This window comes from Amycolatopsis azurea DSM 43854 (genome assembly GCF_001995215.1).
GTDB classification, from domain to species: domain Bacteria; phylum Actinomycetota; class Actinomycetes; order Mycobacteriales; family Pseudonocardiaceae; genus Amycolatopsis; species Amycolatopsis azurea.
Map to the genome: position 1 here is coordinate 193 of NZ_MUXN01000004.1, position 115343 is coordinate 115535.

The 115343-nt window shown below is 69.0% G+C and carries 104 protein-coding genes (1 of these 104 running past the window's edge); 60 read left to right on the forward strand and 44 right to left on the reverse strand.

Annotation, left to right across the window (positions count from 1 at the left end):
* On the reverse strand, positions 1–309 hold a 309-nt coding region (locus B0293_RS06445; protein ID WP_245820065.1), incomplete at its 3' end, for a metallopeptidase family protein.
* 116 nt (positions 310–425) lie between these two features.
* Here B0293_RS06445 and B0293_RS06450 point away from each other — a divergent pair.
* From B0293_RS06450 to B0293_RS06475, 6 genes are all read left to right on the forward strand, one after another.
* Positions 426–779: a DUF3499 domain-containing protein gene (locus B0293_RS06450; protein WP_073848429.1), complete on the forward strand. Its 354-nt coding sequence runs from the start codon at positions 426–428 to the stop codon at positions 777–779.
* Between the two features lie 71 nt (positions 780–850).
* Positions 851–2206 (forward strand): phosphomannomutase/phosphoglucomutase, encoded by a 1356-nt coding sequence (locus B0293_RS06455; RefSeq protein ID WP_005150816.1) that lies wholly within the window; start codon positions 851–853, stop codon positions 2204–2206.
* Between the two features lie 52 nt (positions 2207–2258).
* Positions 2259–2480, forward strand: a complete 222-nt coding sequence (locus B0293_RS06460; RefSeq protein WP_005150815.1) for a Trm112 family protein — start codon at positions 2259–2261, stop codon at positions 2478–2480.
* The gene (locus tag B0293_RS06465; RefSeq protein ID WP_005150804.1) at positions 2464–3555 is read left to right on the forward strand and encodes a hypothetical protein; all 1092 of its coding nucleotides are present in this window, start codon (positions 2464–2466) and stop codon (positions 3553–3555) included. Before B0293_RS06460 ends, B0293_RS06465 begins: the two co-directional genes overlap by 17 nt.
* 70 nt (positions 3556–3625) lie before the next feature.
* Positions 3626–4849 carry a mannose-6-phosphate isomerase, class I gene (gene manA / locus B0293_RS06470; protein WP_005150800.1) on the forward strand — a complete coding sequence of 408 codons (1224 nt, stop codon included), beginning with the start codon at positions 3626–3628 and terminating at the stop codon, positions 4847–4849.
* Positions 4850–5036: 187 nt separating this feature from the next.
* Entirely contained in the window at positions 5037–5546 is a 510-nt protein-coding gene (locus tag B0293_RS06475; RefSeq protein ID WP_005150795.1) for a hypothetical protein, read from the forward strand.
* A 41-nt stretch (positions 5547–5587) separates the two neighbouring features.
* Here B0293_RS06475 and B0293_RS06480 read toward each other — a convergent pair whose 3' ends face one another.
* Positions 5588–8605: an AfsR/SARP family transcriptional regulator gene (locus B0293_RS06480; RefSeq protein WP_005150794.1), complete on the reverse strand. Its 3018-nt coding sequence runs from the start codon at positions 8603–8605 to the stop codon at positions 5588–5590.
* Positions 8606–8747: 142 nt separating this feature from the next.
* Between B0293_RS06480 and B0293_RS06485 the strand changes: the two genes are divergently transcribed.
* From B0293_RS06485 to B0293_RS06495, 3 genes are all read left to right on the forward strand, one after another.
* The gene (locus tag B0293_RS06485) at positions 8748–9665 is read left to right on the forward strand and encodes a cation diffusion facilitator family transporter (protein WP_005150791.1); all 918 of its coding nucleotides are present in this window, start codon (positions 8748–8750) and stop codon (positions 9663–9665) included.
* Between the two features lie 188 nt (positions 9666–9853).
* Entirely contained in the window at positions 9854–11374 is a 1521-nt protein-coding gene (locus B0293_RS06490) for an amino acid permease (protein WP_005150789.1), read from the forward strand.
* A gap of 223 nt (positions 11375–11597) precedes the next feature.
* Positions 11598–12299 carry an LPXTG cell wall anchor domain-containing protein gene (locus B0293_RS06495; protein WP_005150787.1) on the forward strand — a complete coding sequence of 234 codons (702 nt, stop codon included), beginning with the start codon at positions 11598–11600 and terminating at the stop codon, positions 12297–12299.
* Positions 12300–12366: 67 nt separating this feature from the next.
* Here B0293_RS06495 and B0293_RS06500 read toward each other — a convergent pair whose 3' ends face one another.
* On the reverse strand, positions 12367–14661 hold the full coding sequence (locus tag B0293_RS06500) for a hypothetical protein (protein ID WP_052014259.1): 2295 nt from the start codon (positions 14659–14661) through the stop codon (positions 12367–12369).
* Positions 14662–14753: 92 nt separating this feature from the next.
* Between B0293_RS06500 and ahcY the strand changes: the two genes are divergently transcribed.
* Positions 14754–16226: an adenosylhomocysteinase gene (gene ahcY, locus B0293_RS06505; protein ID WP_005150785.1), complete on the forward strand. Its 1473-nt coding sequence runs from the start codon at positions 14754–14756 to the stop codon at positions 16224–16226.
* Between the two features lie 70 nt (positions 16227–16296).
* Here ahcY and B0293_RS06510 read toward each other — a convergent pair whose 3' ends face one another.
* Positions 16297–17331: a hypothetical protein gene (locus B0293_RS06510; protein ID WP_052014250.1), complete on the reverse strand. Its 1035-nt coding sequence runs from the start codon at positions 17329–17331 to the stop codon at positions 16297–16299.
* Between the two features lie 250 nt (positions 17332–17581).
* On the opposite strand from B0293_RS06510, the gene B0293_RS06515 reads away from it, so the two are divergent.
* From B0293_RS06515 to B0293_RS06525, 3 genes are all read left to right on the forward strand, one after another.
* On the forward strand, positions 17582–18151 hold the full coding sequence (locus tag B0293_RS06515) for a papain-like cysteine protease family protein (protein ID WP_039915291.1): 570 nt from the start codon (positions 17582–17584) through the stop codon (positions 18149–18151).
* Entirely contained in the window at positions 18148–18915 is a 768-nt protein-coding gene (locus B0293_RS06520) for a hypothetical protein (RefSeq protein WP_005150781.1), read from the forward strand. Before B0293_RS06515 ends, B0293_RS06520 begins: the two co-directional genes overlap by 4 nt.
* 84 nt (positions 18916–18999) lie before the next feature.
* Positions 19000–19629 carry a dTMP kinase gene (locus B0293_RS06525; protein ID WP_005150779.1) on the forward strand — a complete coding sequence of 210 codons (630 nt, stop codon included), beginning with the start codon at positions 19000–19002 and terminating at the stop codon, positions 19627–19629.
* On the opposite strand, the gene B0293_RS06530 is transcribed toward B0293_RS06525, so the two are convergent.
* From B0293_RS06530 to B0293_RS06545, 4 genes are all read right to left on the reverse strand, one after another.
* Entirely contained in the window at positions 19626–20753 is a 1128-nt protein-coding gene (locus tag B0293_RS06530) for an aromatic ring-hydroxylating oxygenase subunit alpha (protein WP_005150777.1), read from the reverse strand. The two genes, B0293_RS06525 and B0293_RS06530, sit on opposite strands and share 4 nt — an antisense overlap.
* The gene (gene solA, locus B0293_RS06535) at positions 20750–21895 is read right to left on the reverse strand and encodes an N-methyl-L-tryptophan oxidase (RefSeq protein ID WP_005150772.1); all 1146 of its coding nucleotides are present in this window, start codon (positions 21893–21895) and stop codon (positions 20750–20752) included. The genes B0293_RS06530 and solA overlap by 4 nt, the downstream gene beginning before the upstream one ends.
* Positions 21892–24330, reverse strand: coding sequence for a GcvT family protein (locus tag B0293_RS06540; RefSeq protein ID WP_039915286.1), 2439 nt, complete (start codon positions 24328–24330; stop codon positions 21892–21894). The genes solA and B0293_RS06540 overlap by 4 nt, the downstream gene beginning before the upstream one ends.
* 165 nt (positions 24331–24495) lie before the next feature.
* Positions 24496–25281, reverse strand: a complete 786-nt coding sequence (locus B0293_RS06545) for an IclR family transcriptional regulator (protein ID WP_039915284.1) — start codon at positions 25279–25281, stop codon at positions 24496–24498.
* A gap of 152 nt (positions 25282–25433) precedes the next feature.
* Between B0293_RS06545 and B0293_RS06550 the strand changes: the two genes are divergently transcribed.
* From B0293_RS06550 to secA, 8 genes are all read left to right on the forward strand, one after another.
* Positions 25434–25751: a bifunctional 3-phenylpropionate/cinnamic acid dioxygenase ferredoxin subunit gene (locus B0293_RS06550; protein ID WP_005150764.1), complete on the forward strand. Its 318-nt coding sequence runs from the start codon at positions 25434–25436 to the stop codon at positions 25749–25751.
* Positions 25748–26884 carry an NAD(P)/FAD-dependent oxidoreductase gene (locus B0293_RS06555; RefSeq protein WP_005150762.1) on the forward strand — a complete coding sequence of 379 codons (1137 nt, stop codon included), beginning with the start codon at positions 25748–25750 and terminating at the stop codon, positions 26882–26884. The genes B0293_RS06550 and B0293_RS06555 overlap by 4 nt, the downstream gene beginning before the upstream one ends.
* Before the next feature lie 111 nt (positions 26885–26995).
* Positions 26996–27673: an MtrAB system response regulator MtrA gene (gene mtrA, locus B0293_RS06560; RefSeq protein ID WP_005150760.1), complete on the forward strand. Its 678-nt coding sequence runs from the start codon at positions 26996–26998 to the stop codon at positions 27671–27673.
* A 43-nt stretch (positions 27674–27716) separates the two neighbouring features.
* Positions 27717–29399, forward strand: coding sequence for an MtrAB system histidine kinase MtrB (mtrB, locus tag B0293_RS06565; RefSeq protein WP_209437242.1), 1683 nt, complete (start codon positions 27717–27719; stop codon positions 29397–29399).
* Positions 29396–31120 (forward strand): LpqB family beta-propeller domain-containing protein, encoded by a 1725-nt coding sequence (locus tag B0293_RS06570; protein ID WP_005150755.1) that lies wholly within the window; start codon positions 29396–29398, stop codon positions 31118–31120. Before mtrB ends, B0293_RS06570 begins: the two co-directional genes overlap by 4 nt.
* 921 nt (positions 31121–32041) lie before the next feature.
* Positions 32042–32680 (forward strand): ComF family protein, encoded by a 639-nt coding sequence (locus B0293_RS06575; protein ID WP_005150754.1) that lies wholly within the window; start codon positions 32042–32044, stop codon positions 32678–32680.
* A gap of 543 nt (positions 32681–33223) precedes the next feature.
* On the forward strand, positions 33224–33913 hold the full coding sequence (hpf, locus tag B0293_RS06580; RefSeq protein ID WP_005150753.1) for a ribosome hibernation-promoting factor, HPF/YfiA family: 690 nt from the start codon (positions 33224–33226) through the stop codon (positions 33911–33913).
* Between the two features lie 249 nt (positions 33914–34162).
* Complete coding sequence (gene secA, locus B0293_RS06585; RefSeq protein WP_005150752.1) at positions 34163–36994, forward strand: preprotein translocase subunit SecA; 2832 nt, start codon at positions 34163–34165, stop codon at positions 36992–36994.
* A 62-nt stretch (positions 36995–37056) separates the two neighbouring features.
* Here secA and B0293_RS06590 read toward each other — a convergent pair whose 3' ends face one another.
* Positions 37057–37557 (reverse strand): Rv3235 family protein, encoded by a 501-nt coding sequence (locus tag B0293_RS06590; RefSeq protein WP_005150751.1) that lies wholly within the window; start codon positions 37555–37557, stop codon positions 37057–37059.
* A gap of 111 nt (positions 37558–37668) precedes the next feature.
* On the opposite strand from B0293_RS06590, the gene B0293_RS06595 reads away from it, so the two are divergent.
* Positions 37669–38076 (forward strand): HAD family hydrolase, encoded by a 408-nt coding sequence (locus tag B0293_RS06595; RefSeq protein WP_005150749.1) that lies wholly within the window; start codon positions 37669–37671, stop codon positions 38074–38076.
* On the opposite strand, the gene B0293_RS06600 is transcribed toward B0293_RS06595, so the two are convergent.
* A complete protein-coding gene (locus B0293_RS06600; RefSeq protein WP_005150748.1) occupies positions 38048–38830 on the reverse strand; it encodes a TrmH family RNA methyltransferase in 783 nt (260 codons plus the stop codon). The genes B0293_RS06595 and B0293_RS06600 overlap by 29 nt on opposite strands.
* Positions 38831–38864: 34 nt before the next feature.
* On the opposite strand from B0293_RS06600, the gene B0293_RS06605 reads away from it, so the two are divergent.
* The gene (locus B0293_RS06605; protein WP_005150747.1) at positions 38865–40271 is read left to right on the forward strand and encodes a WS/DGAT/MGAT family O-acyltransferase; all 1407 of its coding nucleotides are present in this window, start codon (positions 38865–38867) and stop codon (positions 40269–40271) included.
* Positions 40268–40759, forward strand: coding sequence for a DUF6912 family protein (locus B0293_RS06610; RefSeq protein ID WP_005150746.1), 492 nt, complete (start codon positions 40268–40270; stop codon positions 40757–40759). Before B0293_RS06605 ends, B0293_RS06610 begins: the two co-directional genes overlap by 4 nt.
* A gap of 384 nt (positions 40760–41143) precedes the next feature.
* Here the strand turns inward: B0293_RS06610 and B0293_RS06620 are convergent, their stop codons facing one another.
* The 6 genes from B0293_RS06620 to rsgA form a co-directional block, all read right to left on the reverse strand.
* Positions 41144–42028 (reverse strand): NAD-dependent epimerase/dehydratase family protein, encoded by an 885-nt coding sequence (locus tag B0293_RS06620; RefSeq protein WP_005150745.1) that lies wholly within the window; start codon positions 42026–42028, stop codon positions 41144–41146.
* A 61-nt stretch (positions 42029–42089) separates the two neighbouring features.
* The gene (locus tag B0293_RS06625; protein ID WP_039915366.1) at positions 42090–42887 is read right to left on the reverse strand and encodes a lipoprotein; all 798 of its coding nucleotides are present in this window, start codon (positions 42885–42887) and stop codon (positions 42090–42092) included.
* A gap of 71 nt (positions 42888–42958) precedes the next feature.
* Entirely contained in the window at positions 42959–43630 is a 672-nt protein-coding gene (locus B0293_RS06630; RefSeq protein ID WP_005150742.1) for a hypothetical protein, read from the reverse strand.
* Positions 43631–43786: 156 nt separating this feature from the next.
* On the reverse strand, positions 43787–44659 hold the full coding sequence (locus B0293_RS06635) for a LolA-like protein (protein WP_005150740.1): 873 nt from the start codon (positions 44657–44659) through the stop codon (positions 43787–43789).
* Positions 44660–45559 (reverse strand): hypothetical protein, encoded by a 900-nt coding sequence (locus B0293_RS06640; RefSeq protein WP_052014248.1) that lies wholly within the window; start codon positions 45557–45559, stop codon positions 44660–44662.
* A 60-nt stretch (positions 45560–45619) separates the two neighbouring features.
* Complete coding sequence (gene rsgA, locus B0293_RS06645) at positions 45620–46630, reverse strand: ribosome small subunit-dependent GTPase A (protein ID WP_005150737.1); 1011 nt, start codon at positions 46628–46630, stop codon at positions 45620–45622.
* Between the two features lie 101 nt (positions 46631–46731).
* Here rsgA and B0293_RS06650 point away from each other — a divergent pair, with 101 nt between their 5' ends.
* Both B0293_RS06650 and B0293_RS06655 read left to right on the forward strand, forming a co-directional pair.
* Positions 46732–47490 (forward strand): SOS response-associated peptidase, encoded by a 759-nt coding sequence (locus tag B0293_RS06650; protein WP_005150736.1) that lies wholly within the window; start codon positions 46732–46734, stop codon positions 47488–47490.
* Complete coding sequence (locus B0293_RS06655) at positions 47487–48095, forward strand: alpha/beta hydrolase family protein (RefSeq protein WP_005150735.1); 609 nt, start codon at positions 47487–47489, stop codon at positions 48093–48095. The genes B0293_RS06650 and B0293_RS06655 overlap by 4 nt, the downstream gene beginning before the upstream one ends.
* Here B0293_RS06655 and B0293_RS06660 read toward each other — a convergent pair.
* The gene (locus B0293_RS06660) at positions 48045–48608 is read right to left on the reverse strand and encodes a hypothetical protein (protein WP_039915276.1); all 564 of its coding nucleotides are present in this window, start codon (positions 48606–48608) and stop codon (positions 48045–48047) included. The genes B0293_RS06655 and B0293_RS06660 overlap by 51 nt on opposite strands.
* A 183-nt stretch (positions 48609–48791) precedes the next feature.
* The gene (gene ybaK, locus B0293_RS06665) at positions 48792–49268 is read right to left on the reverse strand and encodes a Cys-tRNA(Pro) deacylase (protein ID WP_005150733.1); all 477 of its coding nucleotides are present in this window, start codon (positions 49266–49268) and stop codon (positions 48792–48794) included.
* Positions 49269–49458: 190 nt separating this feature from the next.
* On the opposite strand from ybaK, the gene B0293_RS06670 reads away from it, so the two are divergent.
* Both B0293_RS06670 and rsrA read left to right on the forward strand, forming a co-directional pair.
* The gene (locus tag B0293_RS06670) at positions 49459–50097 is read left to right on the forward strand and encodes a sigma-70 family RNA polymerase sigma factor (protein WP_026466946.1); all 639 of its coding nucleotides are present in this window, start codon (positions 49459–49461) and stop codon (positions 50095–50097) included.
* On the forward strand, positions 50094–50417 hold the full coding sequence (gene rsrA / locus B0293_RS06675) for a mycothiol system anti-sigma-R factor (protein ID WP_005150727.1): 324 nt from the start codon (positions 50094–50096) through the stop codon (positions 50415–50417). The genes B0293_RS06670 and rsrA overlap by 4 nt, the downstream gene beginning before the upstream one ends.
* A 67-nt stretch (positions 50418–50484) precedes the next feature.
* Here rsrA and B0293_RS44840 read toward each other — a convergent pair whose 3' ends face one another.
* On the reverse strand, positions 50485–50559 hold the full coding sequence (locus B0293_RS44840; RefSeq protein WP_369299112.1) for a 50S ribosomal protein bL37: 75 nt from the start codon (positions 50557–50559) through the stop codon (positions 50485–50487).
* A gap of 106 nt (positions 50560–50665) precedes the next feature.
* On the opposite strand from B0293_RS44840, the gene B0293_RS06680 reads away from it, so the two are divergent.
* Positions 50666–52189 (forward strand): sensor histidine kinase, encoded by a 1524-nt coding sequence (locus tag B0293_RS06680; protein ID WP_005150725.1) that lies wholly within the window; start codon positions 50666–50668, stop codon positions 52187–52189.
* 317 nt (positions 52190–52506) lie between these two features.
* Here the strand turns inward: B0293_RS06680 and B0293_RS06685 are convergent, their stop codons facing one another.
* Together B0293_RS06685 and B0293_RS06690 are read right to left on the reverse strand one after the other, a co-directional pair.
* Positions 52507–52761: a WhiB family transcriptional regulator gene (locus B0293_RS06685; RefSeq protein WP_026466945.1), complete on the reverse strand. Its 255-nt coding sequence runs from the start codon at positions 52759–52761 to the stop codon at positions 52507–52509.
* A gap of 273 nt (positions 52762–53034) precedes the next feature.
* The gene (locus B0293_RS06690) at positions 53035–53961 is read right to left on the reverse strand and encodes a diacylglycerol/lipid kinase family protein (protein WP_005150724.1); all 927 of its coding nucleotides are present in this window, start codon (positions 53959–53961) and stop codon (positions 53035–53037) included.
* Between the two features lie 283 nt (positions 53962–54244).
* Between B0293_RS06690 and B0293_RS06695 the strand changes: the two genes are divergently transcribed.
* A complete protein-coding gene (locus B0293_RS06695) occupies positions 54245–54748 on the forward strand; it encodes a hypothetical protein (protein WP_005150723.1) in 504 nt (167 codons plus the stop codon).
* On the opposite strand, the gene B0293_RS06700 is transcribed toward B0293_RS06695, so the two are convergent.
* Both B0293_RS06700 and B0293_RS06705 read right to left on the reverse strand, forming a co-directional pair.
* Positions 54745–55227, reverse strand: a complete 483-nt coding sequence (locus B0293_RS06700; RefSeq protein ID WP_005150722.1) for a GNAT family N-acetyltransferase — start codon at positions 55225–55227, stop codon at positions 54745–54747. The two genes, B0293_RS06695 and B0293_RS06700, sit on opposite strands and share 4 nt — an antisense overlap.
* A 1-nt stretch (position 55228) precedes the next feature.
* On the reverse strand, positions 55229–55822 hold the full coding sequence (locus B0293_RS06705; RefSeq protein ID WP_005150720.1) for an acid phosphatase: 594 nt from the start codon (positions 55820–55822) through the stop codon (positions 55229–55231).
* Between the two features lie 62 nt (positions 55823–55884).
* On the opposite strand from B0293_RS06705, the gene B0293_RS06710 reads away from it, so the two are divergent.
* Positions 55885–56355: a hotdog fold domain-containing protein gene (locus B0293_RS06710; RefSeq protein WP_005150718.1), complete on the forward strand. Its 471-nt coding sequence runs from the start codon at positions 55885–55887 to the stop codon at positions 56353–56355.
* Between the two features lie 162 nt (positions 56356–56517).
* Here B0293_RS06710 and B0293_RS06715 read toward each other — a convergent pair whose 3' ends face one another.
* Positions 56518–57195, reverse strand: a complete 678-nt coding sequence (locus B0293_RS06715) for a hypothetical protein (protein WP_005150717.1) — start codon at positions 57193–57195, stop codon at positions 56518–56520.
* Positions 57196–57364: 169 nt separating this feature from the next.
* Here B0293_RS06715 and B0293_RS06720 point away from each other — a divergent pair, with 169 nt between their 5' ends.
* A complete protein-coding gene (locus tag B0293_RS06720) occupies positions 57365–58993 on the forward strand; it encodes a GMC oxidoreductase (RefSeq protein ID WP_005150716.1) in 1629 nt (542 codons plus the stop codon).
* Here B0293_RS06720 and rfbC read toward each other — a convergent pair.
* Complete coding sequence (rfbC, locus tag B0293_RS06725; protein WP_005150714.1) at positions 58966–59571, reverse strand: dTDP-4-dehydrorhamnose 3,5-epimerase; 606 nt, start codon at positions 59569–59571, stop codon at positions 58966–58968. The genes B0293_RS06720 and rfbC overlap by 28 nt on opposite strands.
* Before the next feature lie 385 nt (positions 59572–59956).
* Here rfbC and B0293_RS06730 point away from each other — a divergent pair, with 385 nt between their 5' ends.
* On the forward strand, positions 59957–61132 hold the full coding sequence (locus B0293_RS06730; protein ID WP_005150713.1) for an NAD(P)-dependent malic enzyme: 1176 nt from the start codon (positions 59957–59959) through the stop codon (positions 61130–61132).
* Positions 61133–61443: 311 nt separating this feature from the next.
* Here B0293_RS06730 and B0293_RS06735 read toward each other — a convergent pair whose 3' ends face one another.
* A complete protein-coding gene (locus tag B0293_RS06735) occupies positions 61444–62847 on the reverse strand; it encodes a bis-aminopropyl spermidine synthase family protein (RefSeq protein ID WP_005150708.1) in 1404 nt (467 codons plus the stop codon).
* Between the two features lie 91 nt (positions 62848–62938).
* On the opposite strand from B0293_RS06735, the gene B0293_RS06740 reads away from it, so the two are divergent.
* From B0293_RS06740 to B0293_RS06755, 4 genes are read left to right on the forward strand one after another with little or no spacing between them, the layout of a single operon-like run.
* Complete coding sequence (locus B0293_RS06740) at positions 62939–64027, forward strand: ABC transporter ATP-binding protein (RefSeq protein ID WP_005150706.1); 1089 nt, start codon at positions 62939–62941, stop codon at positions 64025–64027.
* A complete protein-coding gene (locus B0293_RS06745) occupies positions 64027–64710 on the forward strand; it encodes an ABC transporter permease (protein WP_005150704.1) in 684 nt (227 codons plus the stop codon). Before B0293_RS06740 ends, B0293_RS06745 begins: the two co-directional genes overlap by 1 nt.
* On the forward strand, positions 64707–65396 hold the full coding sequence (locus B0293_RS06750) for an ABC transporter permease (protein WP_005150702.1): 690 nt from the start codon (positions 64707–64709) through the stop codon (positions 65394–65396). Before B0293_RS06745 ends, B0293_RS06750 begins: the two co-directional genes overlap by 4 nt.
* Positions 65393–66292, forward strand: coding sequence for an ABC transporter substrate-binding protein (locus B0293_RS06755; protein WP_039915272.1), 900 nt, complete (start codon positions 65393–65395; stop codon positions 66290–66292). The genes B0293_RS06750 and B0293_RS06755 overlap by 4 nt, the downstream gene beginning before the upstream one ends.
* Before the next feature lie 4 nt (positions 66293–66296).
* Here B0293_RS06755 and B0293_RS06760 read toward each other — a convergent pair whose 3' ends face one another.
* On the reverse strand, positions 66297–66812 hold the full coding sequence (locus B0293_RS06760) for a GNAT family N-acetyltransferase (RefSeq protein WP_005150697.1): 516 nt from the start codon (positions 66810–66812) through the stop codon (positions 66297–66299).
* A 391-nt stretch (positions 66813–67203) separates the two neighbouring features.
* Between B0293_RS06760 and B0293_RS06765 the strand changes: the two genes are divergently transcribed.
* A complete protein-coding gene (locus B0293_RS06765) occupies positions 67204–68769 on the forward strand; it encodes a S8 family peptidase (RefSeq protein WP_005150695.1) in 1566 nt (521 codons plus the stop codon).
* Between the two features lie 132 nt (positions 68770–68901).
* A complete protein-coding gene (locus B0293_RS06770; protein WP_005150693.1) occupies positions 68902–69621 on the forward strand; it encodes a hypothetical protein in 720 nt (239 codons plus the stop codon).
* Between the two features lie 76 nt (positions 69622–69697).
* Here the strand turns inward: B0293_RS06770 and B0293_RS06775 are convergent, their stop codons facing one another.
* Positions 69698–73414 carry a multifunctional oxoglutarate decarboxylase/oxoglutarate dehydrogenase thiamine pyrophosphate-binding subunit/dihydrolipoyllysine-residue succinyltransferase subunit gene (locus B0293_RS06775; protein ID WP_005150681.1) on the reverse strand — a complete coding sequence of 1239 codons (3717 nt, stop codon included), beginning with the start codon at positions 73412–73414 and terminating at the stop codon, positions 69698–69700.
* 329 nt (positions 73415–73743) lie between these two features.
* Here B0293_RS06775 and B0293_RS06780 point away from each other — a divergent pair, with 329 nt between their 5' ends.
* Positions 73744–74052, forward strand: a complete 309-nt coding sequence (locus B0293_RS06780; RefSeq protein ID WP_245191817.1) for a hypothetical protein — start codon at positions 73744–73746, stop codon at positions 74050–74052.
* On the opposite strand, the gene B0293_RS06785 is transcribed toward B0293_RS06780, so the two are convergent.
* From B0293_RS06785 to ald, 5 genes are all read right to left on the reverse strand, one after another.
* Positions 74049–74618, reverse strand: a complete 570-nt coding sequence (locus B0293_RS06785; RefSeq protein WP_005150677.1) for a DUF4291 domain-containing protein — start codon at positions 74616–74618, stop codon at positions 74049–74051. The genes B0293_RS06780 and B0293_RS06785 overlap by 4 nt on opposite strands.
* 236 nt (positions 74619–74854) lie before the next feature.
* Positions 74855–78577, reverse strand: coding sequence for an ABC transporter ATP-binding protein (locus B0293_RS06790; RefSeq protein ID WP_085939574.1), 3723 nt, complete (start codon positions 78575–78577; stop codon positions 74855–74857).
* A gap of 125 nt (positions 78578–78702) precedes the next feature.
* Complete coding sequence (locus B0293_RS06795; RefSeq protein WP_005150670.1) at positions 78703–79587, reverse strand: ABC-2 transporter permease; 885 nt, start codon at positions 79585–79587, stop codon at positions 78703–78705.
* Positions 79587–80780 carry an ABC transporter ATP-binding protein gene (locus B0293_RS06800; RefSeq protein ID WP_005150668.1) on the reverse strand — a complete coding sequence of 398 codons (1194 nt, stop codon included), beginning with the start codon at positions 80778–80780 and terminating at the stop codon, positions 79587–79589. Before B0293_RS06800 ends, B0293_RS06795 begins: the two co-directional genes overlap by 1 nt.
* Positions 80781–81452: 672 nt before the next feature.
* The gene (gene ald / locus B0293_RS06805) at positions 81453–82568 is read right to left on the reverse strand and encodes an alanine dehydrogenase (protein ID WP_039915265.1); all 1116 of its coding nucleotides are present in this window, start codon (positions 82566–82568) and stop codon (positions 81453–81455) included.
* A 164-nt stretch (positions 82569–82732) separates the two neighbouring features.
* Here ald and B0293_RS06810 point away from each other — a divergent pair, with 164 nt between their 5' ends.
* The 3 genes from B0293_RS06810 (at position 82733) to B0293_RS06820 (ending at position 84438) form a co-directional block, all read left to right on the forward strand.
* On the forward strand, positions 82733–83674 hold the full coding sequence (locus B0293_RS06810) for a zinc-binding dehydrogenase (RefSeq protein ID WP_039915262.1): 942 nt from the start codon (positions 82733–82735) through the stop codon (positions 83672–83674).
* The gene (locus B0293_RS06815) at positions 83674–84093 is read left to right on the forward strand and encodes a pyridoxamine 5'-phosphate oxidase family protein (RefSeq protein WP_005150662.1); all 420 of its coding nucleotides are present in this window, start codon (positions 83674–83676) and stop codon (positions 84091–84093) included. The genes B0293_RS06810 and B0293_RS06815 overlap by 1 nt, the downstream gene beginning before the upstream one ends.
* Positions 84094–84210: 117 nt before the next feature.
* Complete coding sequence (locus B0293_RS06820; protein WP_005150660.1) at positions 84211–84438, forward strand: hypothetical protein; 228 nt, start codon at positions 84211–84213, stop codon at positions 84436–84438.
* A gap of 128 nt (positions 84439–84566) precedes the next feature.
* Here the strand turns inward: B0293_RS06820 and B0293_RS06825 are convergent, their stop codons facing one another.
* From B0293_RS06825 to B0293_RS06835, 3 genes are all read right to left on the reverse strand, one after another.
* A complete protein-coding gene (locus B0293_RS06825) occupies positions 84567–86120 on the reverse strand; it encodes a PucR family transcriptional regulator (RefSeq protein WP_005150657.1) in 1554 nt (517 codons plus the stop codon).
* Between the two features lie 190 nt (positions 86121–86310).
* Positions 86311–86748: a VOC family protein gene (locus B0293_RS06830; RefSeq protein WP_005150655.1), complete on the reverse strand. Its 438-nt coding sequence runs from the start codon at positions 86746–86748 to the stop codon at positions 86311–86313.
* Positions 86745–87104: a PadR family transcriptional regulator gene (locus B0293_RS06835; RefSeq protein WP_005150653.1), complete on the reverse strand. Its 360-nt coding sequence runs from the start codon at positions 87102–87104 to the stop codon at positions 86745–86747. The genes B0293_RS06830 and B0293_RS06835 overlap by 4 nt, the downstream gene beginning before the upstream one ends.
* A 57-nt stretch (positions 87105–87161) precedes the next feature.
* On the opposite strand from B0293_RS06835, the gene B0293_RS06840 reads away from it, so the two are divergent.
* The 3 genes from B0293_RS06840 (at position 87162) to metX (ending at position 90059) form a co-directional block, all read left to right on the forward strand.
* A complete protein-coding gene (locus B0293_RS06840) occupies positions 87162–87560 on the forward strand; it encodes a glyoxalase superfamily protein (RefSeq protein WP_039915256.1) in 399 nt (132 codons plus the stop codon).
* A gap of 79 nt (positions 87561–87639) precedes the next feature.
* Positions 87640–88941: a bifunctional o-acetylhomoserine/o-acetylserine sulfhydrylase gene (locus tag B0293_RS06845; RefSeq protein ID WP_005150649.1), complete on the forward strand. Its 1302-nt coding sequence runs from the start codon at positions 87640–87642 to the stop codon at positions 88939–88941.
* Positions 88938–90059 (forward strand): homoserine O-acetyltransferase MetX, encoded by a 1122-nt coding sequence (metX, locus tag B0293_RS06850; protein WP_005150647.1) that lies wholly within the window; start codon positions 88938–88940, stop codon positions 90057–90059. Before B0293_RS06845 ends, metX begins: the two co-directional genes overlap by 4 nt.
* 222 nt (positions 90060–90281) lie before the next feature.
* Here metX and B0293_RS06855 read toward each other — a convergent pair whose 3' ends face one another.
* Positions 90282–90779 (reverse strand): hypothetical protein, encoded by a 498-nt coding sequence (locus B0293_RS06855; protein WP_005150645.1) that lies wholly within the window; start codon positions 90777–90779, stop codon positions 90282–90284.
* 57 nt (positions 90780–90836) lie between these two features.
* A complete protein-coding gene (locus B0293_RS06860) occupies positions 90837–91427 on the reverse strand; it encodes an SACE_7040 family transcriptional regulator (protein ID WP_039915253.1) in 591 nt (196 codons plus the stop codon).
* Positions 91428–91578: 151 nt separating this feature from the next.
* Here B0293_RS06860 and B0293_RS06865 point away from each other — a divergent pair, with 151 nt between their 5' ends.
* The 7 genes from B0293_RS06865 (at position 91579) to B0293_RS06895 (ending at position 100431) form a co-directional block, all read left to right on the forward strand.
* Positions 91579–92388, forward strand: a complete 810-nt coding sequence (locus B0293_RS06865; RefSeq protein WP_005150641.1) for an SGNH/GDSL hydrolase family protein — start codon at positions 91579–91581, stop codon at positions 92386–92388.
* 177 nt (positions 92389–92565) lie between these two features.
* Positions 92566–94179, forward strand: a complete 1614-nt coding sequence (locus tag B0293_RS06870; protein WP_005150639.1) for a carboxyl transferase domain-containing protein — start codon at positions 92566–92568, stop codon at positions 94177–94179.
* Between the two features lie 2 nt (positions 94180–94181).
* Complete coding sequence (locus B0293_RS06875) at positions 94182–96167, forward strand: ATP-binding protein (protein ID WP_005150636.1); 1986 nt, start codon at positions 94182–94184, stop codon at positions 96165–96167.
* Positions 96164–97318, forward strand: coding sequence for an acyl-CoA dehydrogenase family protein (locus tag B0293_RS06880; protein WP_005150634.1), 1155 nt, complete (start codon positions 96164–96166; stop codon positions 97316–97318). The genes B0293_RS06875 and B0293_RS06880 overlap by 4 nt, the downstream gene beginning before the upstream one ends.
* Before the next feature lie 485 nt (positions 97319–97803).
* A complete protein-coding gene (locus tag B0293_RS06885) occupies positions 97804–98310 on the forward strand; it encodes a GNAT family N-acetyltransferase (protein WP_005150632.1) in 507 nt (168 codons plus the stop codon).
* Positions 98311–98394: 84 nt separating this feature from the next.
* Positions 98395–99258: an SDR family oxidoreductase gene (locus tag B0293_RS06890; RefSeq protein WP_005150630.1), complete on the forward strand. Its 864-nt coding sequence runs from the start codon at positions 98395–98397 to the stop codon at positions 99256–99258.
* 117 nt (positions 99259–99375) lie between these two features.
* The gene (locus B0293_RS06895; RefSeq protein ID WP_005150629.1) at positions 99376–100431 is read left to right on the forward strand and encodes an alpha/beta fold hydrolase; all 1056 of its coding nucleotides are present in this window, start codon (positions 99376–99378) and stop codon (positions 100429–100431) included.
* Between the two features lie 3 nt (positions 100432–100434).
* Here B0293_RS06895 and B0293_RS06900 read toward each other — a convergent pair whose 3' ends face one another.
* The 5 genes from B0293_RS06900 to B0293_RS06920 form a co-directional block, all read right to left on the reverse strand.
* A complete protein-coding gene (locus B0293_RS06900; protein ID WP_005150628.1) occupies positions 100435–101427 on the reverse strand; it encodes an MASE1 domain-containing protein in 993 nt (330 codons plus the stop codon).
* 149 nt (positions 101428–101576) lie between these two features.
* Positions 101577–102785 carry an acyl-CoA dehydrogenase family protein gene (locus tag B0293_RS06905; RefSeq protein WP_005150627.1) on the reverse strand — a complete coding sequence of 403 codons (1209 nt, stop codon included), beginning with the start codon at positions 102783–102785 and terminating at the stop codon, positions 101577–101579.
* An 18-nt stretch (positions 102786–102803) separates the two neighbouring features.
* Positions 102804–104099, reverse strand: a complete 1296-nt coding sequence (locus B0293_RS06910; protein WP_005150626.1) for an acyl-CoA dehydrogenase family protein — start codon at positions 104097–104099, stop codon at positions 102804–102806.
* Between the two features lie 279 nt (positions 104100–104378).
* A complete protein-coding gene (locus B0293_RS06915; RefSeq protein WP_005150625.1) occupies positions 104379–105584 on the reverse strand; it encodes a low temperature requirement protein A in 1206 nt (401 codons plus the stop codon).
* Between the two features lie 38 nt (positions 105585–105622).
* Complete coding sequence (locus B0293_RS06920) at positions 105623–106813, reverse strand: TetR/AcrR family transcriptional regulator (protein ID WP_005150621.1); 1191 nt, start codon at positions 106811–106813, stop codon at positions 105623–105625.
* Between the two features lie 157 nt (positions 106814–106970).
* Here B0293_RS06920 and B0293_RS06925 point away from each other — a divergent pair, with 157 nt between their 5' ends.
* From B0293_RS06925 to B0293_RS06950, 7 genes are all read left to right on the forward strand, one after another.
* Positions 106971–108182, forward strand: a complete 1212-nt coding sequence (locus tag B0293_RS06925; RefSeq protein WP_005150611.1) for an acetyl-CoA C-acetyltransferase — start codon at positions 106971–106973, stop codon at positions 108180–108182.
* 10 nt (positions 108183–108192) lie between these two features.
* On the forward strand, positions 108193–110364 hold the full coding sequence (locus B0293_RS06930) for a 3-hydroxyacyl-CoA dehydrogenase NAD-binding domain-containing protein (protein ID WP_005150610.1): 2172 nt from the start codon (positions 108193–108195) through the stop codon (positions 110362–110364).
* A 276-nt stretch (positions 110365–110640) separates the two neighbouring features.
* On the forward strand, positions 110641–110814 hold the full coding sequence (locus B0293_RS43495) for a hypothetical protein (protein ID WP_005150608.1): 174 nt from the start codon (positions 110641–110643) through the stop codon (positions 110812–110814).
* 63 nt (positions 110815–110877) lie between these two features.
* Positions 110878–111429 carry a MauE/DoxX family redox-associated membrane protein gene (locus B0293_RS06935; protein WP_342364824.1) on the forward strand — a complete coding sequence of 184 codons (552 nt, stop codon included), beginning with the start codon at positions 110878–110880 and terminating at the stop codon, positions 111427–111429.
* Positions 111430–111431: 2 nt separating this feature from the next.
* Entirely contained in the window at positions 111432–111974 is a 543-nt protein-coding gene (locus B0293_RS06940; RefSeq protein WP_005150604.1) for a TlpA family protein disulfide reductase, read from the forward strand.
* Entirely contained in the window at positions 111971–113800 is a 1830-nt protein-coding gene (locus tag B0293_RS06945; RefSeq protein ID WP_005150602.1) for an ABC transporter ATP-binding protein, read from the forward strand. Before B0293_RS06940 ends, B0293_RS06945 begins: the two co-directional genes overlap by 4 nt.
* Complete coding sequence (locus B0293_RS06950) at positions 113797–114213, forward strand: S26 family signal peptidase (RefSeq protein ID WP_005150600.1); 417 nt, start codon at positions 113797–113799, stop codon at positions 114211–114213. Before B0293_RS06945 ends, B0293_RS06950 begins: the two co-directional genes overlap by 4 nt.
* Before the next feature lie 63 nt (positions 114214–114276).
* On the opposite strand, the gene B0293_RS06955 is transcribed toward B0293_RS06950, so the two are convergent.
* A protein-coding gene (locus B0293_RS06955; protein ID WP_039915340.1) for an MMPL family transporter crosses the window boundary here: on the reverse strand, positions 114277–115343 show its 3' portion. It continues 1048 nt past the right edge of the window; only the last 1067 of its 2115 coding nucleotides appear in the window; its start codon lies beyond the right edge, outside the window; it ends in the stop codon at positions 114277–114279.

The following is a 115343-nucleotide window of genomic DNA, read 5'->3' on the forward strand; positions in this document are numbered from 1 at the left end:
GTAGAGGACGATGCGGGCGCGAGTCGGGAGGCCGGCGCGGTCGACGCCGGCGGGCACGAGCCGCGAGAGCGGGACGGCCCCGTCGTGCAGGACGCCGTCCACTCCGGCCGGTGCGCCATCCGAGCGAACTTCGGGAACGTCGTCGACGGCGACGTCGAGCTTCGTCAGCTCGTGCCGCCACCGCGCTTCGATCGGTTCGAGCGCGTCCAAAACCAGCGCGTCGAACCTTTCCGCCCTGCTAGCGGCGGCGGGAAGGGTCGACGGATACAGCGCTCCACGCAGGCCCCGGCCGTGCCGGTCCCGGCGCATCCGCCGTCGCTGTCGGGAATCACGAGCCGTCGCCACGCACCGAAGGGTACGCGCTCGGCGATTCAAAGCGCGTGTCGCCGGTACGCCGGGCCCGCGACGCGCTATCGTTCTCGATCGTGCGGAGCGTACGAAAGTGTTCGCGAACGGGTTGTCTCGAACCCGCTGTCGCCACGCTCACGTATGCCTACAGCGATTCGACGGCCGTAGTGGGCCCTTTGGCCACCGCGAGCGAGCCGCACTCCTATGACCTCTGCGAAGCCCATGCCCTGCGGCTCACCGTGCCCAAGGGCTGGGAAGTCGTCCGGCACGAGGGCGCCTTCGCCGCCCCCGATCCCTCCGCCGACGAGCTGACCGCGCTGGCCGAGGCCGTGCGCGAAGCGGGCCGTTCGGACAAGCCCGCGCCGGAGCCCGAACCCGAGGGTCCCTCCGGCAGGCGCGGCCATCTGCGCGTGCTGCCCGGCCGAGCCTGACGCGAGGGCTCGCCGGTAGGCTTTCGAGCGCGCCAGAGGGCGTTGAACGAGACTATCGGCGGGGAGCAGGCGTGCCAGACCTTTCGGGCATCGTGAAGGCCTACGACATTCGCGGCGTTGTCGGTGAGCAGCTGGACGCGGCCCTCGTACGCGACCTCGGCTCGGCGTTCGCCCTGCTGATCAAGCCGGAGTCGGACTCCGTCGTGATCGGCCACGACATGCGCGACTCCTCACCCGAGCTGGCCACCGCGTTCGCCGACGGCGTGACCTCGCAGGGGCTCGACGTCGTGACGATCGGCCTCGCCAGCACCGACCAGCTGTACTTCGCGTCCGGCTCGCTGAACCTGCCGGGCGCCATGTTCACCGCCAGCCACAACCCGGCGAAGTACAACGGCATCAAGCTGTGCCGTTCGGGCGCGGCCCCGGTCGGCCAGGACTCCGGTCTCGCGGAGATCCGCGACACCGTCGAGCAGGGCGTGCCCACCTTCGCGGGCCAGCGCGGTTCGGTGACCGAGAAGGACGTCCTCGCGGACTACGCGACGTACCTGCGCAAGCTCGTCGACCTGTCGGGCAGCCGTCCGCTGAAGGTCGTCGTCGACGCCGGCAACGGCATGGGCGGCTACACCGTCCCCACCGTCTTCGCGGGCCTGCCCATCGAGGTCGTGCCGATGTACTTCGAGCTCGACGGCAACTTCCCGAACCACGAGGCCAACCCGCTCGACCCGAAGAACATCGTCGACCTCCAGGCGAAGGTGCGCGAGGAAGGCGCCGACGCGGGCCTGGCCTTCGACGGTGACGCGGACCGCTGCTTCGTCGTCGACGAGCGCGGCGAACCGGTGTCGCCGAGCGCCATCACCGCGCTGGTCGCGATCCGGGAGCTGGAGAAGGAGCCGGGCGGCACCATCATCCACAACCTGATCACCTCGAAGGGGGTCCCGGAGATCGTCGCCGAGCACGGCGGCAAGCCGGTGCGCACCCGGGTCGGGCACTCGTTCATCAAGGCCGAGATGGCCAAGACGGGCGCGATCTTCGGCGGCGAGCACTCCGCGCACTACTACTTCCGCGACTTCTGGCGTGCCGACACCGGCATGCTGGCCGCGCTGCACGTCCTCGCCGCCCTCGGCGAGCAGACTGGCCCGCTGTCCGAGCTGACCGCGGAGTACTCGCGCTACGCGGCCTCCGGCGAGATCAACTCGACCGTGGACGACCAGGTCGCGCGCATGCTCGCGGTCAAGGACACGTTCTCCGCGCGTGACGGCGTCGAGATCGACGAGCTGGACGGCCTCACCGTGCAGCTCCCCGGCGGCGGCTGGTTCAACCTGCGCCCGTCCAACACCGAGCCGCTGCTCCGCCTGAACGTCGAGGCCGCCGACGCCGAAGCCGTCCGGGCCCTGACCGAAGACGTATTGGCGATAGTCCGTGGGTAACGAATGTGGCGTGAAAACACACATAGAGATGTCCCACAGGTAGGGAGTTACCATGGCCGTCACGCTTGACGCACAGTTGCTGGAGATCCTGGCCTGCCCGTCCCCCGACCACGCACCGCTGCGGACGGGGACGACGGCGGATCCGGAGGCCGACGCGCTGACCTGCACGGAATGCGGTCGGGTGTATCCGGTCCGTGATGGAATCCCGGTACTGTTGCTGGACGAAGCCACCGAGCCGACGACCCCGGATGGCGCCCATGCCGACGGTCCCTGACGATTCCCTGCTCGACGATCCCGCGCGGTTGGCCGAAGCCGACACCGCGGGGCTTCTCCGCGCCGCCGCGATGGCGGGCGCCCAGGTCCGGGCGACCGCCGAGGCCGCGGCCGAACTCGAGCTGAGCGATCGCCTGGACGTCGGGCGCCCGCGCTCGCTCGTGCTGATCGACCGGCCCGGTGTCAGCCGGACGCTGACCCGGCTGGTCGCCGCGCTCCTGACGCCGTCGTGCCCGGTGCCGGTGGTCGTCGCCGAGGTCGTGCCGAGCTGGATCGGCGCGCTCGACGTCGTCTTCGCGCACACCGACGACGCCGGTGACCGTGAGCTGGCCGCCTCGCTGGAGCGCGCCGCCCGGTTCGGCGCGAGGGTCGTGCTGTCCGCGCCCGGCGACGGCCCGGTCGCGGCGTCCGTCGCGGGCAAGGGGCTGCTGCTCGCGCCGAGGATCCCGGTCCCGCCGGAGATGGCCTTCCCGCGTGGGCTCGCCGCGGCCCTGCTCACCGCGAACGCGCTCGGCCTGCTGGTGGCGGACCTGGAGCAGCTCGCCGACCAGCTCGACGCGGAAGCCGAGAAGGATTACCTGGCCAGGGACTCGTTCGCGAACCCGGCCAAGGCGCTGGCGCTGAAGCTGGCCGAGCGGCAGCCGCTGCTGTGGGGGCTGGACCCGGTCGCGGTCGCCGTCGGCGAGCACGCGGCCCACGCGTTCGCAGCCCACGCGGCCGTCGTCTGTGACGTGGAGGACTACCGCCAGGCGCTGGCCAGGCCCGCCTTGCGACGGGCGGCGTTGTCCGGGGGCGTGGAACGCGATATCTTCGCGGACCCGGAGGAGGGGGCCGGCGCGACGCCGAGGGTGTTGCTCCTCTCGGTTCGGACGGGACCGGCCACGGAGGCGGCCCGCTATCAGGCGGAAGACCTGCTGCCCGGTGCGGATGTGATCGCCCCGGCCGAAGAGATCGAAACGGACGAGATCGTGCGTGCGGCCGTTCTCTCGCTGCGTTTCGAGCTGGCCGCGGTCTATCTCGGACTGGCCGTCGGCAGCATCGGCGGCGCCGGGAGGTACACGCCTGCAACGGCGTGAGCCCCGCGCGCGACGTAAGAAATGAGGGCCGGCACAAACAACCCGTGCCCGGCGAGGAGTTGAGGTGACAGTGGAGCTGCTGCGCAATGCCGTGCGGCCCTACGCGTGGGGGTCCAGAACGACGATCCCCGAGCTGCTGGGGCGTCCGGTGCCGGCGCCGCATCCGGAGGCGGAACTGTGGATGGGCGCCCACCCGGGCGACCCGTCCCACGTCATCGGCCCGGACGGCACCGAGCGGAGCCTGCTGGAGCTCGTCGAAGCCGATCCGGTCGGCCAGCTCGGCACGAGCTGCGCGGGCCGCTGGGGCGGCAGGCTGCCGTTCCTGCTGAAGATCCTCGCGGCCGAAGAGCCGCTTTCGATGCAGGCGCACCCGTCGGCCGCGCAGGCGGCGGAGGGGTACGCGCGTGAGGAGTCGGCGGGGATCCCGCGCGACGCGTCGAACCGCAACTACCCGGATCCGACGGCGAAGCCGGAACTCGTCTGCGCGCTGACGGAATTCCACGCGCTGGCGGGCTTCCGCGACCCGGAACGCACGATCTCGCTGCTGAAGGCGATCGAGACGCCGGGGCTGGCGAAGTACGCGGTGCTGCTGGAGGCCCAGCCGGATCCGGCCGGGCTGCGCGCGCTGTTCACCACCTGGATCACCCTGCCGCAGGCCGCGCTCGACGAACTGCTGCCCGAGGTCCTCGATTCGTGTGTGAAGCACGTCCAGGAGCGCGGCGAGTTCGACGTCGAATGCCGGACCATCCTGGAACTCGGCGAGTCGCATCCGCGGGACGCGGGCGTGCTCGCGGCGCTGCTGCTCAACCGGCTCACGCTCAGCGCGGGCGAGGCGATCTACCTGCCCGCCGGCAACCTGCACCTGTACCTGCACGGCACCGCCGTCGAGATCCTGGCGAACTCGGACAACATCCTGCGCTGCGGGCTCACGCCCAAGCACGTCGACGTGCCGGAGCTGCTGCGCGTCGTCGACTTCGCGTGCGGCGAGATGCCGGTCCAGAGCGGGGAACGCGAGGAGCGCCTGTCGGTGTACCGCACCGACGCGCCCGAGTTCGAGCTGTCGCGGATCGAGTGGGCGGCCGGGGACGACGGCGAGATCGCCGTCCACGACGTCGGCCCGCAGATCCTGCTCTGCACGGCCGGTGGCCTGCTGGTGACGGCCGACGACGGCGAGCAGGTCGAACTCCGCCGCGGCCAGTCGGTGTGGCTCCCGGCCGCCGATCCCGCCGTCTTCGTGCGGCCGCTCTCCGGCGAACGCACCCAGGTCTTCCGGGCGACCGCCGGCACCTGCTGACGTCTCACGCGTTCAGTCCTCTGGACGCGGTACTTGCGCGCGCAAGGATCGCATCCAGAGGACTGAACGCTTGCCCTTGGCGAAGTGTGTGCGTTCCGTGTGGCGGGTTCCGCGACCATCATCCTTACGGGTGACCCGGCGATTGTCGTCGGCTGCTCCCGGATGACGATGGCCGAGGAGAGCAGCAGTGACTTCCCATCCCGACGCGGTGAGCGGACGCGCCTACCGGGTGCCGGTTCCCGTGCGCCCCGCCACCCTGCTCGCCGCGCTCGGAATCGCCGTCGTGACCGCGCTCGTCCCGGTCGTCGACCTGGTGCTCCCGCTGCCGGACGGCCAGGACCTGGCAGGTTCGGCGCCGGCACTGGCGGGGCTCGCGGGTGACGCGATCGAGTCCGTCAAAGCCGCGGGTGCCGGCCTGCAGGACCTCGCCGTCGACGCGGAAGGCAGGTTGAACCTCCCGCTGGTCGTGCTGATCACCCTCGGCGCGCAGGTGCTGCTCACCGCCGCGCTGGTCGTGAGCGGCTCCCAGCCCGTGCGCGTGATGCTGACCGTCGCCGGGCTGATCAACGTGTTCGCGGTCGCGCGGCTCGAACCGGCGTCGCCACCGGTGTGGGACGCCGCCGCCAACGGCGTGCTGGTGATCGCGCTGGCCTGGTTTTCCGCCCAGCGGCGCGAACCGCTGCTCGGAGCACGGTGACTTCCGGGTGGTGCTCGTCTGAGGGGTCGGGCACCACCCGGTCAGGCCGAGGCGGGTTCGGTGAGCGACAACAGCAACCGGACGAGGGTCGAAGCGTTGGCGTCGTGGGGGACTTCCAATCGTTTCGCCTCTTCACCCGCCGCCTCGGCCGCCTCTGTTTCCCCGACGGCCTCGTACGCCCTGCGCAGCACGTGCAGGGTGAGGCCCGTCGCGGGTTTCCCGCCCATGGCGCGGAATTCGTCGAGACACCTGTGCAGCACGGGAATCGCGCGGCCGGCCTGGCCGTCGCCGATCCAGCTCGCCGCGATCGCGCGCGTGCACGAAAGCTCCCGCGGCCGTTCTTCGAGCGCGTCCGCCAGCCGCCGCGCGTTCTCGTAGGCCTTCACCGCGTCGGCACGCCGCCCGGCCCCGGCGAGGATCGCGCCCTGCGTGCGCAACGATTTCGCCAGTGCCGATTTCGCCGTCGTCCGGCGCAGCACCCGGACCGATTCCTCGATCGTCTCCCGTGCCTCCTCCTCACGGCCGTCGAGCATCAGCGACCACGAAAGTCCTTGCAGGGCAACGCCGAGCTGGCGTTCGTCGCCGCTCTCCCGCGCGTGCGCGAGGCTCCGGCGATCGATCTCCAGCGCCTCGGCGACCTTGCCGAGCCGGTGCAGCGCGGCGGACTCCGCGTGCAGCGCGTACGGCCCCGGCCCGGTTTCCTCCACAATGGACAGTTCACGGGCCTGGGTCGCGGCGTGCAGGGATTCCCCGGCCCTGCCGAGACCGACGAGGCAGCGCGCCAGATTCGTCTCGACCCACGCCTGCGCGGAAACGTCACCCAGCTCCGCCAGCTCCTTCGAGCATTCGCGGTACCCCTCGACGGCGCGTTCGTACTCGCCGCGGACGTGCAGCAACACCGTCAGGTTCGCCTCGGCGACGACCGCGATGTGCCTGTCACCGGCTTCGAGAGCCGCGTCGCGCAGGATCTCGTACGCCGTCCGCATGTCGGTGTAATGACTGTGCAGGTACAGGTACGCGCTCAGTCTTTCCAGTATCCGCAACGCTTTTCGCAGCCAGCCGACCGCGCACATCGACGAGACGGCGGAGACCAGGTTCGCCCGCTCCACGGAGAACCAGGTGCCGGGATCGCGCAGCAGCCGCTCGACCAGCTCGCCGGACAGGGGCTGCGCGGGCAGGTCCTGATCCGACAACGGCATCGGCACCGTCCTCGGCAGGCGGCGGGCCGCCGTGTCGGCGAGGCACAGCGCGGCGTCCGACAACTTCGCGACGGTGGCGACCCGCTCGGCGCGGGTTTCGAGTCCCCGGCCGAGTTCCGTGGCGTACACGCGCACGAGGTCGTGCATACGGAACCGTTGCTCACCTGTCGGATCGAGACCGGTGGCTTCGAGCAGGCTGGCCTCGACGAGTTCGTCGATGGCCTCGTCCGCTTCTTCGTCGGCGCTGTCGTTGACGAGGGCCGACACCGCCCAAGCGGGAAGGTCGAGCGTGCGGCAGCGGCCGATCAACCGGAACGCGCGCCGCGCGGACGGGCTCAGCGCTTCGTAGCTCGACGCGATGCTGCCGCGCACCTGGAGATCGCTGACCTGGAGTTCGTCGAGGCGCGAGACCTCGTCCTCCAGTTTCCCGGCGAGTTTCCCGAGCGGCAGGCCCGGCCGCATGGCGAGCCTGCTACCCGCGATCCGCAGTGCCAGCGGGAGATTGCCGCAGGCCTTGGCGATCCGTTCCGCGTCCGCGCGTTCGGCGCCCACCCGGTCCGGCCCGGCCAGCCGCTCCAGCAGGGTCATCGCCTCGGCGCCGGACAGCGGCGCCAGATGGAGGCGATCCGCCCCGGCGAGCCCGGACAGCCGCCGCCTGCTGGTGGCCAGGACGGCGCTGCCGGGCGTTCCCGGCAGCAACGCGCGGACCTGCTCGGGGCCGGCGGCGTCGTCGAGCACCACCAGCACCCGCCGATCGGCGAGACGGCCGCGGTACGCCGCCGCCCTGGCCGCGACGTCGTCCGGGATGGCGGGACCGGTGACGCCCAGCGCGCGCAACAGGTCGCCGAGGACGTCGGCGAGGTCGCGAGGGGTCGAGGAGGCGCCCGCCAGCGGGACGAACAGCTGCCCGTCCGGGAAGGAGCCGCGGAGCCTGTGCGCGGTGCTGACCGCGAGGGTGGACTTGCCCGCGCCGGGCTCGCCGGTGATCACCGCGACCGGGACACCCGCGCCGTCGCCGAGCAGTCCGGAGAGCTTCGCGATCTCGCCCTCGCGGCCCGCGAGATCCGCGATGTCCGGCGGCAGCTGGCAGATCGGGAAGACCTGCGGCGGCCTGGCCGACGGCACCGGATCCTCGCCGCGCAGCACGGCGGCGTGCACACGGCGTACCTCGGCGCCGGGCTCCACGCCTAGTTCCTCGACGAGCGTGGTGCGCAGATCGCGGTGGACGGCCAGTGAATCGGCCTGCCGTCCGGCGCGGTGCAGCGCGATCATCAGCTGTGCGGCCAGCCGCTCGCGCAGCGGATGTTCGGTGATCATCGCCTGGAGTTCGCCGGTGAGCTCGCCGTGCCTGCCGTCGGACAGTTCGGCGTCGACACAGTCTTCGAACGCGGCGAGGCGTTCCGATTCGAGCCGGGCGATGTCCGCGTCGAGCCGGGGGACGTGCAGTCCGGACAGGACCGGCCCGCGCCATTCCGCCAGCGCCCGGCGATAGTGCCCGGCCGCCGCCGCCGGATCGCCCGCCCTCGCCGCCGCCTGCCCCGCCGCGACGGCCGCGCGAAAGGACAGCAGATCGAGGTCGGCGGGGTCGACCACCAGCCGGTAGCCCCGCGGGTCCCGCTCGATCTCCAGCCCCTCGAACCGCGCCCGCAGACGGGAGACGTACGTGTGCAGATTCGAGGAGTACGACTTCGGCGGCGTCTCCGGCCAAAGCGTCTCGACCAGGGCATCGACCGGGACGGACGAGTTCGCGTTCAGCAGCAGGACGGCCAGCAGGGCGCGTTGATGATCGCCGCGCGGCGCCGTGCGCCGCCCGGGCGGGCTCTCGATCGTCAACGGTCCGAGCACGCCGAATCGCGGCACGGGCACCTCCCAGGTCCTGAGAGGGGCGACACTAGCGAGGGGCTCCGACAATTCTGTGACCTGTCCCGCCCCGCGCGTCCGGGCTCATCTGCACTGCTAGCCTTCGAACCCGGCATATCGGGACACCATTCGGGAGTTGAACGTGTCTGCAGGTGGCGGAACCAAGGCGATCATCGCCGCGCTCGTGGCGAACGCCGGAATCGCGGCCGCGAAGTTCACCGGCTTCCTCATCACGGGGTCGTCTTCGATGCTCGCCGAGTCCGTGCACTCGCTCGCGGACACCTCGAACCAGGGCCTCCTGCTGCTGGGGCAGAAGACCTCGCAGCGCAAGGCGACCCGCGCGCACCCGTTCGGCTTCGGACGGGACCGGTACTTCTACTCGTTCATCGTCGCGCTGATGCTCTTCAGCCTCGGCTCGGTGTTCGCGCTGTACGAGGGCATCCACAAGATCGGCGAGCCGGAGCCGCTGACCTCGCCGCTGGTGGCGGTCGGCATCCTCGTGGTCGCGATCGGGCTGGAGTCGTACTCCTTCTACACCGCGATCCAGGAGTCGAAGAAGATCAAGGGCGACGCGGGCTGGTGGGCGTTCATCCGCCAGGCCAAGACCCCCGAACTGCCGGTGGTCCTGCTGGAGGACGCGGGCGCGTTGCTCGGCCTGGTGTTCGCGCTCGCTGGTGTCGGGCTCTCGGTCGTCACCGGCGACCCGGTGTGGGACGGCATCGGCACCGTGATGATCGGCGTGCTGCTCGGCATCATCGCGATCATCCTGATCATCGAGATGAAGAGCCTGCTGATCGGTGAGGGCGCCACTCCGGCCGACCTCGACACGATCGTCGACGAACTCGCCGCGGGCAAGGTCGAGCGGGTCATCCACATCCGGACGCTCTACATCGGCCCGGACGAGATGCTGGTCGCCGCGAAGCTCGCGCTGGTACCGGGGCTGGAGACCGGCGAGGTCGCGCAGGCCATCGACGACGCCGAAGCGCGTGTGCGGGCGAAGGTGCCGACGGCGAAGCTGATCTACCTGGAGCCGGACCTGGACCGCTCGCTGGCGCGCTGAGCCCGGCGCCGCCCGCTCCCCAGGTCCGGAAGCCATTCACGGCCCCCGCGACCGCCGATCGGCGCAACTGTCCGTACTCCGCCGATTACCGTCGCGACCTCCGGGTACTTCGTTGCTCTCCCACCGCGCTGCCGTCACGACCGGGCGATAAGGTCCGATGAACCGCAGTCAGGTGTAGGAGGTCAAGGGTGCCCGGAAACGGTCTGTGGCGTACGAAGTCCATCGAGCAGTCCATCGCGGACACCGACGAACCGGGGACCAAGCTCAGGCGGAACCTGAGCGCGTGGGACCTGACCGTCTTCGGCGTCGCCGTCGTCATCGGCGCCGGTATCTTCACGCTCACCGCGCGCACGGCAGGCGACTACGCGGGGCCGTCGGTGTCGCTCTCGTTCGTCTTCGCGGCCATCGCCTGCGCGCTGGCGGCGCTCTGTTACGCGGAATTCGCGTCGACCGTCCCGGTGGCCGGGAGCGCGTACACGTTCTCCTATGCCACGTTCGGCGAGTTCATGGCGTGGATCATCGGCTGGGACCTGATCCTGGAACTCGCGGTCGGCGCGGCCGCGGTGTCGAAGGGCTGGTCGGCCTATCTCGAAACCGTGCTCTCCTACATCTTCGGCAAGGGCACGAAGACGACGTTCGAGATCGGCGGTGTCCCGGTCGACTGGGGCGCCCTGATCGTGGTGCTGGTGCTGGCGACGCTGCTCGCCGTCGGCACGAAGCTGTCTTCGCGGTTCTCGATGGTGATCACCGGGATCAAGGTCGCGGTGGTGCTGTTCGTGATCGTGCTCGGCGTCTTCTACATCAAGGGCTCCAACTACACCCCGTTCATCCCGGACGCCCAGTCCGGCGCCGAATCGGGGGCCACCGGGGTGGACCAGTCGCTGTTCTCGGTGTTCGCGGGCAGCAGCAGTAGTTCGTTCGGCGTGTTCGGCCTGCTGGCCGCGGCGTCGCTGGTGTTCTTCGCGTTCATCGGTTTCGACATCGTCGCGACCACCGCGGAAGAGACCCGCAACCCGCAGAAGGCCGTGCCCCGCGGCATCTTCGGCTCGCTCGCCATCGTCACGGTGCTCTACGTCGCCGTGTCGCTCGTGGTCGTCGGCATGGTGAACTACAAGGATCTCGCCACTTCGGCGGGTGACGGCAGCAAGAAGACGCTCGCGTCCGCGTTCGCGGTCAACGGCGTCGACTGGGCGGCCAACATCATCTCCGTCGGCGCGCTCGCCGGTCTGACGACCGTCGTCATGGTGCTGATGCTCGGCCAGATCCGGATCATCTTCGCGATGTCGCGTGACGGTCTCATGCCGCGCGGCCTGGCGAAGACCGGCGCGAACGGGACGCCGAAGCGGGCGACCATCGTCGTCGGCGGACTGGTCGCCGTCGCCGCGACCTTCTTCCCGGCGGACAAACTGGAGGAAATGGTCAACGTCGGCACGCTGTTCGCCTTCATCCTCGTTTCCGCGGGTGTGATGGTGCTGCGCAAGACGCGACCGGATCTGCCGCGTGCGTTCCGGGTGCCGTGGGTGCCGCTGATCCCGATCCTGGCGATCCTCGCCTGCCTGTGGCTCATGCTGAACCTGACCGTGCTGACCTGGTTGCGGTTCATCGCGTGGATGGTGCTCGGCGTCGTCGTCTACTTCGTCTACAGCCGCCGTCATTCGCTGCTCGGCAAGAAGAACGCGGGTGAGAAGGCGGAGTCCGTATCGGACTGATCATTCTCGTTTCGGCGGCCCACCATTCCCTTGTGGATGGTGGGCCGCTTTGTCGGGGGCCCCGGTTTCGGTGTGAAATCGGTGTGCGATAGCGTCCGGGCTCTTGCCTCACCCTGACGGGTGAACGGGACTCGTGGAGAACACCGCGAGTCGACCTTCATCCCGCGAAAGAGGTAACCGCGCTTTGCTCGTTTGTCCCCCGATCGGTACAGGAGAGCTCTGAATGCAGATCATGTCCGGACGGCGTGTCCGTTCCGCTGTCACCGTCGTCGCGCTGGCGACGGCCGCCCTGCTCGGCGTCACGGGCACCGCGCTGGCGTGCCACTCCGACGACGACCGCGCCAAGCCGATCCCCGGCAAGGTCAGCAAGTGCGAGCAGGTCAAGGCCGGCGGCTCGGCCCTGTCCGATTCGGACTTCAAGTTCACCGGCGGCGTCGGTGAGCGGCAGCTCGACATCACCGGCGTCGCCGAGGGTGTCAAGGTGACCGCGATCGTCGTCCTCGGCGGCAACGACGGCTACAACGTCTACGAGCCGGGCAAGCGCAAGCTCGCCGAAACCCCGCCGTGGACCGAGCTGCGCGCGCCGTTCAACCGCGACAACACCAAGGCGAACATCGACAAGTGGTACGCGTGCGGCGAGAAGACCAAGCCGACCGAGCAGCCGAAGCCGAGCGAGCCGACGAAGACCACGACGGCCAAGCCGCCGACGACCGCTCCGACCACCACGGACAAGCCGTCGCAGACCTCCGCTCCGTCGAGCACCGCGGTTCCCGCCCCGAACGTCGGCGGTAACGGCGGCAACGGCGGTGGCCTCGCGGACACCGGTTTCGACAACGCCTGGCTGCTGTGGGCCGGTGGCCTGCTGGTCCTGGCCGGTGCCGGCGTCCTGGTCCTGCTGCGCGTGCGCCGCGGCAAGACCGACTGAAGCCTGCCCTAGTACATGAAGGCCCCCTTCCTTGCGCCAGGTGCAAGGAAGGGGGCCTTCATGTACTTCAGCGCATCTGCGGGAAGTCTCCGAACAGAGATCCCTGCTCGCCCCAAGGATTCTTCGCGCGGGGACGGCCGAGACCGGCGGCCATCGCGACGGCGTTGTCCCATTCGGCGTCGACGACGTAGTCCGTGTGCTTGAGGACGCCGGGCGACCAGCGGTGCCGTCCGGTCGGCCCGCGCATCGGGTCGGGTAGCCAGTGATCGCCGCCGAGCACCAGGACGCCCTGCTCGTCGGGTTCGGCGGCCAGCGGCCCGGTCCCGCCGCCGGGCAGGAAGCCGTCGCCCAGCAGTTTCCCGGACACCACGCGATGCCGCCATGTCGTGACGCCGCCGCCGAAGACGTCCGTACCGCGGCACAGCGCCCGCCAGCGGCCGCCGAGATCCTCGTAAAGCCCGGCCAGCTGCGCCTGCGGCAGCATCGCGGGGAACGCGCGCTGGTAGCCCCATTGCAGCGGTGAGCCCGCGGTCAGCAGGCCGACGCGTTCACGGTCCTCCGGCGGGAGATCCGCGATCACGCGCGCCGCGGCGAGCACGGTCAGCAGGCTGCCGAGGTTGTAGCCGGACAGCACGACCCGCGTGCCCGGATCGGCCAGGTGTTCCTTGACCCGGTCCGCGAGTTCCGGGACGACCTTGAGCGCGTAGCTCGGCGGCACGGTCGGATGGGCGGCACGCGGCCAGAAGCACACGAGGTCCGCCAGCGCGCCGAGGTGACGGCTGCGCGTGGGTTTCGTCGCGGCGGCGAACACGACGCGCAGCAATCCCGCCGCCAGCGCGCCCAGCGCGAACACGCCGATCGCCGAGATCGGCGTGAACCAGCTCGCGAGCGGGCCGAAACCGAAGCGCAGCACGAGGAGCGCGCCACCGCCCGCCGCCATCGCCAAGGCCACCGCGAGCGCGAGATGGTGCAGATGCTTGCGTTCCCACGAGGCGCGGGCCCAGACCCGGGCGGCTTCCTCTTCCTGCGCCTTGCTGATCTCCATCAGCGCGACGACCTCCGGGACGCCGCGCCGCAGCCGTCGCAGCGGGACGGCCACCGCGAAGCCCAGCAGACCGAGCACGAGCGCGAGCGCCAGCCCGGCACCCCACAGGACGGTCACCAGCACGTAGGTGTCGGGCAGCCGGAGATCGGTCGCGCCGACGAGTTGCCGCAGCGCGACCGCGAGTCCCGCGCCGAAACCACCGCCGAGAAGACCGGCGAGCGCGACGACGGGCGCCGCGGCCCAGCCGCCGAGCCAGGGCCGCAACCGTCGCGGCATGTGCTTCCAGGTCGAGCGGCCGGACAAGGCGGCCGGGATGAGGATCAGCGCGAACAGCAAGGTCACCAGGACCATCGACGCGCCCAGCGCCTCGACCGTCCCGTCCGCTCCGCCGAGCCCGCCGCCCGAAAGCCCCTCGGGTAGCGGTGTCCGGCGTACGACGGCGATCCCGACCAGCGCGACGGCGAACGCGATCAGCCCGCCCCGGATCACCGGTCCGGCCGAGAAACCGACCGTCGAGGCCAGCAGCGAGGCGACGGCGAGCGCCAGCGCGCAGATCCAGACGATCACGTCGAACGTCGTCGACGGCAGCCGGAACGGCCCGCCGAGCAACGGAAGCGCGACACAGGTCAAGGCGGCGACGGTGTGCAGCGTGCGCAGCCCCGGCGTCCGCGGCAGGTCCTGCGGTTGCAGCGGACTCGAACTGTGGGCGCGGTGCAGCCGGTTCCGCGACCGCCAGTCCGACGACGGGATCCGGTCGAGCACGAAGATCAGCACCAGCAGCGGGAGCACCCCGATCGCCGTCCGCAACGGCGCGAAGTCCCGCACGAACGACGGGATGCCGGACAGGCAGTCCGAACCGGGCGCGAGGCATTGCGCGGCGAACAGGTCGAGCGAGACCACCGCGAGCTGGCTGATCAGCAGCATCGTCAGCAGCAGCGAGGCCACCCGAAGCAGCCCCCGGCAGATCGCGCCGAGCGCCGCCGCGAACCGCTTGCCCTCCGGGACCGGCGGCAGCATCCAGTGCGCGACGTTCGCCAGCGAGAACGGGAAAAGCAGCGCCCAAGTCGCCTTCGCCGCGCCCCCCGAGGTCATCCCGCTCCACAGGTAGCCTTCGAGGATGCGCGGGATCGAACGGCCGAGCGCGGGCAGCACCGGACCGGGAGCGGGACGGCGCAGCCGGTCCGACGGCCGGATCAGCCTGCCGATCCCGTCGCCCGCGACGTCGACCACCGACGTCGAATCCAGCAGGCTTTCACCGCTCGTGCCCACTAGCCCGGGTACGCGTATTTCGACGACGCGGGTATCGGGACCCGGCATGACCACGGTGAAGGCCTCCAATCCGTTTCGGTGGGCTTTGAGCCGATAACGGTACTGTTCCGATGTCATCCAACCTTGGAGGAAGCGCGCATATGACCCCCGAAAGCGTTGCCAAGCGGCACGACACCCGCAACGGCATCGAGTTCGCCGTCGCCGATCTCGAGGCCGCCGAGTTCGGCCGCAAGGAGATCCGCCTCGCCGAGCACGAGATGCCGGGCCTGATGGCGCTGCGCCGCGAGTACGCCGAGGTGTATCCCCTGCGGGGAGCCCGGGTTTCGGGCTCGCTCCACATGACGGTACAGACCGCGGTCCTGATCGAAACCCTCGTCGCGCTGGGCGCGGAGGTTCGCTGGGCCTCGTGCAACATCTTCTCCACGCAGGATCACGCCGCCGCGGCGATCGTCGTCGGCCCGCACGGCACGCCCGAGGAGCCCAAGGGGGTGCCGGTGTTCGCCTGGAAGGGCGAGTCGCTGGAGGAGTACTGGTGGTGCACCGAGCGGATGCTCACCTGGGACGGCGAGGGCCCGAACATGATCCTCGACGACGGCGGCGACGCCACCATGCTGGTGCACAAGGGAACCGAGTTCGAGAAGGCCGGTGTCGTCCCTTCCCCTGACGAGGACACTTCGGACGAGTTCCGCGTCTTCCTCCAGCTGCTGAGCGCTTCCGTCGCGGCCGACACCGGCAAATGGACCAAGATCGGCGAAGGCGTCCGCGGTGTCACCGAGGAGACCACGACCGGCGTGCTGCGGCTCTACCAGCTCGCCGCGGCGGGTGAGCTGCTGTTCCCGGCGATCAACGTGAACGACGCCGTGACGAAGTCGAAGTTCGACAACCGCTACGGCATCCGGCATTCGCTGATCGACGGCATCAACCGCGGCACCGACGTCCTCATCGGCGGCAAGGTCGCGGTCGTCTGCGGCTACGGCGACGTCGGCAAGGGCGCCGCGGAATCGCTGCGCGGCCAGGGCGCGCGGGTGATCGTCACCGAGATCGACCCGATCTGCGCGCTCCAGGCGGCGATGGACGGCTACCAGGTCAAGAAGCTGGAGAACGTCCTTCCCGAGGCCGACATCATCATCACGACCACCGGCAACAAGGACGTCGTGCTCGTCGAGCACATGGCGCGGATGAAGCACCAGGCGATCCTCGGCAACATCGGCCACTTCGACAACGAGCTCGACATGGCGGGTCTCCAGCGCTACCCGGGCATCCGGCGCATCAATATCAAGCCGCAGGTCGACGAGTGGGTTTTCCCCGACGGCAAGAGCATCATCGTGCTGTCCGAGGGCCGCCTGCTGAACCTGGGCAACGCGACCGGGCACCCGTCGTTCGTGATGTCGAACAGCTTCTCCAACCAGGTGATCGCGCAGATCGAGCTGTTCACCAAGCACGAGGAGTACGACAAGGAGGTTTTCCGCCTCCCGAAGAAGCTCGACGAGAAGGTCGCGAAGATCCACCTCGACGCGCTCGGCGGTGAGCTCACGAAGCTGACCAAGGAGCAGGCCGAGTACATCGACGTGGACGTCGAAGGTCCGTTCAAGACGGACCACTACCGGTACTGAGAGTGCTGGGGTGGTCGTGAGTGGCGATTCGGGTTCTAACCCGAATCGCCACTCACGACCCACGTGAGCGCTACTCCCACTCGACCTCGATGCCGGCCAGCCCCGGCCCGGCGTCGCTGAAGAAACCGCTGGTCACGCCGCCCATGTCGCAGGGCAGCTCCTCGGACTCGACGGGCACGGCGTCGTCGCGCGTCCGGAACTGCCGCGTGCAGCGGGCGGGCAGCGAGCCGAGCGCGAACTGCAGCTGCACCAGGTAGCTCGAACACTGGTCCCGCAGCATCCGGAAGTACCCGGGGGACGCGGCGCCGGAGTCGTCGCGGACCTCGAAGCAGAACACGTGGATCTCGCCCTCGGCGAGCTTCCGGTCGAAGAGCAGTTCGGTGGCCATCGTCTCGGCCTCGGCGTTGCGCCGGATCCGGCCGACGCGGCAGCCCTCGGCGGTGTTGAGCTCGACGTCGCCGATGTCGCAGCCGGGGTCGCCGTTGTAGACGGTGACGTACCGGTCCGGGCCGTGCCGCCGCGCCCGGCACACCAGCCGGGTGTGCAGGGCGACCTGCCGGTGCGCCGCGTCGAAGGTGATCGTGTCGTGCACCGACAGCATTTCGAGGTCGGCGTTGTAGCGGTTGGCCGACGGATACGCGCCCAGTTCGGCCAGCAGCTGGTCGACGATCGAGCCCATGTCGCCGGACCGGATGTCGTGGAACGACGCGGCCATCTGGTGCCCGCGCGTCCGCGTCGTCCGCGGCCCGATCAGCACGACGAGCGCGTCCGCCGGCAGTTGCAGCACCGATTCCAGCGCGCGGACCGCGGGGAGTGCCTTGGGTACCTCCGGCTGGCGCAATCCACGCTGCCAGTAGCTCAACGTCGACTGTCCGATTTGGACACCGCGGAGCCCGAGGTGGGCGCGGAGCCGGGCCAGGGAGAGGCCGCGGTACGCGATCGCCTGCCGGAGCGCGTGGTGGAACTCGCCGCTGCGAAGAGCCTCGACGAGCTCCTTGGGCAGGGATTCGAGCGGTTGACGGCGCGTGCCATCGATGATCGTCGGGGTGTCAACGTTCGAGGCAAGCTTTCCCGCCGAGAACGCATCGGCACCGTCTCGTGTCACCGCTCGTCCCTTCACCAGACCAGTGTGTGCGCTGAGCGTGAACACCGCGGAACGTTCACGTTAGCAGCGCACTGTGAACACTACGTCCCCCGTTCGGGGTGGTTGACCCCGGAAGAGTGACCGTTCCGGGGTGTGGAAACGCCCCGGAACGGTCCGTTCCGCCGAGTGCCCATCTTGCTCTGTGTGAGCCTGCTGTTCACCGTTGTGACCACATTGGTTCGCCATGGTGACCAGGAGGCCCGTCGTGCCTGTGTTCTCGAGGAGGGTTTGCGCCGCCGGCGCCGCGAGTCTCGTGGCGTGGCTGGCGATCCAGACCCCGGCGAGCGCGCTGCCCCAGCCGCCTGCCCGCCAGGACACCATCGCGATGCAGGTGCAGGAGAAGTCCCAGTGGTGCTGGGTGGCTTCCGGCAACACCATCGCGGCACACCACGGTGTGACCGTCACTCAGAACGAATTCTGCCGGATCGCCCACAACGAGCGACGCCGGGAGTGCGCCGACGAGCCGGGAACGCTGGGTGACGTCCGGCGCGCCTTCGGCAAGCTGGGCTTCTCGGCCCCGGGGAACTACCTCAAGGGACGCATTTCCTTCGCCGACGTCCAGGCGCAGACCGGGGCCGGGCGCCCGGTGCAGACCAGGGTCGGCTGGGCCGCGGGCGGTGGCCACATGCACGTCCTCTACGGCCACGACGCCGGCCGGAAGTGGGTCTCGTGGGGGGATCCACTGCCCGCCGGGAACCGCTACAACTGGTCGACCTACGACTTCTACGCCGGGAACAAGTCCTTCACCTGGACCCACACGCTCACCGGGATCCGGCGATGAGCGCGCGGCGGTTCCTCGGGCTCGCCGGGCTGGTCGCGGTCTCGTTGCTGATCTCGGCGCCCGGAGCCCGCGCGGACAGCCTCTCGAGTGAAGATCTCGCGGCCGCGAAGGCCGCTGCCGACGACCCCACGCTGCGTGCCGAAATCGGTCGCTTCCTCACACAGACGGGTGGTTCGGGCCGGACGCCGTCGGTCAGCGTCGTCGACGAATCCTTCCCGGTTTACGAGCTTTCGAGGGACTTCGTCGCCGGTGGCGGCGCGGTCGCCGGGCAGCTCGCCTACGTCGCCGTCCCGGTGACGGCTTCCGACGGGCAGACCGCGACCGTCTGGACCGTCCGCGGCGACGACGGCGCCTGGCGCGTCGGCAACATCGCGTCGGGTGACCGGGAAAGCGCGCTGGCCCGGCGGCTGCCCGCCGGTGCGACCCTGCTCCACGAACCCCAGGTCGACGCCTGGTACGCGCTGCGCGACGGCCGGGTGACGCTGCTCGACTCGGGCGCGAGCGGTTACGCGGCCGGTGCCACGACCTCCCTCGCGGAGTACCAGAAGACGGTCTCCGGCCGGTACGGCGCCATGCTCGCGAACTCGCCGTACGCCCAGGAGGGCAAGGCCGGTGGCTACAACGCCCAAGTGATGCCTCGCGGCGACGGCGGCCCCGCGCCGGACGCGCAGGACACCGGGTTCGTCCCGCTGCTGATCTTCGGCGGCCTGCTGCTGATCTGCGTCGCCGGCTTCTTCCTGCACTCGAAGAGGCGCGTCCCCTAGCGGACCGGTGGGCTGGACGTGAGCTGACCCGTCCGGCCCGCCGGTCGACCATCGCGCCTTATCCTTTGCCGCGTGGGTCGACTCGTGGTTATCGAAGGTCTGGACGGTGCGGGCAAGCGCACCCTCGCCGACGCGCTGACCGGCGCGCTGAACGCCGCCGGGGCGAGCGTCGCGTCCATCGCGTTTCCGCGCTACGGCGAAAGCGTGCACGCCGACCTGGTGAAGGAAGCGCTGCACCGAGGGCACGGCGACCTCATCGACTCCGTGTACGGCATGGCGTTGCTGTACGCGCTCGACCGGCGGGGAGCGGCAGGCGAGATCCGCGCCCGTCTCGGCGATCACGACGTCGTGCTGCTCGACAGGTACGTCGCGTCGAACGCGGCGTACGGCGCCGCCCGGCTCCACCAGGGCGCGGACGGCGAGTTCGTGCGCTGGCTCCGGGAACAGGAGATCGACCGGTTCGGCTTGCCGGTGCCCGCCGCGCATCTGCTGCTCCGGGTCACCGCCGACGTCGCCGCCGACCGCGCGCAGCGCCGCGCGGCGAGCGACGCCGACCGCGCGCGGGACTCCTTCGAGACCGACGACGCGCTCCAGAAGCGGTGCTCGGTGGTCTACGACGAACTCGCCGCGACGGGCTGGCTCGCGCCCTGGCACGTTCTCGACGGTGTCGCCGGTGTCGACACCACGGCGCTCGCGACCTCCCTCCTCCTCTAAACGCGGTCTTCCAGATGAGTGCGCAGCCAGGCGTGGAACTCGCCGATGTGGTGCTCGGACGGCATCAGCACCCCTCCGGCGCGGTAGGCCCGGGACGCCATCGCGGGCTGGCAGCGTTCGCAGGCGTCGAAGTCCTGCTCGTTGACGCGGTGGAACAACTCCACCGAACGTGACACGTCCCGCCCTGTCGCCACGACGTCGGCCGAATAGAGCCAGTCGCATTCGACGACCGTCCGGTCCGGTGCGAGCGGGTACATCCGGTGGAAGATCACGTGGTCCGGCACCAGGTTCACGAACACCTGCGGCCGGATGGTGATCGCGTAGTACCGCCTGTCCTGTTCGTTCGCGACGCCGTCGAGCCGCTCGAAACCCGAACCGCCGTCGATGGTGAACCCCTCGACGTCCTCGCCGAATTCGGCGCCGTGCCCGACGTAGTACTGCGCCGCGTACCCGTCCGCGAACTCCGGCAGCACCTCGGTCAGCTCGGGATGGATGGTCGCGCAGTGGTAGCACTCCATGAAGTTCTCGACGATCAGTTTCCAGTTCGCCTTGACGTCGTAGGTGATCCGGCGCCCGACCGAGAGCTCGTCGAGGCCGTAGTGCCCGATCGACTCCAGATCGCCCAGCCGTTCCCGCACCGCGCCTTCGACGTCGTCCTCGAACGACGGCGGGTCCGCGGCGAGGCAGACCCACGCGTAACCCAGCCATTCCCGCAGGTGCACGGTGTGCAGGCCGTACTCGGCGCGGTCGATGCCGGGGAGGTTCGCCAGGTTCGGCGCCGCGATCAGTTTCCCGTCGAGCCCGTAGGTCCACGCGTGGTACGGACACTGGAACGCGCGCTTCACCGTACCCGTCTCTTCCGTGCACAGCCGGGCGCCGCGATGACGGCAGACGTTGAGGAACGCCCGCAGCCCGCCGTCCCTGCCCCGGCCGACGAGCACGCTCTCGCGTCCGATTTGGACGGTCCGGTAGTCGCCGGCCGACGGCAGGTCCGCCGAGCGCACGGCGCAGAACCACTGTCGTTCGAAGATCTTTTCCTGCTCCGCCGCGAAGATCGCGGGATCGGTGTAGTAGCCGCCGCCCAGGGTCGGGATCAGGCTGGAGGACTGTCCGGTCAGAGTCATCTCTTCGCTCCCGTCAGCCGGGCGGGGTCGAACAGGGCGATCGGATGCTCGGTGGTGCCGTCCACCACCAGATCGGCGAGCACTTCGCCGACCACCGGGACGAACTTGAAGCCGTGCCCGGAGAAGCCGCAGGCGACCACCACGCGTTCGTGCGCGGGATGCCGGGAGAGGACGAAATGCTCGTCGGGGGTGTTGGTGTACATGCAGGTCGCCCCGCGCAGGAACGCGCCGGGCAGCGACGGCATCTTCCGCCCGACGAACTCCGAGATCTCGCCGACCTCCTCCGCGTGCACCGTCCGGTCGATGGTCTCCGGCGTGCAGGTCTCGCCGCCGCGGAAGAACGCGACCTTCACGCTCCCGGCGTCGTCGTGGGAGGGGAAGCCGTAGAACTGACGGCCGGTTTCGCCTTCCCAGACGTAGATCGGATGCCGCTCGGCGCGGAACTCCTCCGCCCCGTCCGAAGGTGCGAACCAGTACTGGACCTGACGTTCGATCGTGAACTCGACGCCGAGTTCGGCGAGCAGCCCCGGTGCCCAGGCGCCGGGGCAGATCACCAGCTGTTCCGCGGTGTAGAAGCTCTCGGACGTCCCGACCCGGACCCCGGTGGACGTCTGCCGCCACGACAGGACCTTCTCCTCGTGGTGCAGATCCGCCCCGGCCCGCGCGGCGAGCTGGAGATGCGCCGCCACGCTGCCTTCCGGCACCACGAAGCCGGCGTTCTCCTCGTACAGCGCGATCTCGTGGTCCGCCGGGTTCATCGTCGGGAACCGGCGCCGGATCTCCGCGGCGTCCAGGAGTTCGTGCGGCAGCTCCCATTCCCGCGCGCTGGCCAGGCTGCCCGACACCGTCCGCGAATCGGGGCCGCCGAGCATGATCCCGCCGCAGCGGGTGAAGATCCTCCGGCCCGAGTCCCGTTCGACGCCGCCCCACAGTTCGTGTGCCCGCAGCAGGAGCGGGACGTACGCGGGATCCTCGAAGTACGCCTGCCGGGTGATCCGCGAGCCGCCGTGGCTGGACCCGAGGTTGTGCACCGGCGCGAACTGGTCGATGCCCAGCACGCGCTGTCCCCGCCGGGCGAGCCGGTACGCGGCCGCGCTGCCCATCCCGCCGAGGCCGACGACGATGACGTCGTAGTGGGTCATGCGGCGCTCCTGATCCGGGTCATCCCGGGGTCGAACAGCGGTTCACTCGCCACGACGGCGGGGATCCGCTCGCCGAAGTACTCTATCTCCAGCGGCCTGCCCGGCTGGGTGAACTCCACCGGAAGCCAGGCGTACGCGATGTTCTTGCCGACGGTGTAGCCGTACGCGGCGCTGGTGACGTATCCGGCGGGACGGCCGTCGGCGTACACGGGTTCCTTGCCCAGCACCACCGCGTACGGATCGTCGACGGTCAGGCAGGTCAGCTTCCGGGTGACGGTCTCCGCCGACCGGCCCGCCAGCGCGTCCCGCCCGATGAAGTAGCCCTTGTCCATCCGCACGGCGAATCCGAGACCGGCCTCGTACGGGTCGTGTTCGGCGGTGACGTCCGTGCCCCACAGCCGGTACCCCTTTTCCAAGCGCATGCTGGAGAAGGCGTCCCGCCCGGCGGCGATGATCCCGTGTCGCTGCCCGGCTTCCCAGAGCGTGTCCCACAGTTCGCGGCCGAGATCGGCGCTCGTGTACAGCTCCCAGCCGAGTTCGCCCACATAGGACAGTCGCATGGCGGTGACCGGTACCAGGCCGACGTATACCGGTTTCGTCTTGAAGTACCCCATCGCCTTGTGCGAGAAGTCCGTTGTGGACAGTGGTTGCAACACCGCCCTGGCGAGCGGCCCCCAGAGTCCGACGCAGCAGGTGCCCGGTGTGGTTTCGTGGATCTGCGCGGCGCCGTCACCGGGGAGGTGCCGTCGCAGCCAGTCGATGTCGATGGCGCTGTTGACGCCCACCTGGAACCGTTCGGCGCCGAGCCGGGCGACGGTCAGATCGCTGCGCACGCCGCCGTCTTCGTCGAGCAGCAGCGTGTAGGTGACCGAGCCGGGTTTCTTGTCGAGCTGGTTCGTGGTCATCGTCTGGAGGAACGGCAACGCACCCGGACCGGTGACCTCCACGCGTTTCAGCGCCGTCATGTCGAACATCGCGACCCGCTGCCGCGCGACCAGTGCTTCGGCGCCGCCGATCGGGGACCAGTATCGCGCGGCCCAGTCGTTGCGCTCCGGGACGAGGCCGGCTTCCGGGAGGTTCGCGTTCGCCTCGTACCAGTGCGGCCGTTCCCAGCCGCTCGCTTCGAGGAAGTACGCGCCGAGCGCCGCCTGCCGTTCGTGGAAGGGACTCGTCCGCAGCGGCCGCGGTTCTTCCATGGGCTGCAAGGGATGGACGACGTCGTAGACCTCGGCGAAGCTCTGGCAGCTGCGCGCCATGACGTAGTCCGGGGCCAGCTGCACGCGTTCGAACCGGGCGAGGTCGCAGCCGTGCAGATCGGCGCCGGGCTGCCCGTCGACCAGCCAGCGCGCCATCGCCCGCGCGACCCCGGCCGAATGCGTGATCCAGACGGCTTCGGCGACCCAGAACCCGTCGAGATCCGGGTGCTCGCCCAGGAGCGGCATCCCGTCCGGGGTGAAGGAGAACAGGCCGTTGATGCCCTCTTCGACCTTGGTCTCGCCCAGCGAGGGGAGCAGGTCGACGGCGGCGGCCCAGGACTCCTCGAAGTCCGCGGGCGTGAACGCGAGTTCCGACGGCATGCCCTCGCCGGCGCCGATCTCCCGGGGAGGCAACGGCATCGGCCGGTGCCCGTACGCGCCGATGCCGATCCGGTCGGTGTGCTCGCGGAAGTAGAGATCGGCGTCCTGATGCCGCAGGATCGGCCGGGTGGCCTCTTCGGTCACCCCGGCGAGTGACGGCAGGGGACTGGTGCGCGCGTACTGGTGCGCCATCGGGACCAGCGGGATCGCGAGGTCCACCAGTTCGCCGAGCAGCGGTCCCCACATCCCGGCACACGAGACCACGACGTCCGCGCGGAAACTCCCGGTCTCGGTGGTGACGCCGGTGACCCGGCCGCCCGCCCGTTCGACCCCGACGACCTTCTGGCGCGGCAGGAACCTGGCGCCGCGCCCGATCGCGCGGCGGGCCTGCGCCTCGGCGGCCCGCAAGGGTTTGGCCAGGCCGTCGGAGGGGATGTGGAACCCGCCGAGCACCTTGGCCGGGTCGAGCATCGGATGCAGTGCCGCGCATTCGCCCGGCTCGATCAGCCTGCTTTCGATCCCGGACGCGGTCGCCCAGCCGTGCCGCCGCTTGAGATCGGCCAGCCGTTCGGGAGTCGTGGCCACCTCCAGCCCGCCGACCTGCCGGAAACACGGGCTCCCGTCGAGGTCGAGCGCGCCGTATTTGGCGACGGTGTACCGGGCGAATCCGGTCATCGTCCGGCAGGTGTTGGTCTGGAAGACCAGGCCGGGCGCGTGCGAGCTGGAGCCGCCGGTGGCGAACAGGTCGCCCTGGTCCAGCACGGTGAGGTCGGTCCAGCCACGTTCGGTGAGCTCGTCGGCGAGCGCGCAGCCGACGATTCCGGCGCCGATCACGACGACGCGGGGTCCAGGGGGCATGGTGCGGGGAACCTCCTGCCTGCCCGTGAAGTCCACAAAGGACACGGGCATCGGGGTGACAGGCGCTGTTGCGGATGAGGCACGTTGTTCCGTCTTCAGCAACAAAGTGCGGCACGTGCGGGCGCGCTGTCAAGAGCCCGAAAAGGTCCCCTGGTTCAAGGGGCGCTACTCCGCGAAGTACCCCAGCTGCGCCGAAAGATCGGCGGAGGCCTCGGCGAGCGGCCGCACGATCTGCCGCACCCGCTGCTTCGAAAGCCGGTACGACGGACCGGAGGCGCTCATCGCCGCGACGACGTCGCCGCCGGGGCCGAGCACCGGCACCGCGACCGCGTGCATCCCCAGCTCCAGCTCCTCGAAGCAGGCCGCGTACCCGTCCTCCGCGACCCGCCGCAGTTCCGCGCTCAGCTCGTCCGGATCGACCGTGGTCCGCGGTGTGAACTGTTCGAGTTTCCGCCGGAGCAAGCGTTTGCGCTCGCCGTCGCCCATATGCGCGAGCAGCACCTTCCCGCTGGACGTCGCGTGCAGGGGCGTGCGCTGGCCGGTCCAGTTCTGCGTGGTGATCGCGGCCGAACCGCGGGCCTGGCTGACGTTGATCGCCACCCCGTCGTCGGCGATCGCGATGTTGACCGTCTCGCCGAGCGTCTCCGCCAGGCCCTGGCAGGTCTGCCTGCCGAGTTTCGCCAGGTCCATCCGGCCGGTGGCGGCACCCGCCAGCCGGACGATCCCGAAGCCGATCGCGTACTTGCCGCGTTCCCCGAGCTGCACGACGAGGCCACGGTTCTCCAGGACACTCAGCAGCCGGGAAGCCGTCGACTTGTGCACGCCGAGTTCGCCCGCGATCTCGGTGATCCCCGTTTCCCCGTTGCGTGCCAGCAGCTCCAGCACGCTGATCGCGCGATCGACGGACTGCACCTGACTGGGCGTTGCGTTCCCCGCGTCCTGGTTCCGCATGACGCAACAGTAGCCGTTTCGCCGCGATTCGTTCGGCTGAGTGGGCGAATCCCTTGACGCACCGGTCCCTCGGGCGCGATTGTTGCGCAGAGCACGTTCCGTCTCGTAATACGCAACATCAACAACCGTCGGTCCTTTCCCCGGAGGCCCCGATGATCCGTGCCTGCTCAGTCTCCGAACTTCCCGAGGGTGAGGCTCTCCGCCTCGAAGGTCCCGTACCCGTCTCGGTCTTCCATTCCGAGGGCGGGTATTACGCCCTCGACGACACATGCAGCCATCAGGACGCGTCGCTCGCCGACGGCTGGATCGAGGGCTGCTTCGTCGAATGCCCGTTGCACGCCGCCCGATTCGATCTGCGGACCGGCGTCCCGGACTGCCTGCCCGCGAAGAGCGCCGTGCGCACGTACCCGGTCGTGGTCGCCGACGGGGTGATCTACGTGGACACCGGGGCTCAGCGGGACGTCGCTTGAGAACCGTCGCCGTCGTCGGCACCTCCCTGGCGGGACTCCGTTCGGCGCAGGAGTTGCGCGCGCGGGGATTCGGCGGACGGCTGGTGATGATCGGCGCCGAAGCACCGTACGACCGGCCGCCGTTGTCGAAGGATTTCTTGCTGGGCAAGGTTTCCGCCGATGATCTCGCGCTCGCCGGGCAGGACGGCCTCGATGCGTTGGACGCCGAATGGCATCTCGGGGTCCGCGCCGGAAAGCTCGGCCGCGAAGGTGTGACGCTCACCGACGGCACCACGATCGCCGCCGACGGCTACGTCATCGCGACCGGAGCGGTGGCCAGAACCCTTGGCGCGGCGAGGAATCTGAAAGGCGTTCACACCCTGCGGACACTCGGCGACGCCGTCTCGGTGAAACAGGAGCTGGCCGCGGGCCCCGCTTCGGTGGTCGTCGTCGGCGCGGGATTCATCGGCGCGGAGGTCGCGTCCGCCTGCCGTCTGCTCGGCAACGACGTCACCGTGATCGAGGCGATGCCCGTCCCGCTCGCCCCGGTCCTCGGCGCGCGGATGGGCGCGGTGTGCGGGGAACTGCACGCCGAAAACGATGTCCGGCTGATCGCGGGCGTCGCCGTCGCCGGGTTCGCCGGGACCGATCGCGTCACCGGTGTGCGGCTCGCCGACGGCCGGGAGATCCGCGCCGATCTCGTCGTCGCCGGGGTCGGGTCGCGGCCCGCCACCGAATGGCTGACCGGCTCCGGGCTCGCCGTCGACGACGGGGTGCTGGTCGATTCCGGCTGTGTCACAGCGAATCCCCGAGTGATCGCGGTGGGTGACGTCGCGCGGTACCGCTGCCGTCTGCGCGGCAGGCGTGTCCGGGCGGAACACTGGACGGCGGCGAACGAGCAAGCGGGGGTCGCGGTCGAGAACCTGCTCGCCGGCGCGACCGTCACGCATTTCGCACGACACGGTTACTTTTGGTCCGATCAGTACGGACGGCGGCTCCAATTCGCCGGAGTGGCCACGGAAGACGTGCGGATCGTCGAAGGCGACGTGGCTTCGAAGCGGTTCGTCGCGGCCTATCACCGCGGTGACGTCCTGACCGGTGTCTTCGCGATCGACTCCCCGAGGCCGTTCACCAAGCTCCGACGCGCCCTCTAGGGGCCGAAGACCCTACTCGGATGGAGCAATTTGCCCGATTCGATGATCTTTCTGGTGGTCACATCGCCGGGTCGCGCGCCCGTGCGGGGAAACTAGTGCGAACATAGGTTTATGAAGGCACGTGTTCTGGTCGTCGACGACGACCCTGCTCTCGCGGAGATGCTCACCATCGTGCTGCGTGGGGAGGGGTTCGACACAGCCGTCGTGGCCGACGGCTCACGAGCGCTGCCCGCGCTTCGTGAGCTGAAACCGGACCTGGTCCTCCTCGACCTCATGCTGCCCGGGATGAACGGCATCGACGTCTGCAAGGCGATCCGGGCCGAGTCCGGCGTGCCGATCGTGATGCTCACCGCCAAGAGCGACACCGTCGACATCGTCCTCGGGCTCGAATCGGGGGCCGACGACTACGTGGTCAAGCCCTTCAAGCCGAAGGAACTCGTGGCCCGCGTCCGCGCCCGGATGCGCCGCACCGAGGCCGAGCCCGCCGAGTCGCTGACGATCGGCGATCTCGCGATCGACGTCCCCGGGCACGAGGTGACCCGGGAGGGCAAGGCCATCCCGCTGACCCCGCTGGAGTTCGACCTCCTGGTCGCGCTCGCCCGCAAACCGCGTCAGGTGTTCACCCGCGAGGTCCTCCTCGAACAGGTGTGGGGCTATCGCCACGCCGCCGACACCCGGCTGGTGAACGTGCACGTCCAGCGTCTGCGCTCGAAGGTGGAGAAGGACCCGGAACACCCCGAGGTGGTGTTGACGGTCCGCGGCGTCGGGTACAAGGCCGGCCCGCCGTGATCACCCCATGAGCGGACGCTTGCCACGGCTGGCCCAGACCACGATGCGCCATATCCGGCGCATCGTGGTTTTCGTGCGCCGCAAGATCGTCTCGTTCAACGAGCTGTGGCGGTATTCGCTGCAGTTCCGCGTCACGGTGTCGACGCTGGCGTTGTCGTCGGCCGTGGTGTTCGTGCTGGGCATGGTGCTGCAGAACCAGATCACCGAGCGGCTCATGGAGACCAAGCAGAACGCGGCGATCACGCAGACCAGGGCGGTCGTCGAGACCGCGGCCAGTGAGCTGGTCGGCGTCGGCACCGAAGGCCCGGAAGCGCTGACGGCGCGGATGAACAACGCGCTCAAGAAGATCACCAGCACGACGACGTCGCAGGACGGTGCGGGATCGACCGCGGGCACCTTCGAACCGGTGCTGGCCGCGGGCGGCCGCGACCAGTCGAGCAAGCCGGTGACCGCCGGTCCCTACGACAAGGTGCCGGTCCGGCTGCGCCAGTTCGTGGAAACCGAGCAGCTCAGCTGGCTGATCCACACGGCCACCGACGCCGACGGCGGCAAGACGACGTACCTGATCGTCGGCGCGCCGGTGAGCACGATGATCAACCCGCTCCAGCTCTACCTGCTGTACCCGCTCACCAGCGAGCAGAACACCGTCTCGACCGTGCAGAACACGTTGCTCGTCGGTGGTCTGGTCCTGCTGCTCCTGCTGGCCGGGATCACGAACCTGGTCACCAGGCAGGTGGTCCGGCCGGTCCGGCAGGCCGCCGCGGCGGCGGAACAGTTCGCGGGCGGGGAACTCGACCAGCGTCTCGCCGTGCTCGGCGAGGACGATCTGGCCAAACTCGCCGTCTCCTACAACGAGATGGCCGCGAGCATCCAGCGGCAGATCCGCCAGCTGGAGGATTTCGGCGGCTTGCAGCGCCGGTTCACTTCCGACGTCTCGCACGAACTGCGCACCCCGCTGACCACCGTCCGGATGGCCGCCGACGTGCTGCACGCGTCGCGCGAGCAGTTCCCGGCCGGGCTCGCCCGCTCCACCGAACTGCTGGTCGACGAACTCGACCGGTTCGAGGCACTGCTCGGCGACCTGCTGGAGATCAGCAGGCTCGACGCGGGTGTCGAGGAACTTTCGGCCGAGCTGATCGACGTCCGGCCGATCGCGACCAGGGCCGTCGAACAGGTCCGGGTGATCGCGGGCAACGCGGGCAGTTCGGTCGAGCTGATCCTGCCGGACGAGGAGGCGCCCGCCGAGGTCGACGCGCGCCGCGTCGAGCGGATCCTGCGCAACCTGCTGGCCAACGCGGTGGACCACAGCGAGGGCAACCCGGTGGTGCTGACCCTGGCGGTCAACGAGACCGCCGTCGCCATCACCGTGCGGGACCGGGGAGTCGGGCTCCGCCCCGGCGAGGCGGAACTGGTGTTCAACCGGTTCTGGCGGGCCGACCCGTCCCGCAACCGCCGGACCGGCGGCACCGGTCTCGGCCTCGCGATCAGCCAGGAGGACGCCCGGTTGCACGGCGGCGTCCTCGACGCCTGGGGCGAGACCGGCCACGGCGCCTGCTTCCGGCTCGTCCTGCCGCGGCGGCAGGACACTCCGATGGGGGAGAGCCCGCTGGTCCTGCCCCCGCCCGATCACAAGGCGACCGATACGCACGGCGCGTCGTCAGGACTGCTCGAAGTCCGGCCCGCGCCCGACGCGATCCTCGCCGAGCCCGAGGAGGTGGGCCGGTGAGGCGGCTGCTGACCCTGCTCGGGGTGTTCCTGCTGGTCGCCGGCTGCGCGAACATCCCGCTCGAATCCCAGCCCGTCGCCGTCCCCGGGGACAAACCCGGGCAGACGCCGGTGGACGTCCCCGAACCGGCGGACGGGCTCGACTCGCTGACCGTCATCCGCCAGTTCATCCGCAACTCCGCGACCCCGGGCACGGCGAACGCCGACGCGCGGGTGTACCTCGACGACGACGCCCGGCGCAACTGGAAGCCGTCGCCGGGGCTGACGATCATCGACGACACCTTCGGCACCGTTTACGACACCGGGTCGCCGACCGGGAACCCGGACGAGCAGCTGGTGAACGTCCGGGGGTTCAAACTCGGCAACCTGAGCCCCGACAGCGCGTTCATCCCGGTGAAGGCCGAGTACTCGCAGCAGTTCAAGCTGCGGAAGCAGCAGAACGGCCAGTGGCGGATCGTGGACCCGCCGCAGGAACTCGCCGTCACCGACGCGGACTTCGCGAGGAACTACTTCCGGGTGCCGATCAGCTTCTACTCGCCCGACTCCGGCGCCTTCGTCCCCGACCTCCGCTACGTGGCGGCGAAACCGCAGGCCGGGCTGCCCGGCCGGGTGATGGACCTGGTGCTGCAAGGGCCGTCGGAAGGGCTGAAGGGCGCTGTCAAGGACCTGCTGAACGACCAGGTCACCACCGAGACCAACGTGCGCAGCACCGACGACGGGACACTGGACGTCGCCCTGACCGGGATCGGCGGGGCCAGCCAAGTGGACCGGGCCCTGATCGCGGCGCAGATCATCCTCTCGCTGCAGACGGTGACGCTGAGCCGGATCCGGCTGCTGGCCGACGGCACCGCGCTGGTGCCGGAACACGAGTACTGGCGTGCCAGCGAACTGCCGAACTACAACGTGGACATCGCGCCCGACTCGGAGAAGGGCCTGATGACCGTGAACGGGCGGGTCCGGTCGCTCGCCGACGGTCAGCCGGTCGGCGGGCCCGCGGGCAACGGCGGCTACAAGGTCATCAGCGCCGCTCAGTCCGTCGACGGCAAACGGCTCGCGGTGGTCGAAGAACGCGACGGCAGGCAGTGGCTCCGGGTCGGCGACCTCGGCCGCGAACTCGCCTCGGTGGACCTGTTCGGCGGCAGCCTGAGCCGCCCCACTTGGCGGCCGGTCGCCCGGGGCGGCGGGGTTTCGGGCGAGGTCTGGACGGTCGTCGACCACAACACCGTCGCCAGGGTCACCCTCGCGGCGGACGGCCGCTGGGTGAAGGCCGGCGTCGACGCGACCCTGCTCACCGGGCTCGGCCAGATCACCGAACTGCGCCTTTCGCGGGACGGGTCCCGGCTGGCCGCGGTGGTCAACGGGCAGCTGGTGGTCGCCTCGATCGTGCGGACGGCGGACTCGGTGGCGCTGCGGGCGCCGCGCAAGCTGCAGGAACGCGACCTCAAGGACGTCGTCGATGTCGACTGGGCGACCCAGGACCACCTGATCGCAGCGACCTCGTCGAGCACGCTGCCGGTGGTCAAGGTGCCGCTGGACGGGCAGCGCATGGACGCCTTCAACAGCTCGAACCTGACCCCGCCGGTGCACGGCGTCACCGCGGCGCCGAGCAAACAGAACCTGGTCGCGGACGCGGGCGGGCTCTGGGTCGCCTCCGAACTGGGCGAGGTCTGGCGGCCGCAGGCGCACACCGTCACCGACGCGGACCCATTTTACCCGGGCTGACCGGCTTTGAGGTACATGATGGCCCCCTTCCTTGCGTCTAGCGCAAGGAAGGGGGCCATCACTACCTTCAGGATCGCCACGTCCGTCCCGGACGCACCAGTAGTCACGGCGGCTGCGCGTGAAGGCCCCCTTCCCTCGGCTGAGCCGAGGAAACTCGCCCTTCACGCCCCCGGCCAAGCTCGCTCGGCGGGAGCAAGGGACCTTTAGTATCGGCAGACTTCCTAGCGTCGCTAGCGGGTGTTGGGGTCCGTGAAGGCCCCCTTGAGGGACCCAGAGTCCCTCAAGGAGGCCTTCACGGACTTTTCAAGTACTGGGGCGGCGGTGGTAGGCGGTGGGCTGGGTGGGGTCGTGAGTGGCGCTCGGGACGCACTGCCCTGGCGGGCGGTACAGCACAATCGCCACTCATGACCCCACGGAGCGAACAGCCACTGGCGATCCTGTCTGCTTGCTGTACATGAAGGCCCCCTTCCTTGCGCCTAGCGCAAGGAAGGGGGCCTTCATGTACAGGGGAAGGTGTGAAGGTCGAGTTTCCTCGGCTGAGCCGCGTGAAGGGGGCCTTCACGCGCAGCCGCTGTGGCTGCTGGTGCGCCTGGGGTGAAGGTGGTGATCACCAGGTAGTGAAGGCCTTCTTCGCTACCTTCAGGGTAGGCAAGGAGGCCTTCACGGACTTTCGCGGTATGAGGCCGGACCTGCGAAGCGTCGCGAAGGCGCCCAGTGCGCCGAAGCGCACTTCTCCTTAGTAGTCATCCGCCTTCTTCTCGAATGGCCTCCCAGGCGCGCCACCGAACCCCGGCGCCTTCTCCTCGACTGCGGTCCTGAGCGGTCACCTCACGACGTGAAGTGTCCTAAGCGGACCTCTCACGACACGGCAGGGCCAGGAGATCCCCGGAACTGTCGGACCCCGGCGCGACCGTGACAGGCATGGCCAAACTCCTGGATCTCCTCATCCCCGCCCGCTGCGCCTCCTGTGGCGCACCCGGCGCGCCTTGCTGCGCAACCTGTCAGACCGCTTGGGGTTCGCTCAGCGAGATCACCCGTGCGCCGACGGCCGGTCTCGTCCCCGTCTACGCCCTTGCCCACTATGCCGACGACGCCCGGCGCCTCATCCTCGCCTACAAGGAACGCGGCCGCCGCGACCTCGCGCCGTTCCTCGGGCGGGCGGTCGCCGAAGCCCTGGTCCACCTGCCCGAGCCGGGCGCGGAGCCCTGTCTCGTCCCGGTCCCTTCGAGACGGCACGCCTCGCGTGTCCGAGGTGGACCGCACGTCCGGCGGGTCGCCGAGGAGTGCGTGAAAGCGTTGGCGAGCAATGGAAAACCGGCGACCGTGGCGCCGATCCTCGCGCTGAAGCCCGGGGTCCGCGACGCCGCGGGACTCACCAGGGCCGAGCGCGCGGTGAACCTCGACGGCCGCGTCCGCCTGCTCCCGGGAGCCCGCCCCGGGAGGGTCGTTCTTCTTGACGACGTGATCACAACCGGAGCGACCGCCGCCGCTTGTGCGCGCCTTTTGGACATAAGCGGAATTCACGTTTCCGCGGTGATCGCACTGGCCGCCGCCGGGTGATCGGAGGGTCACCTACAAGAGTGATGAATGATCGGGAACGGGAATGGGTACAAGGTCGTTGACGGGATATGAGGCAGCTTCCGGGGAACACGCGAGCAGCCCGCCACTCCACCGGGGTGGCGGCGGATTCCCTCGGTGGCGTCACCCTCGGTCTTTTCCTGCCCGAAGGCTTGCGCCGTCCGCGTGAAAACAAATCACGGGGACGACGCCCGACAAGCCGGATTGTCCCGCTGGACAGGCGGTCGTCGTCGCGTGCGGTGACGAGGTCTCACGTCCTGATATCCCCCGGCTCGGGGGCTGTTGCTCGGGGCGTGATGCAGCTAACGTGCAGCGCTATCAGCAATCCCGGCAGGCAGGGAGGTGACCAGCCCATGTCCCTGGCGCCGGAGCCGCGCTGAGTCCGCGCTCGGACATCCGCCACGAGACGTCGTGACCTGATGCCGAGTTCCCTCATCGCCCGCGATCCGGGCTTCGTCCCCGCTTTACCGGCGCCCTAGTGAACACATCTACAGCTCGCAGTCATTTCAGCGAGGGAGGTCGTGTATGGACATCGTCGTTAAGGGCCGCAACGTGGAGGTGCCTGACCACTATCGGGCACTTGTCAGCGAAAAGCTGGCCCGGCTAGAGCGCTACGACAAGAAGGTCATCCGTTACGACGTGGAGCTCTTCCACGAGCCCAATCGCCGTCAGTCGAAGAACTGTCAGCGCGTCGAAATCACCGGTAAGGGCAGGGGCCCCGCCGTACGCGCCGAAGCGTGTGCGGGCGACTTCTACGCAGCGCTGGATTCCGCACTGAACAAGCTCGAGAACAGGTTGCGGAAGACACACGACCGCCGGCGCGTGCACTACGGCCGCAGCCGCCCGGAATCCGTCGCCGAGGCGACTTCGATGGCGGCCGCCGGTGGCATGACCACCGACACCCGACATCTGGCGGGTACCGCTGTGCTCGAGGCGCCGGAAGCCGAACCCCTGGCCAACGGTTTCGCCGTCGAGAGCGGTGAAGAGTTCGAGATGCCCCAGCAGCGCTGGGATGACGGGGTGACCGAACACCAGCCCGGTCGCGTCGTCCGCGAGAAGAAGCACGACGCGGAGCCCATGACGGTCGACCAGGCTCTCTACGAGATGGAACTGGTCGGTCACGACTTCTACCTTTTCAACGACTCCGACGCCGGATGCCCGAGCGTCGTCTACCGGAGGCGAGGCTTCGACTACGGCGTCATCCGGCTGAGCTAGCCGGCCCCTCCGACAACCCACAACGCCTATGAGGTGGCCCGTACGCGTGCGCGTACGGGCCACCTCCCTGTCCGGATCAGGCGGGATACGCACCTGCCCGGTCAGGTACCGACAGACGGTGCGTGCGCGAACACCGAGGTGTTCCCTACGATGGGGTCGGATGGTGGTGCGTTACCAGCGCACCTCCGCATACGAGATTGCCCGGGACCGGCTCGGGTGCGATCACAATCAGCTAGTGAGGTCGACCGGATGGTGCTGAACCGCCTGCTCCGCGCGGGCGAGGGCAAGATGGTGAAGCGGCTGCGCAACATCGCCGATCACATCAACACCCTCGAAGACGACGTCAAGGAACTTTCGGACACCGCGCTGCGGGCCAAGACCGAGGAGTTCCGTAAGCGGCACGCGGACGGCGAGTCACTCGACGACCTCCTGCCGGAGGCGTTCGCGGTGGCGAGGGAAGCCGCCTGGCGCGTGCTCGGCCAGCGCCCCTACGACGTCCAGCTGATGGGCGGCGCCGCGCTGCACCTCGGCCAGGTCTCCGAGATGAAGACCGGTGAGGGCAAGACCCTGACCCAGGTCCTCCCCGCGTACCTGAACGCCGTGTCCGGCAAGGGCGTGCACGTCATCACGGTGAACGACTACCTCGCCAAACGTGACGCCGAGTGGATGGGCCGCATCCACCGCTTCCTCGGCCTCGAGGTCGGGGTCATCCTGGCCGACCAGACCCCCGAGGTCCGCCGCCAGCAGTACGCCGCCGACATCACGCACGGCACGAACAACGAGTTCGGCTTCGACTACCTCCGCGACAACATGGCGTGGAGCCTCGAAGACTGCGTGCAGCGCGGCCACAACTTCGCGATCGTCGACGAGGTGGACTCCATCCTCATCGACGAGGCCCGGACGCCGCTGATCATCTCCGGCCCGGCCGACCAGTCCTCGCGCTGGTACGTCGAGTTCGCGCGGATGACGCCGCTGATGAAGGTGGACATCCACTACGAGGTGGACATCCGCAAGCGCACCGTCGGTGTCACCGAGAAGGGCGTCGCCTTCGTCGAGGACCAGCTCGGCATCGAAAACCTCTACGAAGCCGCGAACACGCCGCTGGTCGGCTACCTGAACAACGCGCTGAAGGTCAAGGAGCTCTACAAGCGCGACAAGGACTACATCGTCCGTGACGGCGAAGTCCTCATCGTCGACGAGTTCACCGGCCGTATCCTGCACGGCCGCCGCTACAACGAGGGCATGCACCAGGCGATCGAGGCCAAGGAAGGCGTCGAGATCAAGGCCGAGAACCAGACGCTCGCCACGATCACGCTGCAGAACTACTTCCGGCTCTACGGCAAGCTGTCGGGCATGACCGGTACCGCCGAGACCGAGGCGGCCGAGTTCCACCAGACCTACAAGCTGGGTGTGGTGCCGATCCCGACCAACAAGCCGATGGTCCGCGCCGACCAGGCCGACCTCATCTACAAGACCGAGCAGGCCAAGTTCGAGGCCGTCGCCGAGGACATCGCCGAGCGGCACGAGAAGGGCCAGCCGGTGCTGGTCGGCACCACGAGTGTCGAGAAGTCCGAGCACCTGTCGAAGCTGCTGCTCAAGCTGGGGGTCCCGCACGAGGTCCTCAACGCCAAGCACCACGACCGGGAGGCGCTGATCGTCGCCCGCGCCGGGCGCAAGGGCGCGGTCACGGTCGCCACCAACATGGCGGGCCGTGGTACCGACATCGTGCTCGGCGGCAACCCGGACATCATCGCCGACGAGGTGCTGCGCGACCGCGGTCTCGACCCGGTGGAGCACTCCGAGGAGTACGAGGCCGCCTGGCCGAAGGTGCTCGAAGAGGCCCAGGCCGACACGAAGGCCGAGGCCGAGGAGGTCCGCGAGGCGGGCGGGCTGTACGTGCTCGGCACCGAGCGGCACGAGTCGCGCCGGATCGACAACCAGCTCCGCGGTCGTTCCGGCCGTCAGGGCGACCCGGGCGAGTCCCGGTTCTACCTGTCGCTCGGTGACGAGCTCATGCGCCGCTTCAACGCGACGATGGTCGAGCGGGTCATGACCACCATGCGGCTGCCGGACGACGTGCCGATCGAGCACAAGATGGTCTCCAAGGCGATCAAGAGCGCGCAGACGCAGGTCGAGCAGCAGAACATGGAGATCCGCAAGAACGTCCTCAAGTACGACGAGGTCATGAACGAGCAGCGCAAGGTGATCTACGCCGAGCGCCTGCGCGTCCTCGAGGGCGAGGATCTCCGCGAGCAGATCGAGCACATGCTCGTCGACGTCATCAACGCGTACGTCAACGAGGAGACCTCTTCGGGCTACGCCGAGGACTGGGACCACGAGAAGCTGTGGACGGCGCTGAAGACGCTGTACCCGGTGAAGGTCACCTGGGACTCGCTGACCGAGGACGACGACCTCGACGCCGAAGGGCTGCGCGAGGCGCTGCTCGAAGACGCTCACCGCGCGTACGACGAGCGCGAGGTCGAGATCGACGGCAAGGTCGGCGAAGGCGCGATGCGCAGCCTGGAGCGCCAGGTGATGCTCACCGTGCTCGACCGCAAGTGGCGTGAGCACCTCTACGAGATGGACTATCTCAAGGAGGGCATCGGCATGCGGGCCCTGGCGCAGCGTGACCCGGTCATCGAGTACCAGCGCGAGGGCTACGACATGTTCCGCGCGATGCTGGAGTCGCTGAAGGAGGAGGCCGTCGGCTTCCTGTTCAACCTCCAGGTCGAGCAGGCCGAGCCCGCTGCCCCGGCGCCCGAGTCCGCGTCGGCGCTGCCCGCCGGTGTCGGCTCCGGGAACGGCCAGGTCGCCAACGGCGATGGACGGCACGCCCGCCCGACGCCTCCGCAGGGTCCGGCGACCGACACCGAATCCGTGCCGTCCGCCTTGCGGGGCAAGGGACTCGGCGGCGGTTCGCAGTCCGGGCTGACCATGTCGGGCCCGTCCGAGGACGGCGGCGTCGAGTCGCATTCGGACAGTGCCGGCAGCGACGGCGGTGACCAGAGCGGGACCCGGCGGGAGCGTCGTGCCGCGCAGCGCTCGGCCCAGAAGAAGGGCAAGAAGGGCCCGCGCCGCTAGGAGCGTTCGAAGGGGGCCTTCACCGCGCACGACGCGGTGAAGGCCCCTTTGTCATGCCGCCGTCATGCCGCGACCCGGAGCGAGGAAACCCGTCGCGGCGGCTTCAGCAGGTTGAAACGCGTGCACACCCAGCCCGACGGGGTCCGCTCGAAGCGGGCGGCCAGAGCGAGGCAGCGATCGTTCTGTTCGACCGTCGCGCAGGCCTCGACGACACCGTCCGCCGGATGGCTCAGGTGGACCGACCTCGGCCGGTAGCCGCCCGGCGGACGACGACGGCCGCTGTCGAGCAGCGCGCTGTGGAGCGCCGGGTCGAGGATCGGCCGCACCTGGCTCGCCGGGCGGCGCCCGTCACAGGCTTCGAGGATGGTGGTCAGCAGCCTGCCGACCTGGCGCCGGTCCGGCGTGTCGGGCCGTGGCCGGGGTTCCACCACGATCTCTTCCCCGAACAGCGGCAGGTCCAGCACGAGCTGGTTGTCCGGCGGTGCCACCCGGTGCACCAGCCTGTCCGCGACCCGGTAAGGCGGTTCACACGGTTTCAGCCGTCTCAGTACGTACGAACGCATCAGGCAGTCCCCCTCCGCGGCCCCTCGGCCGCGCCCAGCAACTAAGGGGCGTGAGACCGGCGGCGCCGCGACACGAACCGCCCGAGAGGATGAACCGGGCGGTGATCGCTTGTGTACGGTGGGCCGGTGCTGAAAGGGCTGGTCATCGACTACGTCGGGGTGCTGACGGACGACGGCGCGGACGAGCTGTACGCGTTCCTCCAAGCCGCCAGGGCACGCGGCATCAAAACGGCCTTGCTCTCGAACGCTCCCGGGGCGTCGAAGGAGGCCAAGAGGGCGCTGAACCCGTTCTTCGACGCGCTCGTCTTCTCCGGCGAGGTCGGCGTGGCCAAACCCGAGCGTGAGGTCTACCTGCTCACCGCGGGCCTGCTGGACCTGCCCGCCGGGCGGTGCGTGTTCGTCGACGACGCCGCGCACAACGTCCGCGCCGCGGTGGCGGCCGGGATGGCGGGCGTGCACCACACCTCGGTCGAGGAGACGCTGACCGAGCTCAGCGCGCTCTTCCCGCAGCGCCGTTAGCCCGGCGGACCAGCTCGAACGAGAGCACGGCGGCGGCCGCGGACACGTTGAGCGACTCGACCTCGCCCGGCATCGGGATCGACACCCACTCCGTCACCAGCTCGCCGACCTCGGCGCCGACGCCGTTCGTCTCCCCGCCCAGCACGAAGGCCGCGCGCTGCGGCAGTTCGACGTCGAACACCGTCGCGCCGGCCGAAGCGCCCAGCGCGTAGATGCCGTATCCGGCTTCGGTGAGCATTTCGGCGGCCTCACGCGCGCTGCCGCAGCGCAGCACCGGCGCGCGGAACGCGACCCCGGCCGAGGCCTTGACCACCATCGGGTCGAGGGCGGCGACCCCGCGTCGCGGCACCACGACACCTTCGAGCCCGGCGGCGGTCGCCGTGCGCAGGATCATCCCGACGTTCGCCGGGGTGGTGATGCCGTCGAGCAGCAACACTCGTGACGGAGGTCTCCCGTCGGACAGGGCGGCCTGAAGCGACCGCATGCGCGGGGCGACGACGTCGGCCAGCACCCCCTGGTCCTGCTTGCCGTTGCCGGCCAGCACCTTGACACGATGCGCGCTCGCCCGCTGCACCGGCACCCCGGCGGCCTTGGCGGCGCGCTGGATCTCGGCGGCGTTCGGCCCCCGCACGGTGTCGGCGAGAATCACCTTGTCCACCTCGAGCGCCGCGTCGTCCAATGCCTCGAGCACCGGTTTCCGGCCGTACACCGTCAGGAACCGGTCCTTCGGCGAGATCACCGACTCATCACCCACACCGGCGAGTGTCCCACTATGTAAGGATCGGCCCATGCCCGACCGCCTCTCGGCGCTGGACGCCTCGTTCCTGTACGTGGAAGACCACTCGACCCCGATGCACGTCGGCGGGGTGGCGATCTTCGAACGGCCGCGCGACGGCTTCACCCACGAACAGCTGCTGGACCTGATCGGGCAGCGACTGGCGTTCCTGCCGCGCTACCGGCAGCGCGTGCTGGAGGTGCCGGGACATCTCGCCAGGCCGGTGTGGGTCGACGACGTCGATTTCGACCTCAACTACCACGTCCGCCGGTCCGCGCTGCCGCAGCCGGGCTCGGACGGCCAGCTGTTCGATCTCGTGGCCCGGCTGATGTCGAGGCGGCTCGACCCGGGACGGCCGCTCTGGGAGGCGTACTTCGTCGAAGGGCTCGCGGGGGACCGGGTCGCGCTGGTCACCAAGACGCATCAGTCCGTTGTGGACGGGGTCGGCACCATCGAACTCGGGCAGCTGATCCTCGAGACCGCCCCGCAGGAACCGGAACCGTTCGACGACAACTGGCACCCGCGCCGGGAGCCGAGCCGCACCCAGCTGATGCTCGACGCCGTCGCCGAGACCGTGCAGCGCCCGACGGAGCTGGTCGAGAACGTCCGGTCCATCGCCCACGACGCCACCGCGATGGCGGGCAAGGTCACCGAAACGGTCGGCGACGTCGCGTCGGCGCTGAAGACCATGGTGAAGCCCGCGCCGTCCGGGCCGCTCAACGTCCGCACCTCCGGCGGCCGCATGTTCGCCGTGGTCCGCACGCGGCTGGAGGACTTCCGCAAGGTCCGCGCCGAGCACGGTGGCACGGTCAACGACGTCGTGCTGGCGGCGATCACCGGCGCGCTGCGGGAATGGCTGCTCTCCCGGGGCTCGGCCCTGACCGCGACCACCACCGTGCGCGCGCTGGTGCCGATGGCCGTCCGCGACGCCGAGACGGCCGAGTTCTCGACGCCGGCGCTGGTCGGGAACCAGGTCGACGCCTACCTGGTCGATCTGCCGGTCGGGGAGCCGAACGCGGTGCTGCGGCTGCAGCACATCGGCCACGCGATGGCGGACCACCTCGACTCCGGCCGTTCGGTCGCCGCGCGCGGGCTGCTGACTGTCGGCGGCTTCGCGCCGGCGACCCTGCATTCGCTGGGCGCGCGGGCGGCCGGGTCGATGTCGGGGCGCATCTTCAACGTGCTGATCACGAACTCGCCGGGCCCGCAGGTGCCGCTCTACGCGGGACAGGCGAAGATGGTGGAGATGTTCCCGGTCATGCCGCTGGTGCGCAATCAGGCGCTGGCGATCGGGGTCACCTCGTATCACGGCGGTGTCTACTTCGGACTGAACGGCGACCGCAAGGCCGTGTCCGATGTGGACCTGCTCGCCGGGATGATCGAGGAATCGTTGGAAGAACTGAAGGGTGCGCACTGGTGAGGGTTTATCTGCCCGCGACGATCGCGATGCTCCGTGATCTCGAAACCGCCGGGGAGTTCCGGGCACGCAGCGGCACGGGGTTCGCGCTGACCCCGGCGCTGCGGGAGTCCTACGCCAGCGGATCCGACGAGGAACTCGAGTACGCCGCGCTGCTCGACGCCGCCAGGGCGTCGCTCCGGCTGATCGCGGCCGAGGAGAAGCCCGAACCGCGGCGGGTGGTGATCTCGGCCGACATCGACGAGGTCACGCTGCGCCCGGATCTCGACGCCGCCGTCGTCCGGCTGTCCGGGCCGGTGAAGGCCGCCGACGTCGCCGCGATCCACGTCGACGCCGCCGAGGCCGCCGAGTCGGTCCAGGCCGCCGCCGCGGTGATCGACCAGGCCGACCTCGGCGACCCGGACGCGGAATTCACCCTCGGCGACGCCGAAGACCACGAACTCGCCTGGTACGCGCCCCAGGAGCTCCCTTTCCTGCTGGAACTCCTGTAACCCCGCGCATTTATTGAGCAGCAAGGCAAAGGTGTCCTGTCGGGTGGCAAGTCCGTGAAGGCCTCCTTGAGGGACTCTGGGTCCCTCAAGGAGGCCTTCACGGACCGGTGTTCGGTGGCGATCAGCGTGGTGAAGGGGACTTTCCTCTCATCGCACGAGCGGAAAGTCCCCTTCACCCCGGGTCATCCGTCCTCGTGGGGCGACGGGTCCCCGAAGCGTTGCGAAAGCCACTTTCGCAACCTTCAACGTTGCGGAAGTGGCTTTCGCAACACCCGAGGTCGGCAGGCGGGCGAGCGAACGAACACGCCGCATTTGCCTTACCCCTCAATAGTCCTCTGAATGCGGTCCTTGCGCGTGCAACTACCGCATCCAGAGGACGAAACGCTAGAACCACGAGGGGCCGGGGGCGGGGCGTTCGGGTCGCCAGCCGGTCGCCTCGGTGAGCCGGGTCGAAACGACGCGCTGCGAACGCGCCAGCACCGACATCAACCCCACCCGGCTCGCCAGCCATTTCGGCAGCGCCCGCGGCCGCCGGACACCGGCCGCGGCCGCCATCGCCTCGCCGAGTTCTTGTTTCCGCACCGGATCCGCGGCCAGGTTGTAGACGCCGCTCGGTGCCCGCAATGCCGCGATCGCGCCGGCCGCCGCGTCGTCCGGGTGGATCGCCGCGGTCCAGTCGGTCCGGCGGCCGATGATCAGCGGCGAACCGCGCCGGGCGGCCGCCAGCATCATCGTGGTCATCGGGTCGTCGGAGACCAGCAGCCCGATGCGCAGCCGGATCGCCGTGCGTCCCTCGTCCGCCAGTTCCGCGATGTTGGCGTGCGCCACCGTCGAAGACGCGATGTGACCGCTCGCCGCGAGAGGCGCGTCCTCGTCCAGTTCCGCGTCGCCGCCGTCGGCGTAGACGAACGAAATCCCTTCCTGCACCACGATTCCCAGCTCGCCGACCCGGCGCGCGGCGGCCGCGAGCGTCCGGCTGCCGTCGATCCGCAGGCGGTCGTTCTCCGCCCAGCCGGACGCCTTCATCGCGTGGCGCGCGTCCGGGATCCGGGTCGCGACGTTCACCACCGCGTCGTGCCCGTTCAGCGCCCCGGCCAGGGAATCGACGTCGAACAGCGAACCCGTCACCGGTTTCGCGCCGGCCGCGCGCACGGCCGCGACGCGGTCCTCGCCGCGGGCGAGCCCGCTCACCTCGTGGCCCTCGGCCAGCAGCCGCCGTACCAGCGGTCGCCCCAGCACCCCGGTCGCCCCGATCACCATCACGCGCATGTCCGCTCCTCCTGTCCGCCTTCACGACCTGGACGAGGCGGGCGCGGAGAACGTGACAGGGTCAGCCCGCCGGGATCTCCCCGATCTCTTCCGGCGGCGGAGCCTGGATGTCTGCCTGCGTGCCCCAGTCGCTGTAGCGCGTGACGATCCGCGCCATCGCGCTGTCCGGAACACCCGACGCGGCGAGGACGGGGGCGAGGTCGAGCACGATCTGCACCGGCTGGTGCGCGTCGTCGAGCCAGACCTCCATCGGGATCTTCCCGAGCTTGCCGTGCAGCTCCCCGACGGCCTCCGCCGACAACCCGGCGGGCAGGTCGCCGCCCAGCGCGGCCATGTCGACGTCCAGCCGGTAGCGCTCGGTGGAGACGCCGTCGAGTTCGGCGCGCCCGGACTCGGTGAGCGTGCCGGCCCGCCGGACCTGGTCGAGCGCCCGCCCGGGGTCGTTCTGCTTCGCCAGCTGGTCGATGCTGCCGCCGGCGACCTGCGAGAACGGGTCCGCGCCATCGGGAGAGACCTTGACCCACGGTTTTCCGCCGGGGACGTCCTCGCGGGCGCTTTCGGGGACCTTGACGAAGACGATCTTGTCGACCAGCCGGAGTTCGAGCGGCTCGCCGAGGAAGTCCGTGGTCATGGCCAGCGCGGTGCCCGTCCGCGCGACCCGGGCCTGCCCCTGGCTCTTCGAACGCATCGTGCCCGCCGTGACGTCGGTGGCGAACTTCGCGGCCTTGCCGTCCGTGGCGGACGCGGCCCCGTCGGCGAGCGCGCGGGCGTCGGCGAACGAGACGGTCGTTTCGCCGTCACACGCGCCGAGCATCGCCCCGAGCACGAGCACGACGGCGGACAGGGCCGTTCTCCGCATGAGCACCTGCTTTCCAAGGCGGCACTCAAGCGAAACACAGCCGGGGACCTCGCCCCGATCGGGGGAACGGCTCAGCGGCTGTCGCCGATGGCCTCGGGCGGCGGCGCGATGATCACCACGTCCGAGGCCCAGCTGTCGTACTTGACCGTGACCTTGTCCATGCTGACCTGCACCGGACGCTGGTCGCCGTCCAGCCACACCTCGGCCGGGGCGCCGCCGAGATCGAGGACGTAGTGCGTGGTGGCCGTCCCGTTCAGATCGGTCCGCTCGGACTTGGTGACCTTGCCGGACTTCGAGATCCGCTCGATCGTGCGCGTCGGGTCCAGCTTCTCGACGACGTCCGTCATGAGCGCGCCGTTGGCCGCGGAGAGCGCGTCCTTGCCGTCCGCGGTGATCTTGACCCATTCCTTGTCGGTCTTGAGCTCCCGCACCTGCGCGTCGGACAGGTGGTAGTAGAGGACGCCGTCGGCGTAGATCAGATCCCGTTTCTCGCCCGCGATCTCGGCGACCATGGAGAACTTGCTGTTCGCGCCCTCGTAGAGCCCGGAGCTGGTCACCACGACCTTGCGGCCGTCCTCGGCGGTGGTCTCCAGCGCGATCTTGGACGACCGGGCCTTCTGCGTGCCCGCGCCGGCGGCCGAGGCCAGCTGCGCCGCGTCGGCGGCCGCCGGTTTCTCCTCGCCGGAACAGCCTCCCAGCAGCAGGAGAGCGGTACAGACGACGGCGAATCCGGTGGCACGCATAGGACTCCTCGGGTGAATGGTCTGTACCACTACCGTAGCGCCTATCGCGTGAATTTCCACCGTCCGATGGTCCGGAAGCGCGTGAAGGCCCCCTTCCCTCGGCTGGTCATTCGAAACCGTGGCAGAGGGAAGGGGGCCTTCACGCGCGAAAGGAGCTTAGATCCCCTGCTTCGTCAATTCGGCGTAGTCGGCCACCTCGGCGGCGGGGGGCGCGGTGACGTTCACCGGCGTGCCCCAGTCGCTGTAGGTGTACGTCGCCCTGGCCTCGCCGGTCTGGCGTCCTCCCGCCGATTTCATGAACGAGGTCATGTCCATGGTCATCTTGAGCGGAAGCTGCTCGGCGTTGAACCACAGTTCGGCCGGGATCAGCAGGTTCTTGCCTTCGAGCCGCTTCTCGATCTTCGCGCGCTCTTCGGCGGGAGCCTGGTCGCCGAGGAACAGGTCGAACTGCTTCTTGGCGTCGAATTCGACGAAATAGTGGTTCACCGGGACGCCGTCCAGCTGGGTCTGCTCCGACCGGATGATCCGACCGGTCTTTTCGACCAGCTCCAGCTGCTTCATCGGGTCGCCCATCTCGAACGACTTCTGCATCGCCTTCCCCACGGCCTTCGCCTGGGGGTCCTCGCTGTTCAGGTCGATCTTCCCCCAGTTCTTGTCGGTCTTGAGCTCGGTCTTCTGATCCGGGGGGAGCTTGATGAACAGGGTCTGGTCGACCAGGCGCAGGGTGACCGCTTCGCCCGCCGTGGTCATGTTCACGTCGATCTTCGAGGCAGGGCCGTCGTAGAGCGCCATCACGGTGCCGGTGACCTTCTCGGCGCCGAGCATGCTGTCGATGGTCGTCTTGGAGGACTTGCTCTTCCGCGTCCCCTGCTTCGCGGCCTCGACGAGGCCGAGCGCGTCGGTGAACGGGGTCGCCAGCGCGAGCTCGCCACCCTTGTTCTCGACCGGGTCGGCCGGGCGGGTGCCGCAGCCCGTGACCACGAGGGTCAGGGCCGCGGCCACCGCGGTGAGCTTGAAGGCCGTGCGCACTTACCGGCCGCCGGCCTGGTTCTTGATCATCTCCGCCATGTCGCCGACCTGGTCGGCGGGCGGGGCGGTGATGGTCACCGGGGCACCCCAGTCGGTGTACTTGACCGTGGTCTTGGCGACACCGTCACCGGGGGCGCCCATGGCCTTCACGAACGCGGTCGTGTCCGAGACGACCTGCACCGGCAGCTGGTCGGCGTTGAGCCACAGCTCGGTGGTGATCATGACGTTCTTGCCCGCGAGCTTCGCCTTGAGCTGATTGACGCTCTCGGCGGGCAGCGGGATGCCGATGTCGCCCATGATGAGCGCGATGGCCTTCTCGGCTTCGACCTCGATGACGTAGTGGTTGGTCTGCGCGCCGTTCAGCTCGACCTGGTCCGACTTCGTGATCTTCCCGGCCTGCGAGACCTGCTCGAGGATGCGCGACGGGTCGCTGTCCTTGATGGCCTTCGACATCAGCTTGCCGAGCAGCTGCGAGAACGGATCCTGGCCGTCGGCCGAGATCTTCACGTACGTCTTGTCGGTCTTCAGCTCGGCCTTGTCGGCCTCGTCGAGCTTGACGAACAGCGCGCTGTCGACGAAGAGCATGTCGATCTTCTTGCCGTCGCTGTCCATGGACATCGAGAACTTGGTGTTCTGGCCGTCGTACTGGCCCTGGCCGGACGCCGTGTTCTTCTCGGTGCCCGCGACGGTCTCCATCGTGACCTTCGACGACTTGGCCTTCTTGGTGCTCTCGCGGCTCAGGGCCGCGAGCTGGATCGCGTCGCCGAGCGGCGACGAAAGCGAGCTCTTCGCTTCGGAAGGAGCGGGAGCAGCCGCGCCGGACTGCTTCTCGCCGCCGCAAGCGGACAGCGCCAGGACGGCGGCCGTGGTGACGGCGGCGAGCATGGTTACGCGCTTCAAGGGGACCCCTCAGAAAAGTTGATCTAATCCGAACGGGTTATCGCGCGAAGCCGGATTTAGTTACCGATCGTCCTCATGTCCAGCTCGGGACCCCAAAAGGCGACGCAAGGACTCCAGTCGTTCCGGACTCGCGTCACCCTCGGTGACGACGTCGTCGAGCGCGCAGTCCGGGTCCGAAGGCGGCCCGAGGTGCCCGCAGGCGGAAGGGCATTCTTCGGCCGCCGCGGCGAACTCCTCGAACGCGAGCACGATGTCGTCGGCGGTCACGTGCGCCAGCCCGAACGAGCGGACGCCGGGCGTGTCGACCACCCAGCCGCCACCCGGCAGGGGGAGGGCGACCGCCGCGACCGACGTGTGCCTGCCCTTGCCGACCGCGCTGACCACGCCGGTCGCCAGATCGGCGTCCGGCACCAGCCGGTTGACCAAAGTGGACTTCCCGACCCCGGAATGCCCGACCAGCGCGGTGACCCGGCCCTGGAGCCGCCCGGTCAGCTCCTCCGGATGCTCGTCGTGCCGGGTGACCACGGCCGGGATGTCGAGGCCCGCGTAGCCCGAGAGGAGTTCGTCCGGGCTTGCGAGGTCGGCCTTCGTCAGGCACAGGACCGGTTCGAGGCCGCCCGCGTAGCAGGCGACGAGGCAGCGGTCGATGAATCCGGTCCGCGGCGGGGGATCGGCCAGCGCGGTCACGATCAGCAACTGCTCGGCGTTGGCGACGACCACCCGTTCGAAGGGATCGGTGTCGTCCGCCGTCCGGCGGAGCACGCTGGAGCGCTCGTCGACCCGGATGATCCGGGCGAGGGTGTCCGGCTTGCCGCTCACGTCGCCGACGATGCCGACGGTGTCGCCGACGACGACCGAGACCCGGCCCATCTCGCGGGCCCGCATCGCGGTGACGATCCGGTCCGGATCCGAGTCGATCGCGCAGGTCCAGCGGCCGCGGTCCTTCCCGATGACCATCGCCGTGGAGGCGTCGGCGTGTTCGGGGCGGCGTTTGCTGCGCGGCCTGGTGCCCTTGCCGGGACGGATCCGCACGTCGGATTCGTCCAGCCTGCGCCAGTCCTTGCCAGCCAATCCGCCTCCTGCTCTCCGAACACCGCGGGACAATGATCCCATGCTGCTCGCCATCGTCCGGCCGGCGTGTAACGATGACTGTCGATTAGGGAGGTTTTCGCATGTGCGGGCGCTATGCCGCCACCAAGGACCCCGCGGCGCTGATCGACGAATTCGCCGCGATCGACCTGACCGAGGGCCGGATCCGGACCGACCACAACGTGGCGCCGACCAAGTACGTCCCCACCGTGGTGCAGCGCCACCCGCGTGACGCCGACGGCGCGGTGCTCGAAGACGAGCCCACCGTCCGGTCGCTGCGGATGATGCGCTGGGGCCTGGTCCCGTTCTGGGCGAAGGACCCCGGCGTGGGCTCGAAGATGATCAACACGCGCGCCGAGACCGCCAAGGAGAAGCCGTCCTTCAAGAAGGCGGTCTCTTCGCGGCGTTGCCTGGTCCCCGCCGACGGCTGGTACGAGTGGCGGCGCGACGGCAAGGAGAAGCAGCCCTTCTACATGACCGGACCGGGTGACGGGTCGCTCGCCTTCGCCGGTATCTGGGAGACCTGGCGGCCGAAGGACGACAAGGACGCGGACCCGCTGATCACCTTTTCGGTGATCACCACGGACTCGATCGGCAGGCTCACCGACGTCCACCACCGCATGCCGCTGCTGATGCCGCGCGAGAAGTGGGACACCTGGCTCGACCCCGACCGGCCCGACGTCACGGACCTGCTCGTCCCGCCGCCGGTGGACCTGGTCGACACGATCGAGCTGCGGCCGGTGTCCAGCCTGGTCAACAGCGTCCGCAACAACGGCGCCGAGCTGCTGGACCGGGTCGAGCCCGCCGTCGAAAGCGCGCTCTTCGACGCGCCGAACTCATGACGACCCTGGAGATCGACACCGCCTACGGTCCCGCGCGGGCCGAGTTGCACTGCGCCGAGGAGGGCTCCGCGGTGCTGATGCTCGGCCACGGCGCGGGCGGCGGGATCGGTGCGAAGGACCTGGTCGCGGTCACGCGGGCGGCGCAGGCGGCGGGCGTGCACGTGGCGCTCGTCGAACAGCCGTACCGGGTGGCGGGCCGCCGGGCTCCCGCGCCCGCCACGCAGCTCGACACCGCCTGGCTGACCGTGGCCGACGAGATCTCCGAGCGGTTCGACGATCTCCCGATCGTGTTCGGCGGCCGGTCCTCCGGGGCCCGTGTCGCCTGCCGGACCGCCGCGGCGGGACAGGCGGTGGCGGTGCTCTGTCTGGCCTTCCCCGAGCATCCGCCGGGGAAGCCGGAGAAGACCCGGCAGGGTGAACTGGACGCCGTCGAGGTCCCGACGCTGGTCGTCCAGGGCGAACGTGACCCGTTCGGCCTGCCCAAGGCGGGGCCGCATCACGAGATCGTGGTGCTCAAGGGCGACCACAACCTCAGCGCCGACCTCGACGGCGTTTCACGCGCGGCCGCCGAGTGGCTGGAGCGCGTGCTGCGCCCGCTCGCCTGAAAGCCGCCGCCGGGCGTAGTGCACGGTGACCGCGGCCAGCAGCGGACCCCAGAGCACGAGCGGCGCGTAACAGGCGGCCATGACGACGCCGTAGACCGGCGAGGGCTCCCAGCTGCTCGGCGACATCGACGAACCGGCCTCCGCCCAGCCGAACAACCCCTGGATCCCCAGCGCGGTCAGGGCGATCGCGCCGGCGGCCGCCGGGACGATCGCGGCGAGCGGCGGGATCCTCTTGCCGCGCAGCCCCGGGATCCAGCGCGGCCACACCTCGCCCCACGGCCGCACCAGTCCGAGGGTGAGGAAGGCGAGAGCCTCGGCGAGAACGCTCAGGCCGAAGACGTAGGCCGTGCCCCAGCCGGGGATGCCGAACTCCGTCAGGCCTTGCGCGGTGAACCCGACCGGGAGGCCGAGCCCCATCGCGATCCGCCAGAGTCCGGAGGGCAGGGTCGTCAGCAGCGTCGCGTGGGCGGCGAGATTCGCCCACTTCGGCACGTCGGGCACGGTCTTGCTCATGGCGTCGCTCCCCAGGAGTCGTCGTTCGCTTGACGACGACGATCCCGGAGCGCGGCCGCGTGATCTTCCCGCCGCGGACCGACCCTGCTCCCTCTCTGAGGTGAACCCGCCTTCGCGTTTCGTCCTCTGAATGCGGTACTTGCGCGTGCAACTACCGCATTCAGAGGACGAAACGCGGGGGAGTCAGCCCGCGATGGGGGCGAACACGGCACCGGTGAGCCGCACCAGATCGCCGGGCGCGAGTTCGACTTCGAGACCGCGCCGTCCCGCCGAGCAGTGCACGGTCTCGAACTTCTCCGCCGAGGCGTCGATCACTACCGGGAGCCGGCTCCGGTGCCCGAGCGGCGAGATCCCGCCGAGCACGTACCCGGTTGCACGCTGCGCGGCCGCGGGGTCGGCCATCTTCGCCTTCTTCCCGCCCACGGCGGCCGCGAGCGCTTTCAGGTCCAGCTGCCCGGTGACCGGGACCACACCGACGGTCAGTTTCCCGTCGACCTCGGCGACCAGTGTCTTGAACACGCGCGCGGGGTCGAGCCCCAGCGCTTCGACGGCTTCGAGGCCGTACGACTCGGCCCGCGGGTCGTGGTCGTAGGCGTGCAGAACGTGCGCCACTTTCTGCTTCGCCAGCAGCGCCGTCGCCGGGGTTCCCTTGCCTGCCATGGGCGGAGTCTACGAGCGCGCCGGGAATGCCCGGCCGGGCCGCACTGTTGGAAGGCACGTGTCCACCACACTCGAAGCTCCCCGAATCCTGATCCCGCGCACGCCGGGCGGCCAGGTGATCCGTCCGCGCGTAAACTCGACGACGTCTCATGCGCACAAGCGCATCGACGCCGATCGGGAAGGGAACGGTTTGCCGAGCACGCAGAATCCCGCGCCGGACACGGGCACGGACGCCGAAGAGGCGGCCGCGCGGGCCGAGCGCTTCGAGCGGGACGCGATGCCCCTGCTCGACCAGTTGTACTCGGCCGCCATGCGGATGACCCGGAATCCCGCCGACGCGGAGGACCTCGTCCAGGAGACGTACTTGAAGGCGTACGCGGCCTTCGCCTCCTTCAAGGCGGGTACGAACCTCAAGGCGTGGATGTACCGCATCCTCACGAACACCTACATCAACGGCTACCGGAAGCGTCAGCGCCAGCCGGTGCAGCAGCCGACCGAGGAGATCACCGACTGGCAGATCGCCAAGGCGGAGAGTCACACCTCCAGCGGGCTGCGCTCGGCCGAGGTCGAGGCGATGGACAACCTGCCCGACGCCGACGTCAAGGAAGCGCTGCAGAAGCTGCCCGAGGAGTTCCGTCTCGCGGTCTACCTCGCCGATGTCGAAGGTTTCGCGTACAAGGAGATCGCCGAGATCATGGACACGCCCATCGGCACCGTGATGTCCCGGCTGCACCGCGGCCGCGCCCAGCTCCGTGACCTGCTCGCCGACGTCGCCCGCGAACGCGGCTTCATCCGCGCGGGCAAACAGCAGGAGGTGGCGGGGCGATGACCGAGGACTACTGCTCCGGCGCGGACGACAAGGTCAAATGCGAGGAAGCCCTCGCCGACATCTACCTGCTCCTCGACAAGGAGTGCAGCGCCGAGCGTGACGCCGCCCTGCGCAAGCACATCGAGGACTGCCCGCCGTGCCTCGAGGAATACGGCATCGACGAGCACATCAAGCAGCTGCTCGCCCGGAAGTGCGGTGGCGACCACGCGCCGGACGACCTCAAGTCCCGGCTGCGGGCCTCGATCCGCCAGACCGTGCAGACCAAGGGCGCGATCACGATCGAGCGCACCGAGGTCAAGATCGAGCAGACCTTCGAGTAACCCGCTCAGCACACACGAAGGCCCCCGTACCGGATCGGTGCGGGGGCCTTCGCTGTCTGATCGATGATCAGGAGTTGGGCTTCTTGCCGTGGTTCGCGCCGTTCTTCTTACGGTCGCGACGCTTGCGGGCGCGCTTCGACATGTTTCACTCCTCGTCCGAGTGGCCCTCGCGGGGTGATACGACACCGCTGGGCCAGGGTCAACCTCTCCAGTGTGTCATGCGGCCCTCACCCTGCTTGGATGGGGACGTGTCCACCCTTTCCGATCTGCTCGCGGAGAACACCGGCCTGTCCGGCGAAGCCGCGGACCATCTCCAGACCGTGGTCGCCGAATGGCAGCTGCTGGCCGACCTGTCCTTCGCCGACTTCCTGCTCTGGGTCGCCGTCTCGCAGGAGCTGCAACCCGACGGCGGCGATTACGTCTGCGTCGCGCACGCACGCCCGACGACGGCGCCCACGGCCCATCCTGAGGACGTCGTCGGTACCCGGTTCACCGAGGACGAGCACCCGCAGCTGGCCAAGGCGATCCGCGAGGTGCGGATCTGCCGCGAAGAAGACCCGCATTGGTACCGCGACCTGCCGATGCGCCGCGAGGCCATCCCAGTGATGTTCGGCGGCACGGTGATCGCCGTCCTCAGCCGCGAGACGAATCTCGCGGCCTCCCGGGTGCCGAGCCCGCTCGAAATCGCCTACCTCGGCAGCGCGGGCGACCTGTGCCAGATGATCGTCGACGGCACCTTCCCAAGTCCGGGGAATCAGACGGACACGCACACCAGTCCGCGGGTCGGCGACGGCCTGATCCGCCTCGACCCGACCGGGACGGTGGTCTTCGCCAGCCCGAACGGGTTGTCGGCCTATCACCGGATGGGGCACGAATCCGACCTCGTCGGGCAGCGTCTCGCGCCGCTGACCAGGTCGCTCATCCGTGACCCGTTCGACGCGACCGAGGTTTCGCACCGGATCATCGAGGCGCTCGACGGCAAGCCCAGCAGCCGTACGGAGGCGGATTCCCGCCGCGGCGCCGTCGTGCTGTTCCGTGCGCTGCCGCTGCGCCCCGCCGGGCAGGCCGCCGGCGCGCTGGTGCTGGTGCGCGACGTCACCGAGGTGAAGCGCCGTGACCGCGCCCTCCTGTCGAAGGACGCGACCATCCGTGAGATCCACCACCGGGTGAAGAACAACCTCCAGACCGTCGCCGCGCTCCTGCGGCTCCAGTCGCGCCGGACCTCCAGCGAGGAGGCGCGGCTGGCGCTCGGCGAGTCCGTGCGCCGGGTCTCGTCGATCGCGATGGTCCACGAGGCGCTGTCCATCTCGGTGGACGAGCGGGTCGATCTCGACAAGCTGCTCGACAACGTCCTCCCGATGGTCGGTGAAGTCGCCACGGCCGAGTCCCAGGTGGGGCTTTCCCGCACCGGCTCGTTCGGCGTCGTCGTCGCCGAGATCGCGACGCCGTTGGTGATGGTGCTCGCCGAACTGGTCCAGAACGCCATCGAGCACGCGTTCCCCGACGGACGGCCGGGCAAGGTCGAGCTCGTCGTGGAGCGATCCGCCCGCTGGCTCGACATCGTCATCCGCGACAACGGGCGCGGACTGCCTTCGGGTTTCTCGCTGGAGCGCAGCGATGGTCTCGGCTTGCAGATCGTGCGGACCCTGGTCGAGTCGGAACTGCGCGGCTCGCTGTCGATCCGCGGACTGCGCGGGGACGCCGAGGAGCCCGGCGGCCGCCGGGCGGGAACCGAAGCCGCGCTGAGGATCCCGTTGTCACGACGACTGTGAAGTCCGTGTCACGGGTCTGGAGTGGACTGTCGCTTGTGATCGTCCTCAAAGGACAGTCTCACCCGGACACGTTTTAGGGCCGGCGCCAGAAGAGAAGATGGCGCCGGCCCTTTGACGATGCCGCGGGAGGACTTGGAAAAAGTCCCGGAAAGCCATACCCCCGTGAGGGTGTGTCGGCCTCGCTTGTTAAGCTCAAGTCGGGTAGGTGTCACCTCGCAACGCAGGGCCATACAGCCACTGCGCCGCGGGATTACCCGAAGCTTGGGGTCTTGCTGAGTTTTAGGTGATGCGATGAAGCGTGCTGAGTCTTGAAAAACTCAGGCGGAGGTACGCGTGCCGATGTGCGTACGACGGCGCTTCAGGGCCCGTCGCTCGTCCTCGCTCATCCCGCCCCAAACGCCTGCGTCCTGCCCGCTGGCCAAAGCCCAGGCCAGGCAGTCGGAAGCGACGGTGCAGCGGTGGCACACGGATTTCGCCTGAGTTACCTGCGACAGAGCAGGACCGCTGGTTCCCACCGGGAAGAACAGCTCGGGGTCCTCGTCTCGGCAGGCCGCGTCATGGCGCCAGTCCATGTTTCTGAGCTCCTTCATAACGGCGCGGTACTCCGCGCCATAGTCGTCATGGCGGTCGTTTTTTTGGGTGCTTGTGAATGCTTTCACGAAGCACCCGTTTCGACAAGGGTTTTCTGAAGATCGGTGAGTCAGCTCACCCGGCCGAGCGACGCTTCTGACCTGCGGTTTCGTTCCGAAACGGCCCTCCGAAGGGAAGGCCGATGCGGTGAGCGGAGGTTCTGCGTCGATGAGCGGCAGGTCGTACTTTGCCGCAGGCGATCAGCTGCCCGGTCGTCAGACGATTACCGTCAGTGCTTCCGGGACGCTGAAGAACTCCACCCGCTTCCGCTGGCCGACGAGGTCGCCGTCCACCTGGAAGTTTACCGGTTCAGCAGCGTCAATGCGGATCATCGGAAGGTCATCGTGACGAAGGAGACGTCGTCCGCGTTGGTTGCTCTTCGTGAGCAATGCCTGCCGTACATGCTTGAACACGGTGGGCAATCCCAGACCGCTCAACGCGAAAAGGCCCAGTCCGGTGTCGAACGAGCTCCCCGGGTTCAGGTGGACCGGACGGTCCCCCAGGTAGCTCCACGGATCGGTGTTCGACACGAAAGCGGTCAGCACTTCGGTGGGCTCTTCACCCGGGATCCTGACGGTGAGGGGCGGGCGGCCGAGCGGAGGCCGTAGATGCGACGCCACCGCGGCCCTCAGGTAGAGCCCCGCGGTGGTCTGTTTGCCCCGTCGCTTGGCCACGCGGCCGACGACGTCGGCGTCCCAGCCCAGGCCGGCGTTGAAGGTGAACCAGTGGCCGTCGGCGATCCCGAGGCCGACTTTGCGGCTCCGGTCGTTCTCGATGGCGTTGAGGAGTTGGTGGGTCGCTTCCACCGGATCGTGCGCGATGCCCAGAGCGCGGGCGAAGACGTTCGCCGAGCCGCCCGGCACGACACCGAGCATGGGGACCTCGCCGACCTTCGCCGGATCGCCGTCGGCGTCCGCGAGCAGGCCGTTGACCACCTCGTTGACCGTGCCGTCGCCGCCGTGGGCGACCACCAGGTCGATCCCGTCACGGGCGGCGGACCGCGACACGGCCATCGCGTGGCCGCGGTAGTCGGTCTCCACCACGTCGAGTTTGACCTGGCTGGCCAGTGCGTGCGCCAGCACGTCACGGCCACCGGCGGTGGTCGAGGTGGCCTGGGGATTCACGACGAGGATGGCACGCACATACCGCAGGGTAAGTGACTTCGGCCCGAAGGTGGGAGCTTCACGTGACGCGAAGCTCAGCCGCGCGACGTCCTCGAGGCAGCACCTGGTGACCCCTGTGGCGGGCGTCCCTCCTTCACTGCCGGTGAATGACAGCTCCGTCGTGACAAGTGCACCCGGGCCGACCGCCCGCTCATCGACGACACTGCCAATTCTTCCCATACGACGGTCAGGGGAAACCGGCCGACCGGGTGGCATACGATCGAAAGTGCTCACGTACGGTGACCCGCCCTGGTGGAGCGCCGTGTCCGGAAGCCTGGAAGGCTGTTTCGCCGTGTCCATCGCCGACAAGCTCTCGCCCGCGCCCCGTGAAGTCCGCATCGCCGGGGCGATCACCGCGCTGCCGGGGCTCGCCCTGATCGTGTTCGCGGTCCTGCTCCTGGTCAACGGCCAGGCGGGACCGGAGAACCTGCTGGCCGAGGTCGCCTACTACCTCGTCCTCGCCGCCGGAACGGTGGCCTGCGCGGCCGGGCTGGTGATGGGGAAGACCTGGGCGAGGTCGCCCGGCGTGGTCGTCGCGCTGATCCTCGTCGGCGTCGGCTGGTACGGCGCGGGCCCGTCCGGGCAGCCGCTGTGGGGTGTGCCGCTCGGCCTGATCGGCGTCGCCGTCCTCGTGCTGCTGTTCCGCCGCCCGTCGCGCGCTTGGGCGCTCGGGATGCAGGAAGGCGAGACCGAGGAAGAGGCCGCCGAACGCGACGGCGCCGCGGGCCGCGCGGCGCGTCGCGAACGCGAAGAGCGCGACTCCTAAATCTGGGCCGCGAGCGCCTTCAGAGGTTCGTCGGTCAGCCGGTCGACGGTCCACTCGTCCATCGGCACCGCGCCGAGGGACTTGTAGAAGCCCTGCGCCGGGTTCCAGTTCAGTACCGACCATTCGAGACGGGCGTAGCCGCGCTCGACGCAGACCGCCGCGAGGGTGGCCAGGAGCGCTTTGCCGAGGCCTGAGCCGCGCTGCTCGGGACGGACGTAGAGGTCTTCCAGGTAGACGCCGTGCACGCCGCGCCAAGTGGAGAAGTTGAGGAACCAGAGCGCGTAGCCCACGATCTCGCCGCCGACCTCGGCGACGTGGCCGAACAGCGCCGGCGCCTCACCGAACAGGGCGACGCGCAGCTGTTCGGGGGTGAGGTGGCATTCGTCCGGGGCGCGTTCGAACTCGGCGAGGTCGTAGACGAGCCGGACGACGGCGTCGACGTCCTCTTCGCGGATACGCCGGATGCGGTCGTCGGCCATTTCAGTCCTCTGTGGTGGGGAGCAGGTTGAGGTGTTCGATCTGGGGCTCGCCGCGTTCGTCGCCGAGTACCGCGACGCCCGCCGGGTCGAGTCCGAAGTGGACGCCCGCCGTCGACGGCAGGCCGACCCAGCGCGCGACCAGGACGCGGCTGAAGTGCCCGTGGCCGACGAGGATCACGTCACCCTTGCCGAGCGGTTCGCGGACGCGGTCGATCAGCTTGTCCGCGCGGGCGCTGACGTCGTCCGCGCTTTCGCCGCCGGGGATCGGGTGCGACCAGACCGTCCAGCCGGGAACAGTCTCGCGGATCACCGGGGTGGTGACGCCCTCGTAGTCGCCGTAGTCCCATTCGGCCAGCTCTTCGGTGACCTCGTCGACGCGCAGACCGGCCAGCTCGGCCGTCCGCAGCGCGCGGGTGCGGGGGCTGGAAAGGACGAGCGCCGGGTTGCCGCCGAGCACCGCGCGCAGGGTGCCGCCCGCCGCGCGGGCCTGCCCTTCGCCCGCCGTCGTGAGCGGGATGTCGGTGCGTCCGGTGTGTCGTCCGTTGACGGACCACTCGGTCTGACCGTGCCGGAGGAGGAAGAGCCGATGAGCCACGTTGCGAATATAGCCTGCGGTCCGGTTATGCTACTGGTGAGTAACATGATGAGGAGACCGTGATGGCGCAGAATCCGACCTACGCGATGTGGAACCGGCTGGCCGGGAAGCCGGTCGGCAAACAGCTGTTCTCGGCCGCGATGTGCCTGCGTGTGCCGTACTTCCGGACGGTGCTCCCGTCGGTGCGCGAACTGGGTCCCGGCCGGTGCGAGGTGACCTCCCCCAAGTGGTGGGGTGTTTACAACCACATCAAGACTTTTCACGCGATCGCGGCATGCAACCTCGCCGAGATCGCCATGGGGATGCTCGCCGAGGCGACCGTCCCGGCGACGCATCGCTGGCTGCCCAAGGGGATGACGGTCGAGTACGTGGCCAAGGCCGAGACGAGCCTGCGCGCGGTCGCGGAACTGCCGGAGTTGCCGGAATTCGGCGACGAGGGTTTCGAGCTCCCCGTGCCGGTGACGATCACGGACACGAACGGGAAGCCCGTCGTGACCGCGACCATCACCATCTGGGTCACCAAGAAGAAATAGGTCTCCCAGGGCGACCCGTCCGTCTGGGTCGGGGTGGTCGTGAGTGGCAAAGAGGGTTAGAACGACACTTATCACTCACGACCCCCTCGGCCGACCGCGTTTCGTCCTCTGAATGCGGTCCTTGCGTGTGCAACTACCGCGTTCAGAGGACGAAATGCGGGGTCAGAGGGGCTTGAACCGGACGTAGGTCGCCAGCTTGAAGGTGTTCGCCCCGCTCGCCGACGGCAGTCCGAGCAAGTGGTCGGCCACTGGCGACAGTGGTCCGCAGCCGGTGGCGCGCGGCAGGGCGAGCCGGGTGTCGACGACGCCGAACTTCACCGTCTTCGGGTTCTGCGAGATGACCTCCATGGGCACCGCGGGATCGTCCTTGACCACCGAGTGGAGCGGCGCGTCGAGGGTGCCGATCGAGCATTCCTTGGGCAGCAAGGGATGCCGCAGCACCGCGTAGAGGTCCAGTTCCCCGCGGCGCTCGTCGTTCGACAGGAAGTCCGAGTAGTTCCCGTACTTCAGCTGCAGGCTCGCGCCGAAACCGTTCGGGATCCTGGCGGGCGCGTGTCGCAGTTCGCCGAAGACCTGCGCGAACTTTCCGTCCACTTTGCCTTCGGAGAACGTCAGCCGCAGCTCCCCGAGTGGGATCGTGCGGTCGCCGAGGGTCAGGACCCCTTGCGAGACAAAGGCTTCGCAACGCCAGGTGCCGGGGTCGGCGTCGGCGGGCGGGGCTGGGCACGCGGAGAAGTCGAACTCGGGCGCAGGGGAGGACGCCGCGGAGGCGGAGCCGGGAAGGGTGACGAGGGCGGCGGCGGAGAGCGCGGCCGCGGCCGCTGCGAGAAGACGTCTCATGACTCGAAAGAGTGGTCTGTGGCGGCCTGGGACACATCGGGGAAGGTCCCCAAGGGGACCCCTGGGATCACCCCGTTCGGGTGAAACTAAACGGCGTTTACCCAGCTGACGCGAATCCATTTCGGATTCGGTCTTGAAGGTGGCTCGAACGGCGGGCGATCATCGGCCCATGTCCCCACTGTCGCGCCGCAAGTTCCTCGGGTTCACCGCGCTCAACTCCGCCGCCGCTCTCGGGCTCACCACGATTTCCACCGCGCAGGCCGGAGAAGCGGCTCCGGGCTTCTCGACGGCGGTGGTCGTCGGCACCGGTTACGGCGCCGCCGTCACCGCGCTCCGCCTCGGCGAAGCCGGGATTCCCACGGTCATGCTCGAAATGGGCAGGCTGTGGACCGACCCCGGCCCCGACGGCAAGGTCTTCTGCGACATGCTCAAGCCGGACCGGCGGGCCGCGTGGTTCAAGAACCGCACCCAGGCCCCGCTCGCGTCGTTCCTCTGGCTGGACGTGGCCAACCGCGACGTCCAGCGGTACCCCGGCGTCCTCGACAGGGTGGATCACGGCGACATGTCCGTCTATGTCGGCCGGGGCGTCGGCGGCGGGTCGCTGGTCAACGGCGCGATGGCGGTGACGCCGAAGCGGTCGTACTTCGAGGAGATCCTGCCCGGCGTCGACGCCGACGAGATGTACGGGACTTATTTCCCGAGGGCGAACCAGGCGCTCGGCGTGAACAGCATCGACCCGGACTGGTTCGAGACCTGCCGGTCCTATCGCTACGCGCGGGTTTCCCGGAAGGCGGCGACGCGGGCAGGGCTCAAGACCGTGTTCGTGCCCAGCGTCTACGACTTCGAGTACATGAAGCGGGAAGAAGCGGGTACGGCGCCGCGCTCGGCGCTCGCGTCGGAGGTCATCTACGGCAACAACCACGGCAAGCGTTCCCTCGACCGGACCTACCTCGCGGCCGCGCTGGGCACCGGGAACGTGACCATCAAGACGCTGCACCAGGTCCGCGGCATCACCCGCCAGACCGATGGCACCTATGTCCTCACCGTGCACGAAACCGCCGAGGACGGCTCCGTCGTGGCGAGGAAACAGCTCGGCGCGAAGTACCTGTTCCTCGGCGCCGGCAGCCTCGGTTCGACGGAACTGCTCGTGCGGGCCCGGGAAACCGGGACGCTGCCCGAACTCGACGACGAGGTCGGCCGCGGCTGGGGCACCAACGGCAACGTGATGCTGGGCCGCGCCAACCACGTGTGGGATCTCTGCGGATCACTGCAATCGGGGATGCCCGCGCTCGGCATCGACGCGTGGGACGACCCGGTGAACCCGGTCTTCGCCGAGGTCGCGCCGGTGCCCGCCGGGATCGAGACGTGGCTGAGCCTCTACCTGGCGATCACGAAGAACCCCGAACGCGGCCACTTCACCTACGACGCCGCCAGCGACTCCGCGCGGCTCCAGTGGCGCGCTTCGCAGGGCAAGCCGTCGATCGACGCGGCGAAGTCGTTGTTCGACAAGGTCAACCGGGCCAATCGCACGATCTACCGGAGCGACCTGTTCGGGGACACGCGGTCGTTCGAGAACCGGTTCACCTATCACCCGCTGGGCGGGCTGGTGCTGGGCAAGGCCACCGACCTGTACGGCCGGGTGAAGGGGTACCGGAATCTCTACGTGACCGACGGTTCGCTGATCCCGGGCAGTACCGGGGTGAACCCCTTCGTGACGATCACCGCGCTGGCGGAGCGGAACGTGGAACGGGTGCTGCGAGAAGATCTGGCTCAGCCTTCGGCCCGCAACTTCTCGTAGTACTTGACACATTCGTCGTATCGCGGCAGCAATCCCTGCTCCAGGGCCTCTTTCAGATAAGGCGCCTCAGTGTCCTTTTCGGACACCGCGGGTTCGAGGTCCTGCGGCCACGGCAGCGCGAGATCGGGATCCAACGGGTTGACGCCGTGTTCCGCGGCCGGGTTGTACGGCTCGGAGCAGAGATAGGCCATGACCGTGTTGTCTTCGAGCGCCATGAAAGCGTGGCCGAGGCCTTCGGCGATGTAGACCGCTTTGTATTCGGCGCTGTCGAGCAGCACGGACGTCCATTCGCCGAAGGTCGGCGAGCCGACCCGGAGATCGACGATCACGTCCAGCAGCGAACCGCTCGGGCAGTACACGTATTTCGCCTGCCCGGGCGGGGTGTCCGCGAAATGCAGGCCGCGGACGGCGCCGCGCCGGGAAACGCTGGTGTTGGTCTGCGCCAGGCGAAGCCGGTGCCCGACCGCTTCGACGAAGGCCTCTTCCTGAAACGGCGCCACGAACAGGCCTCGGTGGTCGGGGAAAACACGCGGGGTGAATTCGAAACAGTCGGGGATGCTGAGGCGCCTGGCTTGCATGCCTCTCATGCTAGCCACGGCTGACAGCGCGTTCCCAAGCCGGACGGACGTCTTGCGAAACCTTTCCTGAGCTGCGCATATCCGGGCCCGGTTGTGACATGAACCGCACCAGAGGGGCACACTGGTCCGCATGCCTGTCACAATGATCTGACCGCTGCGTCCGCGGCCGTCGCCACACCCACGGCACCGATGGCCGATTGGACGCTTCGCCGACAGCCGGCGCTACCGCGCTGGGCTGCCGTGTCGGAGGACGAGTTATCCCAGGTGGCCGGGCCATGCCCACTTTGGCCTGCTCACCGGCCAGTTCCCCCGCTCGCAGTCCCAGGAGAATCCCATGACCTTCGCTCGAATCGAGACTTCGCCGTCCTTAGACACGGCGGAAGCAATGACGGGAACCACGATGACCACGCCAGTGACCGACACCGAGATCTTCGAAGGGCACGAGGGCGGCAAGCTCTCCGTGGCCGCGACGCGCCCGATCTCCTCGCCCCGTGACCTTTCGGTCGCGTACACCCCCGGGGTGGCGAAGGTGAGCCGGGCGATCGCCGAGGACGCGGCCAAGGCGAAGCGGTACACGTGGGCGGACAGGCTGGTCGTGGTGGTCAGCGACGGTACGGCGGTGCTCGGCCTCGGTGACATCGGCGCGAGCGCTTCGCTGCCGGTCATGGAGGGCAAGTCGGTCCTGTTCAAGACCTTCGGCGGGCTCGACTCCATCCCGCTGGTGCTCGACACCACCGACGTCGACGAGATCATCGAGACGCTGGTCCGGCTGCGCCCGTCGTTCGGCGCGGTGAACCTGGAGGACATCTCGGCGCCGCGCTGCTTCGAACTGGAGGACCGCCTCAAGGAGGTCCTCGACTGCCCGGTCATGCACGACGACCAGCACGGCACGGCGATCGTCACGCTGGCGGCGCTGCGCGGGGCGAACCAGGTCCTCGGCAAGGACATCTCCGGCCAGCGCGTGGTCGTCTCGGGAGCGGGCGCGGCGGGTGTGGCCTGCGCCAGGATCCTGCAGAACGCCGGTGTCGCGGACGTCACCGTGCTCGACTCGCGCGGCATCATCCACGCCGGGCGCGACGGCCTGAACCCGATCAAGCAGAAGCTGGCCGAGACCACGAACGCGGCCGGCCTGCGCGGCGGCCTCGGTGAGGCGCTCAAGGGCGCCGACGTCTTCCTCGGCCTGTCCGGGGCGACCATCGACGAGTCCCTGCTGGCCGGGATGTCCGACGACGCGATCGTGTTCGCGCTGTCCAACCCGGACCCGGAGGTCCACCCGGCCGCGGCGTCGCGGTACGCCAAGATCGTGGCGACCGGGCGCAGCGACTTCCCGAACCAGATCAACAACGTGCTGGCGTTCCCCGGCGTCTTCCGCGGCGCGCTGGACTCCGGCGCGCGGGCGATCACGGAGAACATGAAGCTGGCCGCGGCCGAAGCGATCTTCGCGGTCGCGCAGGACGACCTGGGCCCGGACCGCATCGTCCCGAGCCCGCTGGACCCGCGGGTCGCGCCCGAGGTGGCCGCCGCGGTCGCGAAGGCCGCCGAGGCCGACGGCGTGGTCTGACAGTCCTTTCAAGGCTCGAAGCGGTGCCGGAAGGCGTTGCGAAAGCCACTTTCGCAACCTTCAACGTCGCGAAAGTGGCTTTCGCGACACCGCCTTCCCGCCTCGTCAGGTGCCAAGTCCGTGAAGGCCTCCTTCGCTACCTTCAGGGTAGGGAAGGAGGCCTTCACGGCTAGGCGACGGCTGGCGCGGGTGGTCGTCGCCCATCAGGCAACCGGCCTCGCCGGGAGGTGTTGCGAAAGCCACTTTCGCAACCTTCAACGTCGCGAAAGTGGCTTTCGCGACACTGCGGAGGCGGCGCGCGAACACGCCCTTCAGCCCAGGAGTTCCGCCAGCCGATGCCGCGGCAGGTCGATCAGCCGCGCGTCCGTCAGGTCGGCGGGGACGTCCAACGAGACGTTCGCCAGCCGCGCGTGCGCCCGGGTCAGCAGCTCTTCCTGGTGTTCGACGGCGTCCGCGACGACGACGGCGTGCCGGTTGTCCGGGGTGCTCCGCAGCAGCCGCAGTTTGTACTTCGCCCCGATCAGCCGGTTGAGCGCGGCCTGCGCCTCGGCGTTCGCCAGGTCGGGGTGCGCGTTCGGGACCAGCAGCGCCAGCCGCCGCGCGTTGGTGCCCAGCAGGGTCCGCAGCAGCCAGGGGCCGGGGTCGGCCGAAAGGTCCATCGCGACCGCGTCGCCTTCCGGTCCGGAAACGGACCAGTCGACCGGCCGCGACTCCAGCGCCAGCCCGCCCTCGGTGGCGATCTCGTGCAGCTTGTCCAGCAGTGAGGGCTTGGCCCCGCCCGCGGACTCCACCGACTGCGGGCCGTGCGTGTAGATCGCGGCCTTGCCTTTGCCGCCGCGGTTCTTCTTCGACTTCGCGGTCGGCTGGCAGACGTAGAGGTCCGCCGCGCTTCCGATCGCCTGCGCGCCGAAGTACCGGTTGAAGTCCGGCAGGATCGCTTCGAAGGTCAGCCCGAGCGTCGCGAGCGCCCGCTGCACCTGCGCACCGAGGGCGGGATGCCGGGGGCTGTAGCCGTAGGCGAGCAGCAGTCGTCCGTCCGAGGGTTCGGCGAGCGCCTGGACCCCGCGCGCGGCGAACAGGCCCATTCCTTCGGGGGTGTAAGGCGGATCACTGAACACGAGGTCCATCCGCCCGGCCACCGACGGTGGCAGGCCGACGCGCAGATCCGTGTGCAGGGTGCGGACGGACCGCTCGCTGAGTTCGTCGATGTAGGCCAGCACACGATCGTCGAGATCGACGACGGTGAGGTCCGCGTCGGGCCGCAACGCGCGCACGGCCAGCGACGTGAGGTCGTGGTCGCCCAGGAACAGCAGTTTCGCCGTGTCGAGGTCGTACCGCTCGTCCAGCCACAGCGCGCGGTCGAGCACGGTCTCCGGGGTCGCCTGCACGTGGTCGAGCGCGGCCAGCGGCGCGGGCACGTTCTCGACGTAGCTGGTGATGGTCTTCAGCAGGTCCGGGTCGGTTTTCCGGTCCGGGGTCTCGAAGCGCGCGTACTTCTCACGGGCCGCGGGGGCCAGCCGCAAGCGCGACTCGTTGCGCTCGAGGTCGTCGCCGAGCGCGTTCAGGACGTCTTCGACACTCCGGCGCGGCGCGGTGCTGATCCGGACCAGTTCGCCGAGGTCCCGCCAATCCGCCCGGAGCAGGGAAATCACCCGATGGAGCGGTCGCACGTGGACACCGTGCGCCGCGAGGACGTCATCGACGGAGGAACTCACAGCCCGCAGCCTAGTGACTCGTTCCCTGGGACACCGTGCCAACAGGGCCGATGTGGGCTACGGTTTTTCGACCAGACATGGGGAGAGACACGTGACTATCGAGTTCCGTGGCGTGACCAAGCGGTATCCGGACGGGACGGTCGCGGTCGACGACCTGAACCTCACCGTGGAGGACGGCACCATCACCGTCTTCGTCGGGCCGTCCGGCTGCGGCAAGACCACGTCGCTGCGGATGATCAACCGCATGGTCGAGCCGACTTCGGGCGCCGTGCTGCTCGATGGCAAGGACGTCAGCGACGGCGACCCGGCGCTGCTGCGCCGCGGCATCGGCTACGTCATCCAGCACGCCGGCCTCTTTCCACACAGGACAGTCCTGGACAACGTCGCCACCGTGCCGCTGCTGTCCGGCTGGGACAAGGGCGAGGCGCGCAAGCGCGCGGCCGAACTGCTCGAAACCGTCGGCCTGCCCGCGGAACTCGGCAAGCGGTACCCCGCGCAGCTTTCCGGTGGACAGCAGCAGCGCGTCGGCGTCGCCAGGGCGCTCGCGGCGGATTCGCCGGTGCTGCTGATGGACGAGCCGTTCTCCGCCGTCGACCCGATCGTCCGCGAGGAGCTGCAGGACGAGCTGCTGCGTTTGCAGTCACAGCTGGGGAAGACGATCGTCTTCGTCACCCACGACATCGACGAGGCCGTGCGGCTCGGTGACAAGATCGCCGTGCTCCGCGTCGGTGGTGTGCTCGCGCAGTACGGCACGCCGTCGGAGGTGCTGCGTCATCCCGTCGACGACTTCGTCGCTTCGTTCGTGGGCAAGGACCGCGGCTACCGCGGCCTCTCCTTCCTTTCGGCGGAAGGGATCGTCGTCGAAGAGGTCAAGCGGGTCGAGGTCGGCAAGCCGGTACCCGGACCGTCCGACGACTGGCGGGTCGCGGTCAACGCCGAAGGACAGCCGCGCGGCTGGCTGCGTCCCGAGTCCACTGTGGATGGTGAGCTCGCGGAGACCGATCTCGTCGCGGGCGGATCGCTGTACGTCCAGGGATCGCCGATCCGCGGCGCGCTCGACGCGGCTCTGTCGTCGCCCGCGAGCCTCGGGGTCGTGGTCGACGCCGACCAGAAGGTCCTCGGGGTGGTCAGAGCCCAGCAGGTCCTCGAAGTGATCGAAACGCCGTCGTTGAGTTCCTGATGGGGGACTTCTTCGCGGAGCTCGGACGTTATCTGGGCAGCGCCAACAACCGCTCGCAGTTCTTCGGCGACCTGCTGGACCACATCTATCTCTCACTGGTCCCGCTGGTGCTGGGCCTGGTGATCGCGGTACTGGCGGGCTGGCTCGGCCACCGGTTCGCCGCGGCGAAGTCCGTGTTGCTGGTGGTGTCGAACCTGCTGTACACGATCCCGTCGCTCGCCCTGTTCGTGGTGATCCCGGGCATCATCGGCTCGAAGATACTCGACAGCGTCAACGTCATCGTCGCGCTCACCGTCTACACCGCCGCCCTGCTGGTGCGCCCGGTGCTGGACGCGCTCGACGCCGTCCCGCCGCACGTCGTCGCCGCGGCCACGGCGGTCGGCTATAAACCCGCGCGCCGCTTCCTCACCGTGGAGCTGCCGCTTTCGGTACCGGTGCTCGCGGCGGGCGTCCGGGTGGCCTCGGTCAGCAACATCAGCCTGGTCAGCGTCGGCGCGCTGATCGGCACCGGCGGGCTCGGCGTGCTGTTCACCGACGGTTTCCAGCGCGAGTACTTCTCGCCGATCGTCGTCGGCATCGTCGCGACCCTGCTGCTCGCGCTGATCGTCGACCTGGTGCTGGTCCAGCTTCGCAATCTCCTCACACCCTGGGACCGGGTGGCGACCACGGCGGGGGCGAAATGATCGGCGACGTCCTGAACTGGTTCGGCGACCCGGCGCACTGGCAGGGCACGGACGGCATCCCGGCCCGGCTGCTGCAGCATCTCGGCTACACGGCGCTGGCGTTGCTCTTCGCGCTGATCATCGCGATCCCGCTCGGGCTCTACGTCGGGCACACCGGCCGCGGCGCGGTGCTGCTGGTGAGCGGGGGCAACGCGATCCGCGCGCTGCCGACACTGGGCCTGGTGACCTTCCTGTTCCTGCTCTTCACCGAGAGCGAGATCTCGACGATCATCGGGCTCGTGGTGCTCGCCATCCCGCCGATCCTCGCCGGGACGTACGCGGGTTTGCAGGCGACCGATCACGGTGTGGTCGACGCGGCGCAGGGCATCGGGATGACCGGCTGGCAACGGTTGTGGAAGGTCGAGGTGCCCATCTCGCTGCCGCTGGTGCTCGGCGGCGTCCGGAACTCGGTGCTGCAACTGGTGGCGACAGCCGCGGTGGCCGCCTACGTCGGGCTCGGCGGACTCGGCCGGTTCCTGCTCGACGGACTGGCCATTTTGGACTATCCCCAGGTGGTCGCGGGCGCGCTGCTGACGACGTTGCTCGCCGTCGTGCTGGATCTGGCACTGGCGGGCGTCCAGCGGCTGCTGGTGCCCAAGGGGGTTCGGCTGGCGCAGGCCGCGAGCGGGAAGAAGGCGAAGGTATGAGGCGGACGGTGGCGGCGCTGTTCGCCGGGATCGCGTTGCTCGCGGCGGCCTGTGGCAATCCGCTCGCCGGTGGTGCCGAAGGCGGGACGGCAGGCGACATCATCATCGGCGCGTCCGATGTCGGGGAAAGCCTTCTGCTGGCCCAGATCTACGCGGGCGCGCTGCGCAACGCGGGCGCGGAGAACGTGACCGTGCGCCCGCCGGTCGGCAGCCGCGAGGTCGTCGTCAAGGCGTTGCAGGACAAATCGCTTTCGGTGGTGCCGGACTACAGCGGGAACCTGTTGCGCTACTTCGACAAGGACACCGAGGCCACCACGCCGCAGGACGTCTACGCGCAGCTGAAGCAGAAGTTGCCGTCCGGCTTCGAGGTGCTCGAACAGGCGCCCGCGGAGGACAAGGATCTTCTGGTGGTGCGCAAGGAACTCGCCGATTCCGGGATCAGGACCTTCTCCGATCTCGGCAAGCGCTGCAAGGAATTCGTGTTCGGCGGCCCCGGCCAGTGGAGCAGCCGCTGGAAGGACAAGATCAAGACGCTCTACGGCTGCGAGTTCGCCGAGATCCGCACGACCGACACCGGTGGCCCGGTCACGGTCGCCGCGCTGAAGTCCGGCGACGTCCAGGTCGCCGACCTGTTCAGCACGTCGTCCTCGATCGCCGCGAACGGGTTCGTGCCGCTGGTGGACGACAAGAACATGTTCCCCGCGCAGAACATCGTCCCGCTCATCGCGAAGGGGACGTTGTCGCCGAAGGAGACCGACGCGCTGAACCGCGCGTCGGCGGCGCTCACGACCGAGCAGCTGACCGAGTTGAACGTCCAGTTCAGCGAAGAGAAGCGCAATCCGCTCGACGTCGCCGAGGAGTTCCTGCGCCGGAACAACCTCCTCGCGCCCGCCTGAGGGGCTAGAGGCGGTCGAAGGCGGGCGAGTAGCGGAATTCGCCCTGGAGGGACGGGTTGTGGGCGCCGAGAGTGCGGACCTGGAAATGCGGCGCCCATTCCGCGACCGGCGGCGTGATCCCGTGCCGCTCGGCGAGTACGAAGCCGAAACGGGAGTAGTAGCCCGGGTCGCCGAGCAGGACCACCGCCCCGTGACCGAGTGCGTCGGCGGCACCGAGTACGGCGTGCATGAGCGCGGAGCCGACGCCGGCGGCGTGGAACTCGGGCAGCACCCCCAACGGCCCGAGGCCGACGGCGGACTTCGTGTCCTCGCCGATCCGTCCGGGACTGCAGCACACGTGCCCGACGACCACACCGTCGCGTTCGGCCACGATGGACAGTGCGCCGATCAGATCGCCGTCCGCGCGGAGTTCGTCGACGAGTTTCGCCTCGACCACCGGGACACTGTGTTTCGCGAACGCGGCCAGATGCACGGCGTGGATCGCCTCGCGGTCGGCCGGGTTTTCCTGTCGGAGCAGCATGCGCCCGAGTGTGCTCCCTCCGAAGGTAGGATGGAAATCGATTTCCGCTCGATCCGGTCGCGACTTTAGTAGGCGGCCATCCGTGTGTACTTTCACGCGGCTGAAACGATCGGTGGTCCGGAATACGACCACCAGATGTGCGGATTCCCAATTCTTCGTGGGCCGTACGGGCGCAAAACGCGACCAAAGTCGGGGGCTGAACGGTTCCCGAGCTGCATCGATGCGGCACCCTTTACTACCCGGATGTCCGTAATGCAAGGTCTTCCTTGGGGTGAAAACGCGATTTAGTCTCAGCCTGCGCTCCTCAGTGAACGCGCTTCACCTCAGATTCACCCCAACGATCCGGCGGGCGATTCATGTCCGCGGGTCGACCCTGCCTGGGAGGAATATCTTGAACAATTCCCTGGGATCCTTGAAGAGACGACTGCCGGTGTTCGGTGTCACGGCGGCCGTCGCCGTGCTGACCGCGCTCGGCGGCACCACTGTCGCGTCGGCGGCGGAGGGCTCGATCGTCAACGCGGGCAGCGCGAAGGCGATCAAGGACAGCTACATCGTCGTGCTGAAGGACGGTTCTTCGGTCGAAGCCACCGCGAAGAGCGTGACGAACCGCCACGGTGGCACGGTCGAGAAGACCTTCGCGTCGTCGGTTCGCGGCTTCTCCGGCGCGCTGACCGAGAAGCAGGCGAAGCGAGTCGCCGCGGACCCGGCCGTCGCCTACGTCGAGCAGAACCAGATCGTCTCGGCCACGACGGATCAGCCGAACCCGCCGTCCTGGGGCCAGGACCGGGTCGACCAGCAGAGCCTTCCGCTGGACCAGAAGTACAGCTACAGCACCACGGCGTCGAACGTCACCGCGTACGTCGTCGACACCGGCATCCTCACCACGCACCCCGACTTCGGCGGGCGCGCGACCCACGGCCGGGACACCGTCGACAACGACAACGACGCCACGGACTGCAACGGTCACGGCACCCACGTCGCCGGCACCATCGGCGGTACCGCGCACGGTCTGGCCAAGGGCGTCAAGCTCGTCGCCGTCCGCGTGCTGAACTGCTCCGGTTCCGGGACGACCGCCGGTGTCATCGCCGGTATCGACTGGGTGACCGCGAACGCCGTCAAGCCCGCCGTCGCGAACATGAGCCTCGGTGGCGGTGCCTCGGCGACCCTCGACCAGGCCGTCCAGCGGTCGATCGCGTCGGGCGTCACCTACGGCGTCGCGGCCGGTAACGACTACGGCGCCAACGCGTGCAACACCTCCCCGGCCCGCACGCCCGAGGCGATCACCGTCGGCTCGACCACCAACACCGACGCCAAGTCCGACTTCTCCAACATCGGCACCTGCCTCGACATCTTCGCGCCGGGCAGCGGCATCACGTCGACGTGGCTGAACAACGGCACCAACACCATCAGCGGCACCTCGATGGCGACCCCGCACGTCGTCGGCGCGGCGGCTCTGTACGCCTCCGCCAACCCGTCGGCCACGCCCGCTCAGGTCCGCGACGCGCTGGTCAGCGCCGGCACCAAGGACAAGGTGACCAGCCCGGGCACCGGTTCGCCGAACGTGCTGCTCTACACCGGTACCGGCGGTGGCCCCGGCCCCGAGCCGACGCCCTGCGGCACGCAGACCAACAGCGGCGTCGTCGCCATCCCCGACGCCGGTGCCGCGGTGACGAGCACGATCACCGTCGCGAACTGCGCCCGCAACGCTTCGGGCACCACCAAGGTCGCCGTGAACATCACGCACACCTACGTCGGTGACCTGGTCATCGACCTGGTCGCGCCGGACGGCACCTCGTACCGCTTGAAGGGTTCGAGCAACGACTCGTCCGACAACATCAACACCACGTACACCGTCAACGCCGCGGCCGAGGCCGCGAACGGCGCCTGGAAGCTCAAGGTGCAGGACGTGTACCGGGTCGACACCGGCTCGCTCAACAGCTGGTCGCTGACCGTCTGATCCACCCCTGGAGTACGTGAAGACCCCCTTCCTCCTGCTGGGAAGGGGGCCTTCACGTCTCCGTAGGGTGATCCGGCGCCCAGTTGCCGCATTCGTCCACTAAGGACCGACGTGAGGCTTTAGCCTCTCCGCATGCAGCCCGGACCGCCCTACCAGCAGGGCCCTCAGCAGCCGTACCCACCGCAGGGATATCCAGGGTATCCCCCGCCCGGATACGGTCCGCCGCCCAAGAAGTCCAACACCGGGCTCATCATCGGGATCGTCATCGGCGCCGTCGTCCTGCTCGGCGGTGGCGGGGCCGCGGCTTTCCTGCTGCTGTCCGACGACTCCGGTTCGTCTTCGTCCGCGGCGCCGACGTCGTCGAAGAAGACCGGCCCGCCGGACAAGTACACCGTGCTGCCGACCTGCGACAAGATCGGGGAAGGCGTGCGGAACCTGCCGCCGCTCGAGAACCCGACCGGGCAGCGGCGCGCGAGTACCTCGGATTCGAGCGTCGAGCTCTACGCGTCGGATTGCAGCTGGCGTGAATACAAAGCGCCTTCCGCCCTGGTGACCATGTACCTCGCGAAGTCGGTGGAGCCGGGTTCGGGCAATGGAGAGGGCACGGCCAAGGCCGGCTACGAGAACGCCTTCGACGACGGCGGTGAACTGATCCCGAACATGGAGAAGGCGACCAAGGCCGCCTACATCACCATGAGCTCCCAAAGCCAGTGCATGATCCGGTTCTACCAGGGCAACGTCGACGGGCAGGTCATCGTGACCGGCCCGGACCCGTCCGGGGTCGTCGACCAGAAGGTCTGCAAGGAGAACGCGCTGAAGGTCGCGAAGGCGACTTCCCGCGCGATCGGCTAGGCGACTTCAGACGCAGCGAAAGGGCCCTTCACCGCATCGGATGCGGTGAAGGGCCCTTTCGGCTCAGGCCAGGCGATCAGTCGAAGGCCCGCGCGATCAGCGCCTTCTGCTCGACCTCGTGCACCTTGGACGAACCGGCCGACGGTGCCGCCATCGGACGACGCGAAACGACGTCCAGGCTGGAGAACACCTCCGGCAGCTTCCGCGGCAGGTTCAGGCCGAAGAACGGCCACGCGCCCTGGTTCTCCGGCTCCTCCTGGACCCAGACCGCGGGAGCGCCGTTGTAGCGCTCGAGCGCCGCCAGCAGCTTCTTCTTCGGCAACGGGTAGTACTGCTCGACCCGCACGATCGCGACGTCGTTCGCCTCGCGCTTGGTCCGCTCGGCCACCAGCTCCCAGTAGAGCTTGCCGGAGGTCAGCAGGACCTTGCGCACCTTCGCCGGGTCGACGACGGCGTCGTCGATGACCGACATGAACTTCGTCTGGCCGGTGAAGTCCTCGACCTGCGAGGTCGCGGCCTTGTTGCGCAGCATCGACTTGGGGGTGAAGACCACCAGCGGGCGGTTGACTCCGTCGAGCGCGTGGCGGCGGAGCAGGTGGAAGTAGTTCGCCGGGGTCGACGGCACCGAGACGGTCATCGAGCCCTCCGCGCACAGCGAGAGGAAGCGCTCGATGCGGCCGGAGGTGTGGTCCGGGCCCTGGCCTTCGTGGCCGTGCGGCAGCAGCAGCACGACGTCGGAGAGCTGGCCCCACTTGGCCTCGCCGGAGGAGATGTACTCGTCGATGACGGTCTGCGCGCCGTTGACGAAGTCACCGAACTGGGCTTCCCACATGACCAGCGCTTCGGAGTTGGCCACGGAGTAGCCGTATTCGAAGCCGACCGCCGCGTACTCGGACAGCGCCGAGTCGTAGATCATGACGCGGCCCTGGTTTTCGGCCAGGCTGGCCAGCGGCGAGTACTCCTGGCCGGTCTTGCGGTCGATCAGGACCGAGTGGCGCTGGGTGAAGGTGCCGCGGCGGGAGTCCTGGCCGGACAACCGCACGAGGCGGCCTTCCATGGCCAGCGAACCGAAGGCGAGCAGCTCACCGAAGGCCCAGTCGATGCCGCCTTCGCGGGACATCTTGTGGCGGCGCTCCATGACCGGCTTGACCCGCGGGTGCGGGGTGAAGCCCTCGGGCACGTTGAGGAACGCGTCGCCGATGTGCTCGATCGTCTCGGAGGTGGTCGCGGTGGGCACCTTGGCGGGGACCTGCTGCTCCTCTTCGACCGAGGGGCTGGCCTTCGCCGGGTGCTTCTCCAGCTCGCGGACCTCGTTGAACACGTGCTCCAGCTGGCTGGAGAAGTCGCGCAACGCGGCCTCGGCCTCTTCGACGGAGATGTCGCCGCGGCCGATCAGCGATTCGGTGTAGGTCTTCCGGACCGACCGCTTCGTGTCGATGATGTCGTACATCGCCGGCTGCGTCATCGAGGGGTCGTCGCCCTCGTTGTGGCCGCGGCGGCGGTAGCAGATCAGGTCGATCACGACGTCCTTGTGGAACGCCTGGCGGTAGTCGACGGCCAGCTTGGCCACCCAGTGCGCGGCCTCGGGGTCGTCGCCGTTCACGTGGAAGATCGGCGAGCCGATCATCTTCGCGACGTCGGTGGCGTACTGGCTCGACCGCGAGTGCTCGGGCGCGGTGGTGAAGCCGACCTGGTTGTTGACGATGACGTGCACGGTGCCGCCGGTGCGGTAGCCGCGCAGCAGCGCGAGGTTCAGGGTCTCGGCCACGACACCCTGGCCCGCGAAGGCCGCGTCGCCGTGCATGAGGACCGGGAGGACGGTGAAGCCCTCGCCACCCTTGTCGAGGATGTCCTGCTTCGCGCGGACGATGCCCTCGAGGACCGGGTCGACGGTCTCCAGGTGCGACGGGTTCGCGGTCAGCGACACCTTGGTCTCGCCGTCGCCGAACATGCGGAAGTACTTGCCCTCGGCGCCGAGGTGGTACTTCACGTCACCGGAACCGTGCGCCTGGCCCGGGTCGAGGTTGCCCTCGAACTCCTGGAAGATCTGCGCGATCGGCTTGCCGACGATGTTCGCGAGCACGTTCAGGCGGCCGCGGTGCGGCATGCCGATGACGACCTCGTCGAGCTCGTGCTCGGCGGCCTTGTCCAGCAGCGTGTCCAGCAGCGGGATCGCGGTCTCGCCGCCTTCGAGGGAGAACCGCTTCTGGCCGACGTACTTGGTCTGCAGGAAGGTCTCGAACGCCTCGGCGGCGTTGAGCTTCGAGAGCACGTACTTCTGGACGGCGGGGTCCGGCTTCTCGTGCGGGATCTCGACGCGGTCCTGGATCCAGCGGCGCTCCTCGGGGTCGAGGATGTGCGTGTACTCGATGCCGACGGTGCGGCAGTAGGAGTTGCGCAGCACGCCGAGGATGTCACGCAGCTTCATCCGCTCCTGGCCGGCGAAGCCGCCGACCGGGAACTCGCGGTCCAGGTCCCACAGGGTCAGGCCGTGGGAGAGGACGTCGAGGTCGGCGTGGCTGCGCTGCCGGTAGTTCAGCGGGTCGGTGTCGGCCATCAGGTGACCGCGCATGCGGAAGGCGTCGATCAGCTCGATCACGCGCGCGGTCTTGTCGACCGGGCCGTCCGGGATGTCGGCGACCCAGCGGATCGGCTCGTAGGGCAGGCGCAGGCTGGTGAAGACGTCGTCGTAGAAGCCGTCCTCGCCCAGCAGCAGCTCGTGGATGCGCTTGAGGAACTCGCCCGACTCCGCGCCCTGGATGATGCGGTGGTCGTACGTCGAAGTCAGCGTCATGATCTTCGACACGCCGAGGTCGACCAGGGCCTTCTCGCTGGTGCCCTCGAAGTGCGCCGGGTACTGCATGGCGCCGACGCCGATGATCGCGCCCTGGCCTGCCTGCAGGCGCGGCACCGAGTGGTTGGTGCCGATGCCGCCGGGGTTGGTCAGCGAGATCGTGGTGCCGGAGAAGTCGTCGGCCGTCAGCTTGCCGTTGCGGGCCTTCTTGACGATCTCCTCGTAGGCCTGCCAGAACTGCATGAAGGTCATGTTCTCGGTGGCCTTGATGGAGGCCACGACGAGCGTGCGGGCGCCTTCCTTGCCCTTCATGTCGATCGCGAGACCGAAGTTCACGTGCTCCGGCGTGATCGCGAACGGCTTCCCGTCGATCAGCTGGTAGTGCCGGTTCATGTTCGGGAAGTTCTTCAGCGCCCGGACCATCGCGTAGCCGATGAGGTGCGTGAAGGAGATCTTGCCGCCGCGCGTGCGCTTGAGGTGGTTGTTGATGACGATGCGGTTGTCGGCCATCAGCTTCGCCGGGACGGCGCGCACACTCGTGGCCGTCGGCACGGACAGCGAGGCGTCCATGTTCTTCGCGATCGCGGCCGCGGCGCCGCGGAGCTGCTTCGACTCCGGCTCGGCGGCCTTCTCGGCGGGCTTGGCGGGGGCCTTCTCGGCCGCCTGGGGAGCCGCTGCCTTCGGAGCGGGCTTGGCCGCTGTCTTCGGGGCGGTCTTCGCCGGGGCGGTCTGCTTCGCGGTGGACTCGGCGTTGCGGACCGTCTGCGGCGACGGCTTGGCGGCCTGGCCGTTCGCGCCCGCGCCCTCCTTGGCGGTCTCCGAGGAGGTCTGACGTGCGTCGTCAGCCTTCGTCTTCGCGTCCTGCGTTGGCTTGAAGTCCGCGAAGAAGTCGTGCCAGGCGGCATCGACTGAGGTGGGGTCGGCGAGGAACTGGTCGTACATTTCCTCGACAAGCCACTCGTTGGGGCCGAATTGTGACGCAGGGCTGCTGCTGGACACGGCTTGGACTCGCCTCTATCCGTCTCGAGATCTTGAACACCGCTGATGCGCCTACCAGGCTAACCCCCTCGGTGGCGGCCGTGTGATGGAACTGGCCTGTGTGAGGCGTGGCGCACTAGGTGATGGGTCACTGTCTCGATCAAGAGATCGAAACCAAAGCACCCCGCCGACCACGCTTCGGCCGTTCGGGGGAGCAGGGGACCTTTGCTGTCGTTTCGCCGTCTGTGCAGGTCAGGTCACTGATTGGTCGGTAAAGGTTGGCTGGGTGGTCGTGCCCGGACAGCCTGGAGTTCACGTCGGCGGGTTTTGCTGGGTGGAGGATGCGGCCGGTGTCGTGCCGGCCGCCGATCGCCGCGAGGTGGTGGCAGCCGATGTGGCTGGACGAGTGTCCGTCGTTCTGGGACGAGGGGCGCGTGCGCCCGTTGGTCACCGAGTCCGGCAAGGTCGTCCTGATGTGCGACTCGTGCTCGGCGGTCTGGCCGACGCTCGACGACTTCAAGGAGATGGAGCACGTCGAGCCCTACGAGCCGGACTGGGCGGTGACGGCCGGGGTGCACGTCCGGCCCGGGACCTTCCGGTGGGCCTCGGAGCGGGATCTCGAGGTCGCCGGGATGAGCGGCCTCAAGTGGCGGCCTTAGCCCGGGTACGGGCGCTCCGCGGGTAGCAGCGCTTCGGCGTCTTCGATGCGGTTCGCCGCGACCAGGGCGCCGATCTCGCGCATGACCGGGGTGACGTCGGTGACCGCCGTGATCCATTTGTCGACATAGCGATCGACGGCCTCGCCGCTCAGGCCCATCTGGAGCGAACGGTGCTTCAGCGCGCCGAGCCGGATGCCGCGTTCCGGATCCCACTGGATGCGAACCGGACTGGTCTTGACCTCCAGCCGCCACGCCTTCTGGTCGGCGTGGACGCCCCTGTCGTAGTGGCTGAGCGCCGCGTGCTCGAGCGCCCAGGCGAAACCTTCGCGAGTGATGTCGAGGGCGAGCACGCGCTCTTGACCGGGTTTCGCGGCCCAGCCGCAGCGGTACGCCATCCAGAGGAAGGACGGCTTGATCCAGGTCATGCGTTCGCGTTTGAACGGCGGTACGAACGTGCCCGCCTTCAGTGCGGCGTCGGCGATGGACGGCGAATACGCCTGATAGACGCGGATCGTGGTTTCGGTGTGGACGGCGCGGATCTGCCGCGCCGGGATCTCTTCTTTCATTTCCCGTACAGCGTGACAGGTCCGGGTGTTCGCGCGCGACCGTAATTCCCTTGCCCGCCAGGGCATGTGCTCGGCGGCGGAGGCTCGGACGGCGTTGCGAAAGCCACTTTCGCAACGTTGAAGGTTGCGAAAGTGGCTTTCGCAACGCTTTCGGGAGCTGCGTGCTGGTGAGCGTCGGTGCGGGTGGTCGTGAGTGGAAAGTGTCGTTAGAACGACCCAAAACACTCACGACCCGCTCAGCCCAGGGACCACAGGCGCGCGTAGTGGCCATCGGCGGCGACCAGTTCCGCGTGGGTGCCCTGTTCGATGATCCGGCCGTGGTCCAGCACCACGATCCGGTCCGCCTTGGCGGCGGTGGCGAGCCGGTGCGCGACCACGAAGGTCGTGCGGCGCCGCGCGAGTTGTTCCGTCGCGCGCAGGACGGCGGCTTCGGTGGACGGGTCCAGCGCCGCCGTCGCCTCGTCGAGCAGGAGGACGTCCGGATCCACGAGTTCGGCGCGGGCGAGGGCGACGAGTTGCCGCTGCCCGGCCGAAAGCGACCGTCCGCGTTCACCGACGGGCTGGTGGAAACCGGCGGGAAGCGCGGCGACACCGTCGAGCGCGCCGACCGATCGGACCGCCTCTTCGACCTCCGCGTCCGTCGCGGAAGGCTTGCCGTAGCGCACATTGTCCGCGACGGTCCCCGAGAACAGATGCGCTTCCTGGGGTACCACGCCCATCCGGGTGCGCAGGGCGGCCAGGTCGTATTCGCGGATGTCGGTGCCGTCGATCCGGACCATGCCGCCCGTCGCGTCGTAAAAGCGCGCGACGAGCTTCACCGCCGTCGATTTCCCGGCGCCCGTCGCCCCGACCAACGCGACGGTCTCCCCGGGTGCGACGTCGAGTGAAAGCTGCGACAAAGCGGGCTCGTCCGTTGCGATGTAAGCGAAATCGACGTCCTTGAAGGAGACCTCGCCCCGCAGCCGCTCCGGGACCGCGACCGGTTTCTCCGCCTGTGGAACGGAAGTCGGTGTGCGCAGGAGATCACCGATGCGCGTCAGGCCGACCCGTGCCTGCTGGTAGCCGTCGAACACCGAGGACAACTGCTGGATCGGCGAGAAGAACTGACCCAGGTACAACAGGAACGCCACCAGCACACCGGCCGACAGCGTGCCCGCCGCGACCCGGTTCGCGCCGACGATCAGCACTACGACCTCGGCGAGTCCGGAAAGCATTGCTGCGAAAGGGAAGTACGTCGCGACGAGACGTTGGGCGCGAAGCCTCGACCGCCGGTATTCGTCGCTTCGGGACGCGAACTTCTCCGCCGTGCGCTCCTCGCGCGTGTACGCCTGCGCGACCCGCAGCCCGTTCACGTTCTCCTGCATGTCCGCGTTCACGACGCTGACCCGTTCCCGGGCTTCGGTGTACGCCTTGGACGAAGCCCGGCGGAAGATCACCGTCGCGACGACGAGGATCGGCAGCACCGCGAGCGCGTACGCCGCCAGCCCGATGTCGGTGATCATCAACGCGGCCGCGATCCCGACCAGGGTCAGCGCGCTCACGACGGCTTGGGCGACGCCGGTCTGCAGGAACGTCGAGAGCGCGTCGACGTCGGTCGTCATCCGGGTCATGATCTTCCCGGACAGTTCGCGTTCGTAGAAGTCGAGCCCGAGCCGTTGCAGATGGGCGTAACTGCGGACGCGCAGCGAATACAGCACCGTCTCGCCGACCCGCGCCGTCATCCTGGTCTGGAGGTAGACCACCAGCCAGTCCGCGAGGATCACCAGCGCGCCGATCGCGGCGGCCAGCCAGATCACCGCCTCCGCTCCGGCGCGCACGCCGTTGTCGATGCCGTGCTGGTACAGCGCGGGCATCGCGATGGTGGCCAGCGCGTCCGCCGCGACCAGGCCGATCACCACGGCGAGCGGGCCGCGTACCGGTTTCAGCAGGCGGCCGAGGCGGAACTTCGGTTCGGGTGCGGTGACATCGGTGCCAGGCAGGTGCGGGACGTCCGTCGCGGGCGGCAGTTTCCGGACGCCTTCGATGAGTTCCTCGCTCGGCGGCAGGTTGACGTCCCACTCGCCGCCGGTGCCCTTCCGCTCGCCCGCCAGTTCGTCGGCCTTGTCCTGCTCCGGCCACAGGGCCGGGGTGATCCCGGCGGGACCGCAGTCGAGACCTTCACAGCGATGCGGTTCCTCGACGTCGTCACCCGGTCCCGCGACGAGTTCGCGGAACAGCGCGCAGCGCGCCAGCAGCTCTTCCTCGGTGCCGACGTCGACGACGCGTCCCTTGTCCAGCACGGCGATCCGGTCGGCGAGGGCGAGGGTGGAGCGGCGGTGCGCGATCAGCAGGGTCGTCCGGCTCGCGGTGACCGAGCGCAGCGTGTCGTGGATCGCCGCCTCGGTGACCGTGTCGATGGCTGACGTCGCGTCGTCGAGGACCAGCACGCGCGGATCGGTCATCAGCGCCCTGGCCAGGCCGAGCCGCTGCCGCTGGCCGCCCGACAACGTGAGGCCGCGCTCGCCGACGAGCGTGTCGTAGCCCTCGGGGAGCCGCTGGATGAACTCGTCCGCCTCCGCCGCCCGCGCGGCCGCGCGGATCTCCTCGTCGCTCGCGTCGGGCCTGCCGTACGCGATGTTGTCGCGCACCGACGAGGAGAAGAGGAAGGCCTCTTCGAAGACCACGCCGATCGCGCTGCGCAGGTCGTGCTGCCGGACGTCGCGGACGTCGAGGTCGCCGACCTGGACCGAACCGCTGTGCACGTCGTAGAACCGGGGCAGCAGCAAGGAGATCGTCGACTTGCCCGAACCGGCCGTGCCGACCAGCGCGAGGGTTTCACCCGGCCGGGCCTCCAGGGTGAGCCCGTCCAGCACGGGATCCGACCGCGTGTAGCCGAAGGAGACATCCTCCAGCCGGACGCCGAGCGGGCCTTCGGGCAGCGGACGCGCGTCCGGGCTGTCGACGACGTCCGGCTGCGCGTCGATCAGTTCGTTGACCCGTTCCGCGCCCGCCCTGGTCAGCTGGGCCTGGACGACGAGGCTGGAGATCATCCTCGCCGGGCCGATCAGGATGGAGAGGTAAGTCGCGAAGGCCAGGAAGGTGCCGAGGCTGACTTCGCCGTTCAGCGCCAGGACGCCGCCGACGGCCAGCACCGCGACCTGACCCGCCGCGGGCAGCGCCGCCGTCGTGGCCGTGGGCAAGGCGGACAGCCGCGCCGCGCGCATACGTTCGGCGAAGAGCTTCTTCGCCGTCTTCTCCAGCTTCGCGACTTCGCGCGCTTCCTGGCCGAAGCCCTTCACGACACGTACGCCGGTGACGGTCTCTTCGACCTGCTGCGCGACGTCGGCCGCGCGCTGCTGGGCCGCCCAGGTCGCGGGGAAGAGCCGCTTCCGGCTCACCGCCATGATGATCGCGATCGCCGGGGCGACCACCATCGCGATCAGGGTCAGTGTCGGCGACATCCACAGCATCGCGCCGAGCGACAGCAGTGCGAAGATCACCGAACCCGCCGAGAGCGGCACCTGCATCAAGACCGACGTGACCAGCTGGAGGTCCGAGATCGCGCGGGAGGCGACCTGCCCGGTGCGCAGCGCGTCCTGCTTGCCGCCGTCGAGCCGGGAGACCGCGTTGAACACCTGGCGGCGCAGATCGTGCTGGACGTCGAGCGCCAGCCGACCGCCGACGTACCGGCGGGCGAACGCGTTGCCGAAGGTCAGCACCTGCAGCACCGCCATCACGGCGGCGAGCAGGCCGAGGTTCGAGGTGTCGCCGGCGACCGCGCTGTCGAGCGCTTCCCGGATCAGCAGCGGCCCGGCGGCCTGCAGCCCGACGCCGATGATCGCCGCGCCCAGGGACAGCACGACCAGCCACGGATGTTTCCAGCACGAAGCGGCCAGGCGGCGGATCCAGCCTCCGGTGGGGACGGGGGCCGTCTCACGAGCCGGACTGGCTTGACGCGGACGAGGTGGAGCAGTAGTCACCCCGCCAGCCTAAGCCGCCCCACCGACATGATCGGCCGGTTCGCGGAGGGCCGAATGCGCTGAAAGGCCCCTTCACCGCAAAACCTGTGGTGAAGGGGCCTTTCAGCGCACGTGTGTGTGGAGGCTTACGTGATGTCTTTCTTTTGGTTCACGGCCCAGCCGGCGAGGAAGAAGATCATCGTCCAGCCGAAGAAGATGAGCGCCGAGGCCCACCACGAGAACGCGCCGGGCGCACCCGCCGCGTACTGCAGCGCCCACGCCGTCTCGTCCTGGAGACCGGGCACCTTCACGCCGGCGGCGCCGAACGCCTCCGCGCCGATGGCGCCCACGATGCCGTTGACCGTGCCGTTCGGCAGGACCCCGCCCAGCCACGTGATGTCCGCGGCGCCGAACATGACGAACACCAGGACGTTCTCGACGACGAGCATCCAGATGGTCAGCGTGATGATGCTGCCGACCACGCTGCGCCAGACCGCGCCGACACCGATGCCGAACAGGGTCGCCAGGATCGTCGCGAGAACACCCGCGCCCAGCACGCCCAGCCACTGGCCCGCCGTCGGCAGCCGCTGGCTGTCGACCGTGATCACGGTGCCGAGGCTCGCCGCGCCCACGATGATGACGCCGTAGATGGCGCCCCACGCGATGTAGGTGATCATCTTCGCGCTCAGCGCCGAAACCCGGTTCGGGGCCGTGAGGAACGTCGTGGTGATCGTCTTCTTCGTGTACTCGCCGGCGAGGGCGAAGACACCGAAGATGATCGGGATCATCGTGCCGATGTTGATGCCGTGCCCCAGCGCGAGCAGGCCGACGGGCAGTTCACCGGTCGAGATGCCGAGCGCCTCGGTCAGCTCACGGGTGTCCGAGCGGCCGAGGAAGTCACTGAAGTCGTTCGTGACCATGCCCCAGAACAGGGCGAACGCGAACGCGAAGACCACCGCGGGGATCATCAGTGCCCACCATGCTTTGAGGGTGAGCGTCTTGCGGAACTCCGCCTTGATCAGGTTGCCCATCAGCCCTGGCCTCCCCAGCCCTCGTTCTGGCCCTGCTGCTGCGGCGCCTGCTGCTGAGGCGGCGCCTGCTGGTACTGCTGCTGTTGCTGCGGGGGCTGACCCTGCTGCTGGTACTGCTGCTGCGGCGCGAAACCGGGAGCCGGGGTGTTCGGCGGCGCGAATCCGGGCGGCGGCGTCTGCGGCGCGTACCCGGGCGGCGCCTGATACCCGGGCGGCGGACCCTGATAACCCGGAGGCGGCCCCTGGTAGCCCGGCGGCGGCCCCTGCTGGAACCCGGGCTGCGGCGCGGCGTACTGGCCCTGCGTCAGCTGGAAGAACATCCGCTCCAGATCCGCGGTCTCCTCCTGCATGCCGTAGACCGCGATGTTCGCCTTCGCCGAGATGTCACCGATCTGCTGCACCGTCGCACCGGATACCGCGACCCGGCCGTCCGGCATCGGCGAGACCTGCGTGATGCCTGCCTCCTGCAACGCGGCCACGAGACCGTTCGCGTCCGCGGACTGCACCAGCACCCGCGACTGGTTGCTCTTGCGCAACTGATCCAGCGAGCCGTTGTACCGCGTCATGCCCTGGCTGATGATCACGACCTGGTCGATCGTCTGCTCCACCTCGTTCAGGAGGTGGCTCGAGACCAGCACCGTGCGCCCCTCACGCGCGTACGCGCGCAGGAAGTTCCGAAGCCACAGGATGCCTTCGGGGTCGAGCCCGTTCGTCGGCTCGTCCAGCACCAGCACCTGCGGATTCCCCAGCAACGCCGTCGCCAGCGCCAGCCGCTGCCGCATACCGAGCGAGAACCCGCCCGCCTTGCGGTCCGCCGCCGACGAAAGGCCGACCAGGCCCAGCACCTCGTCCACCCGCTGATCCGGCATCCCGATCGCCGCCGAGTACACGCGCAGGTGATTCCGCGCCGTGCGCCCCGGGTGGAAGCCCTCGTTCTCCAGCACCGAACCGACGACCCGCGCCGGATTCCCCAGCTGGTCGTGCGGGCGCCCGTTGATGGTCGCCGTGCCGTTCGTGGGCGTCACCAGACCGAGCAGCATCCGGAGAGTCGTCGTCTTCCCGGCACCGTTGGGCCCCAGGAAGCCGGTCACCGAACCGGGCTCCACCGTGAAGCTCAGATTCTGGACCGCGTTGACCGCACCGAACTGCTTGCTCAGGTTCTGCACCGCGATGCGGCCACTGCCGTCGTGCATACCGTCCCCTTTTGTTGACGAAGGCCGATCACGCGACATCCTGCCTCACCGGGTGAGTCCGCACCCGCGGAAGGGGGCAATCCGCCGAAAGCGACCTTCGTCACGTTCGATGTGGTGACGATGCCGCCCCGCAGCGCACCCGGAACTGGTCCGAATGGCCGCTGACTACCGGATATACGACCTAGAGCGCGGAAAATCACCGACTGTGGCGAAGGTCTGTGAAGAAGTAATTCGGAAGACATGGCAACCCCATGCAGCGCGGCGGCGACTTATTACCTACGATGTAGGAGGCGGCCCGCTCCCAATGACCCCCAGGTTGGTTGAGCGGGCCGCCCTCAGCCCTCTTCCCTCACCTTGGTCGGCGCTTCGCGCCTTCCCTCGGTGAGGGCTTCGTCGTATCACCCGGGGGGCCGAGCCCCCCGGACCCCCGCGGTGCGTGAAGCTGCGGTTCGCGAGTGGGTCGGCCGACGGCGCGGGGCGCCGTGGCCTGGTGAGGGTCCGGCGTGGAGGCTCCTAAGTACGTGAAGGCCCCCTTCCCTCGGCTCAGTCGAGGGAAGGGGGCCTTCATGTACTTAGGAGCGAGGGACCTTTGCTCACTGGGGCGGCAAAGGTCCCTCGCGTGGGAGAAGTGGCTCAGGGTGGAGCGGGCGAAGCCGGAGTGGAGCGGGTGGGTCAGGCGAGGACGGCGGCCAGGTCCGTGGAGGGCAGGCCGTGCGCGGCGGCGACGGGGGCGTTGGTCAGGGCACCCGCGTGGGTGTTGAGGCCCTTCGCCAGCGAAGCGTCCGCCTGCAGCGCCTTCTTCCAGCCGTGGTCCGCCAGTTGGACGGCGTACGGCAGCGTCACGTTCGTCAGCCCGTAGGTCGACGTCCGCGGCACCGCGCCCGGCATGTTCGCGACGCAGTAGAACACCGAGTCGTGGACCTGGTAGGTCGGCTCGTCGTGCGTGGTCGGCCGCGAGTCGGCGAAGCAGCCGCCCTGGTCGATCGCGATGTCCACCAGCACACTGCCCGGACGCATCCGCGAAACGAGGTCGTTCGAGACCAGCTTCGGCGCCTTCGCGCCGGGCACCAGCACGGCGCCGATGACCATGTCGGCCTCCAGCACGGACTGCTCGACCGACAGCGCGTTCGAGGTCACCGTGCGGATGCGGCCGCCGAAGTCGTTGTCGATCTGACGGAGCCGGTCGACGTTCGTGTCGAGGATCTCGACGTCCGAGCCGAGACCCAACGCGACCCGCGCCGCGTTCAGGCCGGCCACACCGCCACCGATCACGACGACGCGCGCCGGGTGGACACCGGGGATGCCACCGGGCAGCACACCGCGGCCACCGCTCGGCTTCATCAGGGAGTACGCGCCCACCTGCGGCGCCAGCCGCCCGGCGACCTCGGACATCGGCGCCAGCAGCGGCAGCGCGCGGTTCGGGGTCTGCACCGTCTCGTAGGCGATCGCGGTGGTGCCCGCGGCCAGCAGCGCGTCGGTCAGCGGACGGTCCGCGGCGATGTGCAGGTAGGTGAACAGCACCTGGTCGGCGCGCAGCCGCGGGTACTCCTCGGCGATCGGCTCCTTGACCTTGAGCACGAGCTCGCCCTCGGACCAGGTCTCCTCGGCGGTGGCGAGGATCTTCGCGCCCGCGGCGACGTACTCGTCGTCGGAGATGGACGAGCCGACGCCGGCACCGGTCTCGACGAAGACGTCGTGGCCGCGACCGGTCAGTTCGTGCACGCCCGCCGGGGTGAGCGCCACACGGTACTCATGCCTCTTGATCTCACGGGGGACGGCGATACGCACGGAATGCCTCCTGGCGGCGGGGTCTACGACAAGTGCTGCCACTCACGGTGATGTACCCGGACGGCGGTGTCATCGTGTGCCCGCGACAAGATTGAGAGCCGATCATGGTTTCGGCGGCACAATCGCTTGACCTCCAGTGGACTCGAGCTTGCACCTTGGGTCACATGAGAGCGGTGTGGTTGAAAGAGTTCGGCGGACCCGAAGTGCTCGTCGCCGGCGAGGCGCCCAATCCGGTCCCGGCGGCGGGCCAGGTCCTGGTCGAGGTGGCGTTCGCCAACATCACGTTCGTCGAGACGCAGTTCCGCGCCGGCGGGGGCGGGCCGTTCCGTGCCGAACCGCCGCTGATCCCCGGCAACGGCGTCGGCGGGGTGATCAGCGCGGTCGGCGAGGGGACCGATCTCGGCCTGGTCGGGAAGCGTGTCGTGACCTCGACCGGTGGCTCAGGGGCGTACGCGGAACGGGTCGCTGTCGCCGCCGAGTCCGTCTTCGAGGTGCCGGACGGCCTGGCCCTCGACGCGGCGGTGGCGATCCTCGCCGACGGCCGCACGGCGACGGCGCTGGTGACGGCGGCGGGCATCCGGCCCGGGGAACGCGTACTGGTCGAGGCTGCGGCGGGTGGTGTCGGCGGGCTGATCGTCCAGCTCGCCAAGGCCGCGGGCGCCGAGGTCGTCGGCGTGGCGGGTGGCCCGGCGAAGGTCGAGCACGTCCGGGAGCACGGGGCCGATCTGGCGGTCGACTACCGCGAACCGGACTGGGCGGCGAAGGCGGGCGAGGTCGACGTCGTGTTCGACGGGGTCGGCGGCGAGATCGGGACGACGTCGTTCGGTCTCCTCCGGCCGGGTGGCCGGATGCTGATCTTCGGGCTGTCGAGTGGTTCGTGGACGGAGGTGTCCGAAGAGGACGCCGCCGCGCGCGGGGTCACGGTGATCCGGGACCTCGGCGGACCGGCCGAGATGCGCGCGTTCACCGAGTCCGCGCTCGCCGAAGCCGCCGCCGGACGGCTGGAACCCGTGATCGGCCAGCGGTTCCCGCTCGACCGGGCGGCGGACGCGCACGCGGTCATGCAGTCGCGCGGCGCGATCGGCAAGACGGTGCTCGAGATCTGATGTTCGACGTCGACGAATTCCTCGCCGGTCCGCTGACCGCCCGGGTCGCCACAACCGGGCCGACCGTGCGCCCGACCTGGTACCTCTGGGAGGACAGGGCCTTCTGGATCCTCACCGGACCGTGGGCGAAGCTGGCCGGTCTCGTCCGCGAGTCGCCGTCGATCGCGGTGACGGTCGACGTCTGTGACGTCGGCACCGGGACGGTGCGCCAGGTGCTCGCGCGCGGCGACGCGGAGGTGCTGCCGTTCGACGTCCCACGTGGACGGCGGCTGCTGAGCAGGTATCTCGGGTCCGGCGAGGACAAATGGGATGCGCGTTTTCTTTCTTACCTGCACGATGATCCGGAGAGCAAAGGGACGGTCTGGGTCCGGATGGTCCCGAAGCGATTCGTCGCCGACGACCTCGGTTATCGGGTATGACGCACGGCCGCGTTCGCCGGGGGTGGACGCGGCCGTGCAACCTGCGGATCGGGAAATGCAGCACGATCGAGTCAAGATGTTGATCTTACTGGCCGGTAAGCTGCCATTCTGTTCCGCATGACAAATCAGGATTGGCGGCGGGAGCGGCGTGTCCGCACCGTCGACACCGAAGGCAATCCGGCCGATGTCGTCGTCGGCCTGGTCGAAACCCCTGGACACGGCTACGAAGCCGCACTTCGGGTCGACGGTGGCCCCGGTGTTCTTTTGCCGCTTTACCCCGGTGCGGATCTGCTCGCCGCGGTACGGCAGACCATTGAGGACGGATATCGCGCCAGCGCACACTAATCTGTCACATGTCAGGAAAGGGTCTTTCGCGCCGGTTACTGGTCCCGAAAGACCCTTTCCTGACGTCTGCGCACAGTTCTGTCGCGCTACAAAGTGTTCATCAAGGAACAGTTTCTCGTGGAATGCCGTCAGCTCCAGCGCAGGGAAACGAGTTGCGTGATCAGTGCCAGCCGGACGTCGGGATCGTCGAGATCCAGCGGGACGAGATCGAGCAGCCGTCGCATGCGATATCTCAAGGTGTTGGGATGGATCCGAAGCTCTTTCGCGGCCGCGCGCGGGTCGCCGGGATGCCTCAGCCATTGGTAGAGCGTGTCGACGTAGCCGCTCTCGTGGGCTTCGTCGTGCGCGCGCAGCAAGCCGAGCGGTCCCAGTTCGGCCACCTTCGCGGTACTCGCCGCCGTCGCTCCGCGGTGCAGCGAAAGCGCCGTCCACGCCTCGTCGAAGACCACGACGCGGCCAGGCACGAGCTTCGCGCGAAGGAGGCCCAGTGCCTCGTCGGCCTGAGCCCGCGACGTCGCGAGCTCACCGATTTCGCAGGCCGAACCCGCCGCCGCCCGCGGCGTCCCGCCCTTCCTCGACGAGGGCAGGGCTTCGAGCGCGGCCCGGAGTTCGTGCCAGCCGTCGCCGTCCGGCACGACGGCGTAGAGCACGCCGCCGAGTTCGGTGGCCACCGGCCGCCTGCCGACACCCTGTGAGATCCGTTCGAGAAGGGCGAGCCGCAGCCCCTCGTCGTCGCGGCCGTCGCCGCCGGAGACCTCGATGACGACGACGCGGTGCGGCTCCTCGGACAGGTCCAGTTCCGCGATCGCCTTGCGCGGGCTGGCTTTTCCTTCGAGCACGGCGCGCAGGAGCTCGGCCGAGACCCGGCGCTGGGAATCGGTGTGCGCGCGGCGGCGCAGCAGATGCAGCGCGACGACGGGCGCCGCGTCGGCGAACGCGGCGGCGCGTTCGTCGGAGACCGGGCCCGCGACGACCGCCCACATCGATCCCAGCAACTCGCCGCCCATCCGGATCGGCACGATGAGCCGGGGCAGCGTGCCGTCGCGCTGCGCGGGCACGAAGATCGTCTGCCGTCCACGGGAAAGCTCGCGGAACACGCCTCGTGACCGGAACCGCGCGAGCACGTCGTCGGGGATGCGGCGGCCCATGATCGTGGACACGCGTGCCGAGTCGGTCAGGTCCTGCCGGGCCGAGTAGGCGAGCACCCGCGAGTTGGTGTCCTCGATCGTCACCGGCGCGTCGACCACCGAAGCGACGGCGTCCGCGAGCCGGAACAGGTCGCCGGAACCGGGGCCGCCACCGTCCTCCAGCGCGTCCGACTCGTCGGCCAGCGCGTCGAGGACCGTCCTGAGCAGCCAGACGAGCTGGGCCCACGACGTCGCCGAGCGCACTTCGATCAACGCGATGTCCGCCGACTTCGCCGCCCGCTTCACCGAAGGTTTCGCCGCGAGCGGCGGCTTCAGCAGCACCGCGGCGGCGCCTTTGGCCGCGCTCTGCTTCACGAGCTCCGCGGCTTCGGGCGTTTCGGTGATCGCGACGCCGAGGACGAGGTCACCCGCGGCGAGGGTGTTGCCGGGTTCGGCGATGACGACGTCGCCGACGGCGGGGGACTCCTCGGGGATCTGAAGGGCGTGCAGCAGTGTCGGGCCGACCCTGTCGACGACACTGCGTACCGAAACCATGCCCTATTTTGCGCCCGCTGACGAAAACACGCCGAAGGGGCCGTAGCGAAGATCGCTCACTCAGGGCGTCGAGGTGCCCCTTCATCGCGTTTTCGTGGGCCTCCGGCCCAAAAGAGGCGGGCGCGGTGAAGTCTCCTCATCGCGCTGACGCGCTGCCCGAGGAGACGTCCGCCGGTCACGTGGGCACACGTCAGACCTCGGGCGGTGTCCTCGCGTCGATGTCTTCGGGCGTGAACCGCTCCCGTTTCGTCGTCAGTGCCCAGCGATGCCCGTCGGGATCGACGATCCGGCCGTAACGCTCACCGAAGAACATCTCCTCGACCGGCGCCTCCACCCGCGCTCCCGCGAACACCGCGCGCCGCACGAGGTCGTCCGGGTCCTCGGTCTCCAAGGTCAGCAGCATCGGTGTACCGCCGAGGGTCGACGGCGCGAGCGCGTCGAGCTGCGGGATCTCCTGGCTCACCAGCAGCCGCGCGTCGCCGACGGCGAGCTCGACGAACAGCACGACCCCGTTCGGCAACACGTTGCGGAACAGCTCCACGGCGCCGAACGCCTTGCCGTAGAAGAGAAGCGACGCGTCCACGTCCTTGACGAACAGATGCGGCGTCAGGCCGAGCGCCCGGTTCACGCCGACTCCGCCCGCTTCAGCAGCCCGGCCTGCCCGGCCACCGCGACGAGCCTGCTCAGGAACTCCGCCTCGCGGGCGGCCACTTCCCGGCCGGCCGGGGTCAGCCGGTAGTAGCGGCGGCGCGAGTCGTGCGGCTGGTCTTCGCTCTCGTCCTGGGCCTCTTCGACCAGGCCGTCGGCGACGAGCCGCGCGAGTGTCCGGTACAGCGTGCCGGGACCGAGCTGGGCGGCTCCACCGCTCACCGTGTCGACGAAACCCATGATCGCGTACCCGTGCGCGCGGCCGCCTCTGCCGTTCGCGAGCGCCAGCAGGGTCTGGAACGCCGCGGGGGTGAGCTGTGGGTTGCCGCCGGCCATGCGAGGAGCATACACTCCGATCTCGTTATATCCATTTTGGATACAAAGGAGCCGGAAGTGGCGATTAGAGGCGTGCACAAGATCGTCGTCGAGGTGAGCGATCAGGAGCGGGCGAAGAAGTTCTGGACCGAGGTCGTCGGATTCGAGGTCACCACCGACGCGCCGTACGGTGACGACGGGGGCCGATGGGTCGAGGTCACTTCAGCCGATGGGATGACGGCACTCGTCTTGAGCACCATGTCGGAGGACGCCAAGAACCCCGAGGTGCGCGACGAACTCCCGACGGCCAATTTCTTCTTCTACGCCGACGACATCGAGAAAACGTACGAAGAGCTCTCGTCGAAGGGGGTCGAGTTCCCGGCCCGCCCGGAGAAGCAGCCGTGGGGCTGGTGGGCGATGTTCACCGATTCGGAGGGCAACCGGTTCGCCCTTTCGGAGCGGAATCCCACCTCCTGAGAGCGGTTGGGTGCTCCGTTCGGCGGAGCTAGCTTCGGTGGCAACAGCCGAAACCCCTTGAACCGCTAGGAGAATCGCGATGAGCGCGGACGGATGGTCGTTCGAGACCAAGCAGATCCACGCGGGTGCGGCCCCCGACACCGCCACCGGCGCGCGGGCGACCCCGATCTACCAGACCACCTCGTACGTCTTCCGCGACACCCAGCACGGCGCCGACCTGTTCAGCCTCGCCGAGCCGGGCAACATCTACACCCGGATCAACAACCCCACACAGGACGTGCTGGAGCAGCGGCTCGCCGCGCTCGAGGGCGGTGTCGCGGCGCTGGCGTTCGCCTCCGGGACCGCGGCGACGACGGCGGCCATCCTCAACATCGCGAACTCGGGTGACCACTTCGTCTCCAGCCCGTCGCTCTACGGCGGCACCTACAACCTCTTCCACTACACGCTGCCGAAGCTCGGCATCGAGGTCTCGTTCGTCGAGGACCAGGACGACATCGAGCAGTGGAAGGCCGCGGTCCGGCCCAACACCAAGCTGTTCTTCGCCGAGACGCTGGCCAACCCGGGCAGCAACGTCCTCGACATCCGCAAGGTCGCCGACGCCGCGCACGAGGCCGGTGTCCCGCTGATCGTGGACAACACCGTGCCGACCCCGTACCTCGTCCGTCCGATCGAGCACGGCGCCGACGTCGTGGTCCACTCGGCGACCAAGTACCTCGGCGGGCACGGCACCACGGTCGCCGGTGTGCTGGTCGACGGCGGCACGTTCGACTTCGGCAAGGACCCGGCGCGGTTCCCGGGCTTCAACGAGGCCGACCCGAGCTACCACGGTCTCAAGTACTGGGAGGCCCTCGGGCCGGGCGCGTACGCGGCCAAGGCCCGCGTCCAGATCCTGCGCGACACCGGCGCCGCGATCGCGCCGTTGAACAGTTTCCTGATCCTGCAAGGGATCGAGACGCTGTCGCTGCGCCTGGAGCGGCACGTGTCCAACGCGCAGGCGCTGGCCGAATGGCTGGAGCAGCGTGACGAGGTCGAGAAGGTGTACTACGCCGGACTGCCGTCGAGCCCGTACCACGAGGCCGCGAAGAAGTACCTGCCGAAGGGTGCCGGCGCGGTGCTGTCGTTCGACCTGCGGGGCGGCGTCGAAGCCGGACGGGCCTTTGTGGACGGTACGGAACTGCACAGCCAGCTGGTCAACATCGGCGACGTGCGCAGCCTGATCGTGCACCCCGCCTCGACGACGCACAGCCAGCTGACGCCGGAGGAGCAACTCGCCAGCGGTGTCACGCCGGGTCTCGTGCGGCTCGCCGTCGGCCTGGAAGGGATCGAGGACCTCAAGGCCGACCTCGAGGCCGGATTCCGGGCGGCCAAGGCGGCTCTGTGACCCAGGCACTGGATCCCCCTCCCGCCACCGGTGCGTGGCGGGAGGGGGATCCGCCCGGCAGGCGCCGGTTCGTCACCGGCTTCCAGCCGCTCGAAACCGGGCGCGAACTCCCGTTCACGCTCGCCTACGAGACTTGGGGGACGCTGAATTCCGGCGCCACCAACGCGATCCTCGTCGAGCACGCCCTCACGGGGGACAGTCACGCCGTCGGACCGGCGGAGGAGGGCCACGTCAGCCCCGGCTGGTGGGACGGTCTGATCGGGCCGGGCAAGGCGATCGACACGGACGCTTTCTTCGTGGTGGTCCCGAACGTGCTCGGAGGCTGCCAGGGTTCGACCGGTCCGTCCTCGGCACATCCGGACGGAAGTCTTTGGGGCAGCAGGTTTCCCGCCGTGACGGTCCGGGATCAGGTCGGTGCCGAGGTCGTCCTCGCGGACGCGCTGGGCATCGGCCGGTGGGCGGCGGTGCTCGGCGGTTCGATGGGCGGGATGCGCGCGCTGGAATGGGCGGTGAGCGAGCCCGAGCGGGTCGCGGCGCTGCTCGTGCTGGCGTCGACGGCGCAGGCGTCGGCGGACCAGATCGCCTGGGCCGCGCCGCAACTGCACGCCATCCGGTCCGATCCGGGCTGGCACGGCGGCGACTACCACGACGTCCCCGGCGGCGGTCCACACGCCGGTCTCGGCATCGCCCGCCGCATCGCGCACGCGACCTATCGCAGCGAAGCCGAGCTGGCGCAACGCTTCGGCCGGCGTCACCAAGACGGCGAAGACCCGCTGCGCGGCGGCCGGTTCGCCGTCGAGTCCTATTTGGACCACCACGCCGGGAAGCTGTCCCGCCGGTTCGACGCCGGGAGCTACGTGGTGCTCACCGAGTCGATGAACACCCACGACGTCGGCCGCGGCCGGGGCGGCGTCGCGAACGCGCTCGGCCGGATCACCGCGCGTACGGTCGCCGCCGGGGTGGACAGTGACCGGCTCTACCCGCTGTACCAGTCGCGGGCGATCGCGGACGGGGTCGCCGGGGCCGAGTTCGCCGTCATCGGCTCGCCGTACGGGCACGACTCGTTCCTGATCGAGACCGAGCAGATCGCGAAGCTGGTCAGGTCGCTGCTGGGTTAGCCCCGCCGACCGCGCGGTGCGACATGCCGTTGTGAAAGCCGCTTTCGCAACGTTGAAGGTTGCGAAAGTAGCTTTCACAACGCGTTCCCGCCGGATCGCTTGCCCAGTCGCCGTCGCTCAGTGTCCCCAATGTCGCATTGGGGACACTGAGCGTCCCTGATGCGACATTGGGAACCCGACCGGCTCCCGATTCGCTGACACCCGGCGCCCGCAGGACAGCGCCTAGTCCGCGACGGCGTCCGAGATCCAGGGCGCCACAGGCAGGTCCCGGTCCAGGCATTCCGCCGACAGCCGGATCGTCCACCTCAGCGCCTGCAGCACCAGGCTGTCCACCTCGTCCGGAGCGGCGTTGGCGAGCGCGATCTCGACCTGCTCCTGCGCGGCCTCGCTGTTGCCGTGCACCTCGGCCAGCAGCGTGCGCACGGCGGTCCGCACCGGAGGGTCCGCCTGGTCGATCGAGACCTCTTCACCGTCCTCGTCGAACACCTGCACCTTGACCGGGGCACTGCCGCCGTCACCGAGGGTCGACACCATGGCACTGCATTCGCCGAAGAGCATCATCACGAGCTCTTTGGTCTCTTCGGAGCGGGCCCGGGGCTCGACGGCGGTCGGCGTGAGCTCGTCGAGCGCCTCGGCGTCCTCCCCGAGGCTGATCGCCACGAGCGCACGCTGCGCCTTTTCGACGAGCCTCCGCTCGTACTCGCTCCTGTCCGGCTCCACGTGCCTATCAAACACCAGAGGACGGAAAAGTGGGGATAGGCCGAAACCCGGACGTGGTCACTTGGCGGCGTGCAGTGCACCCAGCGCGAGGCGACAGAGCATTTCGGTCAGTTCGCTGTCACCGAGATGGCGGTTGTACGGCGTCGAGTTGATCAACCCGAAGACCGCGTGCGCCGCCGAACGCGCCTGCCGCTCGCCGATCCCGGGGACGGCGTCGCTGATCGCGCGCACCCAGACCTCGACGTACTGGCGCTGCATGGCGCGGACCTGTTTGCGGTCACTGTCGGTGAGATTGGCGAGGTTGCGCTCTTGAACGGTGATCAGCGCGGGATGCGCGAGCGCGAAGTCCACGTGAAAATTCACCAGTGCTTCGAGAACCTCACCCGGCTCGTCCCGCTGGCTCGCCCTGGCTGTCCCGCCGTCGAGGAGATAGCGGCTGATCGAGTTGAGCATCTCGCCGAGGATGGCGTCCTTGCTGCGGAAATGCCGGTACAGCGCCGGGCCGGAGATCCCGACGGCAGCGCCGATGTCGTCGATGCCGACGCCGTGGAATCCGTGGTGGGCGAAGAGCTCGGCGGCGGCGGCCATGATCTGTTCGCGCCTGTTCGCCTTCTCGCCGTTCACGAGTGGGGTGGGGTTCGCCGGCATCTGGCCATATTAAGGCCGCGTGTTAGCGAGCGCTAACACGTGGCCGTACTTCCAGCCTGAGCCAAGCGGGTTACCTGGGGAAATGACCCTGTTGTGTTGGCCTACCACCTGGTAATGCTGTCTCTCGTTAACTTGTCACAAAGGAGTGACCATGTCCGTCCCTGCTCGGATCAAAGCACTTTCCTTCACTCGTTTAGGTGCGGCACTGGGGGTCGCCGTCCTGGCCACCCTCGGTCTCGCGGGCACCGCCCAGGCGGCGACCAACTACGTGGCGCTCGGTGACTCGTACTCGTCCGGCGTCGGTGCCGGCAGCTACGGGAACTCGGGCGATTGCATGCGCAGTACCAACTCCTACCCCCAGCTGTGGGCCAACGCCCACGCCGGGACCACGTTCAAGTTCGTCGCGTGCTCGGGGGCGCGCACCGGCGACGTCTTGAACCAGATCGCGAACGTCACCTCCAGCGCCACGCTGGTGACGGTCTCGGTCGGCGGCAACGACGCCGGTTTCGCCGACGTCATGACCACCTGCACCACCGGCAGCGACCAGACCTGCATCAACCGGGTCAACACCGCGAAGACCTACGTGAACAACACGCTTCCCGGGCTGCTGAACAACGTTTACGCCAAGATCAAGGCGAAGGCGCCCAGCGCGAAGCTGGTCGTCCTCGGCTACCCGCGCTTCTACACGGTGCCGGGTTCGTGCTCGGTCGGGCTGAGCGACACCAAGCGCTCGGCGATCAACTCGGGTTCCGACGCGCTGGCGTCGGTGCTCTCGGCCCGCGCGTCCGCGAACGGCGCGAAGTTCGTCGACGTGCGGAGTGCCTTCACCGGGCACAACATCTGCTCGTCGGCCGACGACTACCTGCACAGCCTCACCTGGCCGATCGTGAACTCGTACCACCCGACCGCCGCCGGTCAGCGCGGCGGCTACTACAACACGCTGGTCTCCGCGATCGGCTGAGCTTCACCGCGAGGGCTGAAGGGGCCCTTCACTGCATATCGCGCGGTGAAGGGCCCCTTTGTCGCGTCACATGCGGGTATGGCGTCCTTCAGCCTCCGGGCCAGGTGGACAAGCGAGGTTAGTGGACGTTAACCTGACGGCACGAGTTAACGACGGCTAACTTGGCGACGAGGAGCCATGGACACACCCGTACTGAGCACTTCCGCCGACCCAGGCGGCGACGAGTACGCCCGCAGCGTCACCTCCCACGCGGAGCTGGTCGAGGACCTGCGCAAACGTCTCGCCGCCGCCCGGCTCGGCGGCCCGGAGAAGTCCCGCACCCGGCACGTCGAACGGGGGAAACTCCTGCCACGCGACCGGGTCGACACCCTCCTCGACCCGGGTTCGCCGTTCCTGGAGCTGTCCCCGCTGGCCGCCACCGGACTGTACGACGACGAGGCGCCGTCGGCCGGGATCATCACCGGGATCGGGCGGGTCTCCGGCCGCGAATGCGTGATCGTCGCCAACGACGCGACGGTCAAGGGCGGCACCTACTACCCGATGACGGTCAAGAAGCACCTGCGCGCCCAAGAGGTCGCGCTGCACAACAACCTGCCGTGCGTCTACCTGGTGGACTCCGGCGGCGCGTTCCTGCCGAGGCAGGACGAGGTCTTCCCGGATCGTGAACACTTCGGCCGGATCTTCTACAACCAGGCCACGATGTCCGCGCGCGGCATCCCGCAGATCGCCGCGGTGCTCGGATCCTGCACGGCGGGCGGCGCGTACGTCCCGGCGATGAGCGACGAAGCGGTCATCGTGCGCAATCAGGGCACGATCTTCCTCGGCGGCCCGCCGCTGGTGAAGGCCGCGACCGGCGAGGTCGTCACGGCCGAAGAACTCGGCGGCGGCGACGTCCACTCGCGCCAGTCCGGCGTCACCGACCATCTGGCCGAAGACGACGCGGACGCCCTGCGCATCGTTCGCTCGATCGTGTCCACTTTGGGGCCGCGCACGCCGCGCCCGTGGGACGTCCTCCCGACCGAGGCACCCGTCGCCGACCCGAACGAGCTGTACGGCGTCGTCCCGACCGATCCGCGCGTGCCCTACGACGTCCGCGAGGTCATCGCCCGGATCGTCGACGGCAGCCGGTTCGGCGAGTTCAAGAAGGAGTACGGCTCGACGCTGGTCACCGGGTTCGCCCGGATCCACGGCCACCCCGTCGGCATCATCGCGAACAACGGCGTCCTGTTCGCCGAGTCCGCGATGAAGGGCGCGCACTTCATCGAGCTGTGCGACAAACGCTCGATCCCGCTGCTGTTCCTGCAGAACATCACCGGCTTCATGGTCGGCCGCGCCTACGAGGCCGGCGGCATCGCCAAGCACGGCGCGAAGATGGTCACCGCGGTGGCCTGCGCCCGCGTGCCGAAGCTGACCGTCGTCATCGGCGGCTCGTTCGGCGCGGGCAACTACTCGATGTGCGGCCGCGCGTACTCGCCGCGCTTCCTGTGGATGTGGCCGAACGCGCGGATCTCGGTGATGGGCGGCGAGCAGGCCGCTTCGGTGCTGTCGACCGTGCGGCGTGACGCCATCGAGTCCCGCGGCGGCGAATGGTCCGCGGAGGACGAAGAGACCTTCAAGGAGCCGATCCGCGATCAGTACGAGGCGCAGGGCAGCCCGTACTACTCGACGGCGCGGCTCTGGGACGACGGCGTGATCGACCCGGCGGACACCCGCACGGTGCTCGGCCTCGCGCTGTCCGCGGCGGCCAACGCGCCGTTGTCCGATGTCAACTACGGCGTCTTCAGGATGTGAGCATGTTCGACACGGTTCTGGTCGCCAACCGCGGCGAGATCGCCGTCCGGGTGATCCGTTCGCTGCAAGGGCTCGGCATCCGATCGGTCGCGGTGTACAGCGACGCGGACGCCGACGCGCGGCACGTCCGCGAGGCGCATACGGCTGTCCGCATCGGCCCCGCCGAGGCGGCGAAAAGCTATCTGTCCATTCCCGCGATCGTGCAGGCCGCGCTCGACACGGGCGCGCAGGCGGTCCACCCCGGCTACGGATTCCTCGCGGAGAACGCGGAATTCGCCCGCGCCTGCGCCGAGGCCGGGCTGGTCTTCATCGGCCCGCCGGTCGACGCGATCGACGCCATGGGCGACAAGATCCGCGCCAAGGCGACGGTGTCGTCGGCCGGGGTCCCCGTCGTGCCGGGAGCGTCCGATGTGGACATTCCTGAAGGCGGGTTCGCCGACGCCGCGGTGAAGGTCGGGTTCCCGCTGCTGCTCAAGCCGTCCGCCGGTGGCGGCGGGAAGGGTATGCGGCTGGTCAACGAACTGTCCGAATTGGACGCCGCCGTCGAGTCCGCCCGTCGCGAGGCCAAGGGTTCCTTCGGTGACGACACGCTGCTCATGGAGCGGTTCGTCACGACGCCGCGGCACATCGAGATCCAGGTGCTCGCCGACACCCACGGCAACGTGATCCACCTCGGCGAACGCGAATGCAGCCTGCAGCGGCGGCACCAGAAGATCATCGAAGAGGCGCCGTCCGTTCTCCTCGACGAAGCCACGCGCGCCAAGATGGGCGCGTCCGCCGTCGAGGCCGCGCGCTCGGTGGGTTATGTCGGCGCGGGGACGGTCGAGTTCATCGTGTCGGCCAAGGCGCCGGACGAGTTCTTCTTCATGGAGATGAACACGCGTCTCCAGGTCGAGCATCCGGTGACCGAACTGGTGACCGGGCTCGATCTCGTCGAGTGGCAGGTCAAGATCGCCGCGGGGGACGTGCTCACCGTGTCGCAGGACGACGTCCGGCTGGACGGCCACGCCGTCGAAGCCCGCGTCTACGCCGAAGACCCCGCTCGCGGATTCATCCCGACGGGCGGGACCGTGCTCGCGGTCCACGAACCGGCGGGCGAAGGTGTCCGCGTCGACTCGTGGATGAGCGAGGGCGCGGTCATCGGCTCGAACTACGACCCGATGCTGGCCAAGGTCATCGCCTGGGGGCCGGACCGCGCGGCCGCGCTGCACCGGCTCGATCTGGCGCTCGCGGACACCGCGTTGCTCGGCCTCGGCACGAACGTCGCCTTCCTGCGCGGGCTGCTCGCCGACGACGACGTCCGCGACGGCAAGCTCGAAACCGGCCTCGTCGACCGGCGACTGTCCACTTTGGTCTCCGACGTGGTGCCGCCGGAGTTCTTCGTGGCCGCCGCGCTCGACAGGCTGCTTTCCCTGCAACCGCAGGGATCCGTCGTCGATCCATGGGACGTTCCCGACGGCTGGCGGCTCGGCGCGTCCGGCGGCATCGACTTCGCCCTGAAGTCGGGGACTTCCGAAGCCGTGGTGCGGGTGCAGGGCACCCCGGCGAACGCGCTCGTAAGCGTCGACGGCACCGAAGCCGTCCGGGTTTCCGCGCGGCGCGAGGGCGATCTGCTGGAAGTCCGGCATCCCACCGGTTTCCACCGCTACCGGCACGCGGCCGGGAGCGGGAGGACCGTCTGGCTCGCGCGTGACGGGCACAGTTTCGCGATCGGTGAGCGCGAAAGGCTGCGGTCGGCCGCCGGTGCCGCGGGCGGCGCCGGGCCGGTGACCAGTCCGATGCCCGGGACGGTGCTCGTGGTCAAGGTCGCCGCGGGCGACGTCGTGAGCGCCGGGACGCCGCTCGTGGTCGTCGAGGCGATGAAGATGGAGCACACGATCACCGCGCCGATCGACGGCGTGGTCAGCGAACTCCCCGTCCGGGCGGGCCAACAGGTCGCGCTGGACGAGACGGTAGCCGTGGTGACACCCCAAAAGGATGACTCATGATCGACTTTCGGCTGGATGACGAGTACGAGGCGCTGCGCAAGACGGTCGAGGAGTTCGCGCGCTCCGAGGTCGCCCCGGTCATCGGCGACCTGTACGAGCGGGAGGAGTTCCCGTACGAGATCGTCGCGAAGATGGCCGACATGGGCCTGTTCGGCCTGCCCTTCCCCGAGGAGTACGGCGGCATGGGCGGCGACTACTTCGCGCTGTGCCTGACGCTGGAGGAACTGGCGCGCGTCGACTCCTCGGTCGCGATCACCGTCGAAGCCGGGGTTTCCCTCGGTGCCATGCCGATCTACCGGTTCGGCACCGAGGAACAGAAGGAGAAGTGGCTTCCCGAGTTGTGCGCCGGCACCGCGCTCGGCGCGTTCGGGCTCACCGAACCCGGCGGCGGTTCGGACGCGGGCGCCACCCGCACGCGCGCGAAACTGGACGGCGACACCTGGGTGATCAACGGCAGCAAGTCGTTCATCACCAACTCCGGCACCGACATCACGAAACTGGTCACGGTCACCGCCGTCACCGACGTGAAGGAGAACGGGCGCAAGGAGATCTCGGCGATCATCGTCCCGTCCGGCACGCCGGGCTTCGCCGTGGCGCCGAAGTACTCCAAGGTCGGCTGGAACTGCTCGGACACGCACGAGCTCTCGTTCGACGACGTCCGCGTCCCCGCCGAGAACCTGGTCGGCGAACGCGGCCGCGGCTACGCCCAGTTCCTGTCCATTTTGGACGAAGGCCGGGTCGCGATCGCCGCGCTGAGCGTCGGGCTCGCGCAGGGCTGTGTCGACGAATGCCTGAAGTACGTGAAGGAACGCGAGGCGTTCGGGCACAAGATCGGCGAGTACCAGGCGATCCAGTTCAAGATCGCCGACATGGAGGTGCGCACGCACACCGCGCGGCTGGCGTACTACGCGGCGGCGTCGAAGATGCTGCGCGGCGAGCCGTTCAAGAAGGAGGCGTCGATCGCGAAGCTCGTCGCGTCGAACGCCGCCATGGACAACTCGCGGGACGCGACACAGATCTTCGGCGGGTACGGCTTCATGAACGAGTTCCCCGTGAGCCGCTTCTACCGGGACGCGAAGATCCTGGAGATCGGGGAGGGGACCTCGGAAGTCCAGCGGATGCTGATCTCACGGCACCTCGGCGTCGCCTGACAGCCGCGGACGTGACGGGGCGCCGGTGCCGCTTCGGTACAGGTGGTCGTGAGTGGTAAGTGTCGTTCTAACGCGACTTACTACTCACGACCCACCCGACCCACCTGGCGAGGGAGGTGTCGGGTCGCGCTGGTCCGGCGGCCGGGGTACTTCAGAGGGCTCACTGCGGCGTGTCGCGAAAGCCACTTTCAGGACGTCTGGTGTCTCGAAAGTGGCTTTCGCGACGCTCGATGCCGCCGGGACCGCTGGGTTGGGGTGCTCGTGATGCGAAAGCCACTTTCGCAACCTTCAACGTTGCGAAAGTGGCTTTCGCAACCTGCGCCGGGCTTGGTCAAAGGCCGCGTCGTCCACGTCCAGTGTTAGACGACGCGACGGACCCAGCAGGTAGGCAAATAAAGGTCCGCTAGAACGACACTTACCACTCACGACCACGCTGACCCACTACGCCACCGCAGCGCATCCTCGCCATGTTGTAGAACGGAAGCATGAGCGATTTCATCATCCGCCAGGGTGGTTCTGGGGACTTTCAAACGCTGCTGGACATGTTCGACGAGGTCGTCGCGTGGCTGGCCGGCCGCGGCAGTGCGGGCCAGTGGGGGACCGAGCCGTGGTCCACGATCCCGAAGCGGGTCGAGCGGGTCCGTGGGATGGCCGACGGGCCGGGCCTGTACATCGCCGAGATCGGCGGCGAGGCGGCCGGGGCGATCGTCCTCGGTGACCGCTTCCCGCACGTCTCGCCGGTCGACGAGCCCGAGATCTACCTTGGTCTGCTGCTGACCTCGCGCCGGTTCACCGGGCACCGGGTCGGCTCGCGGCTCATCGAGTTCGCGCTGGCCGAGGCGCGGGAACGCGGTATCGGGCTGGTGCGGGTCGACTGCTGGGCCGGCGGCGACGGCGACCTGCAGCGTTACTACGAAAGCCAGGGTTTCAAGCCGACGGAGCGGTTCGACGTCAAGGGCTGGATCGGGCAGGTGTTCGAGCAGCGGCCGTAGGGCTGGCGTCCTCGCGGCTTCGGGTGCACCATAGTTGACACATCGCCAACAGTGCCCCGGACAGCGAAGTCACAGAGGAGCCCCATGGCCAAGCGTGAACGTTCCCTGGCAGGCAAGGTCGTCGTGATCACCGGAGCGGCGCAGGGCATCGGCGCCAGTACCGCGACGGCGCTGTCCCGGCTCGGCGCGAAGGTGGTCATCGGCGACCTCGACCAGGTCCTCGCGGAGAAGACCGCGGCCGAGCTGGGCGCGGAGGCGCTGCCGCTCGACGTCACCGACACGAAGGGCTTCACCGAGTTCCTCGACGAGGTCGAGCGGCGTGTCGGTCCGATCGACGTGCTGATCAACAACGCGGGCATCATGCCGCTCGCGCCGCTCGACGAAGAGGACGACGCGGCGACCCGCAGGCTGCTGGAGATCAACCTGCACGCGGTCATCCACGGCACCAGGGAAGCCGTGAAGCGGATGCGCCCGCGTGGCACCGGCCACATCGTCAACATCGCCTCGATGGCGGGAAAGGCAGGCTTCCCCGGCGCCGCCACCTACTGCGCCACGAAGCACGCCGTCGTCGGTTTGTCGGAATCGGTGCATCTGGAATTGCACGGGACCGGCGTGCTGGTGTCCTGCGTGATGCCCGCCGTGGTGCGCACGGAACTGGCCAGCGGGCTCGGCGAGGCGAAATTCTTCAAGTCGGTGCAGCCCGAAGATGTGGCGCAGGCCATTGTCGATGCGTTGCGCCGTCCCAAGTTCGACGTCTTCGTTCCCGCATCGCTGGACGCCATGGGCAGGATCACACGACTGCTTCCGCGTCGTCTCGGAGAAGGGCTGATCCGTGCGCTCGGCGGCGACAAGATTCTGTCCTCCGCAACGCATTCCAGTGCTCGCGCGGAGTACGAATCGCGGGCCGCGCGCAGTGCCCCGGCCGCGGAAAAGGACGCCGGTTCTTAACTCGTACGGCCTAGCCACTGTCCGAAATGGACGACCCAGGACCGTGGCGGTGTTGAGTCGTGCGCCCCCAACCGGCAAGATTACGTCTTACCGCGTTGATTCCCCAGGAGGCACACCATGGCCACACCCCCGGCACGGCTCGCCGCCGCCGCGTCGAACGTCGTCGGGAAGGTGCTGCACGGTGGTGTCGCCGATCTCCGCCCGGTTCCGCGCGTCCTGATCGACCAGGGCCCCAACCGGTCGGTCTACCGGCTTCGCACCAACGGGAAGCCGGTGGACGGGCCGCCGGTGCTGCTGGTGCCGCCGCTGGCCGCGCCCGCGCTGTGCTTCGACCTGCGCCGCGGCTGCAGCCTCGCCGAGCACCTGGTCGACGGCGGCCGCAACACCTACCTGGTCGACTACGGGAACGTCGCCTTCTCCGACCGGCGCCTCGGCATCGAGCACTGGATCGAAGAGGTGCTCCCGCGCGCGATCCGCAAGGTCAGCGAGGACTCCGGCGGCCAGGGCGTGCACATCATCGCCTGGTGCCTCGGCGGGATCTTCTCCCTGCTGACCACCGCCGACCAGCCCGATCTGCCGATCGAGTCGGTCGCGACCATCGCGTCGCCCTTCGACTTCACCGCGATCCCGCTGATCGCCCCGTTCCGCCCGCTGGTGGACCTCACCGGCGGCCACCTGCTGACCCCGATCTACCGCGTGCTCGGCGGCGCACCGTCCTATTTGGTCAGCCGCGTCTTCCGCGCGACCGGGATCAGCAAGGAGATCACCAAACCCCTCGCGATCCTGAAGAATCTCGATGACCGGGACTATCTGGCGCAGATCGAGGCCGTCGACCACTTCATGGACAACATGATCGCCTACCCCGGGCGCACGTTCGGCCAGATCTACCACCGGTTCTTCCGCGCCAACGACCTCGCCGAGGGCACGGTCGACCTCAACGGGCGCAACATCGCGCTGTCCGGCGTCAAGGTGCCCACCCTGGTCATCGCCGGGCAGAACGACACGATCGCCCCGCGCGCGGCCGTCGAACGGCTCACCGGCCTGCTGGACAACGCACCGTCGGTGACCTTCGAGACCGCGCCCGGCGGTCACCTGGGCGTCCTCACCGGCCGGAAGGCGCGCGAGACCACGTGGCGTCACCTCGACCGCTTCCTCGACGCACAGGCCGCCTGAGCCTCAGCCGGCGAGTTCGTCGTCTTCGCGCTGAGTCATGGCGCTGCGGAGTGACTGGCGTGGCGCGATCATGTCCACCATTTCGGTGATCTGGCGCCAGGCGTCGGTGATTTCGGCGGTCGCGCGGTCGCGCTGCAGGACGATCGTCGACAACGCCAGCGCCGTCATCCCGACGGTGGCGTCGAAGGCCTGGACGTGCAGCATCCGGGTGGCCAGCTCGTAGGAACCGTAGGGGCCGATCCCGTGCACGGCGGCGAAGATCGTGAACGCGCAGACGCACAACGAGCACAGCATGGCCCCGGCCTGGCGGAAGCGCAAAGCCGCCCAGACGAGCACAGGGAAGACCAGGAACAGCTTGGACGTGGTGGTGGACGCGAGGACCGCGGTGCCGAGGCCGCAGACCGTCAGCGCCACCGCCTCGGCCCAACGGGCGAGGGGAACGCGGGTCGGCAGGCGGAACCTCGGCGCCAGGAGCAGCAGGGGCGTGATCGTCAGGACGCCCATCGCGTCGCCGGTCCACCACACGAGCGCCGTGGCCCAGAAGTCGCCCGTGCCCAACGCGCCGTCGAGGACCAGCGCGCCGGTGCCCAGCACGGCACTGACGGCCGTGCCCCCGGCCGCCCCGGCCGCCACCAGGAAGACGGCGTCGGGAAGCCGGTCGAGCTGGTTGCGGAAGCCCGCCCGCCGCATCACCGCGTAGGCCAGCATCGGGCCGATCGTGTTCCCCGCGGAGATCACCAGGACCGTGACCAGCGAAGGCCCGAGGGCGATGTTCGTCAAGAGGGCACCGAGGAAGATGCCCGGCCAGAACCTCGGCCCCAGCAGCATCGGCACCGCCAGTGCGACGCCCGCCGCGGGCCACAGCGGCGAGATCTGGTCGCGCACGATCGCCCATTGGATGCCGATCTGGGCCGCCGCGAAGTAGCAGACCGTGACGCCGAGGACGACGAGGCACCAGTATGCGACAGGGGAGAGCTGTCGAGCGGCGAGTCTCATCGCGACTCCGGCCTTCGCGGGCTGGGAAGGCTAGAGAGTACCTCTGTTCGGCCGCCGCGGCGGTTCACTTGATGGTGTTGTCATTCTGTTGGGAATAAACAAAAAAGGGGCCCGTGCAGCTGCACGGGCCCCTTCGCGGCACTTCGGCGCTACTTGAGCTCGGCCGACGTCTTGCCCAGGATCCGGCGCGCCACGATGAGCTGCTGGATCTGTTGCGTGCCCTCGAAGATGTCCAGGATCTTCGCGTCCCGGCTCCACTTCTCCAGCAGCGATTCCTCGGTGTAGCCCAAGGTTCCGGCCAGCTCGACGCATTTCAGCGTGATCTCGACGACCGACCGGCCCGCCTTCGCCTTGGCCATCGACGCCTGGAGCGAGTTCGGCTTGCGGTTGTCGGCCATCCACGCCGATTCCATGGTCAGCAGGTACGCCGATTCGTAGTCGGCTTCCAGCTGGAGGAAGGTGGCGGCCGCCGCGTGCTGGCTGTGGACCGGCTTGTCGTAGTCGATGGTCACCCCGGCGCCGGTCAGGATCTTCCGGGTCTCCTCCAGCGCCGCGCGGGCGACGCCGATGGCCATCGCGGCGACCAGCGGACGGGTGTTGTCGAAGGTCTGCATGACCCCGGCGAAACCCTTGGCGGTGTCGATCTCCGGCGTGCCGAGGAGGTTCTCCTTGGGCACGCGGACGTTCTCGAAGCGCAGCACGGCGGTGTCGGAGGCGCGGATGCCGAGTTTGTGCTCGACGCGCACCACCTCGAAGCCCGGCGTGCCCTTCTCGACGACGAAGGACTTGATCGCCGCGCGGCCCTTCGTCTTGTCCAGGGTGGCCCAGACGACGACGGCGTCGGCGCGTTCGCCCGCGGTCACGAAGATCTTCTCGCCGTTGATCACGTACTCGTCGCCGTCCAGGCGCGCGGTGGCGGTGATCGCGGCCGAGTCCGAGCCGCAGTCCGGTTCGGTGATCGCCATCGCGGCCCACAGCCCGGAGAACTTCTTGAGCTGTTCGTCGGTGGCGACCGAGCCGATGGCGGCGTTGCCGAGCCCTTGCCGCGGCATGGACAGCAGCAGTCCGACGTCGCCCCAGCACATCTCGATCGTGCCGAGCACGATGTTGAGGTTGGAGCCGTTGCGGTTGCCCGGTTTCTCGTTCTTCTCGGACCGGCGGACGCCCGCCGCGCCCGCGCCGCCCTCGCCGGAGGAGTTCAGCCCGTCCAGCAGCGCGGCGAACATGTCGAGTTCGGCCGGGTAGGTGTGCTCGGCGCGGTCGTACTTGCGCGAGATCGGCCGGAACACCTCGGCCGCGGCCTGGTACGCCTGGTTGATCAGGGTGCCGGCCTTCTTCGGAACCTCAAGGTTGATCATGATTGCCTTTCGAAAGTCCTAGAGAAGGACGGCGCCTTCCATGACGCCGATCGCACGGAGGTCGCGGTACCAGCGCTCGACCGGGTGCTCCTTGACGAACCCGTGTCCGCCGAGCAGCTGCACCCCGGCGCTGCCGATCTGCATTCCCTTGTCGGCGGCCAGTTTCCGGGCCAGCGCGACCTCGCGGGCGTACGGCTTGCCCTGTTCGGCGCGGGCGGCGGCGCGCAGCGCGACCAGCCGCAGTCCTTCCAGTTCGATGGCGATGTCGGCCACCGAGAACGCGACGGCCTGCCGGTGGCTCACCGGTTCGCCGAACGCCTTGCGCTCGTTGACGTAGGGCACCACGTAGTCGAGGACGGCCTTCGCGGTACCGGCGGCCAGGGCGGCCCAGCCGAGCCGCGAGAGCCGGACGACCTCGGTGAAGACCTCGGCCTTGCCGCCGCCGAGCAGCGCCCCGGCGGGCAGGGCGACCTTCTCCAGGTGCAGTTTCCCGGTCGCCGCGCCGCGCAGGCCCATCGCCGGTTCGGTCTCGATGGTGACGCCGGAGTTCGACGACTCCACGAGGAACAGCGCCGGGCCGCGGCCCTCCAGGTCGGCCGACACGATGAACAGTTCGGCGTCCGCGGCACGCGGGACCAGCGACTTCACACCGTCGAGCTGGTAGCCCTTCGGCGTGCGGCGGGCCTTGGTGGCGGGCTTGAACGGATCGAACAACGCCGTGCGCTCCTGGAGCGCGAGCGCCGCGGCCGGGACGTTCTCGCCGACGAACGCGGGCAGGTAGTCCGCCTGCTGCTGCTCGTCGCCGTAGGCCACCAGCGCGGTGCTGACCGCGGACGGCGCGAGCACCGCGACGGCCAGCCCGAGGTCGCCGTGCGCGAGGGCCTCGGCGACCAGCGCGTTCGTGACGACCGACCGTTCGGTGCCGACCCCGCCCAGCTCCTCGGGGATGCCGACGAGCGTGATGCCGAGTTCGGCGGCGCGGCTCAACAGGCCTTCGGGGGCCTGGAGCTTGGCGTCGGCGTCGGCCGCGGCGGGCCGCAGCTGCTCGGCCGCGAACTCCGTCACGGTCTCGACGATGAGCTGCTGGTCCTCACTCGGGGTGAGGTCGAACAGCCCGGTGTCCTCGGTCGGCGCGAGCCGCGCGGGCTTGCCCAGCTTCTGGGCGGATTTGAACGTCCGTCCCGCCGCGCCCGCGACCCGGAAGCCGTTGCGCGTCCCGGCACTGACCAGGTTCTGCACGGGCTTCCGAAGTCCGGCCCGTTCAATGACCTTGCTCCCGGCCAGCCGGGTGAGCGCGGACAGGCCAAGGCCCATCGCGTCTCGTTTCCTAGGCGCACCCACGGTGAGTCTCCCTGCCTCGCTTACCTACTCACGAGTAGGTTAACTCCCCTCGGGCGGATCCGCCACCATGGGGGAGGCGAACGTCACGCCGGTGAGTGATTCGGGCGGTCGGGCAGGACCGGATTACTCACGCCGGATCAGCTTTCGGGCCAGAGAGCGACGAGGCCGCGGTGGGTGGTGGGGCGCGGTGGTCGTGAGTGGTAAGTGGGGTTAGAACGACACTTACCACTCACGACCACCTGCACCGTTCGGTCACTGGACGGGCGCCGCCGGCTGCTTCGCCAGTCGCGTCCTCTCGAACAGCACCAGGCCCACCGCCGCCGTCGCCACGACGCCGACCAGCACGATCGCCGGCACCAGCTCCAGCAACGGCGTCGCGGCCAGCAGGAGCACCGCGAGCACCAGCCGCTGGACGTTCCATGCGCCCAGGTTCCGCCGCCGCAGCCCGCTCAACGCGATCAGGTAGAGCGCGAGCCCGCCGGTCAGCGCCCAGATCGGCGTCCCGTGCAGGCCGTCGGAGAGGCTGTGGTGTTCGGTGTCGGAAACGTAGAGCAGCGACTTCTTCAGACCGAGCGCCACGAGCACGATCCCGGCGATGAGCGGGAGGTGAAGGAACGTGTACGTGTCCGTCCCGATCTGCACCCGCTCCACGCCCTCCGCGCGCTTCAGGTTGTGCTCGGAGACATGCGCGACGACGGCGAAGTACATCCACCACATCGCCGACGCCAGCACCAGCCCGAAGACGGCGGCCAGCGTGATCGGCCACGACATCGGGTACGAGCTGATCCCGATGCCGATCGCCACGATCGACTCGCCGAGCGCGATGATCACGATCAGCCCGAACCGCTCGGCGAAGTGTCCGGGCTGGTGCAGCCGCCAGTCCGAGGACCGGGTCCGGAAGACGTTGACGTAGTCGGCCAGCATCGCGACCGCCCAGATGCCGAGCTGGACCCAGCCGGAGAAGAAGGCCGCGGCGGTCAGCAGCGCGACGCTCGGCAGCAGCCCGACGAACATCTTCAGGACGACCTTGCGCAGCTCCGGATCCGTCCGGGCGGCGCCGAAATACGCGGTCAGGTGCAGCAGCCGCACGACGAAGTAGCAGCCGACGAACATCAGCGGCGCGTACAGGCCGCCGGGCAGGTCGGTGAACGCCTCCGGGATCGTCAGCGAGACCAGGAACATCGTCCCCATCGCGGCGAACATCGCCAGCTGGGCGATGCCGCGGTCGACGTGCAGGGTGTTGGCCAGCCAGGCGTAGGCACACCAGCACCACCACAGCACGGCGATCATGGCCACCCCCTGCCCGATGCCGAGCGGGGTGAGGTGATCGGCCATCAGCTGAGTGGTCTGGGTGATGGCGTAGACGAAGACCAGGTCGAAGAAGAGCTCCAGCGTGGTGACCTTGTGGTCTTCTTCCCGGGTCACCAGATGCAGGCCGCGTTTCGTGGGCACGCGCACATCGTGCACCGCTCGTCTTTGCGGGACACGCGAGTTTGCTAGAAGCTGACTTTCAGGACCGCGTGCATCAGCGCCGTCAGCTCGGCCTCGATGTTCGGGCGGCCGTTGACCCGCCGGGTGCGCGCGAGGTCGTTCGCGATGGTCAGCGCCGCGTGCACGGTGATCTTCACTTCGCGCAGGCTCAGTTCCGGGCGGACCTCGGAGGCCAGCGCGATCCAGCGCGCGACGTAGTCCCGCTGGACCCGGATGAGGTCCGCCTTGTCACGTTCCGGCAGTTCCATGGGGCTGCCGGAGAAGGACACCAGCAGCTCGGGCGTGTGGAGCAGCGTGTGCACGTAGGACGCCGCCAGCCTGCGCAGCGCGTCGCGTTCGTCGTCGGCGCGCAACGCGCGTTCCGCGGCGAGTGCCAGCCTGTCGGCCGCGCGGTGCCCGATCGCCACCATCAGCGCGGCCTTGCTGGGGAAGTGCCGGTACACACTCGGCCCGGCGATCCCGGCCGCCGCGCCGATCTCCTCCATGCTCACCGCGCGGAAGCCGCGTTGCCCGAACAGCTCGGTCGCGGCCGCGAGGATCTGCTCGCGGCGGGACGGCTCGCCGAGCGCGATCGACGGCGCCTCTTCGGCGGGCTCCGTGGGCTTGGGCAGTGTGACATGCAGCACCGACTCCGCCAGCTGCACGAGGATCTGTGCGAAGCGCTTCTTCGCCACGGATGTGTGATGGACGGACACGCTGCCGAAGACGCTCAGCCCCGCCCAGCACAGCAGCTCGGCATCGTCGGGGGTGAGTTCGGGACGCAGCGCGAGCAGCGCTTTGGACCACGCTTCGAGCACCGCGCCGGACCGGCGGCGGATCTCCCGGCGGCCTTCCCGGGGCAGATGCCTGCCCTCCCAGCGCCACAGCGCGGCGACCTCGCGCCGCTCCACGGCCTGCGCGGCGAGGGTGCCCAACAGGGCCTTGACCTGGGCGGGAACCGGAAGGTCGACGTCGGCGAGCGCCTCGGTGGTGGCGGTCTCCATGTCGTCGATGCCGGACAGCACGACGTAGGACAGCACCGCCTGCTTGTCCGCGAAATGCCGGTAGAGCGCGGGCCCGGTGATCCCGGCGGCGGCGGCGATGTCGTTGATGCCGACGCCGTGGAACCCGCGGGCGCGAAACAGCTCCGCGGCGAGGCCGGCCAGCTGGGCCTTGCGGTCGCGCGGTCGCGGGGAACGCTCGGTCGGGTGATCCATAGGTGAACACACGATAGCGCCGGTTGCGTGCATCGCAACCCATTGACACCATGGGGTTATCGCGGTTTATGTTAATGGCCATTAGCATGGCTACTGGCCGGTACGATCCGGCTGTGTGCATCTCTGAGACAGCGCCGTACTGCGGAGGAGTTTTTCTGTGAGTAGCGAGGCCTACATCTACGAGGCGATCCGTACGCCTCGCGGCAAGAACAAGGGCGGTGCCCTCCACGGCACCAAGCCGGTCGATCTCGTGGTCGGCCTCATCGAGGAACTGAAGGTCCGGCACCCGAACCTCGACCCCGCCGTGATCGACGACATCGTCCTCGGCGTCGTGTCCCCGGTCGGCGAGCAGGGCGCCGTGATCGCGCGCACCGCGGCCTTGAACGCGGGCCTTCCCGAATCCGTCGCCGGCGTACAGCTGAACCGCTTCTGCGCCTCCGGCCTCGAAGCCACCAACACCGCCGCGCAGAAGGTGCGCTCCGGCTGGGACCAGCTGATCATCGCCGGCGGCGTCGAGTCGATGTCGCGCGTGCCGATGGGCTCCGACGGCGGCGCGCTGTTCATGGACCCCGCCACCGCGTACGACAACTACATCGTCCCGCAGGGCACCGGCGCCGACCTGATCGCGACCATCGAGGGCTTCTCCCGCGAGGACGTCGACGCGTGGGCCGTGCGCTCGCAGGAGAAGGCCGAAGCGGCCTGGTCCGGCGGCTACTTCGCGAAGTCCGTCGTCCCGGTGAAGGACATCAACGGCGTCACGATCCTCGACCACGACGAGCACCGTCGCCCGGGCAGCACCGTCGAGGGCCTCGGCAAGCTCAAGCCCGCCTTCGCCGGTATCGGTGAGCTGGGCGGCTTCGACGCCGTCGCGCTCCAGAAGTACCACTCGGTCGAGAAGATCAACCACGTCCACACCGGCGGCAACTCGTCCGGCATCGTCGACGGCGCCGCCGTCGTCCTGGTCGGCAACGAGCAGATCGGCAAGGACTTCGGCCTGACCCCGCGCGCCCGCATCGTGGCCACCGCGACCGTCGGCTCCGAGCCCACGATCATGCTCACCGGCCCGACCCCGGCCACCGAGAAGGTCCTCAAGATCGCCGGCCTCACCCCGGACGACATCGACCTGTGGGAGCTGAACGAGGCCTTCGCCTCGGTCGTCCTCAAGTGGATCAAGGACCTGCGCCTCGACGAGGAGAAGGTCAACGTCAACGGCGGCGCCATCGCGATGGGGCACCCGCTGGGCGCCACCGGCGCGATGCTGGTCGGCACCGTCGTCGACGAGCTGGAGCGTCGTCAGGCGCGCCGCGCCCTGGTCACCCTGTGCATCGGCGGCGGCATGGGCGTCGCGACCATCATCGAGCGGGTCTGAGGAAGAGACAATGACTGAAGCGAAGACCATCCGCTGGGAGCAGGACGCCGACGGCATCGTCGTGCTCACCCTGGACGACCCGAAGCAGTCCGCCAACACGATGAACGCCGACTTCCGCGAGTCGCTCGGCGTGGTCGTGGATCGCCTGGAGGCGGAGAAGGACAACATCACCGGTGTCGTCCTGACCTCCGCCAAGAAGACCTTCTTCGCCGGCGGCGACCTCAACGACCTGATCCAGGCCAAGCCGGAGAACGCGGCCGAGATCACCGAGAGCAGCGGCCTGATGAAGGGCCAGATGCGACGGCTGGAGCAGCTGGGCAAGCCGGTCGTGGCCGCCATCAACGGCGCCGCGCTCGGCGGCGGCCTCGAACTCGCGCTCGCGACGCACCACCGCATCGCGGCCGACGTCAAGGGCAGCCAGATCGGTCTCCCCGAGGTCACCCTCGGCCTGCTCCCCGGCGGCGGTGGCGTGGTCCGCACCGTGCGCCTGCTGGGCATCCAGAGCGCGCTGCTGAACGTGCTCCTCCAGGGACAGCGGCACCGCCCGGCCAAGGCCAAGGAACTCGGCCTCGTGCACGAGCTCGTCGGCACCGTCGAGGAACTGGTCCCGGCCGCGAAGGCGTGGATCAAGGCCAACCCCGAGGGCGGCGTGCAGCCGTGGGACGTCAAGGGCTACAAGATCCCGGGCGGCACCCCGTCGAACCCGAGCTTCGCGGCGAACCTGCCCGCGTTCCCGGCGAACCTGCGCAAGCAGATCAAGGGCGCGAACATGCCCGCCCCGCGGGCGATCCTGGCCGCGGCCATCGAGGGTTCGACGGTCGACTTCGACACCGCGATCACCGTCGAGACCCGCTACTTCGTGCACCTCGCCACCGGCCAGGTCTCGAAGAACATGACGAAGGCGTTCTTCTTCGACCTGCAGAGCATCAACTCCGGCGGTTCGCGGCCGGAGGGCTTCGAGAAGTACACAGCCAAGAAGGTCGGCGTGATCGGCGCGGGCATGATGGGCGCCGCGATCGCGTACGTCTCGGCGAAGGCCGGCATCGACGTCGTGCTCAAGGACGTCACCCTCGAAGGCGCCGAAAAGGGCAAGGGCTACGCGGTCAAGCTGGAGGAGAAGGCGCTCTCCCGCGGCAAGACCACGCAGGAGAAGTCCGACGCGCTGCTCGCGAAGATCAAGCCGACCGACAAGGCGGAGGACTTCGCCGGTGTCGACTTCGTGATCGAGGCCGTCTTCGAGAGCGTCGAGCTGAAGCACAAGGTGTTCCAGGAGATCGAAGGCTTCGTCAACCCCGACGCGGTGCTCGGTTCCAACACCTCCACGCTGCCGATCACCTCGCTCGCCGAGGGCGTGCAGCGGACCGAGGACTTCATCGGGATCCACTTCTTCTCGCCGGTGGACAAGATGCCGCTGGTCGAGATCATCTGCGGTGAGAAGACCTCGCCCGCCACGCTGGCGAAGGTCTTCGACTACACGCTGCAGATCAAGAAGACTCCGATCGTCGTCAACGACAGCCGCGGCTTCTTCACCTCGCGCGTCATCGGCACGTTCATCAACGAGGCCGTCGCCGCGCTGGGCGAGGGTGTCGAGCCCGCGTCGATCGAGCAGGCCGGTTCGCAGGCCGGGTACCCGGCCCCGCCGCTGCAGCTGATGGACGAGCTGACCCTGACGCTGCCGCGCAAGATCCGCAAGGAGACCCGCGAGGCGATCGAGGCGGCCGGTGGCACCTGGAACGCGCACGCGTCCGAGGGCGTCATCGATCGCATGGTCGAGGAGTTCGACCGCAAGGGCCGCTCCACCGGCTCGGGCTTCTACGACTACGACGAGGCGGGCAAGCGGACCGGTCTGTGGCCGGGCCTGCGCGACGCGTTCAAGTCGGGCAGCGCCGAGGTCCCGTTCGAGGACCTCAAGGAGCGCATGCTGTTCGCCGAGGCGCTCGAGACCGTGAAGTGCTTCGACGAGGGTGTGCTCACCACCGTCGCCGACGCCAACATCGGCTCGATCTTCGGCATCGGCTTCCCCGCGTGGACCGGTGGTGTCATCCAGTACATCAACCAGTACGAGGGTGGCCTGCAGGGCTTCGTCGACCGCGCTCGTCAGCTGGCCGAGCGCTACGGCGACCACTTCACCCCGCCCGCTTCGCTGGTCGAGAAGGCCGCGAAGGGCGAGATCTACGAGTAGGCGTTTTGTAAAGGGTTTCAACCCTCGCTGAAAGGGGTCGCTCCGGACCGGGTCCGGGGCGACCCCTTTCTGTACGGCAAAGGGGTGGCGCGTCCGCAGCCTGTTGCCTTGCCGTATCTCTCCGGCTATCGTGACCGAATCGGTGGGGGCCGGCCAACTGGGGGTTGGAGTAATGATTTCTTCGGGCTAGCGCCTGTCTTCGCGAACTCCTTTGTTCGCCTATTTCTCCGCTGATGCACGTCAAAATCACTGGAACTGGGGAAGGTGGTCTTTGTCATGCTTGAATTGGTTCAGAAACTCGGTGATCGGCTGCTGGGCAGAATGGTGCCCGAAGTGCCGGCGGCGGCGCACGAATACTGCGGGTGCTGGCCGGACGAGGCCGGTCGCCGTTGGCAGTTCTACAAGGACTGCGTGAGCTGCCTTTGCTACCAGGTCAGCACCCGCTGCTGACAAGTGTGCCGGAAGGCGGCGGCTCACGCCGCCGTCTTCCCTTTCCCGGTATGGGGGGAACGCATGTACTTGTCGACCGCTTGCGCCGCCGCGCTGACTCTCGTATTCGTTGTCTCCGTCACCGGTAAATTCGGTGGCGAAAGATTTCGCTCCTTTGTGGCGTCCACTGGAGTACTGGGGGTGATTTCGCGCGCGCGACGCGTCATTGTCGCGAGAATGGTCGTCGCGGCCGAATTCGTCATCGTGGCGGCGCTGATCGCCGGTGCGGTGGGCCGGTGGTGGAGTGTCCTCTTCCCGGCTTTCGCCGGTGCGGCGTCGCTTCTCGTGGCGTTCACCGCGGCGATCGTGCTGTCGTTGTCGCGCGGAGAACGCGCGCCGTGTCACTGCTTCGGTCCGAGCGCGTCGCCGCTCGGCGTGGCCCAGGTGGTGCGCAACATCCTGTTGCTGGGCATCGCGCTGAGCGGCTCGGTGGCTTCGTCGGTCGAATCACCGCACGGACATCTGCCGGGAACGGCTGTCGCGCTGTGCGCCGGTCTCGCCGTCGGTCTCGTCGCCGTGCGCTTCGACGACATCGTGGAACTTTTCCGGGACGTCCCGGAACTCGTCAAGGAGTAGGTATGGGGATCCTGATCGCCGTTCTCGTCCTGGTCGGCGCTCTGCTCGTGCTCGATCTGGTGTTGACGTTCGGGGTGATCAAGCGGCTGCGCACCCACTCCGAGCTGATCGGCAAAGCGCTCGAGAACCGCGTTCCCGCGGGGCCGGTGATGGTGTCCGAAGGGAACTCGGTCGCGGATTTCACCGCGCGGACCGTCGACGGTGCCGAAGTCTCGCGGTCCGGCTTCACCGGACAGACGCTCGTGGGATTCTTCGCCGTCGAGTGCGACACGTGTGTCGAAAAGCTTCCCGACTTCGTCGAGCACGCGAAAGACCATCCGCGGGAACACGTTCTCGCCGTGGTCCAGGGAGACCCCGATGGCGCGGCCGGATTCGTCGCCCGGCTGGCGCCGGTGGCGCGCGTCGTCGTCGAGCCGGTCGGAGGCGTGGTCAGCAAGGCCTTCGAGGTGCGCGGAACGCCTGTGGTGGCGATGCTCGGCCCCGGTGGCCGGGTCGTGGCCGCCGGTTTCCAGCCGGAAGTGCTGACGCGCCTGGCGGTCAGGTGAGCGCTCCGGGCCCGCGGTCGGCCGCCGTCGCGCTGGGCGTCGCCTGGACGGCCGCGCCGCTGATCCTGCTGGGCGGTCTCGCGGTCAGCGTGGCGACGGGTGTCCTGCCGGTGATCGTCGCGTGGTTGACCAAGCTGGTGCTCGATCGGGTGGTCGCCGTCGAGGTCAGCCTGGACGAGCTGACCATGCTCGCCGCCGGTCTCGCGGTGGCGGGAGTGTCGGTCGCCTTGCTCGGTGAGGCGGGGCGGTACCTGTCGGCCGAGCTCGCCCGCCGGGTCACTCTGCTCACCAAGGACCGGCTGTATCTCGCGACTGGGCGGCTGGCCGGCCTGACCCGCCTCGAACAACCCGCCTACCGCGACCGGTTGCACCTGGCCCAGCAGCACAGCTACTCCGGGCCCGGCGTGATCCTGGATTCGGTCGTCGGCGGCGTCCAGGCCGCGCTGACCACCGTCGGGTTCCTCGTGTCGCTGGCCGCGGTCAGCCTCCCGGTCACCGCGGTGGTGCTGGTCGCCGCGGTCCCGACGCTCATCACGGAACTGAAACTGAGCAAGCGGCGCGCGCAGGTGCTGACCGGTCTCAGCCCCACGGAGCGGCGCGAATTCTTCTACATGCAGTTGATGACCGGCCTCGACGCCGCCAAGGAGATCCGGTTGCTCGGGCTGAGCAGACTGTTCCGGGGCCGGATGCTGGCCGAACTCCGCGAGGCCAACACGCGACGACGCCGTGCCGATCTTCGTGAGTTGGGAGTCCAGGGGCTGCTGAGCGCGCTCAGCGCCGTCGTCGCCGGTGCCGGGCTGATCTGGGCGGTGCTGGCCGCCGGGCGAGGTCAGCTGACGGTCGGCGACATCGCGGTCTTCACCGCGGCCGTCGCGGGAGTGCAAGGTTCCCTCGCCGGACTGGTCGGCCGGATCGGCGCGGCGCACAACGCCCTGCTGTTGTTCGAGCACTACCGCGCCGTGACGGCGGAAGGCTCCGATCTCCCCGTTCCGCCGGAACCGGGAACGCTTTCGCCGCTCCGGCGGGGAATCGAGTTCCGCGATGTCTGGTTCCGCTACGGGCCAGGGCATCCGTGGGTGCTGCGCGGGGTGAACCTGTTCATCCCTTGTGGACGGTCGATGGCGCTGGTCGGGCACAACGGGGCAGGGAAGAGCACGATGGTGAAGCTGTTGTGCCGGTTCTACGACCCCACCCGTGGAGCCGTCCTCTGGGACGGCGTCGACCTGCGCGACCTGCCGGTCGACGAAGTGCGGCGCAGGCTCGGCGCGGTGTTCCAGGACTTCATGACCTACGAGATGAGCGCGGCGGAGAACATCGCGCTCGGCGACGTCGACGGCGCGGACGAACTGGGGCCCGCCGACGAACGGCTCACGGCCGCGGCCGGGCGAGCGGGAATCCACGACACGCTCGCGAATCTGCCTCGCGGCTACCGGACCCTTCTTTCCCGGAGTTTCGTCAGCGAAGAGGACAAGGACGATCCGGAAACCGGTGTCCTGCTCTCGGGCGGGCAATGGCAGCGAGTCGCGCTCGCGCGGGCGTTCCTGCGGGACCGGCGGGATCTGCTCATCCTGGACGAGCCCACGTCGGGGCTCGACGCCGAAGCCGAACACGAAATCCACACGTCGCTCGCCGAGCATCGAGCCGGCCGCACGAGTGTGCTCATCTCGCATCGGCTCGGGTCCGTCCGGGGAGCCGACCGGATCGCCGTGCTCGTCGACGGCCAGGTCGCGGAGCTGGGCAGCCACGACGAACTGGTGTCGCTGGGCGGTACCTACTCGCGGCTTTTCCGGTTGCAGGCCGACGGATACGTTCAGGAGGTCTCGTGAAGGTCCTGGTATGGCTGGCCCCGGGGGCCTTCGGGTTGATGGCGCTGCGCTGGGTGAGGCGCCGTTGGGCGGTGATCGCCGTGACGGGTTCCAGCATGACGCCGACTTTCCACGAGGGCGACCGGGTACTGGCGCGGCAACGCCCCAAAGCCTTCGCGGTGGGGGACGTCGTCGTGCTCGAGACTCCCGGATCGGGTTCGCCGCCGGTGCGACGGACCGTCAAACGGGTGGTCGCGGTCGGCGGGGACACGGTCCCCGAGGAAGCTGCGGGCCTCGTCGCGGCCGGTGCGGTCGTGCCGCCGCGGCATCTGGTGGTGCTGGGCGACAACCGGACGCTCAGCGCGGATTCGCGGCATCAGGGGTACTTTCCGGTGGACCGGGTCTTCGGCTTGGTGCTTCGCCGTCTCGGCTGAGGATTACCCAAGGACCCTTCATCGCGAAAATCGCGATGAAGGGTCCTTTGCTGTCGTCCGGGGTCAGCGGGACGACGGTTCCAAGGCCACGTGCGGCAGCCGCCGGTCCAGCCATCGCGGCAGCCACCAGGCGCGTTCCCCGAGCAGCCGCATCACCGCGGGCACCACAAGACAACGGATCACGAACGCGTCCACCAGCACCGCGACGGCCAGCCCGAGACCGAACTGCGCCAGCATCCGGTCGGGGTTGAGCAGGAACGCCCCGAACACCACGATCATGATCGCCGCCGCGGCCGTGATCACCCCGCCGGTGGAGGCGAGCCCTTCGCGGACCGCGTGGCGCGCGTCGCCGGTGCGCCGCCATTCCTCGTGCATCCGGGACACCAGGAACACCTCGTAGTCCATGGAAAGCCCGAACACGATCGCGAAGATCAGCACCGGTACGTACGCTTCGATCGGTCCCGGTTGCGCGCCGAACAGGCCGTCGCCGAACACCGCGGTCATCACGCCGAGCGCGGCGCCGATGCTCAGCAGGTTCAGCACGGCCGCTTTGAGCGGGATCAAGATCGAGCGGAACACGACCATCAGCAGCAACGCCGACAACCCGACGACCACCAGTACGAACAGCGGCAGCCTGCCGCCGACGGCATCCGCGAAGTCCACCGCGGCCGCGACGCTCCCGCCGACCAGGTACTTGCCGGGCAGCGTCGGCAGCACGTCGGTCCGCAGCCGTTCCACCAGGTCGGCGGTCGCCTCGTCCTGCGGCGACGACGTGGGGAAGGCGAGGACCGTCGTGACGCCTTGGCCCATCGGCGGCGTCACGTCGGCGATTCCCGGTGTGGCTTCGAGTTTCCTTTGCAGTGCGACGCCGTCGCCGTTCTCGGTGACCACGATCAGCGGTTCGCTGAAGCCGGGACCGAAGCCCTCGGACATCAGGTCGTACGCCTGCCGCGTGGTCGACGTTTCCGGATCCGTGCCCGCGTCGGCGAACCCGAGACGCATACCGAGCGCGGGCAGCGAGAGTCCGATGAGGACGAGCAACCCGAGCGCGAGCGGCACCATCGGCCGCCGCTGGACCGCGTCCCCGAGCTTGCCCCAGGTCCTGCCGTGTTCCCGCTTGGTGGCGTGCT

Excerpts from the sequence above, each read along its gene's own strand:
- B0293_RS06460 (WP_005150815.1), top strand. The coding sequence starts at position 2,259 with ATGGCCGTCACGCTTGACGCACAGTTGCTGGAGATCCTGGCCTGCCCG.
- B0293_RS06465 (WP_005150804.1), top strand. The coding sequence starts at position 2,464 with ATGCCGACGGTCCCTGACGATTCCCTGCTCGACGATCCCGCGCGGTTG.
- B0293_RS06495 (WP_005150787.1), top strand. The coding sequence starts at position 11,598 with ATGCAGATCATGTCCGGACGGCGTGTCCGTTCCGCTGTCACCGTCGTC.
- B0293_RS06500 (WP_052014259.1), bottom strand. The coding sequence starts at position 14,661 with ATGCCGGGTCCCGATACCCGCGTCGTCGAAATACGCGTACCCGGGCTA.
- ahcY (WP_005150785.1), top strand. The coding sequence starts at position 14,754 with ATGACCCCCGAAAGCGTTGCCAAGCGGCACGACACCCGCAACGGCATC.
- B0293_RS06520 (WP_005150781.1), top strand. The coding sequence starts at position 18,148 with ATGAGCGCGCGGCGGTTCCTCGGGCTCGCCGGGCTGGTCGCGGTCTCG.
- B0293_RS06530 (WP_005150777.1), bottom strand. The coding sequence starts at position 20,753 with ATGACTCTGACCGGACAGTCCTCCAGCCTGATCCCGACCCTGGGCGGC.
- solA (WP_005150772.1), bottom strand. The coding sequence starts at position 21,895 with ATGACCCACTACGACGTCATCGTCGTCGGCCTCGGCGGGATGGGCAGC.
- B0293_RS06540 (WP_039915286.1), bottom strand. The coding sequence starts at position 24,330 with ATGCCCCCTGGACCCCGCGTCGTCGTGATCGGCGCCGGAATCGTCGGC.
- B0293_RS06545 (WP_039915284.1), bottom strand. The coding sequence starts at position 25,281 with ATGCGGAACCAGGACGCGGGGAACGCAACGCCCAGTCAGGTGCAGTCC.
- B0293_RS06550 (WP_005150764.1), top strand. The coding sequence starts at position 25,434 with ATGATCCGTGCCTGCTCAGTCTCCGAACTTCCCGAGGGTGAGGCTCTC.
- mtrA (WP_005150760.1), top strand. The coding sequence starts at position 26,996 with ATGAAGGCACGTGTTCTGGTCGTCGACGACGACCCTGCTCTCGCGGAG.
- mtrB (WP_209437242.1), top strand. The coding sequence starts at position 27,717 with ATGCGCCATATCCGGCGCATCGTGGTTTTCGTGCGCCGCAAGATCGTC.
- B0293_RS06575 (WP_005150754.1), top strand. The coding sequence starts at position 32,042 with ATGGCCAAACTCCTGGATCTCCTCATCCCCGCCCGCTGCGCCTCCTGT.
- hpf (WP_005150753.1), top strand. The coding sequence starts at position 33,224 with ATGGACATCGTCGTTAAGGGCCGCAACGTGGAGGTGCCTGACCACTAT.
- secA (WP_005150752.1), top strand. The coding sequence starts at position 34,163 with ATGGTGCTGAACCGCCTGCTCCGCGCGGGCGAGGGCAAGATGGTGAAG.
- B0293_RS06590 (WP_005150751.1), bottom strand. The coding sequence starts at position 37,557 with ATGCGTTCGTACGTACTGAGACGGCTGAAACCGTGTGAACCGCCTTAC.
- B0293_RS06605 (WP_005150747.1), top strand. The coding sequence starts at position 38,865 with ATGCCCGACCGCCTCTCGGCGCTGGACGCCTCGTTCCTGTACGTGGAA.
- B0293_RS06620 (WP_005150745.1), bottom strand. The coding sequence starts at position 42,028 with ATGCGCGTGATGGTGATCGGGGCGACCGGGGTGCTGGGGCGACCGCTG.
- B0293_RS06625 (WP_039915366.1), bottom strand. The coding sequence starts at position 42,887 with ATGCGGAGAACGGCCCTGTCCGCCGTCGTGCTCGTGCTCGGGGCGATG.
- B0293_RS06630 (WP_005150742.1), bottom strand. The coding sequence starts at position 43,630 with ATGCGTGCCACCGGATTCGCCGTCGTCTGTACCGCTCTCCTGCTGCTG.
- B0293_RS06650 (WP_005150736.1), top strand. The coding sequence starts at position 46,732 with ATGTGCGGGCGCTATGCCGCCACCAAGGACCCCGCGGCGCTGATCGAC.
- B0293_RS06655 (WP_005150735.1), top strand. The coding sequence starts at position 47,487 with ATGACGACCCTGGAGATCGACACCGCCTACGGTCCCGCGCGGGCCGAG.
- B0293_RS06660 (WP_039915276.1), bottom strand. The coding sequence starts at position 48,608 with ATGAGCAAGACCGTGCCCGACGTGCCGAAGTGGGCGAATCTCGCCGCC.
- ybaK (WP_005150733.1), bottom strand. The coding sequence starts at position 49,268 with ATGGCAGGCAAGGGAACCCCGGCGACGGCGCTGCTGGCGAAGCAGAAA.
- rsrA (WP_005150727.1), top strand. The coding sequence starts at position 50,094 with ATGACCGAGGACTACTGCTCCGGCGCGGACGACAAGGTCAAATGCGAG.
- B0293_RS06685 (WP_026466945.1), bottom strand. The coding sequence starts at position 52,761 with ATGGACTGGCGCCATGACGCGGCCTGCCGAGACGAGGACCCCGAGCTG.
- B0293_RS06700 (WP_005150722.1), bottom strand. The coding sequence starts at position 55,227 with ATGGCCGACGACCGCATCCGGCGTATCCGCGAAGAGGACGTCGACGCC.
- B0293_RS06710 (WP_005150718.1), top strand. The coding sequence starts at position 55,885 with ATGGCGCAGAATCCGACCTACGCGATGTGGAACCGGCTGGCCGGGAAG.
- B0293_RS06715 (WP_005150717.1), bottom strand. The coding sequence starts at position 57,195 with ATGAGACGTCTTCTCGCAGCGGCCGCGGCCGCGCTCTCCGCCGCCGCC.
- B0293_RS06720 (WP_005150716.1), top strand. The coding sequence starts at position 57,365 with ATGTCCCCACTGTCGCGCCGCAAGTTCCTCGGGTTCACCGCGCTCAAC.
- rfbC (WP_005150714.1), bottom strand. The coding sequence starts at position 59,571 with ATGCAAGCCAGGCGCCTCAGCATCCCCGACTGTTTCGAATTCACCCCG.
- B0293_RS06730 (WP_005150713.1), top strand. The coding sequence starts at position 59,957 with ATGACGGGAACCACGATGACCACGCCAGTGACCGACACCGAGATCTTC.
- B0293_RS06745 (WP_005150704.1), top strand. The coding sequence starts at position 64,027 with ATGGGGGACTTCTTCGCGGAGCTCGGACGTTATCTGGGCAGCGCCAAC.
- B0293_RS06750 (WP_005150702.1), top strand. The coding sequence starts at position 64,707 with ATGATCGGCGACGTCCTGAACTGGTTCGGCGACCCGGCGCACTGGCAG.
- B0293_RS06755 (WP_039915272.1), top strand. The coding sequence starts at position 65,393 with ATGAGGCGGACGGTGGCGGCGCTGTTCGCCGGGATCGCGTTGCTCGCG.
- B0293_RS06760 (WP_005150697.1), bottom strand. The coding sequence starts at position 66,812 with ATGCTGCTCCGACAGGAAAACCCGGCCGACCGCGAGGCGATCCACGCC.
- B0293_RS06770 (WP_005150693.1), top strand. The coding sequence starts at position 68,902 with ATGCAGCCCGGACCGCCCTACCAGCAGGGCCCTCAGCAGCCGTACCCA.
- B0293_RS06785 (WP_005150677.1), bottom strand. The coding sequence starts at position 74,618 with ATGAAAGAAGAGATCCCGGCGCGGCAGATCCGCGCCGTCCACACCGAA.
- B0293_RS06795 (WP_005150670.1), bottom strand. The coding sequence starts at position 79,587 with ATGGGCAACCTGATCAAGGCGGAGTTCCGCAAGACGCTCACCCTCAAA.
- B0293_RS06800 (WP_005150668.1), bottom strand. The coding sequence starts at position 80,780 with ATGCACGACGGCAGTGGCCGCATCGCGGTGCAGAACCTGAGCAAGCAG.
- B0293_RS06810 (WP_039915262.1), top strand. The coding sequence starts at position 82,733 with ATGAGAGCGGTGTGGTTGAAAGAGTTCGGCGGACCCGAAGTGCTCGTC.
- B0293_RS06815 (WP_005150662.1), top strand. The coding sequence starts at position 83,674 with ATGTTCGACGTCGACGAATTCCTCGCCGGTCCGCTGACCGCCCGGGTC.
- B0293_RS06820 (WP_005150660.1), top strand. The coding sequence starts at position 84,211 with ATGACAAATCAGGATTGGCGGCGGGAGCGGCGTGTCCGCACCGTCGAC.
- B0293_RS06825 (WP_005150657.1), bottom strand. The coding sequence starts at position 86,120 with ATGGTTTCGGTACGCAGTGTCGTCGACAGGGTCGGCCCGACACTGCTG.
- B0293_RS06835 (WP_005150653.1), bottom strand. The coding sequence starts at position 87,104 with ATGGCCGGCGGCAACCCACAGCTCACCCCCGCGGCGTTCCAGACCCTG.
- B0293_RS06845 (WP_005150649.1), top strand. The coding sequence starts at position 87,640 with ATGAGCGCGGACGGATGGTCGTTCGAGACCAAGCAGATCCACGCGGGT.
- B0293_RS06860 (WP_039915253.1), bottom strand. The coding sequence starts at position 91,427 with ATGCCGGCGAACCCCACCCCACTCGTGAACGGCGAGAAGGCGAACAGG.
- B0293_RS06865 (WP_005150641.1), top strand. The coding sequence starts at position 91,579 with ATGTCCGTCCCTGCTCGGATCAAAGCACTTTCCTTCACTCGTTTAGGT.
- B0293_RS06870 (WP_005150639.1), top strand. The coding sequence starts at position 92,566 with ATGGACACACCCGTACTGAGCACTTCCGCCGACCCAGGCGGCGACGAG.
- B0293_RS06875 (WP_005150636.1), top strand. The coding sequence starts at position 94,182 with ATGTTCGACACGGTTCTGGTCGCCAACCGCGGCGAGATCGCCGTCCGG.
- B0293_RS06880 (WP_005150634.1), top strand. The coding sequence starts at position 96,164 with ATGATCGACTTTCGGCTGGATGACGAGTACGAGGCGCTGCGCAAGACG.
- B0293_RS06885 (WP_005150632.1), top strand. The coding sequence starts at position 97,804 with ATGAGCGATTTCATCATCCGCCAGGGTGGTTCTGGGGACTTTCAAACG.
- B0293_RS06890 (WP_005150630.1), top strand. The coding sequence starts at position 98,395 with ATGGCCAAGCGTGAACGTTCCCTGGCAGGCAAGGTCGTCGTGATCACC.
- B0293_RS06895 (WP_005150629.1), top strand. The coding sequence starts at position 99,376 with ATGGCCACACCCCCGGCACGGCTCGCCGCCGCCGCGTCGAACGTCGTC.
- B0293_RS06900 (WP_005150628.1), bottom strand. The coding sequence starts at position 101,427 with ATGAGACTCGCCGCTCGACAGCTCTCCCCTGTCGCATACTGGTGCCTC.
- B0293_RS06905 (WP_005150627.1), bottom strand. The coding sequence starts at position 102,785 with ATGATCAACCTTGAGGTTCCGAAGAAGGCCGGCACCCTGATCAACCAG.
- B0293_RS06910 (WP_005150626.1), bottom strand. The coding sequence starts at position 104,099 with ATGGGCCTTGGCCTGTCCGCGCTCACCCGGCTGGCCGGGAGCAAGGTC.
- B0293_RS06920 (WP_005150621.1), bottom strand. The coding sequence starts at position 106,813 with ATGGATCACCCGACCGAGCGTTCCCCGCGACCGCGCGACCGCAAGGCC.
- B0293_RS06930 (WP_005150610.1), top strand. The coding sequence starts at position 108,193 with ATGACTGAAGCGAAGACCATCCGCTGGGAGCAGGACGCCGACGGCATC.
- B0293_RS43495 (WP_005150608.1), top strand. The coding sequence starts at position 110,641 with ATGCTTGAATTGGTTCAGAAACTCGGTGATCGGCTGCTGGGCAGAATG.
- B0293_RS06935 (WP_342364824.1), top strand. The coding sequence starts at position 110,878 with ATGTACTTGTCGACCGCTTGCGCCGCCGCGCTGACTCTCGTATTCGTT.
- B0293_RS06940 (WP_005150604.1), top strand. The coding sequence starts at position 111,432 with ATGGGGATCCTGATCGCCGTTCTCGTCCTGGTCGGCGCTCTGCTCGTG.